We start from the raw sequence: 115,343 nt of genomic DNA, 5'->3' as shown, positions 1-115,343 counted from the left end.
CATCTTGCAGGAAGAGAGCAGCGTCAGCAGCGTCTCCGGGGGATAAGCATCTTTGGGCAGCCCCAGCTCACGCATGATCTGCTTCAGCAGAATATGCTGGCGCCGCGTCTCGCTGAATATATCCTGCTGTAAGCCCTGTCTGCGCAAAAAATAAAGAAAAAAGGAATGAAACGTACGGGCCTGCAGCCTGGCCACATCCCCTTCATTTACCCCCGGCAGGACAGCAATCCGTTCGCGCATCTCCGCCGCAGCCTTGTTCGAGAAGGTCAGCAGCAGGAGCTGGCTTGGAGCGATACCGCGAACCGACAGCAGATAACCGGTCCGGCAGATCAGCACCGAGGTTTTGCCGGAGCCGGCGCCTGCCAGCGTCAGCAGTGGCCCCCGATGATGCCGTACGGCTGCGATCTGGGCCTGGTTCAGCAGGATGCCGCCCTGCTCCAGCCTGCGGAAATATGCAGCATCACTGTCCCCGGATCTGACCAGCTCCCGGCTGGTTTTGGCCGAGGCGACAGCCGCCTGGGGAATCCGTTCTCCCGAAGCACCCAGCGGGATATTATGAAATAATAGCTTGTTCAATAGGTTCACCTTCATATGCTTGACTCTTATAACCAACCTATAATATATCATTCCGGCGTTGGAGCTGCACAAGCAAAATCTGTGAATGTACTATTTTTTGAGATAAAAAATCAAATAGCCATTTGGCGGCTGTGGTAATTTAGAAACAGGGGAAGGGGCGCATCCATGATGGATAAGGGGCATTCCAAGACAGTGAAGCAATCGCTGCACTATATTGAACGCAATCTCACGGAAAAAATCACGCTGAAGGAAATATCGCATCACAGTAAGTTCTCCAGTCATCATTTTTACCGGATCTTCTATGCAGCCGTGGGCAAGACGGTAGCGGATTATGTGCGGCGGAGAAGACTCGCCAAAGCAGCCAGCGAATTAATCTATAGCGAAAAGCGGATTCTAGACATCGCCTTGGAGTACCATTTTCAATCTCAGGAAGCATTCACCCGGGCATTTAAGAAGGTATACCGGCTAACCCCCGGTCAGTATCGCACATATTCGAGAGAATTGGTCAAAGGAGAGAAAACAATGACAACGGAAACAACCTTGAAAGGTTGGATGGTTACAGGCCAGAATAGCGGAGAATATGAGGTTACGGTCGACAAGTCGGAGGTGCATATGGGCAAAGCTTCAGCACGGCTGTCATCGGCAGCGGCCCGTAACGGCGGGTTTGCCACACTGATGCAGATGTTCAGTGCGGAAGTATATTTGGGCAAACGGCTCAAGCTGACGGCGTTCGTCAAGGCGCAAAAAGTCAAGGGCTGGGCAGGACTGTGGATGAGGGTGGATCACGCGAACGGCGAAATGCTGAAATTTGACAATATGCAGCAGCGTTCGATCACTGGAACCAGCGACTGGAATCAATATGAAGTAATTCTGGATATTCCGCAGGAGAGCCACTCCATTGCCTTTGGGATTTTGTTGAGCGGAACCGGAACCACCTGGGTGGATGAGTTCCGGTTCGAGGTTGTAGACACCAAGACACCCACTACGGATGACGGTCCGGAGAATACCCTGCCGCTTGCGCCGGTCAATCTGGATTTTGAAGAGTATTAAGCAGCCTTTGCAGAATATAATTAACCTTCCGCTCGAACAATCTGGGGCGCTCCTCCTTGATCTCTTCCAGCAGGAAGGCCAAGGTTCGCTTGATCCTGTCGTTCATGCCTACGGCAATGGCGGCATATTCCTTACGGTAGAGCTCATCGTTCAGGATTCGCTTATTCAATATAATGGCCCAGTCGCGGGCCGGCTCCAGCATTGCCGGCAGTGACTCCAGCAGCTGGGTCAGATACATATCCATCTGGTAGCTCTCCACGAAGTGCACAAGGCCGAACATAACCTCCTCCTGTTCGGTCTCATCATCGAACACGCGAAAGACCTCGTGAATAATCCGGTCCTCCGTATCCCCGGCCAGCCCTTCCAGCGCACGGTCAAACTGCTCGCATTCCAGCTCCGTCCGCAGCAGCCGGTTCTCATAGAGCCGGGCAATTGCAGGGTGCATATCCATCTCAATTTTCTCCCTTGCCAGTAAGTTTTTTATTATATTAAAGTATACCCGGCTGCGGCTCTGTCGCAAGTACCCGGAGATTGAACCCATAGGGCTAAACACATCTTTTTGCTGAACACCCATTCCCTTTCCCCGCACGGCTCATATCCTAACAGCAAAATCATTGTTTGGAGATGAACCCATGCCTAAGCCCAGTGAAGTCAGGATCAGACATGCCGTCACTATAGATGTGCTGATCCCTGCGATTGAGAAAGATTTGGAGACCCTCCCCTATGTGATTGATGCTGTAAGAACCCATGTGAAGCATCCTATCGGCCGTATTCTGATCGTGGCCCCCCGCAGACAGCGGATGCTGGATTTTTGCCGTGCCAAGAATTGTACATTTATTGATGAGAATAGCGTGCTGCCCCTTACCAAAAAGGATATTCATTACCGCTCGAAGACCTGGGAACGTTCCGGGTGGCTGTTCCAGCAGCTGTTGAAGCTGAATGGCGACAGATTATGCACGGCGGATTTTTTCCTGGTCATTGATGCCGACACCGTATTGATAACGCCGCATCGTTTCCGGTTGAACGGCAAGACCCTTTTTTACAGCCGGAACTGGAGCCAGCCCGAGTATTTCAAGACCTACCGGAAGCTGATGGGCCGGAAAGCGCCGTCGGCAGCGTCTTTTGTAACGCATTATATGCTCTTCGAGCGCACCAAGCTGGCCCGGATGAAGCAAGAGATAGAGGCCAAACATCATAAGCCCTGGTATTTGGCGATTCTGCACAGCATGAACCGGTCGAAGCAATTTGCCTTCTCGGAATTTGAGACGTACGGCAATTACCTCTATTCCCGTGACCGCAGCGGAATGCTGATCCGCAAAGCCCGCAACAAAGGGCTCCACATGAATGTGGGACAGCTCTCCAGAGTCCGGCGGAACCAGCTGGCACGAACCTACCGGTCGCTTTCCTTTCACAAGCGGAAAGGGTATTCCAGAACTCCGTAATGGCTCGCGGCAGGATCTTCAGCTACGTCATTAAGACGATGAAGGAGGTGTTAAGAGTTGCAGATCGTTCTCCTGTCAGGCGGCTCGGGAAAAAGATTATGGCCGCTGTCGAACGAAATCAGGTCCAAGGCATTTCTGAGGCTGCTGCGCTCCGAGACCGGAGGCACGGAGTCCATGATTCAAAGAGTGTGCCGGGGGCTTGCACATACGGGACTCCTGCAATCCTGCAGTATTGTAACGCATCAGTCGCAGGTGGAGATTACCAGAAGTCACATCGGCGATGCCATCCCCATTCTTGGAGAACCGCAGAAACGGGGAACGTTTACCGCCGTTGCGCTTGCGGCCAGCTATCTTTATTCTGTACGGGGAATCAGCCCTGCGGAGACGGTAGTGGTGCTTCCGGTGGATTCGTATGTAGACCGCTCCTTCTATGAACTGCTGCACCGGTTACCGGCTGTACTTGCCGATTCACAGGCGGACATTGCCTTAATCGGAAGTGTCCCGCGCTCACCTTCTGCCGAATTCGGGTATATCGTGCCTCAGGAAGGAAATGTCCGTGCGGATTATTTCACCGTAGCCAAGTTCATAGAGAAACCTGTACCTACCGTGGCCGGGTCATTGATTGCCAGGCAGGCCTTGTGGAATTGCGGTGTATTTGCCTGCTCGCTTCAGTTTCTGCTGACAAGCTTGAAGGATAGAGGACTGCCGCTCGATTATAGGGAATTCAGGGAGAGGTATGATGAATGGCCTCAGGAAAGCTTTGACCGTGAGGTCCTGGAGAAGACCCGCCATGCTGTGGCAATTCCCTATAATGGGACCTGGAAAGACCTTGGAACCTGGGGCAGCCTCACAGCTCATCTGGAGGAGAAGGTGTACGGAGCGGGAAGGATTTCGGAAGACTGCAGCAACACCCATCTGGTGAATGAGCTTCCTTGTCCTGTGTATGTGATCGGAGTGTCGGATTTGATCGTCGCGGCTTGTCCGGATGGCATTCTGGTCGGGGACAAAAGCCGGGTTCATCTGATCAAGGATGAGCTTGGAGACCTGCCTGTGCGGACTATGTATGAGGAGAAACGGTGGGGCACCTGCCGGGTACTGGATGATTCGCGAACAGAGCTGAATAAAGACGTTGTGACGCGCAAAATAGAGCTGCATGCCGGGAAAAGCACCAGCTATCATTGGCATCGGCACACAGAGGAGTGCTGGACGATTCTCAGCGGTTCAGGGGAATATATGCTGGATGGGATCGTCTGTCCGATTTCGGCCGGAGGCATCCTGCGAATCCCCGCAGGCACGAGACATGCCATAAAAGCGGAGACGGCGCTGGTGTTCCTCCAGGTTGAAATCGGCGGCTCCGGCGGAGAAGAAGATCTGATCAGGGAACCGCTGGATGGCAAGTGGGCCTCCTCTTGATTCGCCAAACGACCAGGTCAGGGAAGCACCCCTGGCCTGTTTGCTATGCCAGCACTTTTTGGTCCACAACATGCCTGATTGCGACGGCTACCCCATCCTCATGATTGCTTGCGGTGACAAAATCCGCCGTTTCTTTCAGAATCGGCGCCGCATTGGCCATGGCTACCCGGTAACCTGCCGTCTCGAACATCGGAAGATCGTTATAACTGTCGCCCATGACGACGACTTGCTCCGGGGGTATCCCGTAATGAGTGGCCAGTGTGCTTACGCCGGCGCCTTTGTTGGCGTCCTGATGATTGATTTCGATATTATTCTCATGCGAGGCGGTAATAATAAGGTTCGGAATAGCAGCGGCACGGGCAGAGGCTTCCTTCAACAGCTCAAGGTTCAGCGAAAAAGCGAGTGCCTTGTAAATCACCGTTTCTTCCTTGTTCCAGATGTCTTCCATACTCTCTACATAAGTCACGGCTGCCTGGCGGAATTGTTTGCCTACAATGGCTTTGAGAATCCAGCGGATCTCTTCCGGAACTTCTCTTTCGCCAAGCTCCGATAATTTCTCCAGCCGCACCCGTTTATTGAGTTCCACGTAGACATTATCCTGAGTATAGACCTCATAATATAGATCCGGTATTTCGTTCATCCAGCGCAGGGTGGGAATGAGTTCCTCTTTGTTCAGCGGTGTGCTTGCAGCCAGTGTCCCATCGGCCAGCAGGATGGCCGCTCCATTCAGACTCACCACGGGGCACTCCAGTTCGGCCAGCCGCAATTGGCGTTCCGCATCCATATACGAACGTCCTGTGGCAATTGCGACTACATGTCCCAGTCCTTGGGCATATACAATCGCCTCCCGGTTCCCCGGGCTGATCATGCCATCTTCACCGAGCAGTGTTCCATCCATATCCAAAGCTATCAGCATAAGTTAGTGTCTCCTTCTTCTCAGAGGTTGCCCCTTCAAGGGGGAATGAAAGTAATGATTGTATTTTATCATTAATGTTCTGAAAACCAAAAGCCAGTTTCATGAAAATGTGGAAGGGAGACCGTAACGTCCCGGTCTTGCGGGATGGCGATATTTTCTGAAAAGAGAATAGCATGGTACAATGGTTGTTAAACCAACCAACTAGCCGGGTGTGCTTGAAGACACCGGCAGCTGTTATATGTAAGGGGGACCCATCATGAGATCCAAGAATCTGGCTACCATGTCTCTTGCCATTATGGCTTTAGGCTTTTTGGCCACATTGTTTATGCCGGAGAATCTGGCCGTTATTCTGCTCAGAGGCGGTTTTGAAGCGGGTCTTGTAGGGGGGATTGCCGACTGGTTCGCAGTTACGGCGTTGTTCCGTCATCCGCTGGGCTTGCCGATACCGCATACGTCCCTGCTGCTTAAGAACAGGAACAAACTCATTCAGTCGCTCATCTCGGCCATGGAGAATGAGCTGCTGAACAAAGAGAGCATCGAGAACAAGCTGCGCAAGATCCGTATGGTCTCACTGGGTTCAGGGCTGCTGACGAGACTTTTCAGCAGAAAAAAGGCGCGGGCCGAAATGCTGGAGCAGCTGGCCGGCATGGTGATGCGGCTCCCACTGGCCGGGGCAGTGCCTTACCTTCAAACGGCAGCGGCCGATTATATCCGGGACTTTGAGCTGGGGACCGCTGCTGATACTATCGCCACCAACCTGATGAACGAAGGCAAGGATGTCGCTGCCCTCGATTATGCGCTTGAAGGAGTAGCAGCCTGGAGCAGCCGGCCCGAGACCCGGGCGATGCTGGGCAAGATCGCCAGCGAGAAGCTGGCCGAAGTGAAGCTGGGCGGACTCAAGGGCATGGCTTTTCAGGCTTTTGTCGGGTTTATGGATGCAGATATGCTGGGCGAGATGCTGCAAGGCATGCTGCAATCCGGCATTCGCGACTTTCGGGAAGAAGACAGCCCTTACCGCGAAGAGATTATCCGCGAGATCCGTGTCGCGCTGTTTCAGCTGATCAATGATGAGACGCGCCATGCTTCGCTGAAAGACTGGGCCTTGAATGGGATTCAGGGAGAGTCCGTCACGGCTTTTCTGACGAAGCAATTGGAGCACATCCGCAGCAAGGCTGTTGCGCTTCTGGAGGAAGACCGGGTTGCCGGTGGGCGCAAGTTGTTCGCGCTGTATGCCCTGCTTGTACGCCGGGTCAGCAAGGAAGAGAGCTGGATCCAGGGGTGGGAAGAGCGGATACGGGCAGCGTTGATTGCAGCCGTAGAGGCCAATCATTACCGGATCGGTCTGCTGGTGAAAGAGAATCTGGACAGCATGGATGATGCCAGTCTGGTGAACATGCTGGAGGAGAAGGTCGGCAAGGACTTGCAATGGATTCGTGTCAACGGGGCGTTGTGCGGTTTTGTTGTGGGGCTGGTGCTTACCGTTCTCCAGCTATTCTAGACTCAACAAGGCATCTTGAAAGATCAAAGGCAGCAAGGCGAAGCCGACCCCGGGTTTAATACCCGGGCGGCGGAACGCATTGCTGCCTTTTTGCTGTAACTGCAAGGATTCCAGCTGTGTCTTTCACCGGAGAGCTTCAGCCGGGCAGCTTCAGCCAAAGAGAGCGGTATATCTTCTCCAGCCGGGCGGCAGTATGCACCCAATCGAAGGTACGCAGCGCATCCAGCCGGGCCTGCGCTCCGATTCTGGCAGCCATTTCCGGATCACGTGCCAATCTGTACAGGCATCGGGAGAAGGCCGCAGAATCGTGATAACGGTCTATCAGATAGCCATTCTGACCCGGAACGATAATCTCGCGAATACCGCCATTGTTAGAGGCAATTACCGGAAGGCCCGAAGCCATAGCCTCCACGTTGACCAGCCCGAAGGATTCATGCCTCTGGGAAGGGCAGACCAGGCAATCCGCTGCCTGATATAAGCTGTGAATGTGTTCGTGGGCTACATTTCCGAGAAAGGTGGCCGAAACGCCCAGCCGCCGCGCCAGAACCTTTAGCTGCCGGATGTAGGAGGGCCGTCCTCTGCCGGCAATCACCAGATGTGCCGGAAGGCGCTTGTTCAGGCGCCGCATAGCATGGATCAGCAAGGGGACCCCCTTGCGGGGGATGACCCGCCCGACGAAGAGGACGGTAAAGGTCTGCTGCGGGAGCCGATGAAGCTCGCGCCGGAGCTGTTTGCCGGAGGCTCCCGCAGGAGAGAAGCGGGACAGATCGGCTCCCAGCGGGATGACGCTGATCTCCTGCGCAGCATGGGAGAAACGCCGCAAGAGCCGTTGCCGCAAGGACTGGCTGTTGGCGATGATGTGGTCTGCACGGGCAAGACTGGCAGCTATTCCGGCCGCAGCCGGTACAAACGTCAAGGAATGCAGGAACAGAATCACAGGAGTCCGGGGCAGCTTGCTTTTAATGGCAGCCATCAGGCGTGGCCGGTTATCCACCTGCACAATATCGAACGCTTCCTTCTGCAAATAATGGATTACTGCAGCCTGGTAGCGCGAAGGGCTGCCTGCAGGCAGCCGAATGATTTCTACCTGCTCCAGTTCGGCAGAAACAGACAGTCCGGGGCTGGAGCGGCTTAGGATGGTCACTTTATGCTGCCGGGCCAGTGCTCTGGCAATGGCCCAGATGCAGATTTCCACAGAGCCGTCCCCCGGAACCGGGAACTGCTCCGGTGCGACGATACATATGTGCATGATGCCTCCACCCCCGTAATCCGCAGAATTATATCTTCCCTGTTACCTTATGCAGCCGGATAGGCTGAAGACACAGCCTTGAGCGGAGAGGGCGATCTCCTTATGCCATCGGTACAGCCGGCGCATAAAATACTAAGGTTTACCAAGGGCGAATATAACTTTTGTAGGACAGGGGAGAGAACATTTGGGAAAGAACACGAGATCAAAGTCAGGGTCGTCGCTGACAAGCAAGTGGATCAAAACCAAGGTGCTGCTGCAGAGCCCCGAAATATCATCTTTGATACCGGAAACAACAAGATTTACCCGAAGCAATCTTAGAACCATGCTGCATAAATACGGAATGGTCTACGTGAAACCGGAACGCGGCACCTACGGCAATGGAGTAATGAGAGTAGAGCAGTCCGCTCAATCGGGTGCAGTTGCGTACAAGTATCAGAGCGGAGTAAAGATTAAGACCTTTGGAGCCTTTGAACCGTTCTACACTTCTCTGAACAAGGCAACCCGCGGCCGCAGCTATCTGATCCAGAGAGGCATTGCACTGCTGAAGCACGGTGATCTGCGCTTTGATATCCGTGTAATGGTCCAGCTTAGTCCACAGGGGAAATGGGAGACAACCGGGCTAATCGGCAGGGTGGCCGCACGCGGCAAGATTGTTACCAATTATCACAGTGGCGGCAAACCAACCGCTGTTGGAAAGCTGCTTGCCCCCCATATGAGTCCCGGGCTTCAGGCCCAGGTGATGAAGAGACTGTCCCGGCTGGGAGAAGACATCGGCCGTTTCTATCACAAGAAAGGGCGCGGATTCACCCAGCTTGGTGTCGATGTGGGGCTGGACCGCAACATGACACCATGGATTATTGAAGTCAATACCAATCCCGATCCGTACATCTTCAATCAACTGGCTGATAAAAGCATGTACCGCAAGGTAATGGCCTATCGTAGAGCCCAGAAGAACAAGAAGAAGGCAAGCAGATAGATAACGGGCGATCAGGCACCGATTTGTCTTTTAGTATTCTGTATAACCTCGGCGACTTTTTGCTCCAGGGTAATGATTTTTTGTTTGTATGCAGCCATTTGGCGGTAGCCGGACACAAGCGAGGACAAGGATTGCAAGGTTAAGGGCGCATTTTGCTTACGGATGGCTGAGGTGAAGCTGCCCCAATCTGCAGATAGCCGTTTATTCAGCGCTGTGACTGCACTTTTCTGGGCTTTGATTGCGGTTTGAGGGGTGCTTATGCCATCAAGGGTTTTGCGGGCGGCGGAAATCCTGTGTGTCCGCACCGCCTTGGCGGTCTTTAATGCTTCCTGCTCGTCGCGGATATTCTGTTTGGCGATTTGGACCAGAATCTTCATGGCGTCGGCTTGATTGCGGAGCAGGCTGTTCAGGGTCTTATTCTTAAGACCTTTGGCCAGCTTCATCTGCCGGTTCAGCGCAGTGTATTGGTCGAAGAGCGGCTGATAGCGCTGCTTGACACTGCTGACGTTTAGTTCCAGCCGGCTGATGGCCGCCTGGTCAATTTGCTTGATCTGGCCGCGGACGGCGGTGAGTGTCTGCTCATTGCTGTAATGAAGAGTCCGGATCTGCGCTTCCCGGTTGTTGAACTCTGTCTTCAGCACAGACAGTTCACTGTATAGAGTATTTAGCCGGGCTCTTGTTGTATCATCCGTCTTGGCCGCTGTTAAATCAAAAGCGGCCTTGATCGAAGGGGTTAATTCAGCCGCAGATGCTGCGGATGCTGCAGGTGCTGCTGAAGCGAGCAGCATCACGAGAAGCAATGACAAAAGCCTTGCGGTTACCTGCTTAATAATATGCATATCTGTTCCTCCCTTTTCATCCGTGCGGCTAATAGACGACAAAAAAGCACCCGCAGTAAAGGCAAATGCCTTTATTACGGGTGCTTCCATCGTAATAGGTCACGAATCGTTTATTGACTTTTACTATACTGTAAACCGCCGCTATACGTCAATATTTTCCTTTTTTGAGGTTGCGGATTGCATTGAATTCCAGCCGCTTTTTTCGCTGATTCGCTTATCGTATACTGGGATAATAAGATATAGCGAATATAATGTACAGGTTCGCGGTGAAGGAGGCCTCGGCCATATTGGATAATCCTATACTGGATCAAGCGTTCATAAAGTCTCCGGTGGGAATGGCGGTACTGGATGTGAACTTGGGAAACGCGCTGAAGATAAACCCTGCTTTTTGCGATATGCTTGGTTGCACGGAATCCGAGGTTCAGGCGGGGCCTCTTTTGGGCTGCGAAAAAGATCAATCCGGACAGTGCCCCTCATTCAAGGAAATCCTCGATGAGCTTCGGCGTTCTCCCGGCCATCATTGCGTCAGAGAGCAGCGGTTTGTCAATCGGGCACAGCGGCCAGTGTGGCTTTCCCTTACCTTTACTTTGGCCGATGAAGGCGCTGCTCAAGTTGTTATAGTGTATGCCCAGGATATTACGGACCGCAAAATTGCCGATCAATTAACTGTGGACAGCCGCGATTTATATGATTTATTCATCAAAGATGAACAGAGTATTATCTCATTCACCTTGCCTGACGGTACGCTCAGCTTCATCTCGCCTTCAAGCCTGTCATTGCTCGGGTACCCTCCCGAGGAAATGATCGGCACCAACCGCTCGAACTACTACCATCCGGATGATATTAAAGAACTTAAGACACCCGAGGGAGTCTTAAGGGACTCCTTTGCCCGCCGCCTGCGCCATAAGGATGGCCATTATCTGTGGTTTGAGACTTCGTTTAATAGCATACGGGATGAGAATAATGAGATTACGCGCATTATGGGCATCGGGCGTGATGTGACGACCCGCAAGCAGAGCGAAGAAGCGCTGGCGACAGCGCAGAAGGTGGCCAGAATTGGTGCGTGGATCTGGGATTTGAAGACAGACAAGCTTTCTTTTTCCGAGGAGCTGCGCCGTCTTGTGTTCTATACACTGGATGCAGAGAATGTGGATTATGCAACCTTTAAGCAAATGGTTCATCCCCAGGATAGAGCTTACGTTGATGAAGTTGTTGAAAAAGCCATAGTCAGAGGGGAGTCCGGCGAGGCTTCCTATCGTCTGGTCATTTCGCATCAGCAAATACTGGCCGTACATACCCAGTGGGAAGTGGTGCGGGATCCCTCCGGGCAGCCCTCTCAGCTTATCGGCATGATGCAGGATGTCACCGAACGGATGCAGATGGAGCAGCTGCTGCGGGAGAGTGAGCGGAATTACAGGCTGTTGTCGGAGAATTCCCTGGATATCATTTCCCGTCATACGATTCAGGACAGCATTTTTCTGTACTGTTCCCCGGCCAGCCGGACCATGCTCGGCTATGAGCCGGAGGAAATGCTCGGGACCAGTGCCTATGAGTATCTGCATCCGGACGATCTGGAGATGATGCAGAGGCTTATGGGAGCAAGCCGGGATACCAACGTTATCCCGGTGGTATCTTACCGTTACCGGCGCAAGGATGGAAGCTATGTCTGGCTGGAATCCAACAGCCGTTATATTTATGATGACTCCGGGAGAGCCGTGGAGATCTTAGCCGTTGGCCGTGATATTACGGAGCGCAAGCAGTTCGAATCCAGGCTTCAGGAGAGCGAGCAGCGTTACAAGTCCCTGTTCGAATACAATCCTTCCGCCGTGTACTCCATGAATCTGCAAGGGGAATATTTAACAGCCAACACCAACCTGGAGAAGCTTAGCGGCTACCCGCTGGAAGAATTGATTGGAATGAATTACGGGCCGCTGGTTCACGGGAAGGATGTTGCCAGAACCCAATCTCATTTCGACTTGGCGAGCCAGGGAATTCCCCAGAGCTACAACTTGACCCTGATCCATAAAGACGGTCATGAGGTGGAGATCAATACGATCAATATTCCGATTATTGTGGATGAGCAAGTAGTTGGTGTATATGGCATATCCCGCGACATTACCGAACGAATGCGGTATACCGCACAGATTGAGAAGCTGAGCAACGAATATACTTTAATTCTTAATGCGGTGTCGGAGGGCATCTTCGGTCTGGATACGGAAGGCAAGGTGACCTTTATTAACCCGGCCGGAATACACATGCTGGGGTTTGAATATAACGAGATTATGGGCCACTCCTATCTGGATCATATTCAGCAGTCGGCAATAGATGGTGTTCACTACCGTCCTGAGGAGTCGCCCCTGATGAAAGCGATCGAGTCCGGTACTTCCCACCAGAACAAGGAGGCTGTGCTGTGGCGTAAAGACGGCTCCAGCTTTCTGGCAGAATATCAGGTTACGCCTCTTTTTGACAGGGGAGAGCGCAGGGGGGCAGTCGTGGTATTCCGTGATATCACGGATGAGAAGGAGATTATCCGGGCCAAGGAATCTGCGGAGAAGGCAGATCAGGCCAAATCCGAATTTCTGGCTATAATGAGTCATGAGCTGCGTACGCCGATGAACGGAATCATGGGGATGACGGATCTGTTGTCAGAGACGGAGCTGAATGAAGAGCAGCGCGGATACACCCAGATCATCAGCGAAAGCAGCAGCTCTCTCCTGTATATCCTCAATGAAATTCTCGATTTCAGCAAGATTGAAGCGGGCAAAATGACGCTTTTGCATGAGCTGGTGGGATTAAAGCCCATCCTGGACAATGTAACGGAGCTGTTCTCGGTGAAGGCCAGGGAAAAGGATCTTCAGCTGTCCTGCCGGATTGCTTCTGAAGTCCCGGAATTCATTATGGGGGATGCCGCCAGGCTGCGGCAGGTGCTCGTCAATCTGGTCAGCAATGCCGTCAAATTTACGGAACAGGGCAGGGTCGAGATTCTGGTGGAACGGGAGTATTGCCCGAATAGTAACAAGCTGCTGCTGAAATTTAATGTAATGGATACAGGAATCGGCATTCCACCCGCCAAGCAGCCGCTTCTATTCCAGTCCTTCTCCCAGCTCCACCCCTCCATTAACCGCAAATATGGAGGAACAGGGCTTGGGCTGGCTATCTGCAAAAAGCTTGTTGAGCTTATGGGCGGAGCCATTGGAGTGGAGAGCAGTGAAGATCAGGGCTCCAACTTCTATTTCAGCCTGCCGCTTAGCTTGAGCGGTGATTCCATTGGCAGTGAAGAAGAAGCTGCAGCTCAAGCGGTGGAAGTAGCTGGGGTACAAATTAGGAATGAAGCTGGAGAAGGACCTGCAGCAGACGAGGCCCTTCCCCTGCCTGCACCCCAATATGGTCCGCTGCGAATTCTCATCGCCGAAGATCATCCGGTGAACCAGAAGCTGCTGCTGACCTTGTTGCAGAAGCGGGGTTATCAAGCCGATCTGGTGGAGAACGGGGAGCAGGCGCTCGAAGCGGTTATGCAGAATCACTATGATCTTGTATTTATGGATGTGCAGATGCCGGTGATGAGCGGACTTACAGCGACAATGATGATCAGGGAACGGGCTCCGCAGGAGCACCAGCCTTATATCGTGGCTGTGACAGCCTACGCAGGACAGGAAGATAAGGAGCGCTGCCGGGCAGTAGGGATGGAGGCACACATCAGCAAGCCGATTCTCTCTTCTGAGGTGGAGCGGATATTGCAGCGGCGCAGAGAGAGCATCCTCCGATGAAGAGGGAACAGGTCCGCCGCAGGCTGGCGATTGAGCCGTATACGCAGTGGGAGGAAGGGGTGGAATCGCCCGGCTCCGCTTGCGGACCCGCGACGATGGCTGCGCTGACGGAGTACTGGAACAGCAGACAGGGAGTACGGCAGGTTCGCGGGAAGAAGGCTTTTGGTTCCAGAGCGGCTCACATCAATCATATCTACAGGCATCACGGCGGAAGGCCGTGGGGAATGAGCGTGCACGGCTTTACCAAAGGGCTCAAGGCTTATCTGGCAGAGTCTTTGCCGCTTGAAGAGCTGCGAGGCAGGCTTTCGATCAGAACCTTAACGGATATAGCCCAGTATAAGGCCGAGATTGATGCAGGCCGCCCGGTAGCGGTCAAGTTCGATAAATGGTTTCATTTTCGCTGGCGGGGAAGGTATGCCTACGATTATCACTGGGTTATGGGGATGGGTTATGAAGAGCCTGCGGGCGGTTTTGGGCCAGTCCTGATTGTTCATGACAACGGGGTGCGGTATAGAGACGGCAGCTTTGCCCGGGGGCAAGAACGCCTAATCGATTATGAATCCAATCAAGAAATTATGACGATGGTAGCTGTGAATATAAAAATTTAATTCAAACGTTTGCACTGGCACGACAATCATACTATAATATCCAGTCAAGAGGAGATTTATTCCAAGGTAAAGGAGATGGATTGCTGTGTCCGTACAAAGGGAAATGAAAGAGCCGGTTCATTACGGAGACCTTGCTTCTACGAATGGCATCTCTGTATTTGATCACGAATTCGATGATTTGTTCAGCTACGATGGAACGGATCTTGGACTTACTTACAGACCCGGCTACTCTGAATTCTGCTTATGGGCACCCACTTCCCAGGAGGCAGAGCTGGTTCTGTACGATTCTTGGCAGGGTGAGGCTGCGCAAAGGCTGCCTATGAACCGGGAGGTCAGGGGAACCTGGCGGCTTACCGTAAAGGGCGACTTGGCGGGGAAATTCTATACATACCGGGTGCGTATTGAAGAACAGTGGAATGAAGCGGCCGATCCATACGCCAGAGCTGTGGGCATCAACGGCGACCGGGGAGCCATTCTAGACATGGAGAAGACCAACCCGCAGCGATGGACTACGGATAAGCCGCCGCTCGGTGATCCTGTAGATGCGGTGATTTACGAGCTGCATCTTCGCGATCTGTCCATCCACCCGCAGAGCGGTATTGTCCATAAAGGGCAATATCTGGGCCTTGCCGAGGAAGGGACACGTGGGCCGGGCGGCATCCCCACAGGTTTGGATCATATTGCAGATCTTGGGGTAACCCATGTACAGCTGCTGCCTGTCAATGATTACTCCACGGAAAGTGTGGATGAGACCAGACTGGATCAGCCCCATTACAATTGGGGATATGATCCCAAGAATTATAATACTCCCGAAGGCTCCTATGCCACGGACCCTTACGTACCAGGGTTACGGATCAAGGAGCTGAAGACGATGATCCAGTCGCTGCATGACCGTGGACTGCGAGTGATTATGGATGTGGTGTACAATCATGTATACGATGGTTACCGCGCCAATCTGTCCAAGCTGGTTCCCGGCTATTACCTGCGGCATCGGCCCGATGGCAGTCTATCCAACGGCAGCGGCTGCGGGAACGATGTGGCTACCGAACGTGTGATGATGACACGTTTCATCGTGGAGTCCGTACTGTATTGGGCCAAGGAGTACCACATTGACGGCTTCCGCTTTGATTTGATGGGGCTGATCGACATCGGAACGATGAACGAAATCAGGCGCCGTCTGGATGAGCTGGATCCGACTCTCCTGATGATTGGCGAAGGTTGGGTAATGGACACGGAACTGCCGGCTGAACAGCTTGCGAGTCTGGATAATGCGGGATTGTTGCCCGGGATCGGGCATTTTAACGACGGGTTCAGGGATGCGGTCAAAGGAAATATATTCGGGCATGAGTTGACCGGATTTATCAGCGGCCAATCCGGGCTGGAGCTGGCGGTGAAGCGCGGGATAGCCGGAGGAATTGCCTATAGCCGGGAGATCCGTCAATTTGCGGACGAGCCGCAACAAAACGTCAACTTTGTGGAATGCCATGACAATCATACGCTCTGGGATAAGATCATGTTGTCCACCGAAGGAGAGAGTAATCAGAACCGCCGTGCCATGCACAGACTTGCTTCGGCGCTCGTGCTGACCAGCCAGGGGATTCCTTTCCTCCATGCAGGCCAGGAGTTTATACGTACAAAGGACGGCGTGGAGAACAGCTTCAAATCGCCGGTGGAGATTAACTGGCTCGATTGGGAACGATGTGCTGCCCATCAAGGCGATGTGGCTTATATCAAGCAGCTGATAGCGCTGCGCAAAGCCCATCCGGCCTTCAGGCTGCGGAGTGCGGAAGCCATCCGGAAGCATCTGGTGTTTGAGAAGTCGCCGGCGGGCACGCTGGCTTATACTCTCCGCCATCATGCGGGCGATGATGCGGCGCAGCATCTCTTTGTTCTGTATAATTCCAATCCGCAGGGAGCTGTAGTAGACCTGCCGCTTTTGGGAAAATGGAGCCTGCTTATTGGCGACAAGCCCGCAGCGAAGCTTACGGGCAGCAGGCTGGCAGTAGACGGGATCGGGATGGCTATCCTGGCTATACAATAGCTTATATAACTGAAAGCGGGCACTGCTCCTTTAATGGAGCAGGTCCGCTTTTTTATTTTGCCCAAATTCCTGAAAACTACTTCACCTGTCGTAGTAACTGTGCTACAATGCAATTACTACGACAGATGTAGTACGACAGATGTAGTAAAGGAGGACAGCCGTTGATTAGCAGTGATGTTATCCGGGGTTACAATGACACACTCATTCTATATATGCTGCTGGAAAGGGATTCCTACGGGTACGAGATCTCCAAGAATATAAGAACCCTCTCCGAGGAGAAATACATCATGAAAGAGACTACGCTCTACTCCGCTTTTACGAGACTGGAGAAGAACGGGTATATTCATTCTTTTTTCAAGGAGGAGGAGAGCTTCGGTAAGCGGCGGACGTATTACCGCATCACCCCTGAGGGGCTGATGTACTACCGGGAGAAATGCGCCGAATGGCAAGTTACACAAGAGGTCGTAAACAAATTTATTAAGGAGCTGTGATCAAGCATGGAAACGATAATCGGTTATCTGAATAATATGTTTGCGGCCTTGCCCAGAACAAGCCAGATGTTGAAGCTCAAGCAGGACCTGCTCGCCAGTATGGAGGAGAAATATTATGAACTGAAGAATGACGGGAAAACGGAGAATGAAGCGGTGGGGATTGTAATTTCAGAGTTTGGCAACATTGATGAATTAATCAGTGAACTTGGAATCGGCCAGAATTACGGAGAAGAATTGCTGCCCTTTCTCAGTGAGGATGAAGCCGAGGGTTTCGTTGCCGCCAAAAAAAGAACAGGTCTTCTCATCGGCTTTGGAGTGGCGCTGTGTCTGATAGGGACGGCGCTGCTGATCCTGTTTACTACGCTTGCAGAGGAAGGGTCGCTGGGGGTATCGGAGGACTTCGGCAGCATGCTAGGGATCATTTCCTTAACCGTTCTGATTGTGCCTGCCATCGGAATGTTCATTTACAGCGGGATGAAGATGGAGCCGTACAAACATTTGCAGGATGGTTTTCAGTTGACTTATCAGTTAAAGTCGTACCTCCAGCAAAAGCAAAAGGCTTTTGCGCCCACCTATACCTTATCGCTTATTATGGGTGTAGGTCTGTGTGTACTATCACCGATTGGGATGTTCGTCGGTTCGGCGTTTGATGGAAATGTATCTACGTATGGTGCGGCGATCATGCTGCTTGTTGTTGCCCTAGCCGTATTCCTGCTGGTCTATTACGGCCAGATCCGCGAGAGCTACACTATACTGCTGACCACAAAAGAAGTCACCAAGGCGAAAAAAGAGGAGGACCGGGTGATTGGAGCTGTTGCTGCTATCGTCTGGCCGCTGGCTACCTGCATCTTTTTAATCAGTGGACTGATGTTTCAGCAGTGGCAGATCAACTGGATCGTCTTCCCGATTACCGGCATTTTGTTCGGGATGTTCAGCGCCGTCTACAATATTCTCAAGGTAAAAAACAATTCATAGCCTTTCTGCGATAGTATTTCCGGCTTGGGCAGACGCTGTACTTCAGGTACTGCGTCTGTCTTTGCTGTGCGGATCAGGTTTCACCCTGGATTCATGGCGGCAGATCCAAATGACACTGCCCAAATTAATGCCCAGGAAGAACAAAATCAGAAGCAATTGATCTGAATCCAGCGCTGTCAACAGCGGAGCGAGCATAGAAGGACCTCCTCGTGGATATGTGTGATGAAATTCAGTAGAATGGCAATGGCCGATTGATTGTGTATTGATTTAAAAGCTCATCCAGTTTCACAGACTGTTCGATGACCTTGGGGTGGGTAAGTAATCCGTATCTTTGCTGGGTCCGGTACAACTGCTGCCTGGCTTTCTCCACACGAAGCAGAGTTGCAGCCTGATTATACGACATGGCGCACAACCTCCTTTGTGTAATATTTTAGAACAAAGTGACAAAAAATAGGGTATTGAATATTCTGCGGGAACAAAAAAATCTGCGAGAAAAGCAGCCCTTAATATTAGAGAATAAGCTTTGTGCCGACTTTGATTACTTACGCTATTACTGAAGAGCAAAAAAAATGAGCCGCGGAAAGCGCGGCTCTTGAACTTGTTTATTCTATTAGGATCCAAAACCATGATCAAAGGGGCGAACTGATGTATAAGTTGCATTATTGCTGGTGTAGGAGATATTTGGCGCGATGGTAGCAACAATAGAAACTAAAACACTACAAATAGTGAGTAGAAAAACCAATTTTCTTTTCATTTAATGTTTGCACCTCTCTGATTAGAATTTTGTATTTTTTCTGTGCCTGGTCAGATGCATATTCACGAAACTGCTCATACAATCCTATACATCTTAGCATAGCACTGTCAGAATTTATTTTAATAGATGATTCCAAACTTTCCAGAACTAAGGAAATACCCTTGTCAAATATCTTAGCGTTTAGATAATAGATTCCCAATTCAGCCAGTAAACGTGTGTAGCGTTCTGCGGTTACTTGGTGACTGATCCTTCCAATCTGATTTTGCATCCATTTGAAACCCAAATAGTCGTCAAAGAGCTCGAGAATATCATCTACATTGATATTGTATTTGTTTGCAGCAAGGATAATTTTACACAAACCCGGGAAGATTTCATTTTCTCTCGCTGCAATATAATCTACGTAATCTGGCAGTATTTCGACGTTACCATTTAAAAGCTGATACATGTATCGGTTGGCCTCAGCCCATTGGCTAAATTGATTGATCACGCCTTTTTCTATATCACTGGGTTCTTTAATCCAACTGTTTTCAGCATATAAAGATACATAATATAAAGCTTTTTCATAATTTCCATTCTCACGCCAAGCATTTGCTCGTGCTAAATAAGCATAAAGTATGTAGAAGATGAGCGGCTTCTTTAGTTTTTCTGAAAATCCGTCTTTAATGCTGTTTGTTTCGTAGTATATTGAAGCTTTGTGACCCATTTTCTCAGCCAGTTGTTCTACCTTATCCCATCGTTGAATTGAACCGTTCGCATTTATGAGTTCATTAAGCGCGTCTAACTGATAAGCTTCATCCAGACGCTCTACATAAGGCTCAAAGTGAACTGCGGCCAGCAGATTGACATTTTGGTCATCGCATAAACTGAGTGTGAACAATCGGTATTGGCATAACGCCAAACGCTCGGAATGCTGGGACTTCTCTCCTTCGGCTACTATCTTGTAGAGTATAGAGGCAGCCGTGTAGTGTCCCTTAATAAATAATTCTTCTGCCGTATTGAACAGTAAGGGCAAGTACATCAGATTGTCCATAATATGCCCAACAATGCGCTGAATGGCGTCCAGCTTGTCCAGTTCCGCGCACCGGTGCAGGAGCGGTCCAATCCGCCGCCAATCGGGAGATCCTTCAATTATGTAATTATCTATATATAAGTCATAGAAGTAACCCTCCGCAAGACCCATGGCTTCTGTGATACGGTCAAGCTGCTGCATTGCAATGGGACGGAGCCCATGTATTACGTTGCTAAGTGTTCCTGAATGAAGGCCAGACCGCTCAGCAAATTGTGTGATCGTCAAAGCTTCTTCCTTTAAGTAATGTCCAAGCTCAGCCAGAATCGTGGGTGCAGGTTCCAAATGATCGCCACCTTTCTCACTTGGCATTCATCAACAAAGGATACGCCAATGTGTATTATTATACAAAATATAACAGTGGTCGATAAACTAAACAAGTCCTAATTATGAATTAATTTCTAATTAATTAAATAAAAGGATATTGAGTTGCCACTACAGCAATAATCCTGTTTATTTTTGCGAAAAAAGGTGACATTGCTCATGTTCGGGCGGTAAAAACAGGTGTTAATATGAAGGCATTTCTAGCCTGCATATTATGTATAGAGGGGTGTTGTAAGGGGGAAGTCGCCTTGCTGCATTTACTCACTTTGTCGCTTTACAGTGACATATCAATTATTGCTGTTCGGCAGCGATCAGAAAGACTCGGAGGATGAGCGTATGGGAAAGGCAACAGGTTTTTTAGAATATCCGCGGCAGACACCATCAGAGTGTGAACCTTTGATGCGGATTAGGCACTGGAATGAATTCGCGCTGCAGATGGAGGAAGAGAAGCTGCAGGAACAGGGTGCACGCTGTATGGATTGTGGAACGCCGTTCTGCCATGTAGGACGCCTGTTGTCCGGGATGGCCTCCGGCTGTCCCCTGCACAACCTGATTCCGGAATGGAATGATATGGTCTACCGGGGCAATTGGGAGGTTGCACTCCGCCGTCTGCACAAGACCAATAACTTCCCTGAATTTACAGGGCGTGTGTGTCCGGCACCCTGCGAGGGAGCCTGTACTGTTGGCTTGCATGGCAAGCCGGTAACGATTAAATCGATTGAAAAGGCGATTGTGGACAGAGGTTTTGCCGAGGGCTGGATTGTTCCTGAGCCCCCGCTTGTGCGTACCGGCAAAAAAATCGCCGTAGTGGGTTCTGGTCCTGCAGGGCTAGCCTGTGCGGCCCAACTGAACAAGGCTGGCCACAGCGTAACCGTGTATGAACGTGCCGACCGGATCGGCGGTCTGTTGACTTATGGTATCCCGAACATGAAGCTGGATAAAAGCACAGTCCAGCGCCGGGTTGATCTGCTTGCTGCGGAAGGGGTAACATTTGTAACCCGAACGGAGATCGGGACAGATATCCCTTCCTCCCAGCTGAAGGCGGAACATGACGCGGTTGTTCTGTGCGGCGGGTCTACGCGGGCCCGGGAGCTGCCCGTGGAGGGGCGCGAACTGTCAGGCATTCATCAGGCGATGGAATTTCTGACGATGAATACCAAAAGCCTCATGGACTCCAATCTGGCTGACGGACAGTATCTGTCGGCTGCTGGCAAGGATGTGGTGGTTATCGGGGGCGGTGATACTGGCACGGACTGTGTGGCCACATCGATCCGGCATGGCTGTCACAGTGTGACCCAGCTTGAGATTATGCCGCAGGCTCCGCTAACCCGGGATCAGGGCAATCCTTGGCCGGAATGGCCAAAGGTACTCAAAGTTGATTACGGCCAGGAGGAAGCTGCTTCCTTATATCAGGAAGATCCGCGCCGCTATCTGGTATCGACGCAACGTTTTGCCGGCGATGAAGATGGGCGGGTTCAGGAGCTGCATACGGTCCGCATCGAATGGACCCGGAATGAGCAGGGGCGGATCGTTCCCGTTGAGGTTCCGGGCAGTGAGGAAGTGATTAAGGCGCAGCTGGTTTTGCTGGCATTGGGCTTCACTGGGCCAGAAGAGACGGTTCTGGATCAGCTCGGGGTGGAGCGCGACGAACGCGGGAATGCCAAAGCCGAGTTCGGAGTACAGGCCACCGCTGTGGAAGGGGTATTCACGGCAGGCGATATGCGCCGCGGCCAGAGTCTTGTGGTGTGGGCAATCGATGAAGGCCGTAAGGCTGCGCGCGAGGTAGACCGCTATCTGATGGGCTCATCGAATCTGCCCTGAACCGGGCAGCTGTACAAAGCAGACCAGACGGTACTCCGATAGCAGGTAGTCCTGCACAACAGCGCTTTTCCCGTTACCCGGAGAAGCGCTGTTTGCGTTGTTAAAGGGAGGGTAACCACTGATTTGGAGAAAGAACCTAAAAAGATTAAAATCGACTTATGGATATACATATCAAGGAGGGGACGACAGGCCATGAAGCTGATGTTTATTTCCGATATTCACGGATCACTGTACTGGCTGGATAAGGCTTTGGAACAATTGCAGGAGGAACAGCCCTCTCAGCTCATCATACTGGGGGATTTCATGTATCACGGGCCGAGGAACCCGCTCCCGGAGGGGTATGACCCGCAAGGGGTTGCCGACAGATTGAACGCTTATAACAAGACTAACCCGATTATTGCGGTACGCGGTAATTGTGATGCGGAAGTGGATCAGATGCTGCTGCAGTTCCCTATGATGGGCGATTATACGCTGCTTCTGCATGGAGGCAGACGGATTTATGCTACCCATGGGCATGGCTTCAGCATCGAGCGGCTGCCACAGCTTACAAAAGGCGATATCTTCATTCAGGGACACACCCATCTGCCAGTGGCCGATAAGAAAGAAGGCATTTATGTGCTGAATCCCGGGTCGATTTCGCTGCCAAAGGAAGGGAATCCGCATTCCTATGGCGTTCTGGTGGACGCCAAATTTACAGTTAAGGATTTCGAAGGCAATACCGTAAAAAGCATATCTTTGTAGTCCGCGATCTGGATAAAGGTATATTATGTCCTGCACCGAAGGGGCTTATCCGCCCAGCTGCTGTATGCTGAGACGGCGCGGCTTGCCGATATCACAGCAGCCACAAGGTCCATTCCCGGCTTCCGGCAGTGGGTCATGGATATGGCCGAGGCGGTCAGGGGCATACTGACCGCACAGAGCGGGGCAAATTCTGTTGTATTTAAGCTCAAGGCTTACATTGCCGACCGGCTGAACGAAGAACTAACCCGGGAGCAGCTGATCGCGACCAATAAGAGTATCAGTGAAGTCGCAGACGGGTTGGGATATGGGAATTTTTCTTATTTTGCCCGCCTCTTCCGTAAGGTGCACGGAGTCACTCCCCACGATTACCGTAAAAATGTAAGAAGCCGCGCCTGATCCCATTTCCAGAATGTTTCGTGAAGCGCAGCAATTGAGCACATGGGCATATTATTGTATGATGGGTAAGGAGCTTTGGATCAAGCAGCTCCAAATTTAACAGCAGAGGTAGCTAACGAATGTATCCTAAAGATTTAAACTATACAATGCCGCCCGAATGGGCCAAGCATGAGCGTACTTTTATCTCCTGGCCGGTGCAGGCATCGATGTGTTTCCCGGATAACCACGAATCTGTGTGCCAGGGATATACCGATATTATCAAGGCGATGGCCGAATTCGAGCCGGTCACGGTCGTTGTGAACCCGGACGAACTGGAGTCCGTCCAGAAGCTTGTAGGCGGACCGAACGTGGAACTGCTGCCGATTGAGCACAGCGACGCCTGGCTGCGGGACAACGGCCCTACCTTTGTTGTGAACCCGTCCGGTGGACTGGCAGGCGTAAACTGGAAGTTCAACGCCTGGGGCGGCAAATATTCGCCATGGGATCTGGATGACGAGGTTGCACCTCAGATTCTGGAACATGTACAAGTGAAACGGTTCGACGCACCGCTTGTCATGGAAGGCGGTTCGATCCATACGGATGGAGAGGGAACGCTACTCACGACCGAAGAATGCCTGCTGAACGCAAACCGCAACCCGGACCTGAGCCGGACCGAGATCGAGGAGCAGGTACGCCGGTATACAGGTACAGAGTCGATCATCTGGCTTAAGCGCGGGTTAAGCGGCGACGAGACCGATGGCCATGTCGACAATATCGCTTGCTTCGCAGCACCCGGCAAGGTGATCATTCAGGTCTGCGAGGACCCGCAGGATGAGAATTATGAGATTACGGCCGAGAATCTGGCCATTCTGGAGCAGGCTACGGATGCCAGGGGCCGGAAGCTGGAGATTATCAAGATCCAGCAGCCGCCGCGCGTCGATGGAGAAGACGGCCGGCTGACCCTCAGCTATCTGAACTTCTATTTCGTGAACGGCGGCATTATTCTGCCGGTCTTCGGCGGAACCGCTGCGGCAACGGACAAGCTTGCCGAGCAGGTGCTGGCTGAAGTCTTCCCTGACCGCAGAATCCGCACAGTGAGCGGCATGGCGGTCATAACCGAAGGCGGCAACGTGCATTGCACCACCCAGCAAATGCCTGCCGGCAACTAGCAATATATACAGCATAGGGAATTTATAACTAAGGAGGACAGACACTTGAGAAAAGTAAAAGTAGCTGCGACGCAAATGAGCTGTTCCAGCAACATTGAGGAGAATATCAGCAAAGCCGAGGTTTTAGTTAGGGAAGCGGCGGCCCAGGGCGCGCAAATTATTTTGCTCCAGGAGCTGTTCGAGACCCCGTATTTCTGCCAAAAGGAGAAATCCGATTATTACGAGTATGCGACGGAACTGGAGCAGAATAAAGCTGTGAATCATTTCCGGGCTATCGCCAAAGAGCTGCAGGTTGTGCTGCCGATCAGCTTTTATGAGAAAAAGAACTATGCACGCTATAATTCGCTCGCGGTAATAGATGCCGACGGCACCGTGCTGGGTAAATACCGCAAAAGTCATATCCCGGATGGCCCGGGTTATGAAGAGAAATTCTATTTCAATCCGGGAGACACCGGGTTTAAAGTGTGGAACACACGGTATGCAAAGATTGGCGTCGGCGTCTGCTGGGACCAGTGGTACCCGGAAGCGGCAAGAGTGATGAGCCTGATGGGGGCGGAGATCCTGTTCTATCCGACAGCCATCGGTTCTGAGCCGCAGGACGGCTCCATTGATTCCAAGGATCACTGGCAGACCTGTATGCTTGGCCATGCGGCTGCGAACCTGATTCCTGTCGTTGCCTCCAACCGGATTGGTGAGGAGATCGATGAGGATTCCAGTATTAACTTCTACGGTTCCTCCTTTATCGCCGGTCCTCAAGGGAATAAGATCGTGGAGGCCGGGCGCGATGAGCAGACGGTGCTCGTCAGCGAGTTTGACCTGGATGCGCTGGAAGTGGGCAGAATTGAATGGGGAATTTTCCGTGATCGCCGGCCCGAGCTGTACCGGCTGATTGCTTCCTATGATGGGGATTTAACGTTTTGACAATAGCTGAATAACGGGTACCGACAAAGAAGGATATCTTCCTCGTCGGTACCTTTTTTTGTGTTGTACCCGGGCTGGCGGAGGATATTATAGAAAACTATCTTTATAAAATAGGAATGAAAAACAAGAATGATGGGAATATGATAGAGTAACAAGGAGCAAATGTTGTATATAATTTCATTAGCGCTGTTGCTGATAGCTGGCGGCAGGTTTAATGAGACGCATGAGGCCTTGGGTGCTGCGGAAATCGGGCAAAGTAGAATATTGTGATTTAATCGGGTATATTAGAAGAGTAACCTAAATCAGGAAGAATCACGTCGATATTTGTAAAGCGGACAGAGAGGAGGCTCAGGGGTATCTTTTGATTATCATAATTCATAATGATAGAAGGAGAATACAATGAGCACATTTAAAAACTGGTTGAATACCACCAAAAACGGACTGAACGAACAAGTTAAGAAATTCAAAAATAAAGATTTTATGAATGCGGTAGTTGCGGGCTGTGCCCTGGTAGCGGCTGCCGACGGTAAAATTGAGGAAGCTGAAAAGAACAAAATGGCGGGCTACATGAACCTCAGCAATGAGCTCAAGGTATTCGACATGAGAGACGTCATTGCCCAGTTCAATACTTATGTCGCCAATTTTGATTTCTCGCCGGAGATCGGCAAGCAGGAAGCGCTGAAGGCCATCTCCAAATTCAACAACAAACCTGAGGTTGGACGCCTGATTATAGCAGTCTGCTCTGCGATTGGTGCGGCTGACGGCGATTTCGATGAGAATGAGAAGGCTGTAGTACGGAATATTTGCAGTGTGCTCGGATTGAACCCTAGCGAATTCAGTCTATAGTACAGTCAGAGTATTAAATCTGCAAACCGGTTGAAACGCATTGGCTTCTTCTTCGTATCACTGGTAGAGCATTTAATACTAGACTTACAGACTGTGATTATTGTGAATGGAGGTTTGCAAACGGTGGCTGGAATTAATCTGGTAAAAGGTCAGAAGATTGATTTAACAAAAGGCAATGCAGGACTTTCCAAAGTAATCGTTGGTTTGGGCTGGGACCCGGTAGAGGCTTCCCGCGGGTTCTTCGGCGTCAAGAAGCAGGCGAATATCGACTGTGACGCTTCCGCATTGATGCTTAATGAGAATGGCAAGCTGGCGAAGAAGGGCAACCTGGTATGCTTCCATAACAAGCAGAGCCCTTGCAATTCCGTCGTTCATTCCGGAGACAACCTTACGGGTCAAGGGGATGGCGATGATGAGCAAATTCAGGTTAATCTGAGCGCGATTCCGGCCGATGTTCACAAGGTTCTGGTTGTGGTCAATATTTATGACGCCGTCAACCGCAAACAGGATTTCGGGATGATCAAATCTGCCTATATTCGGGTGATGAACGCTGCCGGCAACAGCGAATTAATTAAATTCAACTTGTCGGACAATTACACAGGTTTTACGGCATTAATTTGCGGGGAGTTGTACCGCCAGGGCGGAGAATGGAAATTTGCCGCTATCGGCGAAGGCAGCCACGCAGCACATATCAATGAATTGGCAGAACGCTACATCTAAACCAAATCCTAATTTAAAGAAAAGAGGTTGTACACATGGCAATTAACTTATCCAAAGGTCAAAAAATCGATTTAACGAAAACAAATCCGGGTCTATCCAAAATCACTGTAGGTCTGGGTTGGGATACCAATAAATACGATGGCGGCAAGGATTTCGACTTGGACGTATCCGTATTCCTGGCCAATGCCAACGGTAAAGTGGACAAAGAAACCAACTTCATTTATTTCAATAACAAACAAAACGAAAATGCTTCCGTTGTTCACACCGGAGACAACCGTACAGGCGAAGGCGATGGGGACGATGAGCAAATCCAAATCGACCTGCAGAACATTCCTGCGGATGTAGACAAGGTTGCTTTTACCATTACGATCTATGAAGCAGAAGCCAGAAGCCAGAACTTTGGACAAGTCTCCCGTTCTTATGTACGTATCGTGAATGATGCAAACAGTGAAGAACTGATCCGTTTTGACCTGGGAGAGGACTTCTCTATTGAAACTGGTGTGGTTGTCGGCGAATTGTACCGTAACGGCGCGGAGTGGAAGTTCAACGCTATCGGCAGCGGCTACAAAGACGGCCTGAGCGGTTTGACCCGCGATTACGGTTTGCAATAAATCCTGAAATAAGACTTTATTCAGAAAGAGGGTTTAGGGCGTGACAATCAGTCTTTCCAAAGGACAGCGGATTGATCTAACCAAGACCAATCCGGGTCTGACTAAGGTAGTAGTGGGGTTGGGCTGGGATACGAATAAATACAGCGGCGGCCAGGACTTTGACCTCGATGCATCGGCATTTCTGCTGTATGAGGACGGCAAGGCCAAAGGCGCCGATGACTTTGTATTCTATAACAATCCCTCGGGTGGTTCAGGTTCCGTAATCCATGCGGGAGATAACCGTACCGGTGAAGGTGACGGGGATGATGAAAAGATCGATCTGGATTTCAGCAAAGTCCCCGCTAACATCCAGCGCATCGGAATTACGGTAACTATTTATGATTACGAAACGCGTGCACAGAACTTCGGACAAGTCTCCAATGCCTTTGTGCGTGTCGTAGATGCTTCGAGTGACCGTGAAATCCTGCGTTATGATCTTGGGGAGGATTTCTCTACAGAAACGGCTGTGGTTTTCTGTGAATTTTACCGCCATGGTGCGGATTGGAAGTTTCAGGCAGTGGGCAGCGGTTTCGCCGGCGGTCTGAGTGCTTTGTGCAGAAACTATGGACTGGACGCGCAATAGTGTCCTGTGGGCGGGGTCATTGCCGATCCTGCCCTTTTTCTAAAGAAAGCTATGAATCCCCGCAAAGAGCCGGATGCTGCCCGTGAAATACAGACTCCACTTTGTGGGGTTTTTCAGAATTTCTACAGGAAACGGATGCCTGAAGCGATACCTTGTATCGCGGTCCCCATGAAGCCCAAGCTTCTGTGAGGAAGGGTGTGACCGTTTCTTCTTGTCTTTCTACTCCATGAACAAGAGGTGGTGTGACGAATGAGTATTGAGCTTGTGAAGGGACAAAAGGCGGATTTGACCAAAGGAAATCCGGGTCTTAACCGTCTGACCGTGGAGATTGGCTGGCAGGCACCGTCTTCACTTGAGATTGACACCTCTGCTTTTCTGCTGGGTGCACAAGGGAAAGTGAGCAAAGATGATGATTTGATCTTTTACAATAACCCCTCCACTTCTTATATCAGATATAAGGATGTCCAGGGCTCAACCGGTCTCAGGCAATTTGAGGTTGAACTCGACAAGATCCCTTCCGATATGATGAAAATCGCCTTTTCGCTGACCATCTACGACGGGGAGAAGCGGGGGCAAAGCTTTGGACAGGTAAGCCAGGCTTTTTTCCGTATTGTTAATCAGGCCACCGGTTCGGAAATCCTCCGCTGTAATCTGGGGAATCAATTCTCTGTGGAAACAGCCGTTGTGGCAGGCGAATTATACAGGTATGGAGCAGAGTGGAAGTTCAGCGCGATTGCAGCTGGTTTCTCGGGCGGACTCAAGGCGCTTTGCGGCAACTTCGGAATCGAAGTGGAGGATAGCCCTCCCGCTTCACCGCCTGCGCCGCAGCGCGCGCCGGAGCCGGCTCCGATTCCTGTGAGCGAGCCCAAAATTCAAATCCCGCCTCCTCCGGCAAGGCGTGAAGAGGCTCCGCCCGCACCCCTTGCGAACCTTAATCTGAAGAAGATTGAGCTTAAAAAGAAAGGCGATTCCATCAACCTCAAGAAATCTGCCGGCGGATTGGGTGAGCTGTCGATTAACCTGAACTGGAATCAGAAGCAGGGCGGATTTTTTGGACGTAAAAATGGGGTCGATCTGGATCTGGCCTGTCTGTACGAGCTGAACGATGGCAGCAAAGGCGTCGTGCAGGCGCTGGGCAATGCCTTCGGTTCGTTGAATCAGCCGCCATTCATTCAGCTGGATGGCGATGACCGGACCGGGACAGTCACTACCGGTGAGAATCTGCGTATCAATGGGGCAAGAGTGGCCGAGATTAAGCGGATTCTGATTTTTGCATTTATTTATAAAGGGGTTACCAACTGGTCCGAAGCCGATGGTGTTGTCACCATTAAGCAGGCCGGCGGGCCGGATATTATTGTGAACCTGGACGAGCATAACAACCGCAAGGGAATGTGCGCAATCGCCCTGTTCCGCAATGTGGACAATGAGACGTTCAGTATCGAACGTCTGGTGCAGTACTTCAGCGGTCACAAGGAGATCGATGAGGCTTATGGCTGGGGACTGCGCTGGGTAGCAGGCAGCAAATAATTTATATTAGCGGAGGCGCAATGTTTAATGGACTGGTTTAGTGATTTTTTCAGGAGTATTAGTGAGAATTACGGTCATTTCTTCTCGTGGAGCGATGTGATGGCAACACTCTCCGACCCGGTCAGCTGGGGCATTATCGGAAGCCTGGTCTTGCTGGAAGGTCTGCTATCTGCGGATAATGCGTTAGTCCTTGCGGTAATGGTTAAGCATTTGCCGAAGGAGCAGCAGAAGAAGGCTTTATTCTATGGGATTTTAGGAGCTTATATATTCAGGTTTCTGGCCATCGGTTTGGGTACATTCCTGATTAAATTTACTTTAGTTAAAGTTCTTGGAGCGCTTTACCTCTTTTATATCGCGTATAAAGGATTATTCAAGGGCAGTGAGGAAGAACACACAGAGAACAAAGGGACCTCCTTTTGGAAGACGGTGCTGCTTGTTGAGTTAATGGATATTGCTTTCAGTATCGACAGTGTGGTTGCTGCCTTTGGTCTGAGTGACGAAGTTTGGGTCCTGTTCCTCGGGGGTATCCTCGGCGTATTGATGATGCGCGGTGTGGCGCAGGTATTCCTGAAGCTCATTGACAAATTTCCGGAACTGGAGCAAAGTGCGTTTCTGCTGATTGCTATTATTGCCGGTAAAATGCTGGCGGGTGCGTTCGGATACGAGCTGTCACACGCGATATTCTTTACCATTCTGATTGCCGTCTTTGTGGGAACCATGTTGTACAGTGCCGGACGCAAGAAAAAAGAGGCCAAAAAGAATTCTTAATGCAAGATGCAAACACCCTTATCTTCGGGTAATCATACATGTTCTATCAGCGTAGGCCTTTGCTTGTTATGGAGAGAAGACGGCTGTTGTTTCGTCAGTGGAACGCACCGGATCCACGATTCTCTTTAAGGAGGTCTGCGCTTGCTTTTGTTTCGCTTCGCAAATCGATAAGGGGGAAGGGCCTTGAGATACTTCGATTACCTGACCAACGAACAAGAACAATCTTTATTCTATTCTCCGCCGATTTCATTTGATCATACTATTAGCAAGGAACTGCTGGCTTACGCGGTAGGAGCTGCCCTGTATATGCCGGCTACCCGCCCCACTGTTGCTGAAGATATTGTGAAGCTTGCAAGCTCCGGTCTGGTTACGGTCATTATTGATCTGGAAGATGCGATTGGTGATGGTGAAGTGAATGTTGCGGAACAATCCATTGTCAGGCATCTGGCTTACCTGGCCGCTTATGCAGAGAATGAAGCCGGGGGAGAACGCGCTTTGCCGCTTCTTTTTATTCGGGTGAGGAATCCGGAGCAGCTGCAGCAGTTGATTTTTCAACTGGGCTCTTTAATTACGATGCTGACCGGGTTTGTTTTCCCGAAATTCTCGGTAGAGAACGGTGTGGAATATTTTGAAGCCATTGCCGATTATAACAGCTCGCGCGGCTATGGAGCGCCGGTTTTGTATGGAATGCCGATCCTGGAGAGTGCTCCGATTATTTTCCGGGAAAGCCGTGTAGAGAGCCTCATGTCCATCAAGGGTTTGCTTGGGGAGTACCGTGACTATGTGCTGAATGTCAGAATAGGCGCCACTGATTTCTCAAGCCTGTTCGGGCTGCGCCGCAGTCCCGATATCAGCATTTATGATCTGACACCGATCCGGGACTGCATGGCGGATATCATTAATATTTTTGGGCGGATGGATGAAGGGTACGTCATCTCGGGTCCGGTGTGGGAATATTTTGCGAACAAAGGGCATCGGGTGCTTCGCCCCCAGCTGCGCCAGACTCCTTTTGAGGATACCTATGGCAAAAACGGCCGTCACCTCCGCAACAACTACATCTCCAGCAGTATGGACGGACTTATTCGTGAAGTGATTCTGGATAAAGAGAACGGCATTGTGGGCAAAACCATTATTCATCCTTCCCACCTTCGGCCTGTTCAGGCCCTGTATACGGTGATGCATGAGGAATACGTTGACGCAATGGGCATCGTAGAGAGCAATGATGGCAGCCGCGGCGTGTTCAAAAGTGAATATTACAACAAGATGAATGAAATCAAGCCGCATTTGAATTGGGCGAAACGTATTTTACTACGATCTCAAATATACGGGGTGTTACATGAACAACAGCATTTTGTCGGATTATTACCCGAAAACGAATATACACACGTTTAATATCGTGGAGAACCTGCAGGTCACGGTAACCGAGACAGCGAATCCCTTTCATATGCCGGTTGAATCCCTGTTCTCCATGGCTGCCCGCATTAACAAGAAACGTTCCTTTTTATTCGTGAGCAAGGTGCTTGGAAAACATATTCCCGTTAATCCGTACACCCCGCTGTTAAGCGGAGCGGCACTAGGCCTGCTGCTGTATCAAGAGCTGAACCGTGACGGGGAAGCCGCCCAGGGATGGATGGAGGAGCTGCTGAATAAAGCCGTGCAGGGTCTGATTCACCCGGAGCAAGCGGAGGATGCTTATCATGCTCTGCTGGCGGCCCGGCTGACTCTGCCAAGTCCGGTGATCTTTATCGGCTTTGCCGAGACGGCGACTGCCTTGGGCCACAGTATGTACAACATCTTTGCCGGGGGTGCCTCATATATTCATACTACCCGTGAGGATATTCCTGATCTTGAATCGGTTGTGAGCTTCGAAGAAGAGCATTCGCATGCAGTGGATCATCTCTGTTATGCCTTGGACCGCGGATTATTATCAGGGAGCGAGCCGATTATACTGGTAGATGATGAGATTACGACGGGCAATACGGCCGTAAATACCATCCGTGACATCCAGTCCAAATTCCCGCGGCAGGAATACGTGGTTGCCTCCCTCCTCGACTGGAGAACCGGCAAGAATATTGAGGTCTATCAGGAACTTGAACAGGAGCTGGGGATTCGGATCCGATCGCTATGCTTGCTACAAGGCAGTATAGAAGTACAGGGGACCCCGCTTCTCCATGCCCAAGAGGATGTTGCCCGCTTAGCCTCGGCGGCCGAGGTTCCAGTCGTGGTTACGCATGTCCGGGATGAACTGGAACGGCTGCCGGTTACCTCAAAGGATTCCTATGGAGAGATCAACGGGTCTCCTTATGTGAAATGCAGCGGCCGCTTTGGCATAGTGTCGCAGGACAACACTCTGATAGATCAAGCAGTTACGCGGATTGCAGCTAAGCTGCGCAGTCAACGCGAGGGCCCGAGGGCGCTGGTGATGGGTGTTGGGGAATTCATGTACCTGCCGATGCGGATTGCAGCCGGAATGGGGGATGGCATCTCCTATCAATCCACCACCCGCAGTCCGATTCATCCTGAGCGCAGGCCCGACTATGGTGTACATAGTGCGGCGGCCTATCCGTCAGCAGGTGATCCTGAGATTACGAACTTTATCTATAATGTAGAACCGGGCCAATATGATGAAATCTTCGTTCTGTTGGAGCGGGAAGTGCCGCCTGAGCGGATTAAGCCGATGACGGATATCCTGCAAAAACTGGCAGGACGGAAGGTACATCTTATTGTCCTCACATCCGAAGATTCAGGAAATGGAGGTGCCGGCGATTGAGCGGAATCCGTACGGAAGAAATCATGAACAAGAGAATCACTCCCCCGGTACGGCTGGGCAGCTATCCTCCGGCTGATGTAACCTTCCTGCTGAAGGATCTCAGCAGAGTCTCCCTGGAACGGGCAACGGAAGAGCGGGAACGGGCTATCCAGTCCGGGGTGCATTATTCCGAGATGCTTCCGGTAGAATACCAGCCTACCGCCCAGTATATTGAGTTGTTCCATGAAACGCTGCAGCAATCGGCGGGCAAAGTAGCGCTGGCGGTGGCAGTGGTCTCCGAGATCATTGTCGCCCGCAGGGGCAAAGGGGCTGTGCTGGTCTCGCTGGCCAGAGCGGGAACGCCGATAGGTGTATTAATCAGACGTTATATTGCAGAAATATACGGCTGGGAATTTCCGCATTACAGCATTTCTATTATCCGGGGCAAGGGCATTGACGAGAATGCGATTCTTTATATCCTGCAGCAGCATGGACAGGATGCCGATCTGCAGTTTATCGACGGCTGGACGGGAAAGGGAGCGATCCGCAAGGTGCTTATCGAAGCCTGTGACCGTCTTCACCGGAAATATGGCATTCGGCTGAATGACGATCTGGCTGTGCTGGCTGACCCGGGGCACTGCTCAGGCACTTTCGGGACCCGGGAGGACTATCTGATCCCGAGCGCCTGTCTGAATTCAACGGTCTCCGGGCTGATGAGCCGCACCGTGCTGCGGGATGATCTGATTGGGCCGGATGAATTCCATGGTGCCAAATTCTATAAGGAATGGCTGGATACGGACCAGTCCAATGTCTTTATTGACAGTATCTCCCCCTACTTCGCCGGTGCTGCGGCTGAGGCCCGGAGGTCTGCTATGGATATGCTCGATTCCCCGCCGGAGATTACCTGGCAAGGGCTGCGCGATATTCAGAATATCCAACAGACCTTTGGCATTGAGGATATTAATCTGGTCAAGCCCGGTGTCGGTGAAACTACCCGGGTGCTGCTGCGGAGAGTACCCTGGAAAATTCTTGTCGATACTATGGATAATCCGAATTTGCGGCATATTCTGCTGCTTGCCGAGGACCGTGGTGTACCGGTAGAAGTATTCCCCGGGATGACTTACTCCTGCTGCGGAATCATCAAACCGCTGAAAGGGGAAAGCGAATGATCTATGCCAGCGATTTGGACCGTACGCTGATTTATTCTCTCGGTGCCCTTGGGGTCTCCGAGGATTCACCAGGATTGATCCCGGCTGAGGTTATAGACGGCAGGACGGTATCGTATATCTCTGAGCAGGCCCTGTCCCTGCTCAAGGCGTTGACGGCAAGCAACAGCATTATTTTTATGCCGGTGACGACACGTACTATACAGCAGTATCAACGAATTAATCTGTTCCAGGAGACGGTAATTCCTGATTATGCCATTACGAGCAACGGCGGGAATATTCTGGTTAACGGAGTAGTGGACACAAGCTGGAGAGCGGCGGTTGGCAAGCTGGTGGAGAGCGGCTCGGCTGCGGCTGAGGAAGTGAGAGCACGGGTCAGGTCGGTTGTGCGGGAAGAATGGATTATCAGTGAACGGTATTGCGATGAGCTGTTTTACACTTATGTGGTTCACCGTGATCTGCTGCCACTCGATGAAATTAATCAACTGGCCGAACGGCTGGACAGTTTAGGCTGGAAAGTCTCTCTCCAGGGGCGCAAGCTGTATGTTGTGCCTGCGGCAGTCAACAAAAGCGATGCCATTATTCATGTACGCCGTACAGTCCAGTCGGAGCCCCTGGTGGCTTCGGGGGATTCGCTGCTGGATAAGAGTCTTTTGGAGAGTGCCGATTATGCGATCGCTCCTTGCCATGGGGAGATATTTGCCGAGCAGCAGAGTGGTCTTGTACAATTGAAGTATCCCTTTACCGCACAGGCGGGCGTATTTGCCGCTGATGAGATTATGCAGTATGTGCACATGACTTACAACAATCTAGCCTTATTGGGAGTGGTCCATAAGTGAAAAAGGTAAATATATACTTCAACCGCTGGTTTTCCGTAGCTTTTCATTATATGAATCTTATCCGCAATAACGAAGATGGCGTCCCTGTGCAGATCTTCGCTACACATCCCGATATCAACCATATGTCGCTGCAAGGGGCTGATGTTGCCGGGACGGAGCCTGCGCTGGAAGGGATTGAATACGTTCACTTTTGCGTAGACTTTTGCCGCCGGAATGAGATTGATATCTTTATTCCGAGACTGCACATGCTGGACATTGCTTTGCATGCCGCTTTGTTTGATGCGATCGGGACGAAGCTTCTGGTCTGCCGGGATCTGGACCTGCTGGAGACGATTATGGATAAGGGCAAGTTCTACGAAAGTGTCGCGGGCAAAGGAATTATGACGATTCCCGATTATCATGTGGTCCGGACGGCCGAGCAATTCAGGGAAGCCTATCAGGATCTGGCCGCCAAAGGCCACCGTGTCTGCTTCAAGCCCACTGAAACGGAGGGCGGCCTCGGCTTCCGCATTATAGATAATGGCCGCAGTCCTCTGAAGGAGCTGTTCGGCCATGTAACTCCGCTGATCTCCTTTGACGAGGCGTATCATATTCTATCCACAGTCCCATCCTTCCCGGACTTGATGGTAATGGAGCTGCTGGAAGGGTTTGAGTACAGCATAGATTGTCTGGCGGATGAGAATGGCAAGCTGCTCGCAGCCGTTCCGCGCCGTAAGGCCGGGGGCAGACTGCGGCTCATGGAGCATATCCCTGAGCTGGAGGATATTGCGCTGAAGGTGGCCGAGACCTACCGCATCCCGTTTAATTTTAACATTCAAATGAAATATAGCGGAGATACCCCCAAGCTGCTGGAGATCAATCCCCGGATGTCCGGAGGATTGCATATCTCTTGTCTGTCGGGTATTAACTTTCCGTATCTGGCGGTCAAAAGCGCCCTCGGCGGCGAGGTCCAGCCTGCCGAATTCGCTCATGATGTATTGGCCAGCCATGTAGAGCAGCCGTTGATCATGAAAATAAACGGCCAATCCGTCATCCCGGATGCCGTGAATTGAGCGTCAAGAAATACGCTCACAAGAGGTGAGAATAATTTCTTATAAATTAAAAATATTGTTGTATGCTGCCGTTGGTTACGCCGCTGCTGTATTGACAAGTCCTATTCTGCCGGAGATGATCTCGCTGCTGTTCCCGCTGGCGGGTGCGGTTGTCGGTCTGTTCGGCAAGCGGGACTCCGGTACCAACCTGCCTCCAGAGGTGCTGCCTGTGCGGCAAGAGCCGCCCCGTGTTGCTTCTCCGGACGCTTCCGGAAATGGGGGCAGGGAGCTGAATCTGAATGGTGCCAGCTCCGCTGCAGATGTTCCTGCAGTTCAGGGCCCTGCCGGAGCTGCCGGGGCCGCCCGGGAGATTGGCCCGGAGTTCGCTCCGGTGGTGGAGTACCTGAGCATTCTGGAGGATATGATTATTTCCGAAGGCCGCAAGGATACGCTGGATAATGAGATTGTAGAGAAGTCACTGGCTTTATTCGCCCGGCTGCAGCGTATTATCCCGCTGCTTCAGGAGCTGAATAACGGAGAGATTAATCATACGGTCCGCCGGTTGATTCTGAAGGATCTGAACGGTGTGATCAATCCGTTCCTGCGGCTTGGCGGCGAAGCGAAGACCAAGAACCGGAGAATGCTGCTGAACGGCTTGCGTGATGTCGATACCAAAATATCGGATATTGCCTCAACGATCGAGCATAAAGATTTGATGGAGCTTCAGACTAAGGCCGAGCTGATTCATCAGCGATACAGCAGTTCCGAATTATAGGAGGGAAGCCCATGTCCACACAATTAATCCAATTGAAAAAAGAGGATGAACAGAAGGTGGTTCAAGAAGCCTCGCAGCTGATTGAGCAGGTGGCCAAGACCGATACGGTTACGCTGGATTCTTTAATGGATGAGATCGGCAAGCTTGGCGTGAAGACACAGGAGAAAGCGGGGCAAACCTTGAAGCTGCTGGATCGCCCGGTGAATGATCTGATGTCCGGCAAACGCGTGGAAGTGCCGAATATGATTATGAAGCTGCGCAATGAATGCGAGGATTTGCAGCAGAGCAAGAATGTGAGCTTTTTTGGCAAAATCCTGCGTAAAAGCCCGCTCAAGAACTACGTCTACAAGTATCAGTCCGTCCGTACCAATATCGATGCCATTATAGCCGGTCTGCGGGATGGCAGAGATACGCTGGAGGAGAGCATTGTGAACATGCGCCAGCTGAAACGGACCTCCATGGAGGAGATCTACAACCTCCAGACGAAGATCGCCTTCGGCAACAAGCTGAAGGAAATGTTCGAGGTGGAGATTGCCAAACCCGAGAATGAACTGCGCAAAACATATTTGGAGCGTGGCCTGCGTAAGGTTATGGTTCGCATCCAGTCCATGACAGAGATGATCCTGCTCTATAACCAGGCGATTGCCGCTACAGATATCATTAACGATAATAACGACAAGCTGATTGACTCCGTGAACAATGCGATCGACAAGACTTCCAACCTGATCACGGTCTCTGCGATGATAGCCATGTCGCTCGCCGATCAGGAGAATGTGATCTCTGCGGTCGAAGCGACCAACAAGACCATAGAGGACCAGTTCAAGGAGAACGCCCGATTGCTCCGCACTACCACGGAGAAGACCACGGAACTGCTCTCCAAACCTTCCATGTCGCTCGAATCGGTGAACCAGGCTATCGGCGATCTGCTGAGTGCCCTGGATACATCGGAGCAGTCCAACCGCCGGATTATTGAGAGCTGCCAGGACTATACCACCAAAATGACCGCAATCAATACGCAGCTGAACAACCGTCTGGGCCTGAATGAAGGGGACAAACCGGCGGCGCTCAAGGAAGCCGAGGCTTCCAATGGAATTAGCAGTTTTTTGAATTAACAGAGAGAACGAGAGAGTCTGTCCCATAAATGGATTACTCTTATTCTAAAAACTGTAAAAAGACAGCAGAGCAGCGATTCCTTCGTTACCCGTAGAATCGCTGCTTTCGCGTTTTTGTTCATTTACAGCTTGATTTAGCAGTTGATGGGCAAGCGAAAGCCATCCAACCTCGAACGTCACTTTTTCCATCCCTCAAAGCAGAAATCTGCGAAATCCCCGGTTGTTCATCAGTTGCCGAACCTGTTGTCTATAACGCAAGCTCTAAAGACTCACAGAGCCTCCCAGTTGCCATTAGATTCCGGCATTAGCGGACATTCCTGGCCATCGTTACTTCGGTAATGGCGTTGGCGCAATTCATAACCGCTGTCTACTCTAAGCCTTTGGTTTGACTGCATTTTGTGCATCGGAACGCAGGCAAACCCGACTTTTTTTCGATTTCGCTGCATTTTGTGCATCAGGAAAGGCAGAGCGGGCCTGTATTTCTATATTTTCTATGTTTCCGATGTACAAAATACATCAGAATGGACTTTCGAGCCCCTCCCGGAGCGATTTGACTGCACTAAATACATTGGAGCGGACAGCTGGACAAACTGGCTGCCCGCTCTATGCCGACACCAAAACCGAAACCGCCTGCTCTGCCCATTCATAAAGCCTCTCCTCCGCACATAAGTTGTCACAAGACTACATCTGGAGGAAGAGAGGATAGGCATATGATTCTGGGAGGTTTGATACTTGTGCTTATCATCGTAGCCAGCAGTGAAAAGGCGGAAGCTATCGTGGAACTGAATGAGGGCAAACCTTAGCAGTAGCAGCCGGGCATTGTTCTTCTAATACCCCCAATCGTCAAGTGTTTTAGGGATGATCCGTGGATTGTTTCAATTTTTAGCGTTTTTTTGGGTAATAATAACCAAGATGTTGTACAATCAACATTATAAAATGCTGGAAATATTATATTTCAAACACGGAGGGTATATGGAGAACGAAGCACTTCTGCAGGTGGAAAAATTAGCGCTCAAGAAACAGAAGATCTTTCGGCAAAGTGCGTTTCGCTATATTGCCAGGGCCATGCTGGCCAGTATGTTCATCGGCTTCGGTGTCATCGTAGCGTTTAAGACGGGTAATTTCTTTTACATGGAGCACTCTCCGATGACGTATCCCATGGCTGCCATTACGTTCGGTGCGGCCATTATTCTGATTTCATACGGTGGCGGGGACCTGTTTACCGGGGATACCTTCTATTACACCTACGCTGCGTTAAGACGGAAGATGCGCTGGCCTGAGGTGATTCGGATGTGGGCAACCAGCTATGTCGGCAATATTCTCGGGGCTGCGGCATTTGCATTGCTGATCTTTCTGACCGGATTATTTTATGACTCGAATGTAAACGGCTTTTTGCTGGATGTGGTCGCCCATAAAATGGAGGCCCCGGCCATTCAATTGTTTTTCCGCGCGATTCTGTGTAATTGGCTGGTGTGTCTGGCCTTTTTCGTTCCCATGTCGATGAAAGGCGACGGAGCGAAGATGTTCGCGATGGTCTTGTTTGTATTCTGCTTCTTTATCTCCGGATATGAACACAGTATTGCCAATATGTGCACGTTCGCGATTGCGCTGGTGCTCGATCATCCCGGAACCATCTCCTGGGGTGGGGTGGTGCATAACCTTGTACCGGTAACGCTCGGCAATCTGATTGGCGGAGGGGTTCTGATGGGCGTCATGTACCATTACGTGAACAAACCTTTTTTGGATGAGGAGCAGCATTAACCTATGCGTTTGAACCCTAAGACTTCACCCCGGAAGGGGTGGAGTTTTTTTGTTGATATAAGCTTGTATATACGATATACGATATCCTTCATTCTATGGAAGGAATCCACCGCAGAAAGTAGAATACATAAATAGTGTTAAAAAATTGAAATATTAAAGAAGAGATAAAAGGGGGTACAAAGATGGAACGAATAATGGTGACCCCGACTGATGAGATGATCATCAGAGACTCAAAAGAGAAATGTATCAGGCAAGGGATCGACCCGGAGCAGCCGCCTGTTTTTGTGAAACGTTACACCAAGAGCGAGCTGAAGGTCCAATTAAACAAATATAGTGAGGTTATCGAGGTCATTGATTTTTTTGTGAATAAATTCCTTTCTTCGGTGACGGGCAACCCGATTCTGATTGCTATTTCCAATGATGAGGGATATTTGCTGGCATTCAAAGGTGATCCAACCATTATTGATATTGTCAGACAGGTCGGTATAAAAGAAGGGGTTCAGCTTAGCGATGAGGTAGGCACCAATGCCATCTCTTTATGTCTTTCGCATCAAAGGCCCTTTCAGCTGGTAGGGGAGGATCATTATCATCAAATTCTGCATCATCTGGTCTGCTGCACTGCTCCTTTTTATAAAGATGAGGGGCGACAGCTGCTGGGCAGCCTTTCATTTATGACCGATCTTGAAGTGGCTCATCCCCACTTGCTTCCTTTGCTGTGTACGATAGCGGACTCCATTGAACGTGAGCTCCTGCTGCGGCAGGGGAATGCCCAGTTGCGGCTTCTGAACCAAATTCTCCTGGAGACCAATTATCTGGGTGTGATGATTACGGATGAGCTCGGAACCATTGTGAACATCAACGAAAACAGTGTGAAGATGCTCCGTCTGGAGCGGGAATTGCCCAGACCTTTATTAGGAAGCAGTGTCTTTAAGCTGAAGGATATCGGCTCTTATTTTGAGCGGGTGATTATGCTGCAAGAGGAATGCACCGGCAGGGAGATTGTTCTGGAGCGGCAGGGTTCTGTGGAGTATTTCATGCTTGACGTAGTGCCTGTCTATGATGTCAGGGGTTCGCTTTCCCGGGTGATCGGCAGCTTGCGCAATATCACGGAGATGAAAAGAACGGAAGAAGTGCTGCGCAATACGGAAAAGCTGGTGTTCTCGGGACAGCTGGCCATGAGTATTGCCCATGAGATCAGGAATCCGCTGACCACGGTCAAGGGAATGCTGCAGTTATCCCACAAAAATTCGCAGCTGCAGCATTATGACCTCATTATGTCCGAGGTGGAGCGGATGAACCTGATTGTGGGGGAATTCCTAATCCTGGGCAAACCGCAAGCAGTTCAATGCAAAGCGGAGCGCTGTGGAGCTATATTGCAGGAAGTGGTCAGCATTTTTGAATTTCAAGCCCGGATGAACAATATAACCATCAACCGGGAGATTCGGCAGGACTATGAGATTGAATGTGACCGCAACCAAATCAAGCAGGTGTTTCTGAATCTGTTACGAAATGCAATGGAGGCTATCCCGTTTGGCGGAGAGATTGAGATCGTGCTGGAGGTGCAGGAGGGCTTCCAGGTTGTATCGTTCACAGACAACGGAGAAGGAATGAGTCCCGAAGTGCTGCAAAAAATAGGGGAGCCCTTTCACACCACCAGATTTAACGGGAATGGCCTTGGCATGATGATTGTCAAAAGGATTGTATCCAGCCATAGAGGGCAGGTAGGTATTACCAGCAAGCTTGGCGAAGGGACCGTTGTGGAGATCTGTCTTCCGCTGGCTTAAAAAAGCATAGACTAGCGCGGCGGCAGGGTCCAGTACATGGAGGCCTGGTCGCCAAGCGTACCTTCGAGCTGACCGCCTTCTTTGCGCCAATATTCCATCCCGCCGAGCATTTCCTTGACCCTGTAGCCCTGTGCGGCCAGCCTCGCGGCGGCCTTGGCGGCTCCGTTGCAGGTGGGTCCCCAGCAATACAGGACCAGGAGGTTCTCGCGGGATAATGCCGGAGCAGAAGGATGCTGCTGTCCGGAGGGAAGGGACACGGCTCCAGGCAGATGGGCCTCCTCATAGGAGCGGGCGTCACGGACATCAACCAGGGTAAAGCCTGTAATTCCTTCGCGCAGATCTACTGCCACATCGGCCACATCGGTCTCATATCGGCCTTTGGCCAGGAAATAATGTGCGGCCTCTTCGGGGGCGGCTGCCGGTGTGCCAAGTACTTGGGATCTGGGTTTGAACTTCATCGTTATTCCTCCTTCGCTTCTCTTGAAGGTATTGTATAACGAATCAAGAATTATAGTTATCTATAGTCTTCGATATCAACTATCGAAATGAATGATAATTGGACAGGAGAAGTATGGATGGAATTGACCTATTTGCGTACCTTTTGTGAAGTGGCCTCCTTGGGAAGCTATACCCGGGCAGGGGAACGCCTGGGCTATGCGCAGTCCACGGTAACAGCTCAGATTGCCAAGCTGGAGGAGATATACGGAGCAGTTCTGCTGGAGCGTTCAGGCAGAGGTATGGTTCCGACCTTTGCCGGGCGCAACCTGCTGCCCTATGCCCGGGAGATGCTGGCGCTGCGCGAAGAAGCCAGGGAGATTATCTCCGGCGGATACAAGGGCCAGTTGACCATTGGGGCTATTGAAACGCTCGCAGCATATTATTTGCCGCATCGTCTCCACCGGTACAGAGGGCGGTATCCTGAGATTCAGCTGCGTGTCGAGCCTGGATCGGAGGCGGAGATTATCGCCGCTGTAAAGGGGAAATCAGCCGATTTTGGGCTAATCTTCGATAAGCCTTATGAATCGGAGGAGTTGGTCTCGCTGCCTCTGCGGCAGGAGCCGATGTATATTGTGGTCCATCCGGAGCATCATCTGGCTAAGGTTGATTCCGCTGCTCCTTCAGCGTTGGCCGGGGAGCCGCTCATTCTTACCGAGGAGGGCTGTACCTACCGGCAATATCTGCTGCAGGCATTAAAGCAAGCCGGAATGTCCCCTCAAGTAGACATGGAATTCGGGAACCTGGAGGGAATCAAACAGGCGGTCAGACATAGGTGGGGTACGGCTTTTTTGCCGGGATACGCCATTGAGGAGGAGCGGCGCTCAGGTGTGTTGAGAGCAGTCCCCTTAACTAACGATGGGGAGGAAGCCTTTTATATTCAACTGATTTACCGTAAGGACCGCCGGCTGCCGGCTGCGTTAGCCGATTTCATAGTTCATATGCAGGAACAGCAATAATAGGGTGTCAGGCTCATTAAAGAAAGACCCCTCCGCCCCAGTAACCGGCGGAAGAGTCTTTCGAAGATCGGTACCTGCACTACCATTTGGAGCCGCCGGAGGAGTTACCTCCGGATTTGCCGCCGCCCCAGGAAGAACCGCCGGAGGAGCGTCGGCTGCTTCCTCCACCGCCCCAGGAGGAGCCGCCGGAGGAACGCCCGCCCCCGCCGAACCCGCCGCCGGAGGACATGCGTCTGCGGGCTTGTTCCCGCCGCTGCTGCTCTCGCATCATCGCCAGATGAGCCTGGCGTTCCTGCTCTTCCTTCTGGCGGATCAGACGGCTTGCTTCGTCTACAAAGGAGGAAATCTGCGAAGCATAGGCACGGCCCAGCGTCTCCAGTTCATCCAGATTATACGGCCGGGCGGACAGCTTGTATTCCAGCTCTGTGTATTCAGGCAGCCGGGCCAGCTGGAACGGGTTCCTGGAAGCGAGCCCTCTGCTGTGCAGCAGCTGCTGGGCTGCATCGACCCGTCCTGGACCTTCGGAAAAAATCCGCGTGACCTTGGTCAACCGTTCATTCAGCTGATCCAGACGTTCAGAGACGCTGCTGAATTGACGTCCAGCTTCGTCTTGAAGTGACAACAGCTGATCCAGAGCCTGGCGTGCCTGCTCGTATTCGCCGCGCTCGTCGCTGGTCCAGGTCTCGATCTGTGGTACCCCGGCGGTACCCTCCTGCAGCCGGGTGCTCCATTCCTCCAGAGTAGTCTGGAGATTGGATACATGTTGTTCAACGTAATGGGTCCGGGCTTCCGCAATCCGGTTCAGCAGCCCGTCCCGGCGCTGGTTCAGCTGGTTCCAGTTCGTGCGGATGGTCTCCAGATCCCGGCGGTTGTTCTGGCGCAGGAGGGCCTGCCGCTCGGTCATGGCGACGGCCTCATCCAGCAGCAGGTCGATCCGGGAGGCAATATTGCGTACGGCATCCATGTCTCCGCTGCGCAGCGGAGCATTAAGGGTTTCCGCTGCTGCCCCCGCCTGCTCCAGATGCTCATAAGGTTTGGCCTTCATGTTCTGAAGTGAATGCTGCTCGATTATACCGGCTATTTGGGTGCGGACCGCAGACATGACGCCCGGAAAAGCCTTGATCTTGTCGTCGTAGATCTCGACATCCTGTAAATCCTGCTCAATCTGCTCCTGCCGCTTCTGGGCCTCCTGAGTGACCTCCTCTGCCGCTATCGGGTCGAACAGCTCAAGCCCGTCGGCCTTGGCTGTCTCTTCCTCCAGCCGCTTTAGATCCCCGGAAAGCTCCTCCAAGCCATACCCCGTTTCCTTGACCGAATCCTTCAACTGTTCATTGAGCTCAGGCATATCCTGCTTGAGTTCGGTAATCCGCTGTTTGACGTTGCGGTCAGCTTCGATGATGACAGCGATCTTTTGTTCCTCCTCCTCCAGGGCGGAGCGGAAAGAACTCACGGTCTGCTGCAGCTGGGCGATTGTTGCCTTGAGTGCAGCAAGCTGATAAAAGGCCGGTGGTTTGCCTTGCCCCTCATTTTGCAGCGAAGAGATCTGCACTAAATGTTCCGACAGCCTTGCAGAAATGCCCTCAACCAGCTGTCCGGTCTTGCCCTGCACGATCCCTTGAAATGGCTGCAGTGATTCGAGCGCCCGGTTGGCCTGGACCAGCAATCTGCCTAACTCCTCCTGCTGCTCCGCAAGCTCCCTGCGGCGGCGCTGCCCTGTTATCAGCACGAACGACACAATAGCCACCAGAGCGGCGCCCACCAGGATAGCGGCTATCCTCAGCACGGGAACAGTAGAACGGGCAGAGCCGGCTGTATCTGGTGCCGGATGGTTGCCGCTCTGAGCTCCTCCTGCCGTCCCCTGCCCCTGTGCAAGGTCTATAGATCGCACGGCTTTCATTAAGGACGTGATCCCTCCTGCAAAATCGCCATCTGCAGCATAGGGAATGAAATACGAATCCAGCAGTAGGGTGAGGGCTGCACTGCCGGACGAGCCGCCTTGACCCTGAGACCATGAGTTGAGCGAGGCCTGCAGCCCCGGATTCTTAAAGTTCAGCTGGACTTCCCGTTCTCCTGCGGAAATGACCAGGAGAATATCCTTTGCAGTCAGTTCCCAGGAGTCATACACACGGTCCGCATAGGGTTCTGAAGCGGTTCCGTTAAACGACTCCACCGTCAAAACATGAAAGGTTAGGCCATCTCCCGCAGCGGTTGTGGCAATGGAGGTTTTTTCACGGCTGCTGAGAATTCCTGCTTCATCCGTAACCAATCCTTGCGGGGCAGGACTTCCTGCGGCGTACACGCCGGGTATCCAGAGCAGGCTGAACACCAGGAACAAAGCTATATATTTTCTCAAGCTGACACGCTCCAATCTGTAGAGGCTTCTGAATGGATATATTATGCGACTAAGTATACTATATCATTAACCCATTCTTTGCCCGCAGATGCGCCTCTGCTCAAATTCGCTGGGGCCGCTTCAGGCTGGATGCAGGGGACTAAGAACATAAAAAAACCGCCCACCCTCAATAAGGGAGGCGGCTATACAGAACCGGATTATCTGGTTTGCAGGCAGAGAATATATTGCAGACGGGATTTGATTTCCTTTTGCCATTTCAAATCTCCGACTTTAACGGCAAGATTGAGCAGATCCAGGTAATCGTCAACTTGCAGTGCCGTCCGTGTGGTGGCAACGTTCATGGGTGTTCAGTCTCCTTTGGATTCAAATATAGTAAGGGAAGCCATTGATCGAATATTCAATAATGATAATCATTATCAGTTGTTAATGTTATTATCCACATTTCCCGCCTAAAAAGCAATATAAAAATGAAAGAACCTGTAAGGAATTTGATATAATTTTAAATATCGGTCAAAAGAGAGGCAGGATTTGCACATTATGCAAATATGGGCAGGAAACCTACCATTTTTTGTCGAATAAAGGGATAGATAAAGGTTGCCAACCGATTTTAAGGGAAAAAGGAGAACATGCGATGAAGCGGTATAACCTCATGCTTCTAATTAGTATTCTGCTTATATTCGCACCCTCTGCCACCGCTCACTCGCAAAGACAGGACCTCATCTATCAGGCAGAGCTGGACTATCCACCTTATAAATATGTACAAAACGGTTATCTGACCGGCTTCGATATTGATTTGACCAGCATGATTTTTGAGAGCCAGAACTACCGGGTCCGGCACAGTACGGGGCAGTGGAAGGAAGTCCATGAACGTCTGGTAAAAGGTGAGATTGACACAACCGGTCTGATGGCAATGTCAGAGGAGCGGGAACGGGATACGTTGTTCTCCGATCCGGTGCTCACAAGCTATATCTCCGTATATGCCCGTGAGAAGCTTAAAGATGAAGTCGATCTGAAGACGCTGGGGAAATACAAGATTGGCGTGGGCAGACAGCAGTATGCCGAGACGGCGCTCCGCAACCAAGCCGGTGTGACCCAATACATAGAATATGACACGATTCCTGTAGCACTTAAGGCCCTTGAGAAAGGCGAGATCGACCTGCTGTTTGAGAATCAGGGTGTGGTCGATTATCTGATTGTAGAACAAGGATTGACCGGCAGTATTACCCGTAAAATGAGTAACCTGTATCCTATCGAGGTAGCCTACGGAGTAAGCAAGTCTTCACCGGAGCTGATCCCGTACATCAACAAACGCCTGGACCGGCTGAGGTCCTCCGGTGCTTTTGACGAGCTGTACCGGCAATATTTTCACACGCGTTCAGATTATCTTGAAGACTTGATACATAAACGGATTATTTACGGAGCGGCTGGAGGGGCTTCCTTGCTGTTGCTGGTAATTCTTTTTCTCAGATTGTATATCAAGCGCTTAAGGCGGACCGTTTATTCGGAACAGCAGTTTTTTGGGGATGTCATTGAGCACACCGGAATGATAGTCTGGGCTGTTCATGCAGACCAAACTATTGTACGGTTCAATAAATATGCCGAACGGATGACGGGGCTTGCGGAACGGTCTGTCCTTGGAAAGACCCTGAACCAGTTGGAAGGGCTTGAAGGCAGTGCTGCTGAGCTTAAGGGGCTGCTATCCAGGGCTACCTATTCCGACTATGTCGGCGATGTGGAGCTGAAGCTGCCGGACCATGACCCGGGGGCAAGGTATTTCTCGATCCGGACCACCCTGATTAAAGGGCTGGATGCCCAGGCGGAGAATATCTATGTGCTTGTAGGCCTGGATATTGATGACCGCAAGCAGAATGAGCTGAAGCTTCGCTTAAGTTATGAAGAGCTGGAATCCACCTATGAAGAGCTTGCTGCAACCGAAGTGGAACTGCAGGAGCAGTTCGATATGCTGCAGGTCAGTGAACGCCGGTTCCGCCTGGCTTCGGAAGGCTCAGGGGCCTACATGTGGGAGCTGGACTGGAAGACCGGAACCTATAAGCTGTCCGAACGCTGGTATGAGATTATGGGTTACACCGAGGAGGAAATCAATTCCTTTGAGGGAGGAGTATTCAGCATTATCCATCCTGATGACCAGGAGTATTCCAATAAAGCCAGACAGGAGCATTTGGCTGGACTTACACCGGTGTATGAGACTGAATACCGGATGCGTACCAAACATAATCAATACATATGGTTTGAAGTCAGAGGCAAGGCAATTGTGGACCCGCAGAACAACATTAAGCTGTTCCTGGGCTCGCTCATTGATATCAGCACACGCAAGCAAGTGGAGTTCAAGCTGAACAACAGCTATCAGGAGCTTGAGGCCACTTATGAGCAGCTTACAGCAACCCAGCAGGAGCTTGTAGGCCAATATGATCTGCTGCTGGAGAATCAGAAGAATATGCACAGGCTGGCTTACAGTGATTCGTTAAGCGATTTGCCCAATCGCGTAAGTCTGCTCGATAGGATGGAGAAGTATTTCCGGCGGCCCGGAGGCAAGGCAGCGCTGCTCTTCGTCGATACCGATAATTTCAAATATATCAACGACACGCTGGGTCATAAATTTGGCGATATTCTGATTCGTCAGGCCAGCGAGAGGCTCCAGTCGGTAGTCCGGACAGGCGACATGCTCTCCAGACTAGGCGGTGATGAGTTTGTAATTTTTCTGAAAAATGAAGATGACCGCAAAGCGGTGCTGGCTCTGGCAGAGAACATCCTGCGCGCTTTCCGGAAGTCCTTTCTCATCGGCGAGAGCAGGCTGTACGTTTCGGTCAGCATCGGGATTTCCTTTTACCCGGAAGACGGGACGACTACGGAAGAGATTCTCAAAAATGCCGATGTGGCCATGTACCGTGCCAAGGAGGAAGGCAAAGGCAGATATGTGCTCTACGATAAATCGATGCATGAGGCGTTCAACGAACGTATGAATATCGAGAAGCATCTGCGCGGAGCGATGACTGGCCATGAATTTGAGCTGTATTATCAGCCGCAGCTGGATATCAGATCGGGCTTTATTTCCGGATTTGAAGCGTTGATCCGCTGGAACAGTCCGGAGCTTGGTTTTGTATCTCCGCTGTCCTTCATCAAAGTTGCCGAGGATTCCAGACTGATTATTGATATCGGGGAGTGGGTGCTCCGCGAAGCTTGTCAATTTATGAAGGATATTCATGACCGTCTGGGCCATCCCTACAAAATATCGGTCAATATTTCGGTAATTCAGCTGCTCCAGGATGATTTCACCATGATGGTGCTGGACAGCCTCCAAGAAAGCGGACTTGAACCGGGATTTCTGGAGCTGGAGATTACCGAGTCTATCTTTATGGAATCCTTCGAGAGTATTGTCAGCAAGCTGGAGTTTCTGAAATCGCGCGGGATTCGCATTGCACTGGACGACTTTGGCACAGGCTACTCTTCGCTCAGCTATTTGCAGCAGCTGCCGATTTCCACACTGAAAATGGATAAAACGTTCATCGATTCGCTGTCCGTAAAGGCCTACAGTCAATCATTCGTCCAAACCATTGTGCAGCTTGGGCATAACATGGGCCTTGAGGTTGTAGCTGAAGGGGTTGAGGAAGCCAGCCAGCTGGAATTTCTGAAGGACACGGGTTGCGATAAGGTGCAGGGTTATCTGATCAGCCGGCCTGTGCCGGAGCGGGAGGTTCTGCAGCTGTTGGAGACGCTGCAGGATTACGGCGTATAGCCGCAAATAACGGGTGCCATTCTGGCATCTGTTTTTGTGTATACGGCAAGTATAATTCTGATATAGATTGAACCTGAAAAATTAAGAATAAGGGAAAAGTGACGGAGGGGGATTTTGGAACTGGAGGAGCGGAAGCGACCGCCCGAAAGCTTTCCGCAGGAAAGCTCGCATCGTAAGCATAAGCTGCCCTGCAGATTTCAACCGAGAACCACGGTATAAATAAAGAAATCTGCAGACGGGCAGCGGCCGGAAGTCCAAACATTCGCTGTAGTCACGATCCAATCCCAAATAAAAAAATTACAAGTTCAGTTTATATAAGAGGAGATTATTTAAATTAATGTTCGCTTTTATGGATGAAATCAAACTTTGTTGAGTCTGGAATTGGTTTATATATGCGAAAATACGAATGATTTATTGAATATACTCTTGACACATTCGCTTATGTTCGATAAAATCCAATTGTCTCATTCAATCTGAATGTTGCTGTTCGTATATCCTCAAAGATAAGGTTTGGGGGTTTCTACAGGGAACCGTAAATTCCTGGCTACGGATAGGGTGCTTTGGCATACCTATGAAGTAGCCGGGATTTTTGTCGTTCTCTAGTACATTCCTATCAAAATCCGATCGCAGTGGAGGAACAGATGAGTAAATATGATGTAATTGTTGTTGGAGCAGGACCAGCCGGGATTTTCGCATGTTATGAGCTGACGCTGAAGGCGCCCCAGTGGAAGGTGCTGCTGGTGGACAAGGGGCATGATATCTATCGCCGGAGCTGTCCGATTCTGGAGGAGAAAATCAAGCTGTGTCCCCCGGCTTCCGGCCGTAAGGAATTTGCCGGCTGTCTGCCCGCTTGCTCGATTACAGCGGGATTCGGCGGAGCCGGTGCATACAGTGACGGCAAGTTCAACATTACTACGGAGTTTGGCGGCTGGATGACCGATTATTTGGCGCCCTCCAAAGTGCTGGACCTGATTCAGTATGTGGATAGTATCAATCTGGAGCATGGAGCCACGGAACTGATTACAGACCCGACAACCGAGAGCATCCGTGATATTGAGCAGCGTGGTTATGCCGCGGGACTTAAGCTGCTGAGAGCACAGGTGCGGCATTTGGGTACAGAGCAGAATCTGGAGATTCTGAAATCCATATATGAATACCTGAAGCCCCGTGTAGATATGGCCTTCAAAGCCGAGGTTGAGGATATCGTGACGGTTAAGGATAACGGAGTACACCGGATCACAGGGATTACAATGAAGAATGGCGACCACCATGAAGCCGGTCAGGTGATGATTGCTCCGGGCCGCGACGGCTCGGCCTGGCTGACAGAGATTCTGAAGAAACGCCGCCTCAAAATGTACAATAACCAGGTGGATGTCGGCGTACGCGTAGAGACCTCGGATGTGGTCATGCGGGAGATTAACGAGCATTTGTACGAAGGGAAGTTTATTTATAACACCTCTGTAGGCACGCGAGTCCGTACCTTTTGCAGCAATCCGTCCGGTCATGTGGTAGTGGAGAATCACAGCGGAGTTATGGCCGCCAATGGCCACTCTTATAAAGACCCTGCGCTGGGTTCCCGGAATACAAACTTTGCCCTACTGGTCTCGCATAAGTTCACGGAGCCGTTTGACAAGCCGAATGAATATGCCCGGGAAATTTGCAAAAGAGCCAATGATCTGTCCAGCGGCGGCGTGATTGTACAGAAGTATGGCGATATTCTGCGCGGCCGGCGCTCCACCGAGACGCGGATCAGCGAAGGATTCCTGGAGCCGACGCTTAAGGAAGCCGTACCCGGAGATCTCGGGCTGGTGCTTCCGTACAACACGATGAAGAGCTTGATTGAAATGGTGGAGGCCCTGGAACGGGTAACACCGGGGATCGCTTCGGAGCATACGTTGTTCTACGGTGTGGAGGCGAAATTCTATTCCGCCCGGCCGAAGCTGAGCGCATCCTTCGAGACGGAAATCTCCGGCCTGTACTGTGGCGGAGATGGAGCGGGCATTACACGCGGCCTGGCCCAGGCGGGTGCGGCGGGTGTATGGGTTGCCCGGGGCATGCTGGAGCGGGCCGGGGTGTAGGAAGGATCCTCCAAGGAACTGTCTTGACGCAGAGTTTTCTGCGAGAGGCAGTTCTTTTTATTTGGACGGTGAATCTATATGTACAGGATAGCGCTGTGTGATACGGATGAATCTTTAATGAAAAAACTAGCGGACACAGGTGCTCTTATTGGAGGCAACGAAGGGGGTTGTCCTTTTATACGGACACAGGTGCTCTTATTGTATGATCTCTAGCCCAAAACGAGGGTCAACGAACATATAGCGGCTCCTGAGTCCGTTTGACCAGAAAAATGAGCTGATTTCGCGAAATAACGTTTCTCCAGTCCGTTAAGTCTGTCAACCGCTTATTTTGAGGTAGAGTGCACTCGGCAGCAGCGATATTGACGATATTCTGTTGAACTTTGCCGGCGGGGTGATCGGCGTTGGCATGTATAAGGGATTAAGTGCAATGATCCGTTCCAGGGAGCGCCTCTTGAGCGTCCTGGTGGGTTTCTTTCTCCTGGCGGGTATCCGCGGAGTTGAGTACATCTTTGAAAATGAGCAGGTGTTGGCCGCACTGGATCTAAGTACAGCGGATGTGCGCGGTGATTTGCTTGCGGCTGGGCAAGACCGGATCACTGTAGGGATGGAATCCAGCCAGGCAGCCGTTGTTTCAGGGGAAGCTTGACGGCATCAACAAAAATAATCTTTGAGCATATTGACGTTGAGAAGAGTAGTCTTTTCAAAATCAGGGTAACCAGCAGATATGAAGAAAAAACGGCCGCTGATCTGAATGCAATCCTGTAGCCGATGGATACGCAGGAGCAGTTGTTTCGCTCGGTTAAGGTCTGGCTCTCCGAGGGGGAGCAACCTGTAGCCGAGACGCTGCTTGTCAGTCTCCCGGATTAAGAGGCCAATGTTGTACCTGATTCCATATGGTCCCCCAGTTTTTCTTCGCAATCCGTTGTTCATAAATAAACGCCAAAGGTTGGCTTGGAGCGAAATCCGGGGTGGGGCGGATCAGCATATTCACCACATCATCGATGCCATGAGGTGCAGCCAGAATCAGCCGGTCCTGCCCGTCCAGAGAGATTCCAAGCGCGGTTGCCGTCTCCGGGAACCTGGACATAGCATCAGTGGATGAGGTATAAGGAGACTGGTTGTTGAGCAGATGCATCCGGGCCTGATTTTTGACCGACCAGGGAACGTCAGCCTTCAGGTTTGATAGCTTTGCTTCCCATTCCTTTTCCACCTTCTCATGGCTGTCCGTTTCGTCAAAATAGATCACATCAACATCAGGCAGTGGTGTCGGGTCTGTGAATCCGTGCTGAACATCCCAGATTTTCGAACGGACAAAGCCGGCGCACACCCACCAGTCCGGCAGCTCCAGCGAGCGAACCGCCCGCAGGATATCCATCATCCACGGATCTGCCTGGACTGCCTCTATAATATCCTCTTCTTTATACATTCTCTGCATGCTCAAACTTTTCGCCTCCTGTACTCGTGCCTCCCTAATCATACCCTATAAGTTCAGCACAGGATGGACAGCGGCGGAAACAATCCTTATAATGACCCGTATATTGTCCACTGGAGGCCGTGACCATGCAATACACCCTGTTGATTCTGCTGCAATTGTTCGAAAGAGCCGCTTTGCTGCTGATGTGTCTGTTTGTGCTGACCCGTCTGCCGCGGTTTAAGGAGATTTTTCAAAAAGAGGCCTATACACGGCAGGAGCTTGCCGTCGCTACGGTTATTTTCAGCCTGTTTGCCATCTTCGGCACCTACAGCGGGATTAACGTAGAGGGATCGCTTGTGAATGTACGGATCATCGCGATTATGGCGGGCGGCATTCTGTTCGGGCCATGGGTAGGGCTGATCACCGGGCTGATCTCCGGCGTCCACCGCTTCCTGATCGATATTGGCGGAGTCACTTCACTGCCCTGCTTAATTACGAGCATTACCGCCGGGGTAGTCTCGGGTGTGATCTACCGCAGGATCTCCGGAGAACGGCGCTGGATCGCCGGAATTGCCGCCGGGATGGCTTGCGAGGCACTGACGATGGTACTCATTCTGGTGATGGCTCAGCCCATGTCGCTTGGAGTGGACATTGTATCCAAAATCGCTTTTCCCATGATTATGAGCCAGATCAGCGTCGGCCTGATCGTCATGCTTGTCCAGAGTGTCGAAGGAGAGAAGGAACGGATTGCTGCCAAGCAGTCCAAGCTCGCGCTGGATATTGCCAATAAGACACTGCCTTATTTTCGCAGCATTAATCCCCAGGCTCTGAAGATCATCTGCCGGATTATTAAAGAGGACATTGGGGCGGATGCCGTGGCCATTACGGATACCCGCTTCATTCGCGCTTACGTTGGTGTGGGTGAGGATTATTATGTCGAGGAAGGGGAGATTATCAGCGATGAAACCAAGCAGACGTTGTCCAGCGGCGAAATAACAATCCGCAACAATGATACGGACCATACGAACCCGGTTATTAAGTCGCTGATTATTATTCCGTTGAAAGAAAAAGGCGAGATCACGGGCGCGCTCAAAATTTACTATACCAAAGCCCATAAGATCACCTATTCCCTGCAAGCAATGGCGGTCGGCCTGTCGCAGATTATCTCCACACTGATGGAAGTCTCACGGGTCGAGGGTATCAAGGAGATGGCCAATAAGGCGGAGCTGAAGGCGCTGCAGACGAGCATTAATCCTCATTTTCTGTTCAATGCGCTGAACGCGATTATCTCTTCAATTCGGATTGATCCGGACAAGGCACGGGAGCTGATTGTTAATTTGTCAGGGTACATGCGGCATAATCTGGAGCTGACGGATGAATTCATCGATATTAAGAGAGAGCTTCAGCAGGTGCAGCAATACGTGGAGATCGAAAAAGCGCGCTTCGGCAACCGGCTGGATGTGGTGTATGACATCGATGAGGTAGAGGTGCGCATTCCCAGCCTGAGCATCCAGCCACTGGTCGAAAATGCGATTGTGCACGGTATTCTGAAGGCCAAAGGCCCGGGAAGCGTGACAATTACCGTAAAAGACCGGGGAGATGTTGTGCGGATAGGCATTCGGAACACCGGCGTGGGCATCAGTGAAGAGACGATGGAACGGGTGTACAGCGGCAGCATGCCGGAGAACAAAATCGGCCTGTACAATGTGCATCAGCGGGTGAAGCTGATCTATGGCCACGGTTTGACGATTCAGAGGCTGGAGCAAGGAACGGATATCTATTTCGATGTAAAAAAGGAGAGCCGATGAGAGCGATAATTGTAGAGGATGAGGTACTGGCAAGACAGGAGCTGGCCTTTCTGATTGAAGCGCACAGCGGGATTGAAATAGCGGCCCAGTTCGAGGATGGGCTGGATGCGCTCAAATATTTGCAGGCCGAAGAGGTCGATGTGCTTTTTCTGGATATTAATATCCCATCCATCGATGGGGTGCTGCTCGCACAGAATATCAGCAAGTTCTCGGTGAAGCCTTATATTGTGTTCATAACAGCCTACAAGGAGCATGCGGCAGAGGCATTCGAGATCGAAGCTTTTGATTATATTCTGAAGCCATACAGCGAGGTGAGGATTAAGGCAATGCTGCACAAGCTGGAGACGGCGTATGCCTCCCGGGGACGGCTTGGGGAAGAGGAGGAGCGGAATCCGGTCAGTAATAAGGTCAATCTGTGGAAAAATGAAAAGATTATCGTCGTCGATGCCGATGACATCTATTATGCTTCGGCGCAGGAGAAGACCACCAGTGTGATGACCAAAAGCGGGGAATACAGCATGGCGCTCAGTATCAGCGATTTTCACAGCCGGCTGCCGCAGGACAGGTTTTTCCGCTGTCATCGCTCTTATCTTGTTAATCTGTCCAAGATTAAAGAAATCATCCCCTGGTTCAACAATACATACCTCCTGCGCCTGCGCGATCTGGACTTTGAAGTGCCTGTAAGCCGCAGCCGGGTCAAAGAATTCAGGCAGATCATGCGCCTCTGAGTGCAGTTCATTCTGCATTAACGTCATCTCATTCCGGATTTCTCTCAAGGGGCTTCAGCTTCGCTACAATGAAGAGGTCAAAGAGACTCTTGCAGCGATAAACGAGAGAAAGAAGGAAATGACCATGACTACAGTGACGACAACGGCTGGGACAAAAGGGACGGAAGTGGGCCGTTCCAACGCCAAACGGTGGCTTATTGTACTGGGAACCGTCATTATGCAGATGGGTTTGGGAACTATCTATACCTGGAGCCTGTTCAATGCACAGCTTGTAAACAAATTCGGATGGGAGCTGTCTTCCGTCTCCATCATATTTTCCATAACCAGTTTTGCCCTGGCTTTCGCAACCTTGTTCGCAGGGCGGCTGCAGGAACGGATCGGTCTCCGCCGACTGACGGCCTCGGCAGGGATCATGCTTGGACTCGGATTGATGCTCAGCTCCCAGGCCAGCTCGCTTCCGATGTTCTATCTGCTTGCCGGTGTCATTGTCGGTTATGCAGATGGTACGGCTTACATTACTTCATTGTCCAACCTGATTAAATGGTTCCCTAAGCACAAGGGCCTGATCTCCGGCGTCTCTGTCGGTGCTTACGGCACAGGAAGCCTGGTCTTCAAATATATCAATGGCAGTCTGATTGAATCGGTTGGCGTCTCCAGCACCTTTTTCTATTGGGGATTAATCGTGATGGCCATGGTTGTGACCGGCTCACTGCTGGTCAGAGAAGCGCCGGTACCGGCTGCGCCTCCAGCAGCAGCTTCGGTACAGGCAGCAAAACCTGCCGCCGTTTCTGCAGCACCGAAAGACTATACGGTGAAAGAAATGCTGCGCACGAAAGAAGCTTATCTGCTGTTCGTCATTTTCTTCACCGCCTGCATGAGCGGACTCTACCTGATCGGAATTGTAAAAGACATCGGCGTCAAGCTGGCTGGACTTGATGTGCAGACAGCCGCGAATGCTGTGGCGATGATCGCTATCTTCAACACCGCCGGACGCCTGATTCTGGGGGCCTTATCCGACAAAATGAGCCGCCTGAAGCTCGTCGGCGCATCACTCGCCGTCACAGCTGTGGCGATGCTGACCCTCAGCTATGCGAACCTTAACTTCGGATTGTTCTTCGCCTGTGTGGCGGCCATTGCCTTCTGCTTCGGGGGCAACATTACCGTATTCCCGGCGATTGTCGGCGACTTCTTCGGGCTGAAGAACCATAGCAAGAACTATGGTGTCGTCTACCAGGGCTTCGGCATCGGCGCCTTATCCGGCTCGTTCATCGCTGCTTTCCTCGGCGGGTTCAAGCCCACCTTTATCGTATTCGGCCTGTTATGCCTGCTGGCTTGTCTGATTGCGGTTTCCCTGAAACCGCCGGTCCACAAGCGCAAAGCAGAAAAAGGAATGAGCCTGAAGCCCTTTGGGCGGACGGCCTGATCCTATATAACAAAGATGTTGGCCCATCGTTAACTAAAGAGACAACAGAGAGAAACAACCTCAAGAGATGCCCGGATGCTGTGAAAATGGCCGCCGGGCATCTTCTTGTTCGCGCAAGTCGGGTAGAACCCCCGAAGCTGTGAAGAATGATTTTGTTGTAAAGTTGGCTTTACATTTAAAAAGGTTTCTGCTATGTTTGATGTAAAGCTACCTTTACATAGATTGGAGGGAGTACATGCGTAATCATATCCGTTTGTTCCGGGAGCACGAGAAGATGACACAACAGGAACTGGCGGATCGGGTCGGAGTTTCGAGACAGACCATTATTTCGCTGGAGAGCGGCAAATATAATCCTTCAATCCTGCTTGCCCACAAGCTGGCCAGCACATTTAAAAAGTATATCGAGGAAATTTTTATTTTTGAGGAGGATGAAGATGAGTAGACAGGCGGAACAGCGGCTGAAGCGTGACCGGGTGTTGGCATTTGTGTTGATCGGCATCGGTGTGATAGCGGCTGCAGGCGGCTGGATGAATTCGTATTATAACTGGGCGGATGCCGGTTACTTCATTGGGATTGCCTGCGGGGGACTCAGTGGCGGGATTGGCAGCATGATCTCTGTTATCGCAGTGGGCAGGAGCGGCAAGCTCCGCCAGAACTATGAGCATCAACAGGATGAGCGGAATACCTATATCCGTACCCAAGCCAGAAGCGCCTCGCATCGGGTAATGTTCTATTCCTTATGTGCCGCGACCTTCGTCTCTGCCTGGGGAGGCTGGAGAACAACCACACTTTGCTTGTTGCTGATGGGTCTGAATGTGGCTGCTTATCTTTTTTATCTGATGTTCTACAGCTATAGATACTAGCGACTTTAGAGGCTAATTGGATGAAGAACTGCCCAAGGTTGGAACGGCTTGCTCTACGGTAGTATTACTACTGATTGGGCAGGCTTTTTTTGATCAAGAAGAAGCCCGTGTAACGCGGGGAAATCCGTCTGGTGAAATAGCACTCTGTGTTGTTCAGGGGATTTTTTTGTGATTTTAGGAGAGGGGATGGCACTTTTTCCGGTGCCCGGGTGTTATAGAGAATATATAGTTTGGAGGAGGTGAGGGGAACGTTGTCTAATTCGCCGGATAACAAAGAGTTGGAAGAGTGGATTGCCGACATTCAGCAGGGAGATACGGGACGTTATGCATTAATAGTTGCAGCCTTTCAGCAACCGATGTATCGCTATTGCTGCCGCCTGCTTGCGAACCGGCAGGATGCCGAGGACGCAGTGCAAGATGTATTGGTAAAGGCGTATCAGTCGATTCACCGTTATAAGCCGACGGTTCATTTTTCAGCATGGCTCTATCGGATTGCCTATAATCATTGCCTGAATTTGCTGCGCCGCCGCCGTCTGCATCGTCAGGTCATGCGTATTTTCCGGCCGGAGACGGTGGCGGCAAGTCCTGAACAAGAGCTGGACGCGTTGTTGTACAAGCCGTCTTTGGCGGCGGCTCTGTCACGGTTATCCTTAGAGGAACGGAACCTCTTGATTCTGCGGGTATTCGAAGAGAAGAGCTATGAAGAGTTGAGCGAGATTCTGAAGATTACGCCCAATGCGCTGAATAAAAGAATGGCCCGGATCAAGAAGAAAGTGAAACTCGTCATGGAATCGGAGGAGGAAGAGCAATGGAACGAACCGCAATCAGCCATGAATACCAAGATATAATGCAGGCTTCTTCCGGACAGGAACAGCTGCGGGAGATTGATGTAGTGGAGCAAGTAATGGGTCGGGTGGAGCGGCTGGCATACAATCATCCTGCGGTGTGGAAGGAGAGATTGTGCAAGCCTACGGCAGTGTTCAGTCTGCTGACGGTGCTGCTGCTCCTTTCCGTAACAGCATATGCCGCTACGGAATATATTCAGATCCGCAATAGCAAGGGTGAGGTGAAGGTGCAGTACACAGAGCCGGGTCAAACGGGAGGGACTAGCCATGTGGGGGCGGATAAGTTGGAGATGCAGGCAAAAGCTATTGCTTTTGCTAAACCGGGGGAACTGATTGCTTATTATGTAAAAGATGATGTGGTCTCGGACAAAAAAGGGGGGACGCTAAAGTTTGTGTATAAGGAGAAGCGTATAGCCGCCTATTCTGATTTCTTAAAAGAGATACGCCGGACAGGGGCGCCTGTGCTCCCGGAAGCGCCCGGAGGGTATTCCTTCCAGTATGCTTACGTCAGTCCCAACTTTCCGAACACTCCCTCTGATAAGGGGGATTCCCTGTACCTGGATATCCTGAATGAGCTAAGGAGCGAAGCGGAAAAAACTGCCGGAAACCAGAAGCTTTTTATGAAGTCTGTGCCTTGGACAACTCCAGTTATGGTCAATGCTATCTATGCAAAGGATGGCGGCACATTAAACATCTCTGCCTATCTAATGCATGGCGGCAATATGACCGTATGGCAGGAACAGGAGAATCAGACCAGCAAAGTCACTGTAGCCGGAACTGAGGTTGTCATCAACAGTGTAACCAAAGATCAGGTCAACTACCGTTATCTGGATTGGTATAACGAAGAGCAGGACGCGTATTATAATCTCACCAGTAATGGCGACAGAACTTTAAGCAGGGAGAAACTGTTGCAGCTGGCCGGCGAGTTGCTGCAGTAGTGGCAGGGCGTTCATTATAGCAGGAATGCAAAAGGCCCGAGTGAAGAGCCTGGATATCGGTAGGCTTTTCACTCGGGCTACAAGGGAAGGATTATGGGCGGGACTGAGGGAGAACGGGAGGATCACAGTTCGGATCGCTCAGATCCGGATGTTCAATAAGCTCCTTATAATGGCTTAGTTTATAGTCAATGATCTTCTGGGTTTCCTGCAGCCTGGCAATTTCACGCCCGATCGCTGCCTGATGCTCTTCAAGGATGGAGTATCTTAGCTCAAGCGTATCGCTTCCTTGGCTGCTCAGCTCCCGGTAGTGCTTCATTTCTTCTATGGTCATTCCTGTAGCTTTTAACCGCATTAAGAAAAGAATGCCCTGAAGATGTTCCCGTGTGTAATGCCTGTGCCCGTTGGCTTTACGTTCGGCGTAGGGCAGCAGTCCAACCCGCTCATAATAACGGATCGTATCTTCCGACAGACCGGTTACTTCTGCAGCCTGCTTAATCGAAGTAGCAATCTCCGGTATCGCCTGCATTTCCTGCATGGTATCCTCTCCCTTAGTAATGGTTACCAAGGAACTTCTCCATTCTCAGCAAAAAATCCTCCTGTCGGCCCGTCTTCAGGCAGTGTAGCGAGGCGTATAATCACATCCGCAGCCTGCTTGACCGTCCGGGGGCCCGTGAAACCATTAAGGTCCGTGGCGGTAAATCCCGGATCTGCCGAGTTGATTTTGAGCGGAGTGTGTTTGAATTCCTTGGCAAACATGATAGTAGCTGCATTCAGGGCTGCTTTGGAGCTGTTGTAAGCCAGCAGGTTGAAGGCCGCATGTTCATGATCCGGATCACTGTTATACGTTAACGAACCCAGTCCACTGGACAGATTGACGATTCTGCCGGCTGAAGAAGCCAAAAGCAATGGCAGCAATGCTTGTGTGACAGCGATGGTGCCGAAGAGATTGGTCTCATAAGTTTCTTTCAGGTCGGAGAGGTTGAGCTGGCTTGGAGAAACACCTCCCCCAAGTGAAATTCCCGCATTATTGATTAAGATATCCAATCTGCCAAAGTCCTGTTCGATCTGTGCCGCCGCTGCTTCAATGGAGGCTTGTTGAGTCAGATCAAGAAGGATAAATTGTGCTTTGATGCCTTCTTGCCTAAGTGACTCGGCAGCTTCCCGGCCTCTTGCCTCGCTGCGTGATCCCATCAGAACAGTATATCCCAAAGCTCCCATTTGCCGGGCCGTCTCATAACCGATTCCTTTGTTTGCACCTGTAATCAGAACTGTTTTCGCTGCATTCATCTAAGTAATCTCCTTTTCCTATTGCATAGTACGGTGGCCACCTGGTAACCAATGTACAACTTGGAGTGTACTCAAAGTCAAGGGATGAAATGCTGCAATCAAAACAATATATAAACTGGGCTCAACTTCATAATCAGCGGTTGACTTGGTCCCGGCACACCACTTGTCACCGGGACCGGCTGTGCAAGGAAGCGGACTCAGGTGCTCTTATTTGAGGTAACGAAGGGTGTTGTCCTTTTTGACGGACACAGGTGCTCTTATTGTATGATCTCTAGCCCAAAACGAGGGTCAATCAATCATTTAGCGGCTCCTGAGTCCGTGTGACCAGAGAAATGAGCTGATTTCGCGGAATAACGTTTCTCCAGTCCGTTAAGTCTGTCAATCGCTTATTTTGAGGTAGAGCCTCTTACATTTTAAGGTTCAGTCTCTATAAAAAAGGTACCCCCAGGCTTTTCGTCCGGGGATACCTTTGTTCAAATATAAGAATTTATATGTTTCACGCTATATATTATCCTTCTATTTCTCGCTGAAACACGCCGTCCCTTAAAAGGACGGCGTAGCCGTTTCTACTTGTCTGAAATGCAATAAAGCAGGATTAAATTCGGGAATCAGCCTTCCAGCAGCAGGGCTTCCGGATCTTCCAGCAATTCCTTCACCTTGACCAGGAAGCTAACCGCTTCCGAACCATCGACAATCCGGTGATCGTAGGACAACGCGATGTACATCATCGGGCGGTTCACTGTGGTCTCCTCGTCAAGGGCAATCGGGCGCAGCTGAATCTTATGCATGCCCAGAATGCCGACCTGAGGCGTGTTCAGGATCGGTGTCGAGAGCAGGGAGCCGAATACACCGCCATTGGTGATGGTGAAGGTGCCGCCTTGCAGCTCGGACAAGCCAAGGGTATTTGCGCGTGCTTTGCCGGCCAGCTCGCCAATCTGGCGTTCGATTTGCGGGAAGCTCAGACGGTCCGCATCACGGACAACCGGAACAACCAGCCCTTCTTTGGCAGCAACCGCAATCCCGATGTCATAAAATTTCTTCAGTACCAGGTCCTCGCCGTCAATCTCGGCATTGAGCATAGGATAAGCCTTCAATGCACCGATAACGGCTTTGGTGAAGAAGGACATGAACCCGAGGCCCACCTCGTGCTTCTGCTTGAAGTTATCCTTGCGGCGCTTGCGGATATCCAGAATGGCCGTCATGTCCACCTCGTTGAAGGTGGTCAGCATGGCTGCCGTCTGCTGGGCTTCCACCAGGCGGCTGGCAATCGTCAGCCGTCTGCGCGACATGCGCTTGCGCTCGACGGCTTTGCCATCCTCCGGCGCCTTGCCTGCCGCAGCTGCCGGCTTGCCTTGCGGCGCCGCAGGAGCGGGGGCCGCGGCCCCTGGCCCGGCTGCGCCATGATCCTTCACATCGGCCTGCCCAATGCGGCCGATCGGGTCACGGGCGCTGACATCGCCGAGGTCGATGCCGCGCTCCCGTGCCAGCTTCCGCGCGCCCGGCGTTGCCAGGGCGGCGGAACCGCCGGCACCTTCGGGTGCCGGCGCAGCAGCAGGGCTTGCGCTTGCTGCTGCCTGCGGAGCAGTGGCAACGCTAGCCGCGTCGCCACTGCCGCTGCTTGCAGCCGCTGCGGGTGGTGCCTCGCCAGCAGCCTTCAGTGCACTGCCGGCGCCGCTGCCGATGATGCCGATGGCTTCGCCGACGGCTACGTTCTCGCCGGCTTGCCGCAGGATGGAGGAGATGACGCCATCCTCTTCGGCGCTGATCTCCAGGTTGACCTTGTCGGTTTCGAGCTCGGCCAGCACGTCGCCTTGGCCGACCGTATCGCCTTCCTTAACCAGCCATTTGTAGATGGTTCCTTCGGATATGGATTCGCCCAGATCGGGCACTTTAATTTCTGACACAGGCCGCTACCTCCCCAAACTTAATAGTTTCTGCTATCGTGACGCCGTCTCTTTGGGAGACGGCACAGCTGCATGTTCCTGCGAGTTCATCGTCAAGGCCTCTGTAACAATTCTGCGTTGTTCAAAGCTGTGTACATCCGCGTAGCCGCTGGCCGGGCTGGAGCGCTCCGGACGGCCGATATAGCGTACCTTGGTGTTCCCGGGGGCGATGGCGCGCAGCCGGGGTTCGGTATAGCTCCATGCTCCCATGTTCTTCGGTTCTTCCTGTACCCAGATGATTTCTTCCAGAGAGCGGAAGGAAGCCAGGTGGGGGGCCAGTTCCCGCTCAGGGAAGGGATACAGCTGTTCCAGACGGAGGATATGCAGCCATGACCAATCCTTGTCGCGGCCGGACTCCAGTTCCGTCTGGAGATCAATGGCGACTTTGCCGCTGCAGACGACCAGGCGTTTGACTTCCCCGGGCTTCTGGCCCAGCAGCGGCTCCGGCAGCACGTTCTGGAACTGCCCTGACGCCAGTTCTGACCCGGCGGAGGTGCTGCGCGGATTACGGATAAGGCTCTTTGGTGTCATAATAACCAGCGGCCGGGCGTCTCCCTGTCCGCATAATGCGGCTTGACGGCGCAGCAGGTGGAAATATTGGGAGGCGCAGGTCAGGTTGGCTACCGTCCAGTTCTCCTCAGCGGACAACTGCAGGTAGCGTTCCATTCTGCCGCTGGAGTGTTCCGGCCCTTGGCCCTCATAGCCGTGCGGCAGGAGCATGACCAGATTGCTGCGTTGGGTCCATTTGGCCCGGCCTGCAGAAATGAACTGGTCGATGATGACCTGTGCAGCATTGGCGAAGTCTCCATATTGGGCTTCCCAGATGACAAAGGTTTCCGGTGCGAACACGTTATAACCGTATTCGTAGCCGAGTACGGAAGCTTCAGACAGAGGGCTGTTATACACTCCGAAGGAGGCCTTGGCGTCGGTAAGCTGATGCAGCGGCGAGAACAATTCACCGTTCTCGCTGTCATGCAGCACCAGATGACGGTGCGCGAAGGTGCCACGCTGTGAATCTTGTCCGCTCAGCCGGATAGGGGTGCCATCCTGCAAAATGGTAGCGAAAGCCAGGCTTTCCGCCAAAGCCCAGTCCACTTTCTCCCCGTCATTCAGCGCGTCCTTGCGGCGCTGCAGAATCCGCTGAAGCTTCGGATAAACCTTAAATCCCTCGGGAACCGTCAGCAATTGCCGGTTAACTTCCTGCAGGGTTTGCAGCGGTACCGCAGTGGAACGCGGCTCGGAGCTCTCCGACTGAAGGGGCACGGCAGTCTTGGCATCCGCGCTTTTGTGTTTGCCTTCTTTCATATTATCATAAGCCTGCTGAAGTTCGTGCTCTGCTTCAGCATACAGGGCCTTCACTTCTTCTTCTGTGACGACCTTCTCATTCTTGAGGCGGTCTGCGTACACATTGTATACCGTTGGATGAGTACGGACTTTGCCATAGACAATAGGTTGGGTTGTCTCCGGATCATCCATCTCATTGTGACCATGGCGGCGGTAGCCGATCAGATCAATGACAAAATCCTTCTTGAACAAATTGCGGTACGTGCTGGCCAGGCGAACCGCAGCCACACAGGCTTCCGGATCATCGGCATTGACATGAATGATCGGAATCTCATAGCCTTTGGCCAAGTCACTGGCATAATGCGTGGAGCGGGAATCTTCGCTTTCGGTAGTGAAGCCGATCCGGTTGTTGACGATAATATGGAGCGTACCGCCGTTGGTATAGCCTTGCAGCTTGCCGATATTCAGCGTCTCCGCTACGATTCCTTCACCCGGGAATGCAGCATCCCCGTGCATCAGCACGGCAATGGCTTTGTTTGTATCCAGCTTGGGCAGACCCGGCGCTTTGCGGTCCTCCTGCGCCGCGCGGGCGAAGCCCTCAACGACAGGATTGACAAATTCCAGGTGGCTCGGGTTGTTGGCCAGCGTAATCCGGGTCCGGACCGTTTCGCCTTCGCGCACGGCACGGTCAGCGCCGAGATGGTATTTGACATCCCCGGTCCAGCCATAGTTAATGCCCATGGACCCTTCCGACGGGAACAGCTCCTTGTTCGGAGAATGGTGGAATTCCGAGAAAATAATATCATAAGGTTTGCCCAGAATATGGGCAAGCACGTTCAGCCGTCCGCGATGGGCCATGCCCATCAGAATATGCTCTGCACCATCGTGAGCAGCGGCACGGACAATTTCGTCCAGCATGGGAACCAGCGCATCATTGCCTTCCAGGCTGAAGCGTTTCTGGCCGACAAAGGTCTTGTGCAGGAAGGTCTCGAACTGCTCGACCTGAATCAGCCGGTTCAGCAGCTCCTTGCGCTCTGTGTTGTTCAGAGGGGCAGGATTGCTTACGGATTCGGCCTGGCTGTTCAGCCAGCGTAATTCCTTCTCGTCATGCACATGCCCGAATTCATAGGCGATGGTCTTAGTGTAGACCTGGCGCATCCGGTGCACGGCGTCCCAGCCGGTACGGACTTCATCCGGGGCATTCTCCCAGATCAGTGAGGCAGGAAGTGCCATCAGATCCTCGCGGGTCAGTGAATAAGTCTCCGGTTCCAGCCATTTGGCCATCGGATTCTCAGCCCGCTTCAGCGGGTCGATATCTGCGGCCATATGGCCATATATACGAATATTGGCGATCAGTTTGGATGCTCTTACTGCTTTTCTAAGCCATTCGGTATCTCCCGAAACCACAGCCTGCGGAGCCAACTCGGCGTCAGGCGCCAGGGGAGGGGGACCGGAAATCGTAAAAAGATCGCGGTAATTAGGTTCTACTGAAGAAGGGTCTTTAACAAACTGTTCATATTTCTCTTGAATGTAGCCCAAATTGGGTCCGTAATACTTACTCCAAATGGATTCGTGATAGGGCTCTTTGGCTGCCATGATACATCCTCCTAACGGATGAACTCCATACGAAGGCATAGGAGCCGTCGCTGTTGGAGCTGCGATGATTGCGGTTTCATTCCTCATCTTATTGTGCTACTTTCGGAACCGGTAATCAATTCATACTTTCGTCCAATCCAATCGAAAAATGGTATGGTTCAGTTGATTTGAAGCGAAAAGAGAGATTAATAGACCTTTAGGACGAGCAAATGTCAAAAAAAGCTAATCTTTTTCTGTTTTGACTGAAAAAAATTCCAGGAAACGACACACAATTCCAGGCTCTTCTTGTATAATGTTATTGCGGCTAACGGTTTATATCATTCTAGCCAGATCCTTTCATGTAAAGGGTCCAGTAAAGGGTAAACTTGCTGAAAAGCAGGGGCACAAAGTCGCGGGTCTAAGGTAGAAATACTATGACAGCCGGACTGCCTGGGGACGCGAAATCTTAGGAGGAGATTGAGTGGATATGTCCAACCAGGGGAATAATGGAGAACAGCAGACGGTTGATCTGGATTTAGAATGGGTGTATTTATTATTATCAGCCAAGAAGGCAGGGATTGAAGCGGAGGAGGTACGCAGCTTTTTCAATCGAAAGGCGCTGCAAGCCATCTAGGCAGAGCTGCCTGAGATTGAGCAAAAGCTACATACATAAAAGGGCACAGCGCCGGATGCTGTGTCCTTTTATGTATGGCAGATTACCGATAAATAGTATACGGTTCGTGGAAATAGTGGGCTACTGGTCCTTTTGCTCAAGCCGCCATTTTTGATAATCCAGAAATTCCTTGAACTCCCGTTTGCTTACTCCTGAAGCCATGGCTTCCTGAACCAGCCGGAACCATTCTGAATCCAGGGGAGTTTCCTCGGCATCCGAGGGATTGCCGTACAGTAGGGCATGAATAGAAACCTGCAGTGCATCGGCGATTTTTTCGATGAATTGGATTGAGGGGTTGGATTGAATATTTCTTTCGACATTGCTTAAGTATGATTTGGCCACATCTGCCTTGTCTGCAAGCTCGGATAAGGATAAACCCTTCTCCAGCCGGAGATGGTGGATGCGACCACCCATATTATCTGGCACGATGACAACGCCCCTCCGTACTATTTTGAAATACAAGAAACCTCTGGCTTCCCGGTGACTTGTTTAAGTATAACAAATTTAAGTAAGACCGACAAAGAACCAGAGACGGTAGTCTGCAAATATAGGGCTTATCCCTCCCCAACCCAAAAAATACCGGCATTTCCCTGCCCGCAAGGGCGTAAGATATGCCGGTATTTGGAGAAGGCAAGGGAAGGTATTATTTCAATTCACCGATACCCTGTTTGGCGTTGAAGGTCCATTTTATGGAGATGCCGTCTCCCTGGAACTGGTTCTGGTCGTTGTTGTTCTCCACGAACTCAAAAGCGACTTTAAAGTTCTTTGAAGTACCGGCGCTGATGCCGCCGCTGAACTCCGGAAGGGTGAGGAGGTTCAGCTCCGAAAGGGCCTTCAGATCCTTGAATGTAACTTCCTGAACAACGTGTCCGGCAATGGAGCCGCTGGTATAGCTGGCGTCAAGGATTTTGACTTTATAATGTCCGCCCAGATCTTCCGTGTTGGCCGCTGCTCCGGCAGCATTAGTAACGGTATAGTCGGTCACCAGGCTAAGCTGCTTGATGTCGAGTGTGCCATCATTCTTGAGCTGGAAGCTGCGGACCGCAATGTCACCCGGCTTCATATTATTCAGGGCCACAACCTCTACAGGATTGGTATTCAGATCCAAAGTGCCTGCTGCAAACGTCGCGGTGCTTTCTGCCGTATCGCTAAAGTAAGCATAAGTTCCGCCTCCGATTAAAGACAATCCCAGTGCTGCCGATGCTACGCCAAGAGCCAATGTTTTTTTGATACCCATAATGTAAATCCTCCTCGAATTGGTTTATTAGTTTATTTGTAGACGCCTGCACCCTGGCTCGCCTGGAAGGTCCAGCTGAGCTTCAGCTTGTCGCCCTGGAAGTGGTTCTGCGGCTGAAAGTTCTCGACAAAAGCAAACTGGACGGTCAGCTTATCGGCCGTTCCGGCCTTAAGTCCTGACTTTTCTCCGCCGAGCAAGGTGCCTATCAAACCTCTGGCCACGAGATCGGGGCTTTCCTTTTCCAGTTCGGAGAGACTTTTGATGAGGACCTCAGGCTGTTGCTTATCGTTGTTCACCAGGAAGGTGACCACAAGATAATCCTTCAGGTTGTTGCTACCGTTATCACTTTTCACATCCGTAACTTCAGACAAGGTCTTCAGCATTACTTTGGTTATATCCAGGGAACCGTCGTTCTTCAGCTTGAATTCCCTGGTGATCAAATCCCCGGGTTTAAGATTGCTGAGATCCACAATCACGGAAGGGTCTGATGTAAGGCTCAAAGTGCCGTTGTTAAACACAGCGTTGCTGGAAGCAGTATCGCTGAAATAAGCGAAAGTGCCCCCGCCGATCAAGGTCAGTCCCAGTGCCGCCGAAACCATGCCCAGACCGAGTGTTTTTTTGATATTCATTTGTTCATCCCTCTCTCATTAATCTGTTTCTTGTATAAGGTGACTGGCTGTATGCGTATATTGTGCTCCACGTTTCATAAACGGGAGAGGACAATCCTATTGCAAAGCTTCCGGCATCGGCTCGGACGGGGCGGGTGTGGCATTCTTTTTCTCCAGGGCCGCTACGGCTTTCCAGGAAGTGTAGAGCGAATACAAGAGAAGCAGCAGTCCGGGTACAATCATCAGCAGGACACTACCGGCTTTGGAAACCGCAAAGTTCATCGAGTATCCGACATAAGGAACGGTAAATCCGGTATATTCCCCGACGACATTGGTCGAGCTGACGGGGTCGGCATCCATTGCGTCGTTGTTGTCCCCTTTGGTAGTATAGAGGGTTTCGCCGATGGCGCTGTTCAGATTCGCCTCCGTTACGCGGTGAGTGATAAGCATATTGTCGGCATTCAAGAAGGTGATCACATCGCCCTTCCGGAAGCGGTTCATGTCGCCGCCCGGCTTCAAGGCGATAATCGACCCGGTATGAATGCCGGGCTCCATGGAGCCGGAAAGCACCGTTTTGATCTGGTATCCGAAGAAGGCGGGTTCACCCCCGGATGCTTTGGAGATCACTATAGCTGCTACAACGACAAGGAAAATCAGGAACATCAGCGTGGAAAGGGTAGTGCTGATTATTTTTTTGACACGCATGTTTTAATCGCCGCCTTCAATTGGAATGGATATCGGAAGCAGGGAGCGGGGTTGCGGTTGGCCCCGGGACTTCGTTCCCGGCGGATGATGTTCCCGGAACAGGTACTGCTTCAGGGGAAGCCGTCTCTGGAGCCGGCGTTTCATCTGCCGGTTCGGCTATAGATTCTCCCGCCGGCTCCTCTCCCGGCTCTTCTCCCGGTGTACTTGAGGGCCCGGGAGCTTCACTGCTGCCGGGGAGAGGTTCCTCCAGAGGCAGGGAAGTGGGTGCCGGAGTTGGCGCTTGTGCTTCCGGCTTCGTTTCCGGCGGGGCTTCTGTTTCCTTGGCCGCAGCCGCTGCGTCTTCCTGCTTTTTCTTCTCCTCCAGCTGCTTCTCCAGCTCAAGGCGTTCCTCTTCTTGTTTCCGGGCTTCCTCCACGAGCCGGAGCCGGGTGCTTTCGAGCTGCGCTTGCTGGGATTGCAGGCTGGAAATGTCTGAACTCAGCTTAGCTTTGGATGTGTTCAGACCGCTCTCCAGCTGCTCATAGGCGGATAACAAGCTGCCCGATATCCCGGGACTTGGGCTGTAGGCCTGAGCCGTAAAAGAGAGAATATCCCGGGATGCAAATCCCGAATTCCCCAGCTGCCGGCTGATCTCATCAGGATCTCTGGAGAGGTTGGACTCCCCGATTTGCTGAATAGAGCTTAAATAATGCAGAATGCCGTGTAACGTATCTGTAAGCGACTCGGATAATACACCGCTTTGATTGATACTGTTCTTGAACTCCTCCAGAAACCGGGCATCACGGATTTCCAGACAGTTCGGTTCAAGGTCTGCCATATTTCCTCCAATCTGGGCCAGCACGTCGGCAGCGCGGCTGATTTCTTGCAGAATCTGCTGCCAGATGTCTGCATTGCGGCTTAGCTGCTCTTCGAGTGCGCCGAGCTGCAGATTAGCGGCAGCGAGCTCCCCGGCCAACCGCTCTGCTGCCTGGTCGAGCTCTTCCAGCGACAAGCTGTCAATATCAGGTATGCCGCCGAAGCTCGCGGTTTCATAACCGGACAGAGATAATTTCAGCTTGGCAATGGCTTGGACATGACCGCTGAACTCGAGCAGCAATTGTTCGATGTGGTCAGGGAATACCATGCATAACTCAACCTGAGTATCCATGCCTTGCGAATCATTGAATTCGCCATAAGTGCTGCCGATCTGACCTGAGGTATACAGGAGCAGCATGGAGGCTGCCAGTCCGGATTGCAGCAGCCGCAAGCCGATAGCCTTTTTCCTTTTTTTCCTCTGCCTGGCGGATCTGGGGTACAGAGCAATCCCTCCCCTCATAGGTTCCTGGTGTAGATATCGCTATTTTCGTTCTTTATTAAGAACGACTTCGTAATGAAATCATACATCGCCCGCTGCGAAAAGAAAAACGTTAATTTAGCTGTTATGTACGCTATAAAGAACGAAAATGAGTTATTATCTCCGCTTTGCGTGTTATAACGCTGGATATCTTTATTTATTCTTTATAAAGAACAAAATGGATGTTATGCTCGGGTGAAGACAAAAAAAGAAATCGCCCTTTTGATAATGGCGGGAGCACCCAACCATTTTCAAAATAGCGATTTCTTTAGGCGTTGCCACCTATAGAAGATAATCCAGCAACTCTGCCCGTACCCCGCTTGTTCTTCCGTTCAGGGGTTTAGGGGAGTTTTTGTCCACGGGAGCTGACGTACAGGTCGTACCATTCCTTGCGGGTCAGCTCCAGCTTGTCGGCATCGGCACACGCTGCGATCCGCAGCGGGTTGACTGTTCCGATTACAGGCTGAATGGCTGCCGGATGGGTCATCAGCCAGGAGAGCACAATAGACTCCGGCGTTGTGCCCCGTTCCCGGGCGATCCGCTGGACCATCGCTGCCGTATTCACGATGTTCTCAGGCTGATTCTCCAGGGAACGTCCGCTGAAGAGGCCCTGGGCCAGCGGTCCCCAGGCCTGGATCTGAATATTCTCGGTGCGGCAATGCTCCAGGGTGCCCTCGGGAAAGGTGATATCCTTCCAGGGTTCCCGGTTCACGCTGATTCCGGCATCAACCCAGCTAATCTGGGCCAGGCTCAGGTGCAGCTGGTTCACAATAAAAGGTTCATCACAATAAGCCTGCAGCAGCTTGATCTGTCCTGCACTCATGTTGGAAACGCCGAAATGCCGCACCTTGCCTGCAGCTTTCAGCTTATGGAGTGCTGCCGCCACTTCTTCCGGGTCCATCAGTGGATCGGGACGGTGCAAGAGCAGAATATCGATGTATTCTATACCCAGGCGTGACAGGATGCCATCGACACTGTTCAGGATATGGGCACCGGAGAAGTCGAAGACGTTGGAGGTATCCCCCGGCTCCATCAGCCTGATGCCGCATTTGGACTGGATGATGATGTTCTCGCGCAGCTCCGGGCGGTCTTTGAAGATTTGGCCGAAGACCTTCTCGGCTTTGCCCCGCGTATAAATATCGGCATGATCAAACATATTGATGCCGATGGACAGCGCAGCATCTACCGCTTCATGCCCCTGTTTGATATGTTCAGCAGTAATCGGCTGGTGATCCCAGTCTCCCCCGAGACCCATGCAGCCCAGGGCAATGCGGCTGGCCGGAATGTGACGCTTATGGAGTGGCAGCGTTCTCAACAATAGTATCCCTCCGTAGCAATATGAATTGCAGATATGTGCCTATTGTACACTCTTAGAATCCGGTATGGTATTTTTTGTCGCTGGAAGAACGGTGTTTGGTGTTTTCTTTATCCTTTTCTTCCTCCTGCTCCAGTTTCAAATCTTCCATTGGGATCGGATCGACGTGCATTTCAGCCTCGTCAAGCTCGAACAGACTTTCTTTTTCCGTCGGATATTGCTCGGGGTGATCCCGATTGTCAAAGATCCTGTTCTTTTTATCCTCGGTCATGCTAACCGCCTCGCTTCCTCATTGTGATATTGGTGCAGATTGTGTCTGCCACAAAGATAGTGTGCCACTTAATAAACGTATTTTAAACCCTTCAAACAACAAAAGGAGGCCCTTAGGCCTCCAGGTTCAGTGCTTTGCCAACCTCGTTCAGCTTATACTGTGCCACATCCTCATAGAAACGCTTCAGCCATTTCAGCTCTGTCATGCCGTGCTCATATCTGCCGTACATCATATGCAGTACAGCGCGGGGAACGAGAGGGATATGTTCTTCATAAATCTGAAAGGCCAGGTTGACCTCATGTTCTGCTTCAAGAATACGTTCCTTCAGCAGAACTGCGAGTTTATCAGGGTCTACATAACGTGAAAGTGAGAGCGCAATATACAGCGGGTGGAACACGGGATTGTTCTTCTTAATCTGCTGCAGGACCAGCTGTTCAAAGATAGCTTTGCCATCTTCGGTAATAGCATAGATCGTTTTATCCGGCCGGTCGCTGCTGCGGACAATTTCGACGGCTGTTATCAGACCTTCCTGCGACAGCCTGTCCACAGCATAATAAAGCGAGCCCATCTGCAGCTTCATAATCCGGTCTATGGAGCGGTCTTTCATTACAACGTTAATTTCATAAGGATGCATGTTCCGTTCCAGCAGAAGCCCAAGAATCACGAGTTTCATGGACATGATGGTTTACCTTCCGCTGCTGGGCATCCCGGCGGACTTCTTCGGAAGGGTCAGCCGGTCTTTGGGCATCAGAAGAATAAAGACCAGTCCGAGTACGGCAGGGATAATTGCCCATAGGAAGGTCTGGGCGACGGAACCGGACAATGCGCCGGAGATTGTCTTCAGTACCGGCTCCGGAATTTGTGCTCTTGCTTCCGGGGACAAGGCAGCACGCGGGTCACTGAAGGCGGCGCTTTGTTCGCCTCCGCCAAAGCCTTCATTCAAGCGGTTCGTGAAGCTGTTGCGCTGAATGATCCCAAAGATGGTAATGCCCAGCGTCATCCCGAGCGAACGCATGAAGGTGCTGGTTGATGTCGCCGACCCACGCTTACGAATGTCGAAATGATGAATGGAAGACATGCTGAGCACGGAGAAGGAGAATCCGACGCCAAACCCGGTCAAGGCCATAAAGACATTAAGCATCAGGCGCGAGGTGTCCGGAGACAACGTGCTCAGCGAATAGATGCCGGCTATAAAGAAAACGACGGACAGCAGCATAATATTACGGAAGCTGGTCCGGGTGGTCAGCAGGCCGCCGGACTGGCTGCCGATAACGGTTCCGATCATCATGGGCATCAGGATCAGGCCCGAATTGGTGGCCGATCCGCCGTATACGCCCTGCACAAAGATTGGAATGTAGATTGTAGCCACGATAAAAGCAGAACCGTAGAACAGCCCGATTACACTGCTGGTTGCAAACAACCGTTGTCGGAACATGGCGAATGAGATAACGGGTTCCGCCGCAGCCCGTTCAATAAAGATGAAGGCCAGCAGCAGGACGGCAAAGCCGGCGAACAGCCCAAGAATCGTTGAAGAGCCCCAAGGGTATTGGTTGCCTCCCAGCTCCAGCGCGAACATCAGACAGATGATGGCACCCACCAGCGAGAATGCACCGCCCCAGTCTATACGCTGTTTGGAATGGTTGACAGATTCCTTGTAGAACATGGTAATCAGAATGAAGGCAATAATGCCAAGCGGCAGATTAATGTAGAAGACCCACTGCCAGCCTGCATATTCGGTGATATAGGCGCCGAGCAGCGGCCCGAGCACACTGGAGATTCCGAATACAGCACCGAACAGGCCGGTCAGCTTGCCTCTTTTTTCCGGAGGATAAATATCAAATACAATCGTAAACGCAATCGGCATCAGCGCACCGCCGCCGATCCCCTGAATTGCCCGGTAGATACTGAGCTGAGTAATACTTCCCGCGAGTCCGCACAAGGCAGAGCCAATCAGGAATACCACCAGCCCGAAGATAAAGAAACGTTTGCGGCCGTACATATCGGACAATTTGCCGAAAATGGGGGTGCCTGCCATCACCATGACCATATAGGCCGAGGTTACCCAGACGATTTTATCCAGGCCGTTCAGATCCGAGACAATCGAACCCATGGCTGCGGCTACGATGGTATTGTCCATAGCGGACATGAGGATACCAAGCAGCAGGCCCACCACGACCAGTTTAAGATTGCTGTCTTTTGTATGCATGTTTTGTTAGACTCCTTTTCCTAGTTCTTTCTGGAAATTTATTATATTCAAATTTGAGTAGGGTAGCAATAGTTAATTTGCAGCAGCAAAAAGCGGCCGTCTGCCTGAACTCAGGACAACGGTCGCTTTATTTTTACCCTAATGTACATTGGATACTCCGGCGTCATTCTTAAGGAGCTCCCGGGATTCTATATATTGTATGAACAGCTCCGTAAGTCCGGGGTCGAATTGGGTACCCGCACATTCCCGCAGCTCAATGATGGCTTCTTTCACCGATTTGGTAGACTGATAGGGCCGCTGGGTCGTCATGGCGTCAAAAGAATCAATGATCGTCAGCATCCGGCACAGTCGCGGAATCTCCTCCCCCTTAAATCCGTAAGGGTAGCCCTTCCCGTCATACCTTTCATGGTGCAGTTCAATATATGGAGCCAGATCCTTGAATTTCTCATTGGTCAAGGCCATTTTTTTGCCCCAGGTTACATGCCATTTAACCATTTCCCACTCTTCCGGCTCAAGCTTGTCCTTTTTGTTGAGGATGCTCCAGGGGATTTCCAGCTTTCCGATGTCGTGAATCAGCGCCCCGAGCGTGAACTGGCGTTTGGAGAGCGTGTCCAGTTCCAGCAGCTCGCTGATATCCATCGCATACCGGAAGACCCGTTTGGAGTGCTTGAAGGTCTCCATATCCTTGTACATAAAAAGATTCAGCTGCTGCTCAATATCCCTTACATCCTGGCTGAAATCAATATCCTGTTCCAGAGGGGACTGGTTGCCGTAGAGATGAACCATGTTTTTGCCTTGTTTTTTGGCATAATAAAGGGCCTGATCCGCATGGTCGACGAGCTCGGATTTGTCATGAATATCGGGCTGATAGGCAGCGATACCGGCAGAGAAAGACAGACAGCCCTGCGGGAAAATCTCTGAGCCTTCAAACAGGGAATTATTGAGGTTCTTCCGCAAGTCTTCGATAAATTGTTTGGCCGTAAGCGAATCATAACCCGGCATCAGCAGCGTGAACTCCTCTCCGCCATAGCGGGAGACAATAATCTCCGTATCCGTCGTTGCTTTTTTGAACAATTCTGCCAAAAAGACAATCAGGCTGTCACCCTTCAAATGGCCAAAATGATCATTGTACTTTTTGAAATCATCGATATCGATCATCGCCATCGACAGCTCGGAACCGCTGGCCCGGGATTTGCGCATCTCCTCCTCCAGCACAACTTCAAAATAACTGTGGTTGAACAAGCCGGTCCGCTGGTCACGGTTGGCCCGTGCCTCAAGCTCGCGGTACATGATGAACATCTGCTTGAAGGCGTAGGACAGCAGAACGCTGAGAAAGAGGAATAAGGCCAGCCCCACAATCTGATTGTGAACCAGCATGATCGTCAGCACCAGTGACAACACCAGCGTACTAAGATAGGCGAGCAGGGTATCCTTGACCATACCCTTTAACGTCGCGAAAAGCTCCTCCTGAAAGACCATATAGTAATAGAAACCGATCAGGAGTGTATTGAGCACAAAATAGACAGCCATGCTTCCGGCGTAGGCGGACAAGCGCTGGCTAAGCAGCGGTCCTTCCACGCCCCCCAGCAGCTTGAAGGTTGCCGAAGCAGCAGTAATCATCATGGTATACAAGGCGAAATTGCTGAGATGTTTCCACCAGACCGTCTTGCGTTCGATAAAAAAATTGATAATGGAAGTGAACAGGAGCACGCTGAGTGTAAACGGAGCCCCAAAAACAAAAACACAAGCCAGGTACACTGAAGAATCAAGCGAAAGTCCGTTGCCTTGCGGAGGAAGCTGGAATACCAGCACCGTCAGGAGCACTGCTGCTCCAGTGAGCGCGTATACCCAGACCCAGGTTGGTGAAGTATAGTGAATAAATTCCCCGTGATTAAAGCCTACAAATAGGCTTAATCCCGCCAGGCAAAGGAATAAGGCATAGAGATGGTTCCTGCTCGGTTTGAAGACGCCTAACGTCCGCTTGGGCACCGTCTGCCCCTCCTTTAATAATGATGTTGTTTCATTATTCTAAGGGATTTATCGGAATTTTCATAGTTGCGCATAATAGCAGGGAGAGGGGGAAAGCGGACTAAGCCCATTAAAAAAGAGTGGGGGTTTGGCGCAATTATCAGTGGTGAAAGCAGTCCTGATGTATTTAGTGCAGCAAAAATGCTCCGGGATCACCCGAATGTTCATTCTGATGTATTTCGTACAGTGGAAATTTAGAAAACATGTGTTTTTCAGCCCTTTCTTCTATTCCTGATGCATTAAATGCAGTCAGATCGAAAATGAGCCGGGTTTACTCGCAGCCTGATGTACTAAATGCAGTGGAAGCGCCTTGTAAGGGGGAAATTGAATATAAGCAAAGAAACCGCCCCTTTTAAAAGGACGGAGTGTTACCCCCAGTTATAAAAGGGCGGTTTCTTATGGTGATTGGCACCGGCGCTTGCAGCTTAGCCGACAAATCTGAAGCCTGATGTCAAGGCCATAACTACTGAAGCAACAATTACGGTATTAAGGATAATACGGGTGATATTGACACCCTCAAAAGTTTTTTTCATCTGCGGGAACCTCCTCTCTGCTGGTATGGGTTACTGCCGGGCCGTGATCTCCTGGGCTGGGGAAGTTCTCTTTCCTTGCACCATGATCTGTTGAATATAGAGGAAAATCCCCACATTCATGACAATATCCCCAATACTGATAACCTGGGTGCGCGGATACGGACTGGATAACGGAATGATATCGCCGAGGAACGCCAGCCGTGAAGCGGAATCCATCAGAAAATGTTTGGTGGCTACGGTCCCGGACCGCAGCATGTCCACATAGTAGGGGTCCAGAACGGAAGCTGCCTCCAGAGATACCGGCATTTTGCCCCCATTGACCGCCATAACAAGGAAATTCAGGAACACACCGGCGAAAATTAAGGGGAATCCTTGATTCTTCCGGTTCAACCACAGGATATAAAGCCCTGCCACATACACAGCGATAAAAAAGAATCCGCTGGCGGAGGCAATGGCAGGCAACCGTTCCGTCATAGCAAACAGGGCAAACTGCATCAGGAGAAGCGCTGGGAACCAAAGCCCTCCAATAATGCGAAGCTTGCCGAATTGTCCCAGCCCGTAGCGGAAGCCGCCCCGGATCAGGCCAACGATCAAACCAAGTACAATGCCATCGTAAACCATAAGAGCGCTCCTGTTAGTATGGATTGATAGAACTGGGTAAGCTGCTTCATGCATAATTCGCCATTTTTAACCAGATTCCTGCCGGTTCTGACCAAACATTTAGCAAACAATTCGCTTAAATTAGACGGATAGGGCCTTTATGGCTCCATAAACCTCTTGACATACCCACGGGGGGTATATTATATTGTTGAAGAGGAGGCTGATTCATGTGTCTACGAATGAGAAAGAGCAGGCAGGGCATTCCTGCGGAACCGATGGACATTCCTCTGCATCCGCTGTACGTAAAAGTCATCACTCAGCGGAATTCAAGAGCGGATTGACCACCCGGTTGAACCGGATTGAAGGCCAGATCCGCGGAGTTAAGGGGATGATCGAGCGGGACACCTATTGTGATGACGTACTTAATCAGCTGGCAGCGGTACAGGCCGCTCTGAACAGCGTCGGTAAGCTGCTGCTGGAAGGACATATGAAGAGCTGCATTATTGAACGGATCGAAGCCGGCGAACATGAGGTTATCGACGAACTGCTGGTGACGGTCAACAAGTTAATGAAATAAGGGCGGAAGTTTAAGTGAAGCCCTATACAACTTTTAGGAGGTTATATCAATGTCAAATGTTACGCTGCAAGTAGAAGGAATGTCATGCGGCCACTGTGTAAGCAGTGTGGAGAAAGCGGTTAGTGGTGTAGGAGCAGCTGCCAAGGTGGATCTGCAAGCTAAGCAGGTTGCCGTGGAATATGATGAGAATAAAGTGAGCCTGAATGCCATCAAGGCAGCGATTGAAGACCAGGGTTATGATGTAGTCTAACCTGTGATATGCAGGCTTTAAGGCTTGGAGTTCAGGGAGAACCGGAGGGTTCCCGAAGGCGCCAATGCCTTTTCTTTTATTCAAATTCATACCCCTTAGGGGTATGTGGAGGTGTAAGGATGATGGATAATACAACAGCTTCGGAGGAGCAACAGACCACCCTGCAGGTCAGCGGAATGACCTGTTCAGCGTGCGCGAATCGAATTGAGAAGGGACTGTCCCGGATGGAGGGGGTATCGCGTGCCAATGTGAATCTGACCCTGGAGCAGGCGACAGTCGCTTTTGACCCAAAGGTGGCAGGACTTGCACAGATTGAAGATAAAATCCGTTCGCTCGGCTACGATACTGTCCGGGAGACGGCAGATTTCGATATTGCCGGCATGACTTGTGCCGCTTGCTCGGCCCGGATTGAGAAAGTATTGGGACGTACCCCGGGTATAGCCGCAGTGAATGTCAATCTGGCGCTGGAAACTGCACATGTCGAATACACGCCGGGGAATATCAGTACAAGGGAGATTATAGACAAGGTTAGTAGTATCGGTTATACAGCCACGCTTAAGGCTGACCGTCAGAACAGTGCCGATCACCGCAAACTTGAAATTGGGCGCAAGCGGCAGAAGTGGATCCTTTCCGCCATCTTATCGCTGCCGCTGCTATGGGCAATGGCCGGACATTTTACCTTTACTACCTGGATTCCTACACCGGAGTTGTTCATGAATCCCTGGTTCCAGCTCATTCTTGCGACGCCGGTGCAGTTTATCATCGGCTGGCAGTTCTACGTGGGGGCTTATAAAGCGCTGCGCAACGGCAGCGCCAATATGGACGTGCTGGTAGTGCTGGGCACCTCGGCCGCTTATTTCTACAGCCTGTATCTGACCGTCGATTCGCTGCGGATGAGCGGGATGCATCATACGGTGGAGCTGTATTATGAGACCAGCGCCGTCCTGATTACACTGATTCTGGTCGGCAAATGGTTCGAGGCCCTGGCCAAAGGCCGCTCCTCGGATGCAATCAAGAGCCTGATGGGCCTTCAGGCCAAGACGGCTTTGGTAGTACGGGAGGGTGCCGAGATCAGCATTCCGGTAGAAGAGGTTCTTCCGGGCGACATCGTGCTGGTCAAACCGGGAACTAAGGTGCCGGTGGACGGTGAAGTGGTGGAAGGTTTATCTGCGGTGGATGAGTCGATGCTGACCGGAGAGAGTCTTCCGGTGGATAAGAAGCCGGGAGACTCCGTGATTGGAGCGACGCTGAACAAAAATGGCATGCTCAAGGTGAAGGCGCGTAAAGTAGGCCGTGATACCGCGCTGGCGCAAATTATCCGGGTGGTCGAAGAAGCGCAGGGCTCCAAAGCCCCGATACAGCGGATTGCGGATGTCATTTCCGGCATTTTTGTGCCGATTGTGGTGGGGATTGCAGCTTTGACCTTTGTTGTCTGGTATTTCTGGGGGGCACCGGGGCAATTTCCGGATGCTTTGGAGAAAGCGATCGCCGTCCTGGTAATTGCTTGTCCGTGCGCCCTCGGTCTGGCGACGCCAACTTCGATTATGGCCGGCTCGGGCCGCGCGGCGGAGCTGGGCATTCTATTCAAGGGCGGCGAACATCTGGAAGCGGCCCAGGGGATCAAGGTCGTTGTCCTCGATAAGACGGGAACGGTAACCAACGGCAAGCCGGTACTCACGGATGTGCTGACCACAACCGAAATACCCGCACACGGCAGAGAAGAAGCCGAGAACCGCCTGCTGTCTATCACCGCAGCAGCCGAGAAGCTCTCCGAGCATCCGTTGGCCGAGGCGATTGTAGCGGGAGCCGTTACGCGGGGACTGGAGCTGCCGTCTGCCGGGCAATTCGATAATGTGCCGGGACGGGGGATCTCAGCGGTTATAGACGGTCAGGCCGTCAGTGTCGGTACCCGCCGGATGATGGAAGAGAAGGGTCTTAACATCACGGACTGGGCGCCTCTCATGAAGGGCCTGGAGCAGGAAGGGAAGACGGCCATGCTGGTGGCTGTGGACGGCGGGATTGCAGGTGTGGTGGCCGTAGCAGATACGATTAAGGAAACTTCCAAAGCGGCTGTAGCTTTGCTCCACGAAATGGGCATCGAGGTGGTCATGATCACCGGCGACAACAAGCTGACGGCCCAGGCCATCGCCCAGCAGGCAGGTATCCGGACCGTATTGGCCGAGGTGCTGCCGGAAGGCAAAGCCGAGGAGGTCCGCCGCTTGCAGCAAGGCGGAAGAAAGGTCGCGATGGTTGGAGACGGCATCAATGATGCGCCGGCCCTGGCGACGGCCGATACCGGCATGGCCATCGGCACAGGTACCGATGTAGCGATGGAAGCGGCGGATATCACACTGATGCGGGGCGATCTGAAGAGCATCCCCGATGCCATCATTATGAGCCGCAAGACTATGGGCAACATCAAGCAGAATTTGTTCTGGGCGCTCGCGTACAACACGATCGGCATTCCGATCGCCGCGCTCGGATTCCTGGCTCCCTGGCTTGCAGGGGCGGCCATGGCGTTCAGCTCCGTGTCGGTAGTTCTGAATGCGCTGCGGCTGCAGCGGGTGAAGCTGTAACTTATGTTTGGCCATTCTTTTGACTTATCGGACTGGAGATACGTTATTTCGTGAAATCAGCTCATTTTTCGGGCCAAACGGACTCAGGAGCCGCTAAATGATCCAGGGACCCTCATTTTGGGCTAGAGATCATACAATAAGAGCTCCTGTGTCCGTATAAAAGGATAACACCCTTTGTTTCCTCAAATAAGATCCGCTGAGTCCGTTTCCTTGCCCAGCCGGTCCGGTAACGATTTGTTGCCTGGCCCCGGTCAACCGCTGATTATAGATTTGAGCCCGAAGAAATCGCTGCTTTTTTGAGAGGGTTACTCAACACTTCCATTTCATCAAAAGGGCGATTTTTTTATACAACGGTCCGTTCGCGGAGCGTTCACCGGAAGCACCCATGTCTATCCTGCTCAAAAAACGAGGGGTGTCCCAAGCAGCTATTTCACGGCTTAGGGGACAGCCCCTTTTTTTAATATTGAAAAGCGGAGGTGAATGTCCCGTTCCGTTCTGCTGACGTGTTATATATAAAGTAGCGACGGAAGGAGGGACTCCGTGGAATCCATCGAGGATAAAATAAAGCGAATACAATCAGGCGAAATATACATATTTGCAGATATTATCGATGCTTATCAGAACCGGATTTATAAATATTGTCTGCGTTTATTGAACAACAAGGAAGAAGCTGAGGACGCGGTTCAGGATATTATGCTCAAGGTATATGAGAAAATCAGATCCTACCAAATGCAAGTCAGCTTCACTTCCTGGCTATACAAAATTGCCTATAACCACTGTTTGAATCTGCTACGCAGACGTAAATTGCAGCAGCAGGTACAACGATTTTTTGGGCGGGAGTCTACTGTGGAAAGTGCTGAACGGGTGGTAGAGAAACAAATGTTCAGTGAACCGCTCGCCTCAGCGCTTGAGATGCTGTCGCTGGAGGAGCGGAATTTGCTGATCCTGCGGATTTTTGAAGACAAGTCGTTTGAGGAGATTGCCGAGATCCTGGGAAAGAACATGGAAGCGGTCAAAAAAAGGTACGGACGGATCAGGAATAAGCTGAAAGAATCCATGCAGGCCAAGGAGGAAGAGAAATGTGCAAAATCCAGTACACTGCAGAAGAACAGCTCCTGAGAAATTATGACCAATCTGCTGATGTTGAGTCCATTGATGTCCGGCAGCCGGTGATGAAAGCTATTGCAGATAAATATGGAGATAACCATGTCCATGCTGAGGTTGTTCCTAAAGATACGGAGGGGCACTCAACGATCATGACGCGGCTGGATAAAAAGGAAGCCGGGGATACCCGGCGCAGACCGGTTTATTTAAGAAGAATTATAGCCTATTCCACTGCCTTGCTGGTGGCTCTTTCGATTGGTGCTACTTATTATGTCCATACAGCAAAGCTCAGCCAGTCAACCCCAATTGAATATAGGCTGAAGGAATATGAACCCATTGAAGATCCGGGGACGTCATTCTCCATTAAGCTTGAGGAAATAAAGCCGGAGAAGGCAAGCGATGAACAAATCGCCCAAGCTGTGAAACAAAATGAGAAATATCAGCAGGCCAAACAATGGGTGGAGAAGCAGCTGCTTCCAGGAGAAAGGGCCTTTTTTCTGGTAGGGCAAGATTTAGAAAAGAATGCAAAGACCGGTATGGCAGTTCAGCCGCTTTACTTTGACGGTTACTCTGCATTCAGTGCCCGGCAGACGGAGCTTAACGCTCCAGCACTGCCGGAACCCAGATACATACCTAGTGGGTATGCTTTCACCGAAGGGCAGATCCTACCTGAAACAAGTATTATTTCAGCATTGGCTGATTCCACCGGGACTGCACCAGGAGAGCAGGCTGCAAACGGAGCTGAGGCCTATCAGAGATTAATAGAAGAAATGGCTACTATGAAGGCGACGGAATTAGGAGGGAATTACAAGCTGGTCTGGAAGAGGCTTCCGAAAGCGGGAACGGAATCGGTTAAAGTAACCTATACCTCAGATTCCCCGGACGAGCAGAAGATAACAATTCAAGCCACATACTATGCGCAAAAAACAATGGCCAGCTTTAACACCTGGGGTATCCAAAAAGTGGATAATGTGACCGTAAATGGCAAAGAATTCATCTACATGAGAGCTGCACCACAAAGCGGACAAAATTATGCGCAGCAGCTGTTATGGTTAGATCCAATCCATGATACTTATTATACGTTGTCTGATACCAAGGGCAGCCCCCTCTCCCAGGAGCAAATGATAAAGATAGCGGTCAGTATGACGGGGATAGAATAATAATCAGGAGAAATGTCCCTTTAATAGGGAGTGGAGTGTTGTATATATATGTAACGGGTTCAAAAATTTAAATTTCTCGGCCGAGAGGACTCGTTATTCATTTCGGAGGGGCATAAAGCCCGAGAGGAGAAATACGCGATGAAATTGCAAAGAATAGCCATTGCCGTAACCAGTCTGGCATTGCTGCTGGGCAGCGCATACGAACCTGCCAGTGCGGCGAATCGATCTGCTGCCAGTTCGGCCGCTGCGGCTTCGAATGCTACGCAGTCCCAGAAGAACATTAAAGCCCAGGTGGATGCGGTTGCTCTGAAGAAGAAGAATCCCGGAGAGATCTACTATGTTTATGTGAATGATAAAAAATATAATCCGGGAGGTTACGCTTATCAGGCCTTTTCGTACGGTTTGCCTTTTAAAAATTATGAGCAATATGTACAGAAAGCAGAAAGCCTGAAGCCCCCTTTTCTGCAGTTGCCGCAGGCTCCGGAGGGCTTTAAATTCAACTCGGCTTATATAGGGGCCTATAAGCCGAATCCTAAGACCATCGAGGGACAGAAGCTGAGTAAGCAAGTGGTGGCCGAGGGCAAAGCCTCCGGCAAGCAGGTCTACATCAAAAAAGTAACCGATAAGCGCTTGAATGTCAGCCTGACCTATAAAGAAAATTCTTCAACCCCGTCCGGTCAAGCGTTTCTGGCCATCACGGCGGAGCCTGCAGGAACACTGGATCCTACAATCGAATATGTCCCAGCACTCGCAGAGCCCGAGAAGCTGGAAGTAGAGGGGCAGGAGCTGACTTACAAGACTGGCGATGCGCTTGTCTATAAGACTGCGAACTCCCCGGCGATTAACAGCAGCCAAGGCGCGCATTACTTGGAATGGGTGGACTCCCGTACGCAAATCAGCTATACGATTTATCTCTCTGGTGGAGATACCAAGAAAGAAGCGCTGGTTGGGGTCGCGGAGCAGATTATTACAGGCCAATAACAAGAAGCTGAATCCAGACTATCTAAGGCTGAATCATTCCGCCAGCCAACAAAGTCAGGAGCAGTTCCATCAACCCGAAGCGGGGTGGATGGAACTGCTCCTTTTTTGTATATACGCCTGCTATTTAGATTGAACCTGAAAATATAAGAGATGGGAATAGTGACGGAGGGCAATTTTGGAACTGGAGGAGCGGTAGTGACCGCCTTTGTCTGCAGATTTCAACCGTGAAGGACGGTATAAATCAAGAAATCTGCAGACAACAGCGGCCGGAGGTCCAAACATTCGCCGTAGTCACGATCCAATCCCAACCAGAAAATTTATAAGTTCAATCTAAATAGTATTATAATATAAGCAGCTTATCCCGAACCGACGAATCTATTAGAAAAGGACGATTGTATCGTGAAAAAGGCGAATGAAACGCTTGAACTGTTGAATCGGCATGTATCTGTCCGGCAATACCAGGACAAGCCTGTAAGTGAAGAACAGCTGACTGCTATTATTGAAGCGGGGCAAATGGCCTCCACTTCAAGCAATGTTCAGGCGTACACCGTCATTGCGGTGACCGAACCCGGCTTGAAGAAAGAGTTGGCTCACCTGGCTGGCAATCAGGTCTACATTGAGCAGTGTCCGGTCTTTCTGGTCTGGTGCGCCGACCTGTACCGGCTGCGCGGGGCGGCAGCGCCTCATCTGCAGGATGAAGAGACCTACGAGGATTCTACAGAGAATCTGCTGGTCGCGACCATTGACGTGGCCCTGGCCGCGCAAAATGCTGCGATTGCCGCAGAATCGCTGGGTCTGGGGATTGTGTATATCGGCGGAATCCGCAACCGGATTGCCGAAGTAGCAGAGCGGATCGGGCTGCCCGAGCTGGTCTATCCCGTATTTGGCATGTGCCTGGGCTATCCGGCGGCGGAGACGGGGCAACGTCCACGTCTGCCGCTGGCGGCCGTACTGCACCGCAATGGCTATCAAGCGGATACCTTGCAAGAGCAGGTGCAGATTTATGATGAAGTGTCGAGCGCCTACCTGCGGGAGCGCACTGGCGGCAAGAATGCAGCGCCGTGGTCAGCGCTGATGTCCAAACGCCTTGCAGAACCGGTCCGGCTGCATATGAAGGATTTTCTGCAGAGCAAGGGCTTTTTGAAGAGATAGCAGTTCCGAGATTCTGAACAAGCTGGAAGTGGAGAACCGGATTGAAGCAGCTATAGGAGGAATCTGAGTTTAATCCCGGTTGACCCGTTAGGGGCAGCCGGGATTTTTTGTAGATTAGGACAGCTATACAAGGTTCCCATATGCTGCATAAAACAAGTCTGGGCAGCGAATAGTATAGGCAGGAGGTGTAGCTGATGCCCGGTAATCAAGACCCCTTGCTCTCCGCGAAATTAGCGGATAACCTGCAGGAAATCAGAGATCGGCTTGGAAACAGCCCTGACCTTATTATCCGTAAATTTGAGCTGGTAACTTCACTTATTGAGGTTGCTGCTATATATATCAATGGTTTGAATGACAAAGATATCGTCGATGAGTTTATTACGCACATTATGGCCTTTGACACTCTTGGCGGAGACGGGCCGCAATTGAATTCGGTAAACGGAATTTATCAATTTATGAAAGGCAAAGCCTTGAGTACCGGTGAAGAGAAAGTAATCAGGGACTGGAAAGAGCTTTTTGCAGCCCTTTTATCCGGAAATACGATCGTTCTGGTGGATGGCCTGGCCGAGGCCATTGGCGGGAACACCAGCGGTGGGGAGGTCAGGGCGGTCACAGAGGCTTCTACTCAGGTAGCCATCCGCGGTTCCAAAGAAAGTTTTACGGAGTCCATTGGCACGAATCTCTCTCTGGTCCGCCGGAGAATCAAAAACGCCAATCTATGGATTGAAACGATGAAAATCGGCGTTGTCACCCAAACCGATGTGGCTATTATGTATATGAACGGCATCGCCAAAGAATCGGTGATACAGAAACTCAAGCAAAAGCTGCAGGGCATTCATATCGACGCCATTCTGGAATCGGGCTACATAGAGCAATTAATTGAAGAAAACAAATATTCACCTTTCCCGACACTGTACAATACGGAACGCCCGGATAGTGTGGCGGGCAATCTAATGGAAGGACGAATAGCCATTTTTGTGGATGGCACGCCTTTTGTACTGATCGCGCCTACCACCTTTTTTATGTTTTTTCATGCCGTTGAAGATTACTACCAGCGGTACGACATTTCAACCTTGATCCGGTTATTGAGATTTATGTGCCTGATCATTTCTTTGTTTGGCCCCGGTTTATTTGTGGCAGCTCTGAACTTTCATCAGGAAATGATTCCGACTCCGCTGCTGATTAATCTGGCCTCTCAGAGAGAAGGTGTGCCTTTCCCTACTTTTATCGAGGCGCTCCTGCTGGAGGTGACATTTGAGATTATTCGTGAAGCTGGTATTCGGATGCCCAGCCCCATAGGCCAGACTGTATCGATTATCGGAGGGCTGGTGCTTGGGCAGGCTGCGGTACAGGCTGGGATTGTCTCGCCTGCGATGGTCATTGTCGTTTCTCTGACGGGCATCTCCAGCTTTGCCACCCCAGCCTTCAATATGGCGCTTTCGGTACGTATCCTCCGTTTCATCATTATGTTCATAGCGGCATTTATGGGACTCTACGGCATGTGTGTGTTTAGCTTTATTTTGATCGCGCATCTGTGTAGTCTAAGCTCTTTGGGGATTCCTTATATGTCTCCTATGGGCCCGTTTATTCCCCAAAACCAGCAGGATGCCGTCTTCCGGCTGCCCTTCCAATTCATGAAGAACCGGCCGCGCTTAATCAGCCAGAAAAAGCACAATAAACGTATAAGGTAACAAGGGGGCTTGGAAACCGGATGAAGGGTAAAAGGCTGCTGCTAACCGTATTTTGTATGCTTGCAGTTATGCTGCTGACAAGCTGCTGGAACAGCCGGGAATTGAATGAAATGGCGATCGTAACCGGCATGGGAATCGATAAAGCCCCGGATAAGGATGAATATCGGGTCACCTTTCAGATTGTGAATCCTTCCTCGACAGCTACAAGCATGGGAGCCAGTACAGGACAACCTACCATTACGGTCTATTCCGCAACGGACAGAACTTTATTTGGAGCATTGCGCAAAACCTCCAAAAAGGCGGCAAGACAGCTGTTTTTTGCCCATACGCAGCTTGTGGTTATCGGGGAGGACATGGCCAGAAGCGGCATAGATGATATTTTTGATGTGTTTGAAAGGTCTCACGAGCTCAGGTTGAACGCTACCGTTCTGGTTTCAAGAGGCGATGATGCCAATTCTATAATGAAAATCCTGCTGCCTATAGAGAGCCTTCCCGCCATGGGCTTGGTCAAGAAGGTTAGAAACACGGCGGCAATCTGGGGAGAAAACAGGGATATTACTATTTTTGAGTTGATTAATGGAATCACTGGAGAAGGTGAGGTGGTCATCAGTGGGATCCGGGTTATAGGAGACAAGGAAGAAGGCAAGAAAAAAGCAAACCTGGAACAGACGGAAGTGAAAGCTATTCCCGCGATAAGCGGTCTTGGCGTGTTTAAAAAAGGAAAACTGGTAACGTGGCTGGAGGGCTCCGAGGCCAAGGGGGTTTTATGGGTTCAGAACAAGATCGATCAGACCACAGTCAACATTGATACAGAGGGGTCGGAAGCATCGGTTGCAGTTGATATTAATTATTCCAAAACGGCTATAAACGTAGAACTTCGGGAGGGAGTACCCGTCTTTCATGTTCACATCCAGGAGGAAGGAAAGATAAGTGAAACACGGGGATTTATGGATTTAAGCAACGGTGACGAGATCGCGAAACTGGAGGAGCAATTGGCGAAGCAGACGAAAGAAGCGGCCATCCGCTCCATACAGGCGGCTCAGCGGCTGGAAAGTGATATTTTTGATTTCGGCAATGAACTGAAACGTCTCCGTCCCAAGGAGTGGGAAGCGGTGAAAGAGGATTGGAGCTCCTTGTTCGCCCAAGGGAAGCTGGATGTTCGTGTAGAGGCTCATATCAGGGGTACAGGAATGAGATTGAAGCCGTACCTGCAGAATAAAGATGAATCCAACTGAAGAAGAAGCGGAGCATAGGCTATGAGAAAAGAGGTCATTGGTACCAATCAATTGTTTGCCATGATTATTTTGTTTGAATTAGGGACGGCCATTGTGGTTCCCATCGGGCTTGAAAGCGGACATGCGGTATGGTTATCGATCCTGCTTGCCTTGCCTGGAGGTGTGCTTCTATATCTGGTATATCATGATTTATCCCGTCAATATCCCGGTCTGATCATAAGCGGGTATACCCGGAAAATTCTGGGCCGGACTATTGGATGGCCGCTGAGTTTGCTGTACATTCCTGTCTTTATGTTTAATGGCTCCAGAAACCTGCGCGAAGCCGGTGATCTGTTGATTGCAGCTTCCTATGACCGGACGCCGGTATTTATCATCAATGCCATCATGGTCATTGCTGTCATGTATATACTGAATAAGGGGCTTGAAGTGTTTGCCAGAACGGCGGAAATTTATCTGGCCGTTATTTTTGTTTTGGGTTTTATATGCAGTTTTGTCGTGATTGCTGCGGGGCTGGTTGACTTTAAAAATTTGTTTCCGCTGCATGCTGCAGATTGGAGGCAGGCCTTCAGGTCGGCCTATCCCAATATTTGGATTTTCCCTTTTGGCGAGCTGGTCTGCATTACTACGGTCTTGCCACATCTGAAAGAATCCCGTCTGTCCGGAAAAACGGGGGTAGGTGCCATTGTTTTAAGCGGCATTCTGCTTTGTGTGACGCATGCTATTGAGATGTCTGTACTTGGAGAGGACGTATATCACAGAGCTACCTTTCCCATGTACACAACGATAACGCTGGTTAACCTGGCAAATTTTATCCAGCGGCTGGATGCCCTTGTTATTTTAACTTTAATTATAGGTGTGTTTTTTAAAATGACCCTGTATTGTTATGCTGCCATAGCGGTGACTGCGGATTTATTCAAGGTGCAAGATACCCGAAAGCTGGCCGTTCCTGTTGGTGTTGTCGTTCTGTTCAGTTCATTTATCAGTGCAGAGAATTATCCAAGGCATATGGAAGAGGGGGGAGTTTTTTTGCGGTATATCTTGCCCGTGTTGTGTGCGGTCATTCCTATCCTGCTGTTCATTGTCCACCGGATACGTAAAAGATTCGGGCTATTGCGGTAAGGGCGCTAGGCTATCTCCGGGAGTTTCCTTTCCGCACAGCTGCGGCAATGGCATTGATAAAAGGAAGGGAAAGAAAAAACACCATGGTGATCACCTCCTGTATGCTTGTGTTGGCTAGAACCGCCCGGATAGAGTGAAATGATTCAAATAAACTCATGCCTGACAACATATCGACTGAGAGGATCATCGCCAGTACTAACAAAGCGAGGATGAAATATATAGCTACAATTTTCATGGCTCTTGAATCTCCTTGGTATGGAACTGAAGGGCAACAGTTCTGGAATAGGAAGCTAAAGGTATTATTTCCGTGAGTGCCTGCCTGTAGTCATTAGAGAACTTTCTTGACAGTTCTCATATTAGTACTGTACAGTACTAATATGAGAACAAAACCATCTAACCGCGAAACAGCCTTGCAGGTGGGGAAGGACCTGTTTTTGAAAAAAGGATATCTGGCCACCAGCATGGATGATATTGTGACGGAGAGCAAAGTTTCCAAGACGAACATTTATTATTATTTTAAAAGCAAGGAGGAGCTTCTGACAGAAATTATCAGGTTAATGGTGGAGCAGTACAGCAGCGTTATTACCTATATTGCAGCTCAGACGGAGCTGCCTGTTATGGAGCGCCTGCACAAGCTGCTGGGGCTGCTGACCGAGCAGGATACCGACTGTTTGGGCGGGTGTCCATTTTTGACCCTGTATACCCAGACTCCGCCCCAGGCCGAAGAGATCAGGCAGAGAATCGGCGGGTTCTTTCAGAGCCAGCTGGCCGTGATTGAACAATTAATCCGGGAGGGGACACAGACAGGAGAACTGAAAGCCGATTTGCCGGTGCAGGCTGTCTCTGCTTTAATTCTGTCCACGGTTGAGGGAGCGTTGTTTTTGCGTCATGCCGGTCAGGATGAGAGCCATATGCACCATTCGCTTCAAGCTTTAGCAGTTTTGCTAAAGTAATTTTTTTGTATGTATTAGTACCGTTTAGTACTAATTATTTGAGGGGAGCTGAAATGATGTCGCATATATTTCTTACCGGAGGCACCGGATTTATCGGGCAGAACATTCTCAAGGCAGTCCTGCAGCAGGGAGACACTCTGACCGTCCTGGTGCGTTCCATCCCGAAGTTCACGTTGCTGCTGAAGCGGCTGGGTCTGGAGCATCATCCCGCCATTACGGCGGTAACGGGGGATTTAACCCAGCCGCTGCTGGGGCTTGGCGCCGGGGATCTGCAGCGGGTCTGCACGGTGGACCACATTATTCATGCCGGGGGGCCGATGGATATACAGCTTGGCGAGAGCGAGGCGCGGGGGGTATTTGCGGAAGCGGCCCGGCAAATGGCCGGGCTGGCGGACAGGATACATGCGTACCGGGGCCTCAAGCAGTTTATTCATATCGTCGGATTCAAGAGTCCGGTCAGCGGGCAGGATTTGGCTGATCCGCAGGCGCTGCAGGCTTCTCTGGCGCATGAGCCTCCTTATGAGCGAATGAAGTTTCTGGCCGATCTTCATCTCAGGCAGGCTGCACAGGCGGCGGGATACCCGCTTTCCGTAGTGCATCCGGGTGTGGTCATTGGGGATACGGCAACGGGTGCTACCGAGCAGCTTGGGGGACTTGGGGTGATGGTGCATGCGGTCCGCAACAAGCTGATGGCCGTTTCACCGGGAGGAAAGAGATATTGGCTGCCGCTTGTCCATGTGGATCATCTGGCAGCATTCATCACTGCGCTTGCCCTGGAGGACCAGCCGGAAACCCAGACCTATTATGTGCTGGATTCGCAGCAGGAAAGCCCGCATATGCCGCAGCTCCTGGCCGAAATCTCCCGGGAACTCCGCGTACCCGGGCCACTGGCTGCCATCCCTCCGTCACTGGTATCCGCGGCACTTGGCAGCCGGCTGGGACGCAAGCTGGGGATTCCTCCGGAGTCGCTGGATTTTATTGTGAATAGGGACTATCCACTGGAGAATACGCGGCGAATTCAGCACAAATATGGACTGGATTATGCCCTGAAAGGGGCCATCCTTCCCCGTGTCATCGCTGATCTGGACTACCGGCTTTCCCATCCGTCAGACCTCCCGGTGCCTTATGCTCTGGGCCGAAGAGGTACTCTGGCTACAGTGGAGAACTGCAACGGGGCTGGAGCTCCCATTCTTATTGTGCCGGGGACCTTTAGCGGCGCGGATGTTTTGCTGCCTCTGGCACGGGAGCTTGGGCACACCAGGATCTGGCTGGCCGATCTGCCCGGCATGGGCCGTACGCCATACCATCACCAGGGAAATATACTGGCGGGCCATGTCCAGGCCCTTGTTGATGCCATCACAGTCCATAATACTCCGGTTACGCTGGTCGGACATTCCTACGGTGCCCTGCTGGCCGCCAAGGTCATGGAACAGATTCCGGACCGTATCCATTCCCTGGTGCTGCTGCAGCCGGTATTTCATCCGGCTCCTTCTAAATGGAAATATCCCTATATCACAAAAAAGCTGCTCTCGCGGATAACCGCGAAATCGCTCAAGGCAGCGCTGGTCGCGGAGAGCTGTTTTGATACGGAAGCGGATATCCCGCCGGAGTATGTACAGTATGTGCTTGGGGAGCTGCGCTCTCCAAGAGTTAGAACAACCCTTGCCGGAGTTCTGGCGCAGTTGACCCGCAGCGAGAGTTTTGAGCTGAATCCCGAGCAGTGGGACGCGGGGAAAGTGCGTATGATCTGGGGAACGCATGACACAAACTATGAGATTCCGGAGCGTTACCGTCATTTGCCCGTTGAACGGTTGCCCTATGGTCACCACTTTCCGCTCTCTCATCCGCATGAAACGGCGTTGCTGCTGAAAGCTCACACTGAATCGGGCCGGCTGCTGTCTTTATAGACACTGTAATTCGCAAAGGCGCTATAATGGCGGCTTCGGGCAAGGTATAATGACAGGATATGTACAGCTTAGAGAATGCTAGTGGGTCTGCATGTACCGAGATCTGCAGAATTTAGGCAGGTCGCCCAAGGTGGACTGTAATTCCGCTATTCGCTTAGTTTTGTGTTTTTTCGCAAGTTCACGGACTGTAGTTCCGCTAATAGCCGTGAACAGCGCTTTAATAAGGTGCTGCTGCTCAAATAGCGGAATCTGAGTCCTGCTTCCTCATGTTACGGAGATAATATAGAGAATAGCGGAATCTGAGTCCGCTCATGTACAAGTTGTATGGGCCCGTACCTATTCAGTCAATGATCGCAGCTTGTAGGTTTGGGCTCGCTCTTGGCCGCTGGAGATGTACAGTATTTGCAGATCAACCAGATTATGCAGTATGCGTCTGGCTTGCCGGTCACATATTCTAAGATGGCCGGCCAGCTCCAAGGGGGTGAAAGGCCGTAACAGACGGCGCGAGAATCGTACCGTTTCGGCTTCCAGCCAGGACAAAGTGGAGTGGACGTCCGACGCGATAAACTTGCCTATAAACGAGAGCACCAGCTGCTGGCATTGCTTGGGCTCCTCAACAATTGAAGGATAGGCTACGGGCAGAAAAGTCCAACCATCCAAAGACAGCAAGCAATGCCGCCTGCATAAATCCTTGAACCGCCGGACATCCAGATCTCTGGCATGAGGTCCAAATCCCTGGATTTCTATCCGCCTTTTGCTCCATCAGGCATATAGGCCAGATCCAAATAGCGGTACCCGTTCCCGAAATCCCGCACTTCCCATTCGGGAAGCAAGTGACTGAAATTGCCGACCGCCGGGAACCAGACAGAGCGTAAGAACTCTACAGTTCCGTGTCCCAAACCTTTTTGTAACAACTCTGTTCTTCTTGGATTCCTCTCTACAGCCAAGTTACTGTGCAGCCATTCCTCATACTGCTGATCAAACCGCGACATTGGTGTTCTCCCCCGTAAGTAAATTTATAAAACAAACGCCGCTTGAATGCAGTCATCCCTACCTTAAAAAAGGAGGATGTTCCTGTATTCAAGCGGCGTGTTCTTCACGACCCTATATGCTGCTATTATAGCGCGCAGTTAGTAATTGGACAAACTAAATATGCAGCCTGGACTTAATGCTATATTGAAAAATGTGTGTATAAGACAGTGGGAGATTAGCGTCGTTTACAGCTGTAAGGGGTTGCGGGCAGTGCTTCAAGACTGCTTATCAGCAGATGCGGACTACAGATCCGCTAATCCCGACAAAGGGAGCGATTTCAAGGTTTTTCGGCATGTATAGCTGAATCTGAGTCCGCGAAAACGGAGATATGGATTAGTTACAGAAGATAGCGGATTCTCAGTCCGTGCAGGTTGGAGCAACGCTGAAACGTTGGTTGTTCTAGCGGCCGCGAGGCATGCTTTGAGCTGGGCGCATGCTTTAGCCCAGGCGCACATGCTTCCAACCCAGAACCCGCAGCCGGCTACTTCCGCCCCTTCTCCTGTTCCTCCCGCATCCAATCCGACAGCTGCCGCTTCAGCTTCAGGAATTCGGGCGAGTCGGTGATCTCTTCCCGGCGCGGGCGCGGGAAGGGGATGTCCACAGTGTGCAGGATAGAGCCGGGCCGTCCGGAGAAGACATAGATCCGGCTGGACAGCAGCAGCGCTTCCTCAATATTATGGGTGATGAACAGCACGGAGCGGCGGTTCGCTTCCCATAGCTCCAGAAGCCAACGCTGCATGGCGCTGCGGGTGAGCGCATCAAGCGCGCTGAACGGCTCATCCAGCAGCATCAGCTCCTGCGGGGCCAGCAAGGCCCGCAGAAAGGCCGCCCGCTGCTGCATCCCGCCGGACAGCATATGGGGGTAGGCCCGCTCGAAGCCGGCCAGGCCTACTTTGTCCAGCCACTGCCGGGCTTCTTCACGCGCTCCTTCGCCGAGCGCGCCTTTGAGCTCGCCGGCCAGCAGCACATTATCCAGGATGGTCCGCCAGGGAAACAAGGCAGGCTGCTGCGGCATATAGCTGATCTCACCCCGCTGCCCGGTGAGGAGGCGGCCGTTCATGCTTACCGTGCCGGCATCCGGTGTTTCCAGGCCGCCGATGATATGGAACAAGGTGCTTTTGCCGCAGCCGGAAGGACCGACAATAGAGACGAATTCCTGCGGCTCTACCCGAAGGGATACATTGTTCAGCACAGGGGTCACCTTGCGGCGGTGGGTAAAGGCTTTGGAGACGCCGCTGACCTCAAGCGCTGCCGGCAAAGGGGAGGTTCTGCGCGTGTCAGTGCCATAAACGGGTTGTTCTTGAACGGGAGAATCGCTGGGTTGGGACATGGTTAGTTCCTCCTTTCTATACATCACGGCGCGGCTTCCAGCGCACCAGCCATTTCTCCAGCAGGGCGATGAGGGCGAAAAGCACGAGACTAAGCAACACAATAATGACGATGGCTACGAACATCCGGTCGGTGCGGTAGGCTGATTTTTGCAGCAGCATATAGTAGCCGATTCCCTTGTCTGCCCCGATCCACTCGGCCACCACGGCACCCATTACGGCATATGTAGCGGAAATTTTGACCCCGGAGAACAGGGCAGGCAGCGAGTGGGGCAGCTCCAGCTTGGTGAAGATCTGCCATTTGCTGGCCCCCGCCATCTTCATATAGTTCATCATGACCCGGTCGCTTTGCGCGAGTCCGCCCATGGCCGCCACCGCAACGGGAAAGAAGCAGACGAGTGTAATGAGTACGATTTTGGGCAGCAGGCCGAAGCCGAACCAAATGACGAGCAGCGGCCCAAGCGCGATCGAAGGGACGTTTTGGCTCAGAATAAGCAGCGGATAAAAAGCGCGCTTGGCCCATGGCAGCAGATGCAGCAGCAAAGCAACCACGAGGCCTACGCCAGTGCCGATTGGAAAGCCGATCATCGTCAACCGCAGCGTTGCCGCAGTATGCGTCCAAATGCCGGATGCGTTGCCTGTGAATTCACGGGCGATGCCGGAGGGGCTTGGCAGAATCCATGCTTCTATCCGGAATAACGAAACGGCCAGCTGCCATACCGCCAAAAAGAAGATGACCGCCACAAAGGGCGGCCAGATTTGCTTCCAGGTCGATCTCACGGGCGGTATTTCTCCGTCAGCTTCTCCATGCTGATGCCGCTGGGGTTGTGGGCGATTTTGATTTGGGAAATCACACTCGGACTGCCTGCTTCCACCAGCGCTTCGTGCATTTGGCGCACCACCTCCAGCAGCTCCGTAAGTTCACCTTCCATCGTGGTTTCCAGCGGGTTCACCTGATGTTTTACTCCGGACCGCTGAATCACCTCAATAGCTGTATCCACATACGGGATGGAATCTTCATTATTCGGGGTCTTCGGTATGACCTGAATGCTTAACAGTGTGTTTGCCATGGTTCAATCATCCTCTCAAAGGGTTGTAATGTTATTACTGGCTTTCCGGCAAAAAGTCATTGGTAAATGCAGCTTCGGCGTCCAGCGGTTTATCCAGCAGCTTCAGACCGTACATCCAGTCGGCATAGTTCTGCCACACTTCGGCCTTTTGCTCTCCCCAGCGCGGGGCATCATCCGTATATTTCGGACTGAGCCATTTCTGGCTGGCCAGGACCAGCTCGGGGTCGAGATCAGGTACCGCTTTGGTCAGAATGGCTGCCGCCTCTTCGGGATGATCAATGGCATACTGATATCCTTTGGACGTAGCTTTCACAAAAGCCTTGACCTGCTCGGGGTTATCAGCGATTTGCTTCTCGCTTGTGGTCAACACGGGAGTATAGTAATCCAGCTCCGGCGCATAATCCTTAATATACAGCATGTCCACCGGCTCTCCCCGCAGCTCGGCTTCAATTCCGGTCCAGGCATAAAAAATCCAGGCGAAATCGATGTCCCGCTTCACGGCAGTGAAGAAATCAGCCTCTCCCATGTTGATAATCTTCACTTTCTTCACATCCCCGCCTTCGGGGTCCATGATTGCTTTCATAGCCGCTTCTTCAACGGGTGATCCCCAGCCCCCGTAGGTTTTGCCTTCAAAATCTTTGGGCGACGTAATCTTGCGGTCCTTCGGCGCAGCAAAACCGGAGGTGTTATGCTGAATGATAGCGGCAATGGAGACCAGGGGCACTCCTTGCAGGCGGGCAACGGTCAGCCCTTCCTGGTACCCGATACCAAAGGCAGCCTCCCCGGAGGTCACCATGGTATCCGCACCGGCTGCACCGGGCTGCACAATGGCTACATCAAGGCCTTCTTCTTCATAGTAGCCAAGCTCCTTGGCCACATACAGGCCGGTATGGTTCGTATTGGGTGTCCAGTCCAGCGCGACTTTAATTGGAGCAAGCGTTTCGGGTGCAGCGGAAGCTTCAGGAGCAGCGCTGCTCTCCCCGGCAGTATTCCCTGTATTGCCGCCTGCATTCCCGTTATTGGTACCACAACCGGCAACGGCAATCACCAGCATGCAGGTGAGGCACAACATCAGTACTTTCTTGAATCCCATTTCTTCTTCTCCCCTTAATCAATGAATGCCGCGCGCAATTTCCGTTCACTCCACTTCCGAATACAACAAAAAACGCCCCGATGATCGGGGCGTTTGGCTCTTACGCAAGAAAAAGTAAAGATCACAGGGACCAAAACTAATAATATTCCTACGCTGGCATTATCCAGATCAGGTGTAAGGGTCAGTATCTTGTGGGATACACTCTCAGCCGGCCAATTCCAGCACCCCTGGTTCTATGAAGCTCACGGTCATGCGACGTTCTTACGGTGTATTATAGACGCCCGTTACAGCAATGTCCAGCAGCGACTTTTTAATTAATAATAATGCGGGTGGATTGCTATGGATTATCCTGGACTTGCGATAATGTTATATAATATAAGTAAAGGGGGACTACCGATGATTACGGAAATGCAGGCGTCGGCCGGGGAGCGGCTCAGTTTGCTTACGGACCGGCTGGCTGAACGAGTCACTGCGCAGCAATATCAACTGCAGCCGGAACTCATGGAAAGGTTTGGTCCCTCTGGAGTGGAACGAACAAAGCAGGATTCGGTTTATCATTTGCGTTATCTGGCGCAGAGTGTGGCCTTGGGGAGTCCTTTGCTTTTTATAAAATATATTATTTGGCTGAGACAACTGCTGGTGCAATATAAGATTACCGGAGAGGATCTGCGGGTGAATCTGAATTTAATAAGGGAAGCCCTGAATGACCAGCTGGAGCCTGGTCACAAGCTGCTTGTCCTCGATTACCTGGACATGGGCATCCATCAGGTGGATGAAGTGGAAGTTTTGCAATCATTCCTGCAGCAGGAGAAGCCTTACTTCAAAGAGGCGGAGAGTTATCTGCGGCTCCTGCTCGCCGGAGAACGCCGCCTGGCGCTGGAGTTTGTGCTGAAGCTTCATGAGGCGGGAGTGCCCATCAGGGATATTTATTTGCATATCTTTCAGACCTGCCAGTATGAGGTTGGCCGGTTGTGGCAGACAGGGGAACTTACCATTGCCCAAGAGCACTACTGTACGGCCTCGACGCAAAGTATCATCTCCCACCTCTATCCGCGCTGGATCACAGCCCCGCAGACGGACCGGACGATGGTGGCGGTAGGCGTGGGGGATGAAATGCATGAAATCGGGCTGAGAATGCTGACTGATTTTTTTGAAATGGAAGGCTGGGATACACATTATCTGGGAACCAATCTCCCGGATGCCGAGCTGATTCGTTATCTCGTCAAGCAGCAGGCCGATGTGTTGGCGGTCTCTGTGACCATGACATATCACGTGGCCCATGCGCAGCGTCTGATCGCAGCCATAAGGGCAGAAGATTCCCTGAAGGACATAAAGGTTCTGGTCGGCGGCATGCCGTTTAATATAGAGAAGGAATTATGGAGAAAAGTCGGGGCGGACGGGTATGCCCCCGATGCCAAAGGCGCAACGGAAGTGGCGGATAAGCTGCTCTCCCGAGCATGAGCGCATTTTTAAGAATATAAAAGGCGGGATCAGAATGACGGACAATCAGCAGGAAATCCGGAGGTTGAGAGAGACAATCGAGAATCTCTCGCATCAAATCATACTTGGCCAAGACAGAGAGAAGCAGACGCTGGCTGACTTCTCCGCGATGAACAATGAACTGACTACCACTTACCGCCTGCTGGCCAAGACGAACGCAGGGCTGCAGGCGCTTAAGGAGGAGGCGGAACGGGCAAACAGAGCCAAAAGCCTGTTCCTGGCTATGGTCAGCCACGAGATTCGGACCCCGATGAACGGGATTATTGGAATGACCGAGCTGCTTAGGGATTCCACTGTAACCCCGGAGCAGCAGACCCATCTGGAAGTCATCGAGGAGTCGGCCCAGTATCTGCTGAGGATCATCAATAACCTGCTCGATATTTCCAAGATTGAAGCCGGACAAATGACACTGGAGGTCAGCCCGCTGCAGGTTCGCGGAATGCTGGAGCATGTCATGCAGCTGCTGGCTCCGGCGGCCCGGAAACAAGGCAACACTATAACCTGCCATGTGGATGACAGGGTCGAAGCCTATTTGAACGGGGACGCCTCCAAAATCATACAGGTGCTGATCAATCTGCTTAACAACGGCATCAAGTTTACAAGGGACGGTACTGTAGAGGCTGCTGTGAAGCTCATCGAGGATCAGGGCAGCCGGCAGCGCCTCCGCTTTGAAGTGAAGGACACGGGCATCGGCATCTCTGCACAAGACAAGGTTAAGCTGTTCCGCCCCTATACCCAGATTCAGGATGAATCCGATACCGCCTCCGAGGGAACCGGACTGGGGTTATCCATTTGCAAGTCGATGGTTGAGCTTATGGATGGGAGACTGGATGTGGACAGTGAACCGGGGGCAGGCTCTACCTTCTGGTTCGAATTAGTGCTTGGCAAGACCCGGAGTGCACCCGGCGATACAGGGCAATCTGCGGCCAGCCCGGCGGCCCAGGTCTACCGTTCGCAGCCTGTACTGGTGGCCGAGGATCATCACTTGAACAGCAAGCTCCTATTGATGCAGCTGAAGAAGCTGGGCATTACGGATGTGCAGCTGGTGGAAAGCGGGCTGGAAGCGGTAGAGGCCGTACGGCAGAGAGACTTTGGCTTGATTCTAATGGACAGCCAGCTGGCTGAAATGAACGGGGCCGAGGCTGCTGCCACGATTCGCCGGATGGAACGGGCTGACGGACGGGTACGCACACCGATTATTGGCATCACGGGGGATGGCTCCCACAATACACAAGAAGCATTCCGTCAGGCCGGGATGGATGACTGGGTGGTTAAGCCGCTGACGCTGGACAAGCTTCGGCAGCTCCTGGGGGAATGGTTCAGCGCCAGTTGTCAAATGCCGATCATCAACGTCGAGACCATTAATGGTATCCGGGAACTCGATGAGGACGGGGAATCGGAATTGCTGCGTATGCTGCTGGATATGTTCAACAGCGATACCCCGGTAAGAATTCAGGCATTGTACACCGCGCTGGGCAAACGGAGTGCTGCCGAAAGCGCAGGTATTGCCCATAGTCTGAAATCGGGCAGTCTGGGTATCGGAGCCCAATATTTCGCCTCGATCTGCGCTGAAATTGAGCAGTATGCCAAGCAAGGAGACCTGACGGCGGCAGCGGCCCTGCTGCCCCAACTGATCCCGGCTTACGAAGAGACTTCCAAAAGGCTTGAGCAACTGATATGAAAGGTTGACTTCGGGGCAGCCTGCTTAGCCTTGGTATTTGAATTTTTTCCTGCGGCGGTTTTTGATTCCTTTCCAGAGCTCCTTGAGGGTGAGAATGGCGCTGACCAGAATGCCGCTGAAGGTCAGGAACAGGGCGATATATTCAAAGGGCGAATATTCGAGCAGCTTGCTCCAGTCAATCTGGCCTTTCAAATCCTCAATAACCTGGTTCATGCCGTATATGCCGCTGACGACCGTAAAGACCGTGAGGATCATCAACAGCGTATCGCGGCGTTTGGACTGATACTTATCCTGATATTGGAACAGGTCATTCAACGTCTGCTTCACCTCTCCGAACAGGGCATCATTCCCGTATACTTTTCGCAGCTGGAAAAAAATCTCCCGCCCCTGCGACTGTGAAATTAACTCCAAAAAATAGAATTTGGCCGAAAACTTGTTGATAGAGTAAATCAAATTTTCAATTTCCTCATTATCGCGGTTAATGCGCAGGCGTGAGTGTATATTGGCCAGCTTCAGCAGTACGATTTTGTGGAACAGGCTCAGCAGCAGTCCGTAGTAGTATTCGCCGTACATCTGATTGGCCAGCTTCACTACGGTTTCCCGGTCTGCCCGGCTGATACAGGTGAAGGTCTGTTCGTTGGTTATATAGTAGGTGTTGGGGGCCCAGCGTGTATAGGTATGCTCCCTGCAATATTGCTCGATATACTCAGGGTCGCTTGCGCTGGCATAGGGCTGCCCCTTTTGGTTCAGGCCGTCCAATTGAGAAGCCCGGAAACGCAACTGGACGTCAATTGTATCCGTTACTTCCCCGGATTCAATGCCGTAGAAGGCTTCCACCAGCATCCGCTCATCCACAAAAAAGGGCAAGGTTTCGAAATAGGCCCCGTTCAACTCGGTTTGGTCCATAAAGGGCTCTAGGCCTTCAAACAAGTGACGGAATACAAAATCCTCTACCTGGGCAAAGGTTGTGCCCTTATAACGGATGATGGCCTCCTCATCTTGTGGGGAGGTATTCTGCAGCGTACGGAAGCGGTCAGCGAATTCCAGAGCCAGGCTGATGGGAAGCCGCTCTTCCATGATTTGAACCCGTACGGTGATGAATCCCAGCTGAAAGGGACAAATGAAGATATCCGTGGAAAGAACACGAAATTCAATCTGCTGCTGCGATATCATCATGGTGAAATCCAGATCGTTCACCTTTGAGAAACGGCGGAATGAATCTTCGTCATCCTTCCGGGGGAACAACACATGAGCGGCAAAAGGCAGATAAGAGCGCTCCATTCGTTCATGGGACACGCAAAACCCCTCTCCGTAGTAGGCGTCCTCAAGCTCCCGGTTGTCCAGGGAAAAACGTGTGAAACCCTGCTGCTCCATATGCGCCATAAGCGCTTTGGACTCCTCCTGTTTAATGGAGAAGGGGAAAATAAACTGCAGCAATGCAGTATGCAATAATGGTTCGGAGGCGAGCCTATCCATAATCAAATTCCACCCTTGCCTAGAATATCGTTACAGCATCCATTACCCGAAAAGGGCTGCGGTGATCGTATAAAGCTGAAAGCACCTTCCACAGTCAGTTTATGAAGATGTACAGGATTCAATACGGTCAGGACGGGTACACTACTAATAAGCATTTACATCTGAAAGGAGCTGCATTGCCCATGAATAACAAAGAGCTGGAGCAAACGATCATCAAGGCACTGGATAACAACAAATTCGGTTCCTTTGGCACGATAGAAGCCGGCAACAAGCCAAAGGTGCGTTACATGGCCGTTTTTCATGATGGGCTGAGCATTTATCTGGCTACCAATCGTAAAACGCATAAGGTGGAGGAGCTTAAGAATAATCCGAATGCTTTCCTGCTGCTTGGCTATGAAGAAGGCGGGGACAAGGAGCTTTTGGAGATAGAAGCGACGGCAGATATCACCAAGGATGACACCCTGCGCGCCAAAGTGTGGAATAAAGAGCTGGAGCAGTGGTTTAAGGGGCCGGATGATCCCGATTACGTCATTCTTGAGCTTACGCCCTCCAGAATCGAATATATGGGCAAAAATAAAGAGCACGGGGTCTGGGAAAGACAGGCTGCGGGTTCGGGCAAATAAAGGGGGAGCTTGCTTCCCCGCTTTCACAGGCCATCCTCGGGATGGCTTTTTTGCTGTGCCTTAATAGGCCAGACTTGCGGCAGCAGCGTCTAATTCATAATGGGAAAACATGTTATAATAGCCTCACAGTTTGGCAACATCTTAGAGGAGTTAGGGGGATTGCCATGTTTTGCAGTGATTGCTCTGCTGTTGAGCCGCTAGAAGACGAGGGGGAGCTCAGGGTTCGTCCTTTGCCGCTTCCGCTGGCCGCTTCCGCTGGCCGCTGCCTTACACACAGCAAGATACGATTGTCAGGGGCCGGAGGAAGAGGGGCTCATCCGTTATCAGTCCCGTGAAGGTCTGCTGCAGCTGCTGCAGCTTCTGGAACAACTGGAGCAGGAGAATAATCTCGTCTTGGCTGTATGTATTACCGGCACAAACGGGAGACGATTGACCGAACGGTGGGTATCGCTGGACCAATTGAATATCCGAATCAACAATAACCATCTGATCGACATAATTATAAAACAAGACTTTTGCAGCTACATGCAGCCCATCGTGAATTTCGCGGAAGAAATTGTGGGTTTTGAATTCCTTTTACGGCCGCTGCCGCACGGGAGCCGGTTTCAGCCTTACGAATTGTTCGAACTGGCCCGCCAGGCCGGGTTTCATTCGTTCCTGGACCGGGCTGCACGAATCTCGGCTATCGAGACGGGAGCCAAATTATTGCCTGGAGGGATCAAGCGGTTTATTAATTTTTTGCCGTCATCGATCTATAATCCGATGTATTGCCTCACACATACGTTTGAGGTCATCAGCCGCCTGAAGCAGGACCCGCAGGATTTTGTCTTTGAGGTAGTGGAGACAGAGAAGATTGACAATATTCCACATCTGCAGACTATTTTTGCAGAATACCGGCTTCAGGGGATGCAGGTGGCGCTGGATGATGTCGGAGCAGGGTATTCCACAGTAGAGGTTATGTCGACCCTAAAGCCGGATTATGTCAAGATTGACCGCAGTCTGATCAGTTATTGTGATGAAGACCCGGTGAAGCAGAAGGTGATACGGGACATTATGAATCTTGCAGGTGAATTCGGCGGCAAATTGCTGGCTGAAGGGATCGAACGGCGGGAGGAATATCAATTTTGCCGTGACCTGGGCATGGATCTGGGGCAGGGTTATCTGTTCGGAAAGCCGGAGAAGAAGCCGCCGGGGGATTTCAGCTGTACGGTATAAGTGTAGAAAGGATTTGAAGGAAGATGAGCATGACCTTGTTATATATAGAGGACGACCGCGAGATCGGCAGCATCGTTTCTGCAGATTTGCGTGAAAGGGAGTATAACGTCCGCTGGCTTCAGAGCGGAGAAGGGGCCATAGAGGAAGCGGCGGACTGCCAGCTCGCCATTCTTGATGTCATGCTGCCCGGGTTGGACGGCTTCACTGTAGGGCAGCGCCTCAAGCGGGCGTACCCGGCGCTGCCGATCCTGATGCTCTCGGCACGGACGTCCATTGATGACAAACTGCAGGGTCTGCAGTTCGCGGATGATTATTTAACCAAACCTTTTCATCCAGATGAGCTGGCGGCAAGGGTGGAGGTGCTCCTTAGAAGGGCGGGAGCGTCAAGTACGGTTCCCCTGGCGCTGAAGCACCTTCTGGTTTATGAAGGCGACAACCGGGTTATCCGCGCCGGGAGCGGGGAAGAGATTTTGCTGACAGGCAAGCAGTTTCAGATCTTCTCTTATTTGCTGCGCCATCTCGGCCAGATTATGACCAAGGAACAGATCTATGAAGCGGTATGGGGCGAACCTTATATGGAAGGCGACAAGACGCTGATGGTCCATATCCGTCATTTACGGGAGAAAATTGAAGAAGATCCCGCCTCCCCGGAGATTATTGAGACCGTGCGCGGGATTGGCTACCGGGTAAGGGCATGAAGAGGTTCAGGCGTTTGCGTCTGCCGAAGAGCTCGTTGCTCTCCCGTTATTTGTTGATTGTTGTGGCTGCATTGTTTTTCGTTCCTGTCATTTTTCCACTGAGTATCATGGCTTACGGGTTCTTTACCAGTATGACGGTACCGAAGGACCCGGCTGATTATGCACTATATACAAAAGTTACAGAGCTTGAACAGATGTGGCATGAAGAGGCGCTGCTACTGCAGGGGCGTTCGGCGGAAGAGATTGATGAACGGCTGCAGGAGTTAAGCCGCAAGTACACCAGAGCCTCCATGTTCTGGGTGGACCATGAGGGAAAGACCCGGTTGTTGCTGGAGCCGGTTGCACCCGTTCCCGGGGCTTCGGCAGCTTCCCGGCCGGTTATCCCTGAGCGGTGGACAGCAGTTGACGCGATTTCATTTATGAAGAGTACCATTGGGAATGATCCGCTTGGCATTGTTGCCTTTATAGGGGACCGGGAAGAGGCCGGTGAAGGTTTTATGGTCATGCAGGTGTCACGGTTGGTCATAAGCTCGCCGACTGTTGAGATTCTGAATTTGTGGTTCATACTCGTCCTGCTGGTGTTCTTTGTAGGGTTCGCTATTGTGTCCTGGCTGTTCTTCATCGGCATCCGCAAGCGGCTGCTGCGCCTGCAAAGGGCAATGACTGTGACCGGTCCGGCTGGCATGCCACGGCCGATTCCGTATGGCAAGCCGGATGAGATCGGCCGCCTGGAAGAGGCCTTCAATACCATGGTGGGGGAGCTTGCCGAAAGCCGCAGGCGGGAAGCTGAGGAAGAAGAGCTGCGTAAACGGCTGGTCGCCGACCTGTCCCATGATCTCCGCACACCGCTAACGGTCATCCGCAGCCATGTGCATCATATGACCAAAGAGAATTTGACCATGCAAGGCCGGGAATCGCTCCAGCTCATGGACGAGCGCATCTCCGATCTCGGTACGCTGATTGACAATCTGTTGTCCTATAACCTGCTGCACAGCGGGCGGATTACCCTGGAACTTAAGCGTAAGGATGTGCTGCGGCTGCTGCGGGAAAGTGCAGCAGCCTGGTATCCGCTCTGGGAGAAGGAAGGGTTTGCGGTGGAGATCGATCTGGATGCCGAACCGCTGTACTGGATGGTCGACGAAGTCTGGTTCCGCCGCGTGCTGGACAATCTGTACCAGAATATAATACGCCATGCCCGCAGTGGGCGTTATGTCGGCATCTCTGCCGGGATTCGGCAAGAGCGGCGTGTCATTATGATTGCCGACCACGGCAAGGGCATCGGCAGCCGTTCGGAGGCAAAGGGTGCCGGTTTGGGGCTGTCGATCGTTGATCTTCTGCTGAAGCATATGGAGCTGGAGTGGAACGCCGAGAGCAGCGACGAAGGCACTGTGATTATAATCTCCCACGCTCGGCAGAAAATTTAAACAAAACTTAAACTTCGTCGGTGCGTGTTCTTAACCTTGGAGCGTTATGCTTATTTACGAGGTGAAGAACATGGGAGAAACAGTGATTAATACAAAGAGTTTATTGAAGAAGTACGGCGGCCGGGCCGCCGTGGATCACTTGAATCTGAAGATAGATAAAGGAGAAATTTATGGATTTCTGGGACCCAACGGTGCAGGCAAAACAACAACTATCCGCATGCTGCTGGGCCTCATCACGCCAACATCGGGCAGCATTGAAGTATTCGGGCAGGATTTGCGGAAGAACAAGCTGCAAATTCTGCGCCGGGTTGGTTCGCTGGTAGAGTCTCCGTCGTATTACGGCCATTTGACGGCTACAGAGAATCTGGAGGCTATCCGGCGGATCATAGACGCACCCAAGTCGCGTATTGCAGAAGTACTGAAGGTGGTCTCGTTGACCGGGGAGGAAAAACGTCCGGTGAAAGGTTTCTCGCTGGGAATGAAGCAGCGGCTCGGCATTGCAGCTGCGCTGCTGGGAGAGCCTGAGCTGCTGATCCTGGACGAGCCAACCAACGGTCTGGACCCGTCAGGGATACAAGAGATCCGCAGCCTGATTAAAAGGCTGCCGGAGGAGCAGGGGATCACTGTGCTTGTCTCCAGCCACCTGCTCAGTGAAATTGAGCAAATGGCGGGCACGGTCGGCATTATCCGCCAGGGGCAGATGGTTTATCAGGACACGATCGCCAACCTGCAGCTCCAGGCCTCCGGAGAGATGCGGTTAGCCATTTCCGAACCGGAAGCAGCCATGTTCCTGGCGAAGCGCCGCGGCTATGAAGGGACACTTCAGGAAGGACGGCTGATCCTGTCCCGCATGAACGATGCCCGGGTAGCGCTGCTGGTCAAAGAACTGGTTGAGAATGGACATGCGGTCTACCGTGTGGAAGAACGGAGACAGTCCCTTGAAGATTTCTTCCTGCAGGTCGTTGAGGGAGGAGCGTCATGATGCTCCGGGCGCTGTCGGCAGACTGGCTCAAAATCCGCGGGAAAGGGCTCTGGTTCCTGGTGTTTCTGGGGCCGCTCGGAATCGTTGCCATGCAGGGGCTCAATTTCGGCTTGCGGTTTGATTATCTGACTAAGGAATACAGCGATGATCTTTGGGGAGGGCTTCTTGATAATATAGCCAATTATGTGCCGGTGGCCCTATATTTGGGCGGGACCCTCTTGTGCTCAATGATTGCGAATGTGGAGCATCAGACAAGTGCGTGGAAGCAGCTGCTGGCACTGCCTGTCTCACGGACGGCGGTATTTATGGCCAAGCTGCTGCTCTGTCTGCTGCTGGTGGCTGTATCCTGTCTGCTGCTGTCGGCCGGCTCGGTGATTCTGGGGCTGATTCTGGGCTTCAAAATGGATCTGATCCCATGGGGGGATATTCTGCGGATTGGATTCATGTCATACCTGGCGACACTGCCGGTGCTGATTCTGCAGCTGTGGTTATCGCTGAGCTTCCGGAATCAGACCTTGCCGGTGTCGATTGGGCTGACCTTGTCGATGGGTTCATTGTTCGCTACATTTCTGACGGAATTTATGCCTTTAACCTGGCCTTATCTGGCCTGGAATGCCCCGAATCCCATCTGGTTCAGCGGCGCCGGCCTTTTGCTGGGCATGCTGCTGATTGTGCCGAGTGCAGTACATTTTGCAAGAAAGGATGTGGCTTGAGATGACATCCCTGTGGCGGTTAATTTCGGCGGAGCGTCTGAAAATGTCCAAGTCCTTTGTCTGGCTGTTGACCCTGTTGAGTCCGGCCATCGCTGTACTTCCGGGAATGCTGTCCAGCCCGCCGGATGGCGAGAGTTTGAGCTGGCAGTTGCAGCTTTCCGATATGTCTATGATCCACTCGATGCTGTTTCTGCCCGTACTGTCCGGTATTTTTGCCGCCTTGTTGTGCCGGTATGAGCACCAGGAGGGAGGCTGGAAAATGCTCCTTGCCCTTCCGGTGACCCGGATGACGGTATATTTGTCCAAATTCATCATGATTATCGTTCTGCTCGGGGTGGTCCAGCTGTTGTTCGGTGCGGCCCTGCTGGGAGTGGGATGGTTCCGCGAGATTACCGAACCCGTTCCTTGGGCCCTAATGCTGCGCAGTGTATTCGGCGGCTGGTTCGCCTGCCTTCCCCTGGCCGCTCTACAGCTGGCAGTCTCGCAGAGCTGGAGCAGCTTCGGGGCACCGCTGGCGCTGAATGTCAGCTTGACGCTTCCGAACATGCTGATTGCAAATTCTGCGACCTACGGTCCTTATTATCCCTGGGTACAGCCGATGCTGGCGATGTCTCCTTTGTCTCCTTACGGCGATGAATCTTTCGGGGCCTTTAACATTTCGCTGGAGAGCCTGCTGTTCGTTGTGCTGGGCAGCCTTATTGTCTTTCTGGCTGCGGGTATGATTTCGTTCTGGCGCAAAGCCGTCTAAGGCTGGCTTCTCCCCTCCATGGACATCACTAATGGATTTTCATATAATTAAGGAGTCTATAAGTATACAGCAAAGCCGGGTTGAAGCCGGAAAGCTATAGAGGAGGGCGAGAGCATGGAGCCAGCGGCACTGGAGGAATGTGACAATACATGTGAAGGTTCGGAGCTGGAACCGGAATCTGTTGCGTTGATCCTGCCTGACCGGGAGATTACGGATAAAATGGCGGAGATGTTCAAGGCACTTGGTGATCCGACCAGAGTTCGGCTTATCTATGCGTTGTCCCAAAGAGAGCTGTGTGTACATGATTTATCGCGGATTCTGGATATGGGGCAATCTGCCGTCTCCCATCAGCTCCGCTATCTGCGCAATCTGCGGATCGTGAAACGCCGCAAAGAAGGAAAGACGGTGTATTACTCGTTGAACGATGCGCATGTGGAGCAGATTTTTCTCCAGACGCATGAGCATATCCGTCATGAATAGATTATAAACAAGCAGCGAGTCTCCGGGTATGGAGATTCGCTGCTTTGTTTTGGTGTCCATTAGCCATTGCTAAGTGATTTGGAAATCCAGAAGCATTGACCGGCCAGTACCAGCAGAATGAGCAAATCGTAGCCGATAAAAGCGCTGCTGTTGTCGTTGCCGGCAAATTGAATCAGATTATGTAAGAAGTGAAAGAGGATCAAAGGAACGATATTATTGGTTTTGACCATCAGCAGGGCCAATACGGCGCCCATCAGCAGTGCGTATACAATTTGCAGCGCGGTCTGGGCCAGGGACTGTCCGGACAGGGCGTTCAGAATATGAGTCACCGCGAAGAGGATGCTGGAGGTAATCACAGCCGTTTTAACGCCTTTGGCGAGCAGCGTCTTCAGAATCAAACCCCGGTAGATACTCTCCTCCACAAAACCCACAAGCAAAGTGAAGAAGATCAGGAACAACACCTCGGAGACGCCGATCCCGCGGAATCCCTTAAGGCAGTTAATGAGCAAAATGGCGGCCAGCGGGGAGTAATAGACCCAGTGGCGCGGAGAAATACTGCGCAGCGGCCGAAAACCTAGCATGCTCCATTTGTTTCTCAGTGTGAAGTAAATGACCAGCACCAGGGCGATGGGAATAAAGGCAATCAGTACAGGGGCTGCATAATTAAGCTCATTTAATGTGGCGTAGGTTCCGGAGGCCATCATCGCCAGCAATAGCAGCAGTTCGATAATTACAACGGTCCAGACAGGCCGCTTTTGCGAAAAAGATACTTCAGTCCTTACATTATTCATGGTTTAAATTCTTCCTTTCCTTAATAGCTTTCAGCCATTGCTTCTCCATCTCAAAATGGTTTAATCCGTAGGTCAGAACAGAGACGCGGTAATAATAATCCTCCGGGTTCGGAATTTCGGCAAGCTCGCCGGCTACGATGGACTTAACGGCCTCAAGGGTGCGAAGCTCCTGCTCCAGCTTGAATAAATATTCTCCCAGCAGCCGCTGGCGGGTCTCCTCATCCAGGTAATCGAAGAAGAAGATACGGATCAACTGCTCATTACGGGCCCCCTGTGACGGTCCGGCCAGCCAAGTGAGGAAAGCTTCTTGTCCTCCGGGGAGCAGGGTATAGAGTTTCTTGTTCTTGCTGTTGTCAGTCTCTGTAAGGGAGATCAGGCCCTTGTCGGTCAGTCTCTTTAATGCAGGATAGAGACTGCCGAAGCTGGCTTTATAAAAGATTCCTACGGAGCTGTCAATGGTTTTCTTCAAATCATATCCGCTCATTGTACCTTCCATCAGCATGCCAAGCAGGATATACTCCAGCATGAGATCACCTCATTTATATCTATTTGATATATCCATTCGATACATTTATAATCGCGTTTTATGGCGAAAGTGTCAAGGTATTTTTTTCCTGGCCTCAAAAATAGGCTATCTCCGGCCAGTATCCTGGCAGAGGCAGCCTATCAGCAGGTCCAATGCAACCCTTATTTATACTCTTAGTTTTCCGTGCTTCAGTTGCGAATTCTCTATCTGGACCGTGCAATGGGTAATGCCAAATCTGGTCTCAATCAGGGATACCGCCTGCTGCAGAAGAGCCTGACTATCTTTGTCGTCTTCAATGAGCAAATGGCAGCTGAGCGAATCAAGCCCCGAAGTGATGGTCCAGATATGCAGATCATGAACATTAAGTACGCCCTCGATTTCCAGGAGCGACTGCGTTACTTCACCGGCATTGATCTGGCTGGGTGTCCCTTCCATAAGGATATGGAACGCATGTCTGATCACGCCCCAGGCGCCTTTGAGAATAAGCAGGGCTACAAGAACGCTAATGATCGGGTCAGCCACATACCAGGAGAACAGATTCATGATAAGCCCGGCAAGTATGGCCCCGACAGACCCCAGCGCATCGCCCAAAATATGCAGATAAGCAGAGCGCACATTTATATTGCCGTGTACATCGCTTTTGCGCATCAAGGCCCAGGCGCTGATCAGGTTCGCCAGCAAACCGACAGCAGCAATAAGCATCATGGGACCGCTGGCTACTGTCGGAGGCTCGAAGAAACGCTGGTACGCTTCCCATATAATAAAGCCGGCGATGACAAACAGAGTAACCCCGTTAAATAATGCAGCCATAATCTCAAACCTGTAAAAACCGTAGGAGTTTTTGAAGGACGGCGGTTTTACGGCAAAGATCATCGCAACCAGGCTTAATGCAAGCGAGGCGGTATCGCTAAGCATATGCCCGGAGTCCGACAGCAGAGCCAGGCTGTTGGTAATCAGCCCGCCGAAGAATTCCAGAAACATAATGCCTCCGGTAATCAGCAAAGCGATAATCAGGCCTTTTTTGTTGTTGGGAGCGTGTGAGTGCCCGTGTCCGTGCGAGTGGTCGTGTTGATGGTGGGAATGCCCGTGATCTTTATGATTCCCGTGAGTGTGTTCTTCATGGCTGTGTGTATCCTCATGCGAATGGTTATGCATAGTAATGCCCCTTTCCAAGAAACATATGAATGATTGCTCATATGTTAATCATATTCCTGATGTTTTTAAAGATCAAGTCTTTTTGGTAAGATTCTCTAAACTATAAATGCCCATACGAGAAAGTGAACACGTGCCAACACGCATTGACACTCCGGGATTATGGGGAATATAATACGGGTAATACCATAAATGAACAATTGCTCATATGTTATTTTTTTATCGAAGGGGCTGAGTAGTGTGAATACGCTGGAAGGTAATGTGAAACGCCAGTGGGAGCTTACCGGGCTGGATTGTGCAAATTGTGCCATGAAAATTGAAGATAGAGTGGGGAAGATTGAGGGGGTAACGTCCTGCTCCGTCAATTTTGTAACCAAGACGTTGACGATGGAGACGGTTGCCGGCTATGAAGCAGCAGCAGCGGCGGAGGCGCAGCGTACCGTAACGTCACTGGAGCCGCATGTGAAGCTGAATGAGAAAATATCCGGCGCGGTAAGGCCCCGTCCTTCTGCACATGCGCATATAGCAGGAGACGACCCTGCGCATGATCATAAGCATACGCATGCGGCGGAGGCTGGCCATGACCATAGCCATGCCCATGGCGAAGGGAATACACGCCGCATTCTCCTGCGGCTGGGCGGCGGAGGTATTCTTGCAGCTGCTGGCATGTTTCTGCCGGTCAGCGGAATACCGGAGCTGCTGTTATTCCTGGCCGCTTACTTTATTGTGGGCGGGGAAGTCGTCTGGCAGGCAACGCGCAACATTATGCGCGGGCAGGTGTTTGACGAGAATTTCCTGATGGCGCTGGCGACCATCGGTGCCTTTGCCATTGGGGAATACCCCGAAGGCGTTGCCGTTATGCTCTTTTACCAAGTGGGAGAGCTGTTCCAGGGGCTGGCGGTCAACCGTTCGCGGCGCTCCATCACGGCGCTGATGGACATCCGTCCCGAATTCGCGGAGCTGAAGGTGGGGAACGTTACACGGCGCGTCTCACCGGAAGAGGTGGGCGTCGGCGATATTATTCTTGTCAAGCCGGGCGAGAAGGTGCCGCTGGACGGCAGGATTCTGGAAGGTAACTCGATGATGGATACCTCAGCCCTGACGGGAGAGTCTGTCCCGCGGTCGGCAGGTCCGGGCAGTACGGTCCTGAGCGGCTTCATTAACCGCAACGGCGTTGTCACCATCGAGGTCACCCAGACCTTTGGAGAATCGGCCGTATCCAAAATCCTTGAACTGGTGCAGAACGCTGCAGGTAATAAAGCGAAAACCGAAAATTTCATCACCAAGTTCGCCCGTGGCTACACCCCGGTGGTTGTAATAACAGCTGTATTGCTGGCAGTTGTTCCACCGCTTCTGATCAGCGGAGCCACGTTCTCCGACTGGATCTACCGTGCACTTGTATTCCTGGTGATCTCCTGCCCTTGTGCGCTGGTCGTGTCGATTCCGCTCGGATTCTTTGGAGGGATCGGCGCCGCTTCGAGAAGCGGCATTCTGGTCAAAGGCGGCAACTTCCTGGAAGCTCTGAATGAGGTGAAGATGGTGATCTTCGACAAGACCGGTACACTGACCAAAGGCCAGTTTAAGGTGGCGGGAATCTATCCTGCTGCGGACATGGCGGAGAGCGAACTGCTGCGGGTGGCTGCTTATGCGGAGAGTCACTCAAGCCATCCGATCGCCGAGTCCATACGGGTTGCCTATGGTGCGGACATAGCCAAAGAAGGGATCACGGATTACAACGAGATTCCGGGCCATGGTATTGAGGTCCGGGTAGAAGGCCAGGCGGTGCTGGCCGGCAATGCGCGGCTGATGGAGCAGGAACGGATTGCGTACCGCTTGCCGGAGCAGAGCGGCACGGTGGTTCATCTGGCCATCGACAAGCAGTATGCCGGTTGTCTGGTGATTGCCGATGAAGTGAAGGAGGATTCCCGGGAAGCCATCCGGGCGCTTAAAGAGCTGGGCATCCGCAAGACGGTCATGCTGACAGGTGATACAGCTTCCGTTGCCGAGGCAGTGGGGAAGGAGCTGGGTGTGGATGAGATCTATGCCGGGCTGCTGCCGCAGCACAAGGTGGAAGTAATGGAGAGACTGGAAGGAGAGCAGTCCCGGCGGGAGAAAATTATTTTTGTCGGCGACGGCATTAATGATACTCCGGTGCTGGCTAGGGCCGACATCGGGATTGCCATGGGCGGACTGGGCTCGGACGCGGCTATCGAGGCGGCGGATATTGTCATCATGACGGACGAACCGTCGAAGATTGCTGCGGCCATCGGCATAGCCAAGCGAACACGGTCCATCGTCTGGCAGAATATTATTTTTGCCCTGGGGGTAAAAGCGGTCTTCCTCCTGCTGGGTGCGTTCGGGATTGCCACTATGTGGGAAGCAGTGTTCTCGGATGTCGGCGTGACTGTACTCGCTGTGCTCAACAGCGTGCGGGCTTTGAAGGTGCCGGGGCAATCCTGAACAATAAAAGTACACAAATGAACTTCCGGATTCCACATTGTGGGTCTGGAGGTTTATTTTTTGTGCCGGGGATAAAGAAATTTGTCTGATTATGCCGATATATGAATATGTATTTACAACATATGGAAATTGAAACCAGAAATGGTGGGAGGCGTTTTACGGATGGAAGGCATTGAAGTGAAAGGCGCACACACAATAGAGACGGAGAAAAACGGCAAAAAAAACAACAAGAAACGGAACAGGCCGGCGGCGGACAAGAGAGCAGCCTCGATTCAAACCAAGTGGTCGCTGGTCATATTGGCGCTGGCCGTAGTTCCATTACTCGGAGTTACTATTTTCTTTCTGCAGTATTTTGGCGGGGTTACCCGGTCGGACAGTGAACAATTGGCGCAAAAGATTCTGGAGATGAACACGACCCGCATTGACGAATGGCTCCAATCCAAGACTTCTGCGGTGAAGGAGCTGGTTGCTGCGCATCCGGAATTTGACCCTGCGAGACCGGCCAGCCTTTTCCCGACCCTTCAGGTGCTGGAGGAGAGTGATTCAAAGTCGGAAGGCTACAGCGTCATCAATACAAGCGGACTTCTGACCAATAGCATGAAGATGACAGCCGATATGGGGACAGCCGATTATTTCCTGAAAGCCAAGCAGACCCTCAGTCCGGCTGTTGCCGACATGTCTTTTCTTGAGCCGATGAATAAATACATCATCCCGGTGATTGTCCCCATGGTGGATGCTTCCAAGCAATTCACAGGCGGCGTTGCTTTTTCGGTCACTCCGGATATTCTGACAGAGATGAGCAAGAACATCCATGTAGCGGAGACTGGATATGGTTACGTAGTATCGGGAAAAGGTGAATATTACACTTATCCGGACGCTGCACGCATTGGCAAAACGCTGGCCGATTATGCGAAAACACCTGAAATGCAAAACACTGTGAAGCAAATCATGAGTGAGAACAGCGGTACCGCATCCTATGAGGGGGAAAATGGGCAGGCGGTTATCACCTATTTCAAGACCATCCCGGGCACGGATTGGAAACTTCTGATTACCGTACCGGAGAATGAAATTTATGCCAAGGTTACTTCAGCCCAACAATTGGCGTTAGTTTTAATGCTGGCAGTGATTCTTCTGGTGGTGCTGATTTCCTTGTATCTGACCCGGCGGATTGTGAAGCCGATTGTTGCCATTTCTGCTGTGACGAAAAAAGTGACAGAAGGACGTCTAAATGAACGGGTGGCTGTCCGCTCGGACGATGAAATCGGCCGGATGAGCAAGGACATTAATGAGATGATTGGGTCGTTGTCCGGACTGGTCAGTAAGATTGATACTGCCGTTGTGCAAGTGGCGGAATCCTCGGAAGGATTGCTGCAGGCTGCGAATCTGTCCTCCAACACCTCAGCGGAAATTTCCGTGGTTACACTGGAAGTGGCGCAGGGAATGGAAGCCCAGTTCAAAGGCTCGGAGCAGTCGGCCCGGGCCACAGAGGAAATGGCGGTTGGGCTGCAGCGGATTGCCGAGTCTTCAGTAAAAGTATCGGATCAGGCGGAGACCGTCAACTCCGAAGTGGAGAACGGCTATCATGAAATCGAGTCCACTCTGCAGCAGATGCACATTATCAATACAACGGCTAATCAAGCGGCTGAAGCCATCAGGCAGCTGACGGAGCAGTCCGAGCAAATTGGGAATATCGTAGAAGTGATCTCGGAAATTTCCAACCAGACCGGACTGCTTTCCTTGAATGCTTCCATTGAAGCCGCCAGAGCAGGCGAACATGGGCGCGGGTTCGGTGTTGTAGCCAATGAGGTGAAGAAGCTGGCCGAACGCACCAATCAATCTGTAATTCACATTGTAGAGCTGATTGGGCAGATTCAGTCTTCCACCACGCAAGCTGCCGATTCTATGGAGAAAAGCATTTCTGAGATTGGCGACGGGATGGCCAAAATGAACAATGTGGGTGTTTCGTTTGGGCATATCCGCCAATCGATCCGTGAGGTTTCCCAGCAAATTCAGGATGTATCGGCCATTAATGAAGAGATGTCTGCAGGCACCGAGGAAATTACGGCCTCTGTCACCGACATGCTGACGATTGCCAGGGAATCGGCGGAGAATGCTCAGGCGGTTGCCGAAGCCTCCACCGGTCAGACCGAAATTATGAAGGATATTGTCTCCTCTGCGGAATCCTTGAACAAGATGATGTCCGGTCTTAAGCAGGAGATCGGAAGATTCAGGCAGTAACGGCAGCGGCTCAGGCTTGTTCCTCTAACTTCAGGCTGGCGATACCGCTGCGGACAATGTCGCAGGAGGTATTAAATTTGGTGAATTCCTCACTGCTGAGATTCAGCTCAAGCAGCTCCTTGATGCCGTCTCTGCCGATAATGGCCGGGACGCCGGTGCATGTTCCGGTCTGTCCGTACTCGCCCTCCAGAATGGCGGATACGGCAATGATCTTATGCTCGTCATTGAGAATGGAGCGGGTAATATAGGCCAGTGCGCTGCCAATGCCAAAATGTGTCGAGCCTTTGCGGGTGAATATTTCCCAGCCCGCATCCTTGGTCTTGCGGGCGATATCCGCAAGATCCAGGTGGCTGAACCGCTCGCGGTGCTGCTCCAGAATATGCAGAATCGGCTTGCCGCCAATCGTGACATGGGACCAGGCTACGAATTGCGATTCGCCATGCTCCCCCATGGCATAACCGTTGACACTGCGCGGATCAATGGAGAAGACCTCGGACAGCAGCGTCTTTAGCCGGGAAGAGTCGATGGAGGTTCCGGTCCCAATCACCCGGTGCCGGGGCAGCCCTGATTTTTTCCAGACCAGATAGGTAACAATATCGACGGGGTTGGCGGCGACCACGAAGATTCCGTCGAAGCCTCCGGCCATGATGTTCGTGACAATTTCATCGGTTATGGCAGCTGCCGCATCCATCACATCCAGCCGGGTTTGGCCCGGCAGCGGATTGGCGCCGGCTGTCAGAATAACAACGTCCATGGGTGCACAATCGCTGTAGGTCCCGGCATATACCTTGGTGCGGGTTCCCGTGAAATCCATGCAGTGCGAAAGATC

At 51.6% G+C, this 115,343-nt stretch carries 105 protein-coding genes, 2 pseudogenes and 3 riboswitches (2 of these 110 cut by a window edge); of the genes and pseudogenes, 68 read left to right on the top strand and 39 right to left on the bottom strand.

Annotation, left to right across the window (positions count from 1 at the left end; all coding sequences use genetic code 11):
- Positions 1–576 carry the start of a UvrD-helicase domain-containing protein gene (locus IEY53_RS04215; protein ID WP_229695971.1) on the bottom strand. Its footprint begins 1,728 nt before the window's first position, so only the first 576 of its 2,304 coding nucleotides appear in the window; its start codon is at positions 574–576; the stop codon falls past the left edge of the window.
- A gap of 168 nt (positions 577–744) precedes the next feature.
- On the opposite strand from IEY53_RS04215, the gene IEY53_RS04210 reads away from it, so the two are divergent.
- Entirely contained in the window at positions 745–1,626 is an 882-nt protein-coding gene (locus IEY53_RS04210) for a helix-turn-helix transcriptional regulator (protein WP_229695970.1), read from the top strand.
- Here the strand turns inward: IEY53_RS04210 and IEY53_RS04205 are convergent.
- On the bottom strand, positions 1,601–2,077 hold the full coding sequence (locus tag IEY53_RS04205; RefSeq protein ID WP_189022357.1) for an Imm30 family immunity protein: 477 nt from the start codon (positions 2,075–2,077) through the stop codon (positions 1,601–1,603). The two genes, IEY53_RS04210 and IEY53_RS04205, sit on opposite strands and share 26 nt — an antisense overlap.
- 181 nt (positions 2,078–2,258) lie before the next feature.
- Between IEY53_RS04205 and IEY53_RS04200 the strand changes: the two genes are divergently transcribed.
- Positions 2,259–3,068 (top strand): DUF6492 family protein, encoded by an 810-nt coding sequence (locus tag IEY53_RS04200; protein WP_189022356.1) that lies wholly within the window; start codon positions 2,259–2,261, stop codon positions 3,066–3,068.
- A gap of 57 nt (positions 3,069–3,125) precedes the next feature.
- Positions 3,126–4,481, top strand: a complete 1,356-nt coding sequence (locus IEY53_RS04195; protein WP_189022355.1) for a sugar phosphate nucleotidyltransferase — start codon at positions 3,126–3,128, stop codon at positions 4,479–4,481.
- Between the two features lie 43 nt (positions 4,482–4,524).
- Here the strand turns inward: IEY53_RS04195 and IEY53_RS04190 are convergent, their stop codons facing one another.
- A complete protein-coding gene (locus tag IEY53_RS04190) occupies positions 4,525–5,397 on the bottom strand; it encodes a Cof-type HAD-IIB family hydrolase (protein ID WP_189022354.1) in 873 nt (290 codons plus the stop codon).
- A 256-nt stretch (positions 5,398–5,653) separates the two neighbouring features.
- On the opposite strand from IEY53_RS04190, the gene IEY53_RS04185 reads away from it, so the two are divergent.
- A complete protein-coding gene (locus tag IEY53_RS04185; RefSeq protein ID WP_189022353.1) occupies positions 5,654–6,895 on the top strand; it encodes a DUF445 domain-containing protein in 1,242 nt (413 codons plus the stop codon).
- 136 nt (positions 6,896–7,031) lie between these two features.
- Here the strand turns inward: IEY53_RS04185 and IEY53_RS04180 are convergent, their stop codons facing one another.
- Positions 7,032–8,144, bottom strand: coding sequence for a glycosyltransferase family 4 protein (locus IEY53_RS04180; RefSeq protein ID WP_189022352.1), 1,113 nt, complete (start codon positions 8,142–8,144; stop codon positions 7,032–7,034).
- A 184-nt stretch (positions 8,145–8,328) separates the two neighbouring features.
- Between IEY53_RS04180 and IEY53_RS04175 the strand changes: the two genes are divergently transcribed.
- Entirely contained in the window at positions 8,329–9,120 is a 792-nt protein-coding gene (locus tag IEY53_RS04175) for a YheC/YheD family protein (RefSeq protein ID WP_189022351.1), read from the top strand.
- Between the two features lie 11 nt (positions 9,121–9,131).
- On the opposite strand, the gene IEY53_RS04170 is transcribed toward IEY53_RS04175, so the two are convergent.
- Positions 9,132–9,959: a hypothetical protein gene (locus IEY53_RS04170; RefSeq protein ID WP_189022350.1), complete on the bottom strand. Its 828-nt coding sequence runs from the start codon at positions 9,957–9,959 to the stop codon at positions 9,132–9,134.
- A 287-nt stretch (positions 9,960–10,246) separates the two neighbouring features.
- Between IEY53_RS04170 and IEY53_RS04165 the strand changes: the two genes are divergently transcribed.
- The 5 genes from IEY53_RS04165 to IEY53_RS04145 all read left to right on the top strand — a co-directional run bounded on the left by IEY53_RS04165 (position 10,247) and on the right by IEY53_RS04145 (position 17,841).
- Positions 10,247–13,726, top strand: coding sequence for a PAS domain-containing hybrid sensor histidine kinase/response regulator (locus tag IEY53_RS04165; protein ID WP_229695969.1), 3,480 nt, complete (start codon positions 10,247–10,249; stop codon positions 13,724–13,726).
- Complete coding sequence (locus IEY53_RS04160) at positions 13,723–14,334, top strand: C39 family peptidase (RefSeq protein WP_189022348.1); 612 nt, start codon at positions 13,723–13,725, stop codon at positions 14,332–14,334. Before IEY53_RS04165 ends, IEY53_RS04160 begins: the two co-directional genes overlap by 4 nt.
- A gap of 85 nt (positions 14,335–14,419) precedes the next feature.
- Positions 14,420–16,375 carry a type I pullulanase gene (pulA, locus tag IEY53_RS04155; RefSeq protein ID WP_189022347.1) on the top strand — a complete coding sequence of 652 codons (1,956 nt, stop codon included), beginning with the start codon at positions 14,420–14,422 and terminating at the stop codon, positions 16,373–16,375.
- A 161-nt stretch (positions 16,376–16,536) separates the two neighbouring features.
- Positions 16,537–16,866: a PadR family transcriptional regulator gene (locus tag IEY53_RS04150; protein WP_189022346.1), complete on the top strand. Its 330-nt coding sequence runs from the start codon at positions 16,537–16,539 to the stop codon at positions 16,864–16,866.
- A gap of 6 nt (positions 16,867–16,872) precedes the next feature.
- Complete coding sequence (locus IEY53_RS04145; protein ID WP_189022345.1) at positions 16,873–17,841, top strand: permease prefix domain 1-containing protein; 969 nt, start codon at positions 16,873–16,875, stop codon at positions 17,839–17,841.
- A 42-nt stretch (positions 17,842–17,883) separates the two neighbouring features.
- On the opposite strand, the gene IEY53_RS04140 is transcribed toward IEY53_RS04145, so the two are convergent.
- From IEY53_RS04140 to IEY53_RS04130, 3 genes are all read right to left on the bottom strand, one after another.
- Positions 17,884–18,036 (bottom strand): hypothetical protein, encoded by a 153-nt coding sequence (locus IEY53_RS04140; protein ID WP_189022344.1) that lies wholly within the window; start codon positions 18,034–18,036, stop codon positions 17,884–17,886.
- A 34-nt stretch (positions 18,037–18,070) separates the two neighbouring features.
- Complete coding sequence (locus IEY53_RS04135) at positions 18,071–18,244, bottom strand: aspartyl-phosphate phosphatase Spo0E family protein (RefSeq protein WP_189022343.1); 174 nt, start codon at positions 18,242–18,244, stop codon at positions 18,071–18,073.
- Between the two features lie 313 nt (positions 18,245–18,557).
- The gene (locus tag IEY53_RS04130) at positions 18,558–19,946 is read right to left on the bottom strand and encodes a helix-turn-helix domain-containing protein (RefSeq protein ID WP_189022342.1); all 1,389 of its coding nucleotides are present in this window, start codon (positions 19,944–19,946) and stop codon (positions 18,558–18,560) included.
- A 375-nt stretch (positions 19,947–20,321) separates the two neighbouring features.
- Between IEY53_RS04130 and IEY53_RS04125 the strand changes: the two genes are divergently transcribed.
- The 18 genes from IEY53_RS04125 to IEY53_RS04040 all read left to right on the top strand — a co-directional run bounded on the left by IEY53_RS04125 (position 20,322) and on the right by IEY53_RS04040 (position 37,778).
- Positions 20,322–21,806, top strand: a complete 1,485-nt coding sequence (locus IEY53_RS04125; protein WP_189022341.1) for a glutamate synthase subunit beta — start codon at positions 20,322–20,324, stop codon at positions 21,804–21,806.
- 192 nt (positions 21,807–21,998) lie between these two features.
- Entirely contained in the window at positions 21,999–22,547 is a 549-nt protein-coding gene (yfcE, locus tag IEY53_RS04120; RefSeq protein ID WP_189022340.1) for a phosphodiesterase, read from the top strand.
- Between the two features lie 135 nt (positions 22,548–22,682).
- A complete protein-coding gene (locus IEY53_RS04115) occupies positions 22,683–22,943 on the top strand; it encodes a helix-turn-helix domain-containing protein (RefSeq protein WP_189022339.1) in 261 nt (86 codons plus the stop codon).
- Between the two features lie 119 nt (positions 22,944–23,062).
- Complete coding sequence (locus IEY53_RS04110) at positions 23,063–24,091, top strand: agmatine deiminase family protein (protein WP_189022338.1); 1,029 nt, start codon at positions 23,063–23,065, stop codon at positions 24,089–24,091.
- Between the two features lie 45 nt (positions 24,092–24,136).
- Positions 24,137–25,012, top strand: coding sequence for an N-carbamoylputrescine amidase (gene aguB / locus IEY53_RS04105; protein WP_189022337.1), 876 nt, complete (start codon positions 24,137–24,139; stop codon positions 25,010–25,012).
- 399 nt (positions 25,013–25,411) lie between these two features.
- Entirely contained in the window at positions 25,412–25,858 is a 447-nt protein-coding gene (locus IEY53_RS04100; RefSeq protein WP_189022336.1) for a tellurite resistance TerB family protein, read from the top strand.
- A gap of 123 nt (positions 25,859–25,981) precedes the next feature.
- Entirely contained in the window at positions 25,982–26,578 is a 597-nt protein-coding gene (locus IEY53_RS04095) for a TerD family protein (protein WP_189022335.1), read from the top strand.
- A gap of 35 nt (positions 26,579–26,613) precedes the next feature.
- Complete coding sequence (locus IEY53_RS04090; RefSeq protein WP_189022334.1) at positions 26,614–27,189, top strand: TerD family protein; 576 nt, start codon at positions 26,614–26,616, stop codon at positions 27,187–27,189.
- A 40-nt stretch (positions 27,190–27,229) separates the two neighbouring features.
- The gene (locus IEY53_RS04085) at positions 27,230–27,811 is read left to right on the top strand and encodes a TerD family protein (protein ID WP_189022333.1); all 582 of its coding nucleotides are present in this window, start codon (positions 27,230–27,232) and stop codon (positions 27,809–27,811) included.
- Between the two features lie 249 nt (positions 27,812–28,060).
- Positions 28,061–29,338 carry a TerD family protein gene (locus tag IEY53_RS04080; RefSeq protein ID WP_189022332.1) on the top strand — a complete coding sequence of 426 codons (1,278 nt, stop codon included), beginning with the start codon at positions 28,061–28,063 and terminating at the stop codon, positions 29,336–29,338.
- A 27-nt stretch (positions 29,339–29,365) separates the two neighbouring features.
- Positions 29,366–30,106 (top strand): TerC family protein, encoded by a 741-nt coding sequence (locus IEY53_RS04075; protein WP_189022331.1) that lies wholly within the window; start codon positions 29,366–29,368, stop codon positions 30,104–30,106.
- A 183-nt stretch (positions 30,107–30,289) separates the two neighbouring features.
- Positions 30,290–31,498, top strand: a complete 1,209-nt coding sequence (locus IEY53_RS04070; RefSeq protein WP_189022330.1) for an HpcH/HpaI aldolase/citrate lyase family protein — start codon at positions 30,290–30,292, stop codon at positions 31,496–31,498.
- A 76-nt stretch (positions 31,499–31,574) separates the two neighbouring features.
- Positions 31,575–32,876, top strand: a complete 1,302-nt coding sequence (locus tag IEY53_RS04065) for a phosphoribosyltransferase family protein (RefSeq protein ID WP_189022597.1) — start codon at positions 31,575–31,577, stop codon at positions 32,874–32,876.
- A 23-nt stretch (positions 32,877–32,899) separates the two neighbouring features.
- Positions 32,900–34,024 (top strand): cysteine protease StiP family protein, encoded by a 1,125-nt coding sequence (locus IEY53_RS04060; protein WP_189022595.1) that lies wholly within the window; start codon positions 32,900–32,902, stop codon positions 34,022–34,024.
- Positions 34,021–34,860, top strand: coding sequence for an HAD family hydrolase (locus IEY53_RS04055; RefSeq protein WP_189022329.1), 840 nt, complete (start codon positions 34,021–34,023; stop codon positions 34,858–34,860). The genes IEY53_RS04060 and IEY53_RS04055 overlap by 4 nt, the downstream gene beginning before the upstream one ends.
- On the top strand, positions 34,857–35,912 hold the full coding sequence (locus IEY53_RS04050) for an ATP-grasp domain-containing protein (RefSeq protein ID WP_189022328.1): 1,056 nt from the start codon (positions 34,857–34,859) through the stop codon (positions 35,910–35,912). The genes IEY53_RS04055 and IEY53_RS04050 overlap by 4 nt, the downstream gene beginning before the upstream one ends.
- 25 nt (positions 35,913–35,937) lie before the next feature.
- Positions 35,938–36,666 carry a hypothetical protein gene (locus tag IEY53_RS04045; protein ID WP_373293793.1) on the top strand — a complete coding sequence of 243 codons (729 nt, stop codon included), beginning with the start codon at positions 35,938–35,940 and terminating at the stop codon, positions 36,664–36,666.
- Between the two features lie 11 nt (positions 36,667–36,677).
- Positions 36,678–37,778: a toxic anion resistance protein gene (locus tag IEY53_RS04040; RefSeq protein ID WP_189022327.1), complete on the top strand. Its 1,101-nt coding sequence runs from the start codon at positions 36,678–36,680 to the stop codon at positions 37,776–37,778.
- A 45-nt stretch (positions 37,779–37,823) separates the two neighbouring features.
- Here the strand turns inward: IEY53_RS04040 and IEY53_RS04035 are convergent, their stop codons facing one another.
- A complete protein-coding gene (locus IEY53_RS04035) occupies positions 37,824–37,967 on the bottom strand; it encodes a hypothetical protein (protein WP_189022326.1) in 144 nt (47 codons plus the stop codon).
- A gap of 783 nt (positions 37,968–38,750) precedes the next feature.
- On the opposite strand from IEY53_RS04035, the gene IEY53_RS04030 reads away from it, so the two are divergent.
- Both IEY53_RS04030 and IEY53_RS04025 read left to right on the top strand, forming a co-directional pair.
- The gene (locus IEY53_RS04030) at positions 38,751–39,539 is read left to right on the top strand and encodes a formate/nitrite transporter family protein (protein WP_189022591.1); all 789 of its coding nucleotides are present in this window, start codon (positions 38,751–38,753) and stop codon (positions 39,537–39,539) included.
- Between the two features lie 182 nt (positions 39,540–39,721).
- Positions 39,722–41,323 (top strand): ATP-binding protein, encoded by a 1,602-nt coding sequence (locus IEY53_RS04025; RefSeq protein ID WP_189022325.1) that lies wholly within the window; start codon positions 39,722–39,724, stop codon positions 41,321–41,323.
- 11 nt (positions 41,324–41,334) lie between these two features.
- On the opposite strand, the gene IEY53_RS04020 is transcribed toward IEY53_RS04025, so the two are convergent.
- The gene (locus tag IEY53_RS04020) at positions 41,335–41,781 is read right to left on the bottom strand and encodes a rhodanese-like domain-containing protein (RefSeq protein WP_189022324.1); all 447 of its coding nucleotides are present in this window, start codon (positions 41,779–41,781) and stop codon (positions 41,335–41,337) included.
- 117 nt (positions 41,782–41,898) lie between these two features.
- Between IEY53_RS04020 and IEY53_RS04015 the strand changes: the two genes are divergently transcribed.
- Positions 41,899–42,777: a LysR family transcriptional regulator gene (locus IEY53_RS04015; RefSeq protein WP_189022323.1), complete on the top strand. Its 879-nt coding sequence runs from the start codon at positions 41,899–41,901 to the stop codon at positions 42,775–42,777.
- 79 nt (positions 42,778–42,856) lie between these two features.
- On the opposite strand, the gene IEY53_RS04010 is transcribed toward IEY53_RS04015, so the two are convergent.
- The gene (locus tag IEY53_RS04010) at positions 42,857–45,130 is read right to left on the bottom strand and encodes a septation ring formation regulator EzrA (RefSeq protein WP_189022322.1); all 2,274 of its coding nucleotides are present in this window, start codon (positions 45,128–45,130) and stop codon (positions 42,857–42,859) included.
- Between the two features lie 197 nt (positions 45,131–45,327).
- Positions 45,328–45,471 (bottom strand): hypothetical protein, encoded by a 144-nt coding sequence (locus IEY53_RS04005; protein ID WP_189022321.1) that lies wholly within the window; start codon positions 45,469–45,471, stop codon positions 45,328–45,330.
- 290 nt (positions 45,472–45,761) lie between these two features.
- Here IEY53_RS04005 and IEY53_RS04000 point away from each other — a divergent pair, with 290 nt between their 5' ends.
- The 3 genes from IEY53_RS04000 (at position 45,762) to IEY53_RS03990 (ending at position 51,608) form a co-directional block, all read left to right on the top strand.
- The gene (locus IEY53_RS04000) at positions 45,762–48,884 is read left to right on the top strand and encodes an EAL domain-containing protein (RefSeq protein ID WP_189022320.1); all 3,123 of its coding nucleotides are present in this window, start codon (positions 45,762–45,764) and stop codon (positions 48,882–48,884) included.
- Between the two features lie 467 nt (positions 48,885–49,351).
- Positions 49,352–49,451: riboswitch (purine riboswitch) on the top strand.
- Positions 49,452–49,525: 74 nt separating this feature from the next.
- On the top strand, positions 49,526–50,962 hold the full coding sequence (locus IEY53_RS03995) for an NAD(P)/FAD-dependent oxidoreductase (protein WP_189022319.1): 1,437 nt from the start codon (positions 49,526–49,528) through the stop codon (positions 50,960–50,962).
- 373 nt (positions 50,963–51,335) lie between these two features.
- Positions 51,336–51,608: a hypothetical protein gene (locus tag IEY53_RS03990; protein ID WP_189022318.1), complete on the top strand. Its 273-nt coding sequence runs from the start codon at positions 51,336–51,338 to the stop codon at positions 51,606–51,608.
- 204 nt (positions 51,609–51,812) lie between these two features.
- On the opposite strand, the gene IEY53_RS03985 is transcribed toward IEY53_RS03990, so the two are convergent.
- A complete protein-coding gene (locus IEY53_RS03985) occupies positions 51,813–52,397 on the bottom strand; it encodes a nucleotidyltransferase family protein (RefSeq protein WP_229695991.1) in 585 nt (194 codons plus the stop codon).
- Positions 52,398–52,522: 125 nt separating this feature from the next.
- Between IEY53_RS03985 and IEY53_RS03980 the strand changes: the two genes are divergently transcribed.
- The 8 genes from IEY53_RS03980 to IEY53_RS03945 all read left to right on the top strand — a co-directional run bounded on the left by IEY53_RS03980 (position 52,523) and on the right by IEY53_RS03945 (position 58,981).
- The gene (locus IEY53_RS03980) at positions 52,523–54,184 is read left to right on the top strand and encodes a sensor histidine kinase (RefSeq protein ID WP_189022317.1); all 1,662 of its coding nucleotides are present in this window, start codon (positions 52,523–52,525) and stop codon (positions 54,182–54,184) included.
- Complete coding sequence (locus tag IEY53_RS03975) at positions 54,181–54,912, top strand: LytR/AlgR family response regulator transcription factor (RefSeq protein ID WP_189022316.1); 732 nt, start codon at positions 54,181–54,183, stop codon at positions 54,910–54,912. The genes IEY53_RS03980 and IEY53_RS03975 overlap by 4 nt, the downstream gene beginning before the upstream one ends.
- Before the next feature lie 124 nt (positions 54,913–55,036).
- Positions 55,037–56,335, top strand: coding sequence for an L-lactate MFS transporter (locus IEY53_RS03970; protein WP_189022315.1), 1,299 nt, complete (start codon positions 55,037–55,039; stop codon positions 56,333–56,335).
- Between the two features lie 235 nt (positions 56,336–56,570).
- Positions 56,571–56,777, top strand: a complete 207-nt coding sequence (locus tag IEY53_RS03965; protein ID WP_189022314.1) for a helix-turn-helix transcriptional regulator — start codon at positions 56,571–56,573, stop codon at positions 56,775–56,777.
- Positions 56,770–57,198: a hypothetical protein gene (locus tag IEY53_RS03960; protein WP_189022313.1), complete on the top strand. Its 429-nt coding sequence runs from the start codon at positions 56,770–56,772 to the stop codon at positions 57,196–57,198. Before IEY53_RS03965 ends, IEY53_RS03960 begins: the two co-directional genes overlap by 8 nt.
- A gap of 16 nt (positions 57,199–57,214) precedes the next feature.
- Complete coding sequence (locus IEY53_RS03955; RefSeq protein ID WP_189022312.1) at positions 57,215–57,370, top strand: hypothetical protein; 156 nt, start codon at positions 57,215–57,217, stop codon at positions 57,368–57,370.
- A 79-nt stretch (positions 57,371–57,449) separates the two neighbouring features.
- Positions 57,450–58,046 (top strand): RNA polymerase sigma factor, encoded by a 597-nt coding sequence (locus IEY53_RS03950; RefSeq protein WP_189022311.1) that lies wholly within the window; start codon positions 57,450–57,452, stop codon positions 58,044–58,046.
- Positions 58,007–58,981 carry a hypothetical protein gene (locus IEY53_RS03945; RefSeq protein WP_189022310.1) on the top strand — a complete coding sequence of 325 codons (975 nt, stop codon included), beginning with the start codon at positions 58,007–58,009 and terminating at the stop codon, positions 58,979–58,981. Before IEY53_RS03950 ends, IEY53_RS03945 begins: the two co-directional genes overlap by 40 nt.
- A gap of 91 nt (positions 58,982–59,072) precedes the next feature.
- Here IEY53_RS03945 and IEY53_RS03940 read toward each other — a convergent pair whose 3' ends face one another.
- From IEY53_RS03940 to IEY53_RS03925, 4 genes are all read right to left on the bottom strand, one after another.
- Positions 59,073–59,546: a MerR family transcriptional regulator gene (locus IEY53_RS03940; protein ID WP_229695968.1), complete on the bottom strand. Its 474-nt coding sequence runs from the start codon at positions 59,544–59,546 to the stop codon at positions 59,073–59,075.
- Positions 59,540–60,268, bottom strand: coding sequence for an SDR family oxidoreductase (locus tag IEY53_RS03935; protein WP_189022309.1), 729 nt, complete (start codon positions 60,266–60,268; stop codon positions 59,540–59,542). Before IEY53_RS03935 ends, IEY53_RS03940 begins: the two co-directional genes overlap by 7 nt.
- A 608-nt stretch (positions 60,269–60,876) precedes the next feature.
- Positions 60,877–62,172: a 2-oxoglutarate dehydrogenase complex dihydrolipoyllysine-residue succinyltransferase gene (gene odhB / locus IEY53_RS03930; protein ID WP_189022308.1), complete on the bottom strand. Its 1,296-nt coding sequence runs from the start codon at positions 62,170–62,172 to the stop codon at positions 60,877–60,879.
- 33 nt (positions 62,173–62,205) lie between these two features.
- A complete protein-coding gene (locus IEY53_RS03925; RefSeq protein WP_189022307.1) occupies positions 62,206–65,091 on the bottom strand; it encodes a 2-oxoglutarate dehydrogenase E1 component in 2,886 nt (961 codons plus the stop codon).
- A 348-nt stretch (positions 65,092–65,439) separates the two neighbouring features.
- Positions 65,440–65,524, top strand: a riboswitch (cyclic di-GMP riboswitch).
- Positions 65,525–65,557: 33 nt separating this feature from the next.
- On the opposite strand from IEY53_RS03925, the gene IEY53_RS03920 reads away from it, so the two are divergent.
- Positions 65,558–65,704, top strand: a complete 147-nt coding sequence (locus tag IEY53_RS03920) for an anti-repressor SinI family protein (protein ID WP_189022585.1) — start codon at positions 65,558–65,560, stop codon at positions 65,702–65,704.
- A gap of 120 nt (positions 65,705–65,824) precedes the next feature.
- On the opposite strand, the gene IEY53_RS03915 is transcribed toward IEY53_RS03920, so the two are convergent.
- From IEY53_RS03915 to IEY53_RS03865, 11 genes are all read right to left on the bottom strand, one after another.
- Positions 65,825–66,157 (bottom strand): helix-turn-helix domain-containing protein, encoded by a 333-nt coding sequence (locus tag IEY53_RS03915; protein WP_229695989.1) that lies wholly within the window; start codon positions 66,155–66,157, stop codon positions 65,825–65,827.
- A 229-nt stretch (positions 66,158–66,386) separates the two neighbouring features.
- The gene (locus tag IEY53_RS03910; protein ID WP_189022305.1) at positions 66,387–66,980 is read right to left on the bottom strand and encodes a TasA family protein; all 594 of its coding nucleotides are present in this window, start codon (positions 66,978–66,980) and stop codon (positions 66,387–66,389) included.
- Positions 66,981–67,012: 32 nt separating this feature from the next.
- Positions 67,013–67,609 carry a TasA family protein gene (locus tag IEY53_RS03905; protein WP_189022304.1) on the bottom strand — a complete coding sequence of 199 codons (597 nt, stop codon included), beginning with the start codon at positions 67,607–67,609 and terminating at the stop codon, positions 67,013–67,015.
- A gap of 96 nt (positions 67,610–67,705) precedes the next feature.
- Positions 67,706–68,293, bottom strand: a complete 588-nt coding sequence (sipW, locus tag IEY53_RS03900; RefSeq protein WP_189022303.1) for a signal peptidase I SipW — start codon at positions 68,291–68,293, stop codon at positions 67,706–67,708.
- A gap of 16 nt (positions 68,294–68,309) precedes the next feature.
- Complete coding sequence (locus IEY53_RS03895; RefSeq protein WP_189022302.1) at positions 68,310–69,608, bottom strand: hypothetical protein; 1,299 nt, start codon at positions 69,606–69,608, stop codon at positions 68,310–68,312.
- 358 nt (positions 69,609–69,966) lie between these two features.
- The gene (locus tag IEY53_RS03890; RefSeq protein WP_373293792.1) at positions 69,967–70,944 is read right to left on the bottom strand and encodes an aldo/keto reductase; all 978 of its coding nucleotides are present in this window, start codon (positions 70,942–70,944) and stop codon (positions 69,967–69,969) included.
- A 52-nt stretch (positions 70,945–70,996) separates the two neighbouring features.
- Positions 70,997–71,212: a YczO family protein gene (locus IEY53_RS03885; RefSeq protein ID WP_189022301.1), complete on the bottom strand. Its 216-nt coding sequence runs from the start codon at positions 71,210–71,212 to the stop codon at positions 70,997–70,999.
- 112 nt (positions 71,213–71,324) lie between these two features.
- On the bottom strand, positions 71,325–71,885 hold the full coding sequence (locus IEY53_RS03880; protein ID WP_308424204.1) for a PadR family transcriptional regulator: 561 nt from the start codon (positions 71,883–71,885) through the stop codon (positions 71,325–71,327).
- 12 nt (positions 71,886–71,897) lie between these two features.
- Positions 71,898–73,418: an MDR family MFS transporter gene (locus IEY53_RS03875; protein WP_189022299.1), complete on the bottom strand. Its 1,521-nt coding sequence runs from the start codon at positions 73,416–73,418 to the stop codon at positions 71,898–71,900.
- A 138-nt stretch (positions 73,419–73,556) separates the two neighbouring features.
- Positions 73,557–75,407: a bifunctional diguanylate cyclase/phosphohydrolase gene (locus IEY53_RS03870; protein WP_189022298.1), complete on the bottom strand. Its 1,851-nt coding sequence runs from the start codon at positions 75,405–75,407 to the stop codon at positions 73,557–73,559.
- Between the two features lie 602 nt (positions 75,408–76,009).
- Positions 76,010–76,600, bottom strand: a complete 591-nt coding sequence (locus IEY53_RS03865) for a DUF5317 domain-containing protein (RefSeq protein ID WP_189022297.1) — start codon at positions 76,598–76,600, stop codon at positions 76,010–76,012.
- A 208-nt stretch (positions 76,601–76,808) separates the two neighbouring features.
- On the opposite strand from IEY53_RS03865, the gene IEY53_RS03860 reads away from it, so the two are divergent.
- The 10 genes from IEY53_RS03860 to IEY53_RS03815 all read left to right on the top strand — a co-directional run bounded on the left by IEY53_RS03860 (position 76,809) and on the right by IEY53_RS03815 (position 88,424).
- Positions 76,809–77,156, top strand: a complete 348-nt coding sequence (locus tag IEY53_RS03860) for a metal-sensitive transcriptional regulator (protein ID WP_229695967.1) — start codon at positions 76,809–76,811, stop codon at positions 77,154–77,156.
- A gap of 49 nt (positions 77,157–77,205) precedes the next feature.
- A complete protein-coding gene (locus tag IEY53_RS03855; RefSeq protein ID WP_189022296.1) occupies positions 77,206–77,406 on the top strand; it encodes a copper ion binding protein in 201 nt (66 codons plus the stop codon).
- Between the two features lie 122 nt (positions 77,407–77,528).
- Positions 77,529–79,982 carry a heavy metal translocating P-type ATPase gene (locus IEY53_RS03850; protein WP_189022581.1) on the top strand — a complete coding sequence of 818 codons (2,454 nt, stop codon included), beginning with the start codon at positions 77,529–77,531 and terminating at the stop codon, positions 79,980–79,982.
- A gap of 540 nt (positions 79,983–80,522) precedes the next feature.
- Complete coding sequence (locus IEY53_RS03845; protein ID WP_189022295.1) at positions 80,523–81,101, top strand: RNA polymerase sigma factor; 579 nt, start codon at positions 80,523–80,525, stop codon at positions 81,099–81,101.
- Positions 81,062–82,246: a DUF4367 domain-containing protein gene (locus IEY53_RS03840; protein WP_189022294.1), complete on the top strand. Its 1,185-nt coding sequence runs from the start codon at positions 81,062–81,064 to the stop codon at positions 82,244–82,246. The genes IEY53_RS03845 and IEY53_RS03840 overlap by 40 nt, the downstream gene beginning before the upstream one ends.
- 138 nt (positions 82,247–82,384) lie before the next feature.
- Positions 82,385–83,227, top strand: a complete 843-nt coding sequence (locus IEY53_RS03835; RefSeq protein WP_189022293.1) for a hypothetical protein — start codon at positions 82,385–82,387, stop codon at positions 83,225–83,227.
- A gap of 399 nt (positions 83,228–83,626) precedes the next feature.
- Positions 83,627–84,379: an oxygen-insensitive NADPH nitroreductase gene (gene nfsA / locus IEY53_RS03830; RefSeq protein ID WP_189022292.1), complete on the top strand. Its 753-nt coding sequence runs from the start codon at positions 83,627–83,629 to the stop codon at positions 84,377–84,379.
- A 194-nt stretch (positions 84,380–84,573) separates the two neighbouring features.
- Entirely contained in the window at positions 84,574–86,070 is a 1,497-nt protein-coding gene (locus tag IEY53_RS03825) for a spore germination protein (protein ID WP_189022291.1), read from the top strand.
- A 20-nt stretch (positions 86,071–86,090) separates the two neighbouring features.
- Positions 86,091–87,305 carry a Ger(x)C family spore germination protein gene (locus tag IEY53_RS03820; protein WP_189022290.1) on the top strand — a complete coding sequence of 405 codons (1,215 nt, stop codon included), beginning with the start codon at positions 86,091–86,093 and terminating at the stop codon, positions 87,303–87,305.
- Positions 87,306–87,326: 21 nt separating this feature from the next.
- Positions 87,327–88,424, top strand: a complete 1,098-nt coding sequence (locus tag IEY53_RS03815) for a GerAB/ArcD/ProY family transporter (protein WP_189022289.1) — start codon at positions 87,327–87,329, stop codon at positions 88,422–88,424.
- Between the two features lie 10 nt (positions 88,425–88,434).
- Here the strand turns inward: IEY53_RS03815 and IEY53_RS03810 are convergent, their stop codons facing one another.
- Positions 88,435–88,659, bottom strand: coding sequence for a YczF family membrane protein (locus IEY53_RS03810; protein ID WP_189022288.1), 225 nt, complete (start codon positions 88,657–88,659; stop codon positions 88,435–88,437).
- Between the two features lie 142 nt (positions 88,660–88,801).
- Here IEY53_RS03810 and IEY53_RS03805 point away from each other — a divergent pair, with 142 nt between their 5' ends.
- Together IEY53_RS03805 and IEY53_RS03800 are read left to right on the top strand one after the other, a co-directional pair.
- A complete protein-coding gene (locus IEY53_RS03805) occupies positions 88,802–89,377 on the top strand; it encodes a TetR/AcrR family transcriptional regulator (RefSeq protein ID WP_189022287.1) in 576 nt (191 codons plus the stop codon).
- Between the two features lie 56 nt (positions 89,378–89,433).
- Positions 89,434–91,284, top strand: a complete 1,851-nt coding sequence (locus IEY53_RS03800; RefSeq protein ID WP_189022286.1) for an alpha/beta fold hydrolase — start codon at positions 89,434–89,436, stop codon at positions 91,282–91,284.
- Between the two features lie 336 nt (positions 91,285–91,620).
- On the opposite strand, the pseudogene IEY53_RS03795 reads toward IEY53_RS03800, so the two are convergent.
- The 5 genes and pseudogenes from IEY53_RS03795 to IEY53_RS03775 all read right to left on the bottom strand — a co-directional run bounded on the left by IEY53_RS03795 (position 91,621) and on the right by IEY53_RS03775 (position 95,807).
- Positions 91,621–92,276, bottom strand: a pseudogene (locus IEY53_RS03795) (transcriptional regulator).
- Between the two features lie 521 nt (positions 92,277–92,797).
- Positions 92,798–93,646, bottom strand: a complete 849-nt coding sequence (locus tag IEY53_RS03790; protein WP_189022285.1) for an ABC transporter ATP-binding protein — start codon at positions 93,644–93,646, stop codon at positions 92,798–92,800.
- A 16-nt stretch (positions 93,647–93,662) separates the two neighbouring features.
- On the bottom strand, positions 93,663–94,424 hold the full coding sequence (locus tag IEY53_RS03785; RefSeq protein WP_189022284.1) for an ABC transporter permease: 762 nt from the start codon (positions 94,422–94,424) through the stop codon (positions 93,663–93,665).
- On the bottom strand, positions 94,421–94,714 hold the full coding sequence (locus IEY53_RS03780; RefSeq protein ID WP_189022283.1) for a thiamine-binding protein: 294 nt from the start codon (positions 94,712–94,714) through the stop codon (positions 94,421–94,423). The genes IEY53_RS03785 and IEY53_RS03780 overlap by 4 nt, the downstream gene beginning before the upstream one ends.
- Positions 94,715–94,748: 34 nt before the next feature.
- Positions 94,749–95,807, bottom strand: a complete 1,059-nt coding sequence (locus tag IEY53_RS03775) for an ABC transporter substrate-binding protein (protein WP_189022282.1) — start codon at positions 95,805–95,807, stop codon at positions 94,749–94,751.
- A 128-nt stretch (positions 95,808–95,935) separates the two neighbouring features.
- A riboswitch (TPP riboswitch) is annotated at positions 95,936–96,046 on the bottom strand.
- A gap of 157 nt (positions 96,047–96,203) precedes the next feature.
- On the opposite strand from IEY53_RS03775, the gene IEY53_RS03770 reads away from it, so the two are divergent.
- The 3 genes and pseudogenes from IEY53_RS03770 (at position 96,204) to IEY53_RS36000 (ending at position 98,988) form a co-directional block, all read left to right on the top strand.
- Positions 96,204–97,268, top strand: coding sequence for a cobalamin B12-binding domain-containing protein (locus IEY53_RS03770; RefSeq protein ID WP_229695965.1), 1,065 nt, complete (start codon positions 96,204–96,206; stop codon positions 97,266–97,268).
- Positions 97,210–98,601, top strand: a pseudogene (locus tag IEY53_RS03765) (ATP-binding protein); the annotation flags it as partial. The gene IEY53_RS03770 and the pseudogene IEY53_RS03765, both read left to right, overlap by 59 nt.
- 117 nt (positions 98,602–98,718) lie before the next feature.
- Positions 98,719–98,988 (top strand): Hpt domain-containing protein, encoded by a 270-nt coding sequence (locus tag IEY53_RS36000; protein ID WP_373293800.1) that lies wholly within the window; start codon positions 98,719–98,721, stop codon positions 98,986–98,988.
- Between the two features lie 24 nt (positions 98,989–99,012).
- Here the strand turns inward: IEY53_RS36000 and IEY53_RS03760 are convergent, their stop codons facing one another.
- Positions 99,013–100,464, bottom strand: coding sequence for a hypothetical protein (locus IEY53_RS03760; protein WP_189022280.1), 1,452 nt, complete (start codon positions 100,462–100,464; stop codon positions 99,013–99,015).
- 182 nt (positions 100,465–100,646) lie between these two features.
- On the opposite strand from IEY53_RS03760, the gene IEY53_RS03755 reads away from it, so the two are divergent.
- From IEY53_RS03755 to IEY53_RS03720, 8 genes are all read left to right on the top strand, one after another.
- Entirely contained in the window at positions 100,647–101,087 is a 441-nt protein-coding gene (locus IEY53_RS03755) for a pyridoxamine 5'-phosphate oxidase family protein (RefSeq protein WP_189022279.1), read from the top strand.
- 393 nt (positions 101,088–101,480) lie between these two features.
- Positions 101,481–102,302 carry an EAL domain-containing protein gene (locus IEY53_RS03750; protein WP_229695964.1) on the top strand — a complete coding sequence of 274 codons (822 nt, stop codon included), beginning with the start codon at positions 101,481–101,483 and terminating at the stop codon, positions 102,300–102,302.
- A gap of 23 nt (positions 102,303–102,325) precedes the next feature.
- On the top strand, positions 102,326–103,000 hold the full coding sequence (locus IEY53_RS03745; protein WP_189022278.1) for a response regulator transcription factor: 675 nt from the start codon (positions 102,326–102,328) through the stop codon (positions 102,998–103,000).
- A gap of 14 nt (positions 103,001–103,014) precedes the next feature.
- Positions 103,015–104,424: a sensor histidine kinase gene (locus tag IEY53_RS03740; RefSeq protein ID WP_229695963.1), complete on the top strand. Its 1,410-nt coding sequence runs from the start codon at positions 103,015–103,017 to the stop codon at positions 104,422–104,424.
- Positions 104,425–104,494: 70 nt separating this feature from the next.
- Positions 104,495–105,406: an ABC transporter ATP-binding protein gene (locus tag IEY53_RS03735; RefSeq protein ID WP_189022276.1), complete on the top strand. Its 912-nt coding sequence runs from the start codon at positions 104,495–104,497 to the stop codon at positions 105,404–105,406.
- Positions 105,403–106,119, top strand: coding sequence for an ABC transporter permease (locus IEY53_RS03730; protein WP_189022275.1), 717 nt, complete (start codon positions 105,403–105,405; stop codon positions 106,117–106,119). The genes IEY53_RS03735 and IEY53_RS03730 overlap by 4 nt, the downstream gene beginning before the upstream one ends.
- A gap of 1 nt (position 106,120) precedes the next feature.
- Complete coding sequence (locus tag IEY53_RS03725; RefSeq protein ID WP_189022274.1) at positions 106,121–106,867, top strand: ABC transporter permease; 747 nt, start codon at positions 106,121–106,123, stop codon at positions 106,865–106,867.
- A 114-nt stretch (positions 106,868–106,981) separates the two neighbouring features.
- Complete coding sequence (locus tag IEY53_RS03720; RefSeq protein WP_189022273.1) at positions 106,982–107,347, top strand: ArsR/SmtB family transcription factor; 366 nt, start codon at positions 106,982–106,984, stop codon at positions 107,345–107,347.
- A gap of 59 nt (positions 107,348–107,406) precedes the next feature.
- On the opposite strand, the gene IEY53_RS03715 is transcribed toward IEY53_RS03720, so the two are convergent.
- The 3 genes from IEY53_RS03715 to IEY53_RS03705 form a co-directional block, all read right to left on the bottom strand.
- On the bottom strand, positions 107,407–108,138 hold the full coding sequence (locus IEY53_RS03715; protein WP_189022272.1) for a CPBP family intramembrane glutamic endopeptidase: 732 nt from the start codon (positions 108,136–108,138) through the stop codon (positions 107,407–107,409).
- Entirely contained in the window at positions 108,131–108,664 is a 534-nt protein-coding gene (locus IEY53_RS03710; RefSeq protein ID WP_189022271.1) for a PadR family transcriptional regulator, read from the bottom strand. Before IEY53_RS03710 ends, IEY53_RS03715 begins: the two co-directional genes overlap by 8 nt.
- A 165-nt stretch (positions 108,665–108,829) precedes the next feature.
- Positions 108,830–109,819 carry a cation diffusion facilitator family transporter gene (locus IEY53_RS03705; protein WP_189022270.1) on the bottom strand — a complete coding sequence of 330 codons (990 nt, stop codon included), beginning with the start codon at positions 109,817–109,819 and terminating at the stop codon, positions 108,830–108,832.
- Positions 109,820–110,056: 237 nt separating this feature from the next.
- Here IEY53_RS03705 and IEY53_RS03700 point away from each other — a divergent pair, with 237 nt between their 5' ends.
- Entirely contained in the window at positions 110,057–112,276 is a 2,220-nt protein-coding gene (locus IEY53_RS03700) for a heavy metal translocating P-type ATPase (RefSeq protein WP_229695962.1), read from the top strand.
- A gap of 162 nt (positions 112,277–112,438) precedes the next feature.
- Positions 112,439–114,514, top strand: coding sequence for a methyl-accepting chemotaxis protein (locus IEY53_RS03695; protein WP_189022268.1), 2,076 nt, complete (start codon positions 112,439–112,441; stop codon positions 114,512–114,514).
- Positions 114,515–114,524: 10 nt separating this feature from the next.
- Here the strand turns inward: IEY53_RS03695 and IEY53_RS03690 are convergent, their stop codons facing one another.
- On the bottom strand, positions 114,525–115,343 hold the 3' portion of the coding sequence (locus IEY53_RS03690) for an L-lactate dehydrogenase (RefSeq protein WP_189022267.1). 144 nt of this gene lie beyond the right edge of the window; only the last 819 of its 963 coding nucleotides appear in the window; its start codon lies beyond the right edge, outside the window — the gene reads right to left on this strand; the stop codon is at positions 114,525–114,527.

The sequence above is a fragment of the Paenibacillus albidus genome (assembly GCF_014644435.1).
In the GTDB taxonomy this organism is placed as follows: domain Bacteria; phylum Bacillota; class Bacilli; order Paenibacillales; family Paenibacillaceae; genus Paenibacillus_AQ; species Paenibacillus_AQ albidus.
The sequence above is the reverse complement of the archived record's forward strand: the minus strand, read 5'-3'. Positions and strand labels throughout refer to the sequence as shown.

Excerpts from the sequence above, each read along its gene's own strand:
- IEY53_RS03880 (WP_308424204.1), bottom strand. The coding sequence starts at position 71,885 with ATGAAACTCGTGATTCTTGGGCTTCTGCTGGAACGGAACATGCATCCT.
- IEY53_RS03695 (WP_189022268.1), top strand. The coding sequence starts at position 112,439 with ATGGAAGGCATTGAAGTGAAAGGCGCACACACAATAGAGACGGAGAAA.
- IEY53_RS03905 (WP_189022304.1), bottom strand. The coding sequence starts at position 67,609 with ATGAATATCAAAAAAACACTCGGTCTGGGCATGGTTTCGGCGGCACTG.
- IEY53_RS03780 (WP_189022283.1), bottom strand. The coding sequence starts at position 94,714 with ATGGCAAACACACTGTTAAGCATTCAGGTCATACCGAAGACCCCGAAT.
- IEY53_RS04065 (WP_189022597.1), top strand. The coding sequence starts at position 31,575 with ATGGCTGCCCGCATTAACAAGAAACGTTCCTTTTTATTCGTGAGCAAG.
- IEY53_RS03985 (WP_229695991.1), bottom strand. The coding sequence starts at position 52,397 with ATGCAGAGAATGTATAAAGAAGAGGATATTATAGAGGCAGTCCAGGCA.
- IEY53_RS03995 (WP_189022319.1), top strand. The coding sequence starts at position 49,526 with ATGAGTAAATATGATGTAATTGTTGTTGGAGCAGGACCAGCCGGGATT.
- IEY53_RS03895 (WP_189022302.1), bottom strand. The coding sequence starts at position 69,608 with ATGAGGGGAGGGATTGCTCTGTACCCCAGATCCGCCAGGCAGAGGAAA.
- IEY53_RS04185 (WP_189022353.1), top strand. The coding sequence starts at position 5,654 with ATGAGATCCAAGAATCTGGCTACCATGTCTCTTGCCATTATGGCTTTA.
- IEY53_RS03730 (WP_189022275.1), top strand. The coding sequence starts at position 105,403 with ATGATGCTCCGGGCGCTGTCGGCAGACTGGCTCAAAATCCGCGGGAAA.
- IEY53_RS04040 (WP_189022327.1), top strand. The coding sequence starts at position 36,678 with ATGTCCACACAATTAATCCAATTGAAAAAAGAGGATGAACAGAAGGTG.
- IEY53_RS04060 (WP_189022595.1), top strand. The coding sequence starts at position 32,900 with ATGAACAAGAGAATCACTCCCCCGGTACGGCTGGGCAGCTATCCTCCG.
- IEY53_RS03840 (WP_189022294.1), top strand. The coding sequence starts at position 81,062 with ATGTGCAAAATCCAGTACACTGCAGAAGAACAGCTCCTGAGAAATTAT.
- IEY53_RS03805 (WP_189022287.1), top strand. The coding sequence starts at position 88,802 with ATGAGAACAAAACCATCTAACCGCGAAACAGCCTTGCAGGTGGGGAAG.
- IEY53_RS03800 (WP_189022286.1), top strand. The coding sequence starts at position 89,434 with ATGTCGCATATATTTCTTACCGGAGGCACCGGATTTATCGGGCAGAAC.
- IEY53_RS03970 (WP_189022315.1), top strand. The coding sequence starts at position 55,037 with ATGACTACAGTGACGACAACGGCTGGGACAAAAGGGACGGAAGTGGGC.
- IEY53_RS04205 (WP_189022357.1), bottom strand. The coding sequence starts at position 2,077 with ATGGATATGCACCCTGCAATTGCCCGGCTCTATGAGAACCGGCTGCTG.
- IEY53_RS03925 (WP_189022307.1), bottom strand. The coding sequence starts at position 65,091 with ATGGCAGCCAAAGAGCCCTATCACGAATCCATTTGGAGTAAGTATTAC.
- IEY53_RS03760 (WP_189022280.1), bottom strand. The coding sequence starts at position 100,464 with ATGGATAGGCTCGCCTCCGAACCATTATTGCATACTGCATTGCTGCAG.
- IEY53_RS03835 (WP_189022293.1), top strand. The coding sequence starts at position 82,385 with ATGAAATTGCAAAGAATAGCCATTGCCGTAACCAGTCTGGCATTGCTG.
- IEY53_RS04210 (WP_229695970.1), top strand. The coding sequence starts at position 745 with ATGGATAAGGGGCATTCCAAGACAGTGAAGCAATCGCTGCACTATATT.
- IEY53_RS03935 (WP_189022309.1), bottom strand. The coding sequence starts at position 60,268 with ATGAATGCAGCGAAAACAGTTCTGATTACAGGTGCAAACAAAGGAATC.
- IEY53_RS03965 (WP_189022314.1), top strand. The coding sequence starts at position 56,571 with ATGCGTAATCATATCCGTTTGTTCCGGGAGCACGAGAAGATGACACAA.
- IEY53_RS04115 (WP_189022339.1), top strand. The coding sequence starts at position 22,683 with ATGGATATGGCCGAGGCGGTCAGGGGCATACTGACCGCACAGAGCGGG.
- IEY53_RS03710 (WP_189022271.1), bottom strand. The coding sequence starts at position 108,664 with ATGCTGGAGTATATCCTGCTTGGCATGCTGATGGAAGGTACAATGAGC.
- IEY53_RS03850 (WP_189022581.1), top strand. The coding sequence starts at position 77,529 with ATGGATAATACAACAGCTTCGGAGGAGCAACAGACCACCCTGCAGGTC.
- IEY53_RS04160 (WP_189022348.1), top strand. The coding sequence starts at position 13,723 with ATGAAGAGGGAACAGGTCCGCCGCAGGCTGGCGATTGAGCCGTATACG.
- IEY53_RS03735 (WP_189022276.1), top strand. The coding sequence starts at position 104,495 with ATGGGAGAAACAGTGATTAATACAAAGAGTTTATTGAAGAAGTACGGC.
- IEY53_RS04055 (WP_189022329.1), top strand. The coding sequence starts at position 34,021 with ATGATCTATGCCAGCGATTTGGACCGTACGCTGATTTATTCTCTCGGT.
- IEY53_RS04090 (WP_189022334.1), top strand. The coding sequence starts at position 26,614 with ATGGCAATTAACTTATCCAAAGGTCAAAAAATCGATTTAACGAAAACA.
- IEY53_RS04110 (WP_189022338.1), top strand. The coding sequence starts at position 23,063 with ATGTATCCTAAAGATTTAAACTATACAATGCCGCCCGAATGGGCCAAG.
- IEY53_RS36000 (WP_373293800.1), top strand. The coding sequence starts at position 98,719 with ATGCTGCTGGATATGTTCAACAGCGATACCCCGGTAAGAATTCAGGCA.
- IEY53_RS03820 (WP_189022290.1), top strand. The coding sequence starts at position 86,091 with ATGAAGGGTAAAAGGCTGCTGCTAACCGTATTTTGTATGCTTGCAGTT.
- yfcE (WP_189022340.1), top strand. The coding sequence starts at position 21,999 with ATGAAGCTGATGTTTATTTCCGATATTCACGGATCACTGTACTGGCTG.
- IEY53_RS03815 (WP_189022289.1), top strand. The coding sequence starts at position 87,327 with ATGAGAAAAGAGGTCATTGGTACCAATCAATTGTTTGCCATGATTATT.
- IEY53_RS04190 (WP_189022354.1), bottom strand. The coding sequence starts at position 5,397 with ATGCTGATAGCTTTGGATATGGATGGAACACTGCTCGGTGAAGATGGC.
- IEY53_RS03755 (WP_189022279.1), top strand. The coding sequence starts at position 100,647 with ATGAATAACAAAGAGCTGGAGCAAACGATCATCAAGGCACTGGATAAC.
- IEY53_RS03910 (WP_189022305.1), bottom strand. The coding sequence starts at position 66,980 with ATGGGTATCAAAAAAACATTGGCTCTTGGCGTAGCATCGGCAGCACTG.
- IEY53_RS04180 (WP_189022352.1), bottom strand. The coding sequence starts at position 8,144 with ATGCACATATGTATCGTCGCACCGGAGCAGTTCCCGGTTCCGGGGGAC.
- IEY53_RS03875 (WP_189022299.1), bottom strand. The coding sequence starts at position 73,418 with ATGCATACAAAAGACAGCAATCTTAAACTGGTCGTGGTGGGCCTGCTG.
- sipW (WP_189022303.1), bottom strand. The coding sequence starts at position 68,293 with ATGCGTGTCAAAAAAATAATCAGCACTACCCTTTCCACGCTGATGTTC.
- IEY53_RS04135 (WP_189022343.1), bottom strand. The coding sequence starts at position 18,244 with ATGTCGTATAATCAGGCTGCAACTCTGCTTCGTGTGGAGAAAGCCAGG.
- IEY53_RS04170 (WP_189022350.1), bottom strand. The coding sequence starts at position 9,959 with ATGCATATTATTAAGCAGGTAACCGCAAGGCTTTTGTCATTGCTTCTC.
- IEY53_RS03725 (WP_189022274.1), top strand. The coding sequence starts at position 106,121 with ATGACATCCCTGTGGCGGTTAATTTCGGCGGAGCGTCTGAAAATGTCC.
- IEY53_RS03790 (WP_189022285.1), bottom strand. The coding sequence starts at position 93,646 with ATGTCCCAACCCAGCGATTCTCCCGTTCAAGAACAACCCGTTTATGGC.
- IEY53_RS03775 (WP_189022282.1), bottom strand. The coding sequence starts at position 95,807 with ATGGGATTCAAGAAAGTACTGATGTTGTGCCTCACCTGCATGCTGGTG.
- IEY53_RS04015 (WP_189022323.1), top strand. The coding sequence starts at position 41,899 with ATGGAATTGACCTATTTGCGTACCTTTTGTGAAGTGGCCTCCTTGGGA.
- IEY53_RS03920 (WP_189022585.1), top strand. The coding sequence starts at position 65,558 with ATGTCCAACCAGGGGAATAATGGAGAACAGCAGACGGTTGATCTGGAT.
- IEY53_RS04005 (WP_189022321.1), bottom strand. The coding sequence starts at position 45,471 with ATGAACGTTGCCACCACACGGACGGCACTGCAAGTTGACGATTACCTG.
- IEY53_RS04020 (WP_189022324.1), bottom strand. The coding sequence starts at position 41,781 with ATGAAGTTCAAACCCAGATCCCAAGTACTTGGCACACCGGCAGCCGCC.
- IEY53_RS03865 (WP_189022297.1), bottom strand. The coding sequence starts at position 76,600 with ATGGTTTACGATGGCATTGTACTTGGTTTGATCGTTGGCCTGATCCGG.
- IEY53_RS03945 (WP_189022310.1), top strand. The coding sequence starts at position 58,007 with ATGGAACGAACCGCAATCAGCCATGAATACCAAGATATAATGCAGGCT.
- IEY53_RS04125 (WP_189022341.1), top strand. The coding sequence starts at position 20,322 with ATGGGAAAGGCAACAGGTTTTTTAGAATATCCGCGGCAGACACCATCA.
- IEY53_RS04035 (WP_189022326.1), bottom strand. The coding sequence starts at position 37,967 with ATGGAAAAAGTGACGTTCGAGGTTGGATGGCTTTCGCTTGCCCATCAA.
- IEY53_RS03770 (WP_229695965.1), top strand. The coding sequence starts at position 96,204 with ATGATTACGGAAATGCAGGCGTCGGCCGGGGAGCGGCTCAGTTTGCTT.
- IEY53_RS03720 (WP_189022273.1), top strand. The coding sequence starts at position 106,982 with ATGGAGCCAGCGGCACTGGAGGAATGTGACAATACATGTGAAGGTTCG.
- IEY53_RS03810 (WP_189022288.1), bottom strand. The coding sequence starts at position 88,659 with ATGAAAATTGTAGCTATATATTTCATCCTCGCTTTGTTAGTACTGGCG.
- IEY53_RS03915 (WP_229695989.1), bottom strand. The coding sequence starts at position 66,157 with ATGGGTGGTCGCATCCACCATCTCCGGCTGGAGAAGGGTTTATCCTTA.
- IEY53_RS03885 (WP_189022301.1), bottom strand. The coding sequence starts at position 71,212 with ATGACCGAGGATAAAAAGAACAGGATCTTTGACAATCGGGATCACCCC.
- IEY53_RS03745 (WP_189022278.1), top strand. The coding sequence starts at position 102,326 with ATGAGCATGACCTTGTTATATATAGAGGACGACCGCGAGATCGGCAGC.
- IEY53_RS03975 (WP_189022316.1), top strand. The coding sequence starts at position 54,181 with ATGAGAGCGATAATTGTAGAGGATGAGGTACTGGCAAGACAGGAGCTG.
- IEY53_RS04100 (WP_189022336.1), top strand. The coding sequence starts at position 25,412 with ATGAGCACATTTAAAAACTGGTTGAATACCACCAAAAACGGACTGAAC.
- IEY53_RS03980 (WP_189022317.1), top strand. The coding sequence starts at position 52,523 with ATGCAATACACCCTGTTGATTCTGCTGCAATTGTTCGAAAGAGCCGCT.
- IEY53_RS04080 (WP_189022332.1), top strand. The coding sequence starts at position 28,061 with ATGAGTATTGAGCTTGTGAAGGGACAAAAGGCGGATTTGACCAAAGGA.
- IEY53_RS04140 (WP_189022344.1), bottom strand. The coding sequence starts at position 18,036 with ATGCTCGCTCCGCTGTTGACAGCGCTGGATTCAGATCAATTGCTTCTG.
- IEY53_RS04025 (WP_189022325.1), top strand. The coding sequence starts at position 39,722 with ATGGAACGAATAATGGTGACCCCGACTGATGAGATGATCATCAGAGAC.
- IEY53_RS03715 (WP_189022272.1), bottom strand. The coding sequence starts at position 108,138 with ATGAATAATGTAAGGACTGAAGTATCTTTTTCGCAAAAGCGGCCTGTC.
- IEY53_RS04145 (WP_189022345.1), top strand. The coding sequence starts at position 16,873 with ATGGAAACGATAATCGGTTATCTGAATAATATGTTTGCGGCCTTGCCC.
- IEY53_RS03705 (WP_189022270.1), bottom strand. The coding sequence starts at position 109,819 with ATGCATAACCATTCGCATGAGGATACACACAGCCATGAAGAACACACT.
- IEY53_RS04030 (WP_189022591.1), top strand. The coding sequence starts at position 38,751 with ATGGAGAACGAAGCACTTCTGCAGGTGGAAAAATTAGCGCTCAAGAAA.
- IEY53_RS04200 (WP_189022356.1), top strand. The coding sequence starts at position 2,259 with ATGCCTAAGCCCAGTGAAGTCAGGATCAGACATGCCGTCACTATAGAT.
- IEY53_RS04075 (WP_189022331.1), top strand. The coding sequence starts at position 29,366 with ATGGACTGGTTTAGTGATTTTTTCAGGAGTATTAGTGAGAATTACGGT.
- IEY53_RS04000 (WP_189022320.1), top strand. The coding sequence starts at position 45,762 with ATGAAGCGGTATAACCTCATGCTTCTAATTAGTATTCTGCTTATATTC.
- IEY53_RS03960 (WP_189022313.1), top strand. The coding sequence starts at position 56,770 with ATGAGTAGACAGGCGGAACAGCGGCTGAAGCGTGACCGGGTGTTGGCA.
- IEY53_RS03855 (WP_189022296.1), top strand. The coding sequence starts at position 77,206 with ATGTCAAATGTTACGCTGCAAGTAGAAGGAATGTCATGCGGCCACTGT.
- IEY53_RS03825 (WP_189022291.1), top strand. The coding sequence starts at position 84,574 with ATGCCCGGTAATCAAGACCCCTTGCTCTCCGCGAAATTAGCGGATAAC.